This is a genomic window from Pseudomonas gozinkensis, from assembly GCF_014863585.1.
Taxonomy (GTDB): Bacteria; Pseudomonadota; Gammaproteobacteria; order Pseudomonadales; family Pseudomonadaceae; genus Aquipseudomonas; species Aquipseudomonas gozinkensis.
The window spans coordinates 4,925,869-5,038,676 of sequence record NZ_CP062253.1; the positions used below are offsets into that span (position 1 = coordinate 4,925,869).

Consider the following 112,808-nt stretch of genomic DNA (forward strand, 5'->3'; position numbering starts at 1 on the left):
CCAGGTCGCCCGAATTGTCGATCAGATGCACAGGGCTGTCAGTTGAACGCCTGTCCTTGAACAGCGTATTGCGGGCCAGCCTCGCATCGATCTGCTCAAGCGTCTCTCGACCGCGCCGGAGCAGGCGCTCACGCAAGACATCATCCCGAACCGTCAGCAGCACCGGCAACAGCACCGGGTAGCGTTCCAGCGCTTGCCGAAGGTTCGCCCGAGAGCCATTCACCAGGACGTGCTTACCGGCTTTCAACCATTGATCCATTTCTACCGGAATTCCATAGGCCAGACCGTTGGCCTCCCACGCCAGCGAAAACTCGCCGGCGCGCTGACGTTGCTCGAACTCCTGGGGCGTCACGCCGATCGCATCCTCGCCCACGGATTCGGCCGAGCGGGTGATCACTCGCCTGATGATTTCGCAGTTCAACGCTCGTAAGGGTTCACGCGCAGCCTCGATCAGACTGTCCTTGCCGGAGCCGGAGGGTCCCATAAGGTAAATCAGCCTGCCATCCATCCTGAAAACGCCCTCCGGCGGGCATTTGCCCCTAGTAAATCGGCCATTTGCCACTATCCTGTACAAGGTAAGGAACAACGATTCAACCCGCATAGCATGCACGTTCTGACGCCTTCGGGCATCAGTTGACGTGCTTCAGGACGCGGTCAGCGATACGGACCGATGCTTTCTTTTCAAACCAGTCCGCATTTCTGATAATTGGTGCTGGCATTACGCCTTTACCCGGATCAATATTTGTCACAGAATTGACGCCAATGATCTGGCAATTTTGAGGCATGATGCGCGCCTCTGAACAATTCAGGTTGAACCATTTGGCGCGGATGCTTGTCCTACCACACATCCTGCGGCCAATCCCGAGAACCGCTCCCCTGAACTAACCGGTTAAATATATGCGCCCATTGAAACAGGCAATTTATTCCAGCCGTACGGCTGACAAGTTCGTCGTACGTCTGCCAGACGGAATGCGTGAACGCATTGCCGAGGTGGCTCGCAATCATCATCGCAGCATGAACTCCGAGATCATTGCGCGCCTTGAGCAGAGTCTTATTCAGGAAGGTGCACTGGGCGAAGAGCTGAGCATGCGCCTGGACAGTCCGGAGCTGTCACTGCACGAGCGCGAGCTGCTGCAACGCTTCCGCCAACTCTCCCATCGCCAGCAGAACGCGCTGGTTTCTCTGATCGCCCACGACGCCGAAATGGCCGCAGACGCATCCTGAGTCAAACCGAACATCTCAAGCCAGCATGAATGCTGGCTTTTTTTTGCCTGCAATTCGGGCTTTTCATGGGCGAAAAAAAGCCCGCCAATCGGCGGGCTGTTTCAATGCTATCGATCAGAGCAGGAAGATCGTCGCCAATCCCAGGAAGATGAAGAAGCCGCCACTGTCGGTCATGGCGGTGATCATCACGCTGGCGCCCATCGCCGGATCGCGGCCCATCTTCGCCAGGGTCATCGGGATCAACACCCCCATCAACGCTGCCAGCAGCAGATTCAACGTCATGGCGGCGGTCATCACTACGCCCAACGACCAGCTGCCGTAGAGCAAGTAAGCCACCACGCCGATCACCCCACCCCAGACCAGGCCATTGATCAACGCCACGGCCAGCTCTTTGCGCATCAGGCGCGAGGTGTTGCCGGTGCTGACCTGGTCGAGGGCCATCGCGCGCACGATCATGGTGATCGTCTGGTTGCCGGAGTTACCGCCAATGCCCGCCACAATCGGCATCAGAGCCGCCAATGCCACCAACTTTTCGATCGAACCTTCGAACAGGCCGATCACCCGCGACGCGACGAATGCCGTGATCAGGTTGATCGCCAGCCACGCCCAACGGTTGCGCAGGGATTTCCAGACCGAAGCGAAAATGTCTTCCTCTTCACGCAGACCCGCCATGTTGAGGACTTCGCTTTCGCTCTCCTCACGAATCAGGTCGACCATTTCGTCGATGGTCAGACGGCCGATCAGCTTGCCGTTCTTGTCGACCACCGGGGCCGAGATCAAGTCGTAACGTTCGAACGCCTGAGCGGCGTCATAGGCGTCTTCGTCCGGGTGAAAACTCACCGGGTCACTCGCCATGACTTCGGAAACCTGTTTCTCCGGATCATTGACCAGCAAACGCTTGATCGGCAGCACGCCCTTGAGCACGCCGTCGTAGTCGACCACAAACAGTTTGTCGGTATGGCCCGGCAGCTCTTTCAAACGCCGCAGGTAACGCAGAACCACTTCAAGACTGACATCCTCGCGGATGGTCACCATCTCGAAGTCCATCAGCGCACCGACCTGCTCCTCGTCGTAGGAGAGGGCTGAACGCACACGTTCGCGTTGCTGCTGGTCCAGAGTCTCCATCAGCTCATGGACGACGTCTCGCGGCAGCTCGGAGGCCAGGTCAGCAAGCTCGTCGGCATCCATGTCCTTGGCCGCAGCCAGGAGCTCGTGATCGTCCATGTCGGCGATCAGCGTTTCACGGACAGAATCGGATACTTCGAGAAGAATGTCGCCGTCGCGATCAGCCTTGACCAGTTGCCAGAGCGTCAGACGATCGTCCAGCGGCAGGGCTTCAAGAATATAGGCGACGTCGGCGGAGTGCAGATCGTCGAGTTTGCGTTGCAGCTCGACGAGGTTTTGCCGGTGGACCAGGTTCTCGACCCGATCATGATGCGGGCCTTCCTGGCGATGAGTCAGGTCTTCGACGACCCGCTGGCGCTGCAGCAGCTCGACGACCTGAGCCAGGCGATCCTGCAGGCTTTCCTGTGTTTTCTTTACTTCGATTTCGGACATAGGCGAACTCCACTCCCAGCAGCGGGGCACGCCGGAAGGATCAATCAGTCAATTCATGATTGGTGAAACGGGCTACTGAGTAACTACTGGGTAAGTCCATGGAGGTTTTCCATAAGCCCCGGCGGGGCTGACGGGCGCAATGATACACCGCCTGACGGTTTTAAACGTTAAAAAATCGCGGCTGAAACAAGCGCTTGCGAGACAAAGCTGAGCGCTGTCCTGATCCTTCACACTGCGACGACTCATCCTGAAAAGAAAACACACCGGCGGTGAAAAAACTGCCAGCTAGGCTTGATGAGAATCGTCATGGAGGACGCCGAATGCCATCGAAAACATCCCGATTCATGTTGACCACCCTGCTCTGCCTGCCCACCCTCGGGAGCGCAACCACGCTTCATCGCTGCGAAGCATCTAACGGTAGCGTCACGTTCACGACATTGAGCTGCGCGAATGATGAGCACCTTTCACTGCAGGAAGTTCGCCCCTACTCGCCTGGCTCAACCGTCGCACTGATACCCGAAGCCCGGCACGAAGAAGTATCCGGTATGAATATCAGAAAACGAGAAATGGCTGTCGTCGGGCGCACCCAGGACAAATGCGGAGACTTGATCGACGCACGACAGAAACGCGAGGCGATCATCAATCAACGAATCATCGCCGGCATGAGCCAACAGGACGTTGAAAGCGCCTTGGGCAAACCCGACAAGGTAAGCATCCGTAATTCGGCAACGAGTTATCGTTACGACCTCAAGCGAGGCCGTAGTGCTCAAATCGATTTTGATGAGAAAGGATGTGTGACGGGAAAAGCCAAATCCCGGACAGCAAAAAGCCCGCGTTAAACGCGGGCTTTTCGGTATATGGTGCACTCGACAGGATTCGAACCTGTGACCGCTCGGTTCGTAGCCGAGTACTCTATCCAGCTGAGCTACGAGTGCAATTTGTGTTTTTAGACCAGACCACAACTGGCTGTAACCAAGTCATCTGCATTGCTGCAACTGACTCTTAAATGGTGCACTCGACAGGATTCGAACCTGTGACCGCTCGGTTCGTAGCCGAGTACTCTATCCAGCTGAGCTACGAGTGCATTTTGTGTTTTTAGACCAGATCACAACTGGTTGAAGCCGAGTCATTTACATCGCTGCAATTGACTCTTAAATGGTGCACTCGACAGGATTCGAACCTGTGACCGCTCGGTTCGTAGCCGAGTACTCTATCCAGCTGAGCTACGAGTGCATTTGTTGCGCCGCATTATAGCCCGTCTAATCTCTATTCCAACCACTTCTTCTATAAATTTCAACAACTTACAGAAAAAGCCAGATTACAACGTACTAAGCAAATAATGGCGGAGAACGGGGGATTCGAACCCCCGACACCCTTTTGAGGTGTACTCCCTTAGCAGGGGAGCGCCTTCGGCCACTCGGCCAGCTCTCCGCAACACGGGGCGTATATTAACCACCTTCTTCCCCGTTTGCAAACATAAAAATCGATAAAAATTAATGGCTTGGTTCTTCGTCCTTCTCTTTCTTTATACGCAGATAGATTTCTTCACGGTGCACGGCCACCTCTTTCGGGGCGTTGACGCCGATACGCACTTGATTTCCTTTGACGCCGAGCACGGTCACGGTGATTTCGCCATCACCGATAATCAGGCTTTCTGCGCACCGACGAGTCAGAATCAGCATACCTTTCTCCTCACGCGAATCATTTCAGGGACAACAGTCTGCAAAAAAAAGGCACCCGACCTACAACCGGAGCGATCGTAGCCCTACATGCCTGAGTATTGACCAGCGCGAGCAAAAGAACAGTTCAGGGCTCGCGCCATTCAAAAAATAAAGGGCGCGGTCAGACCGCGCCCTTCAGACAACGACTCACTCGCCCTGACGGGCCGGAGCGTCGAGTTCGAAAGCCGTGTGCAGGGCGCGCACGGCCAGTTCCAGATACTTCTCTTCGATCACTACGGAAACCTTGATTTCCGAAGTCGAGATCATCTGGATGTTGATGCTTTCTTTCGCCAGGGATTCGAACATGCGACTGGCCACACCTGCGTGGGAACGCATGCCGACGCCGACGATCGAGACCTTGGCAATCTTGGTGTCGCCAACCACTTCACGGGCACCGATCTCGCGAGCGGTGTTTTCCAGCACGGTCTGCGCGGACTGGTAGTCGTTGCGGTGCACGGTGAAGGTGAAGTCGGTGGTGTTATCGTGCGCGACGTTCTGCACGATCATGTCGACTTCGATGTTCGCGGCACTGATCGGGCCAAGAATCTTGAACGCCACGCCCGGGGTGTCTGGCACGCCACGGATGGTCAGCTTGGCTTCATCGCGGTTGAAAGCGATGCCGGAAATGATCGGCTGTTCCATGGTTTCCTCTTCATCAATAGTAATGAGGGTGCCCGGACCCTCCTTGAAGCTGTGCAGTACGCGCAGCGGAACGTTGTACTTGCCGGCAAATTCTACGGCGCGGATCTGCAGCACCTTGGAGCCGAGACTGGCCATTTCCAGCATCTCTTCGAAGGTGATCTTGTCCAGACGCTGAGCAACCGAAACCACACGCGGGTCAGTGGTGTAGACACCATCGACGTCGGTGTAGATCTGGCATTCGTCAGCCTTCAGCGCAGCGGCCAGCGCCACGCCCGTGGTGTCGGAACCACCACGACCGAGAGTCGTGATGTTGCCGTGCTCGTCGACGCCCTGGAAACCGGCGACCACCACCACGCGACCTGCTTTCAGGTCACCGCGAATCTTCTGGTCATCAATCTGCAAGATACGCGCTTTATTGTGCGCACTGTCCGTCAGGATCCGCACCTGGTTGCCGGTGTACGACACCGCCGGCACACCGCGCTTGATCAGCGCCATGGCCAACAGGGCGATCGTCACCTGCTCACCGGTGGAAACGATCACATCCAGTTCACGCGGAACCGGTTGATCTTCGCCACTGATTTGCTTGGCCAGATCGATCAGACGGTTGGTTTCGCCGCTCATTGCAGACAGCACAACCACCAGGTCATCGCCGGCATCGCGGAATTTCTTAACCTTGTCGGCGACCTGCTCGATTCTCTCGACAGTGCCGACCGAGGTGCCTCCAAATTTCTGTACGATCAAAGCCATTTCAAAGCCGCCTCTGCCCATGAAGGGCGCCCAATAATCACTCGAACAGCCGCCGGGCCCGCCACGAGACTGCGGGCCCGACGGGCCGTCTTATAAACCCTGCTCGACGAATGGAACGGTCAGCGCCAGTGCGCCATCCAGTGCGCCGGCGTCGACACCGCCGCCCTGCGCCATGTCCGGACGACCACCGCCCTTCCCGCCCACTGCCGCAGCAGCCTGTTTCATCAAATCACCGGCTTTGAGTTGGCCAGTCAGGTCCTTGGTTACGCCTGCAACCAGTACGACCTTTTCCTCATGGACACTGCCGAGCAGGATCACTGCGCGGCCGAGTTTGTTTTTCAGCTGATCGACCAGCGCCAGCAGCGCCTTGCCGTCCTGACCATCCAGACGCACAGCCAGCACTTTCACGCCCTTGACATCCACGGCCGAGGCCGACAGATCGTCGCCCGCAGCGGCGGCAGCCTTGGCCTGCAACTGCTCGAGCTGCTTTTCAAGCGCACGGTTGCGCTCCAGCACAGCCGACAGCTTGTCGATCAGGTTGTCGCGGCTGCCCTTGACCAGGCTGGCCGCTTCCTTGAGTTGTTCTTCAGCAGCGTTCAAGTACGCCAGCGCCGCAGCGCCGGTGACCGCTTCGATACGACGCACGCCCGATGCCACACCGCCTTCGCTGATGATTTTCAGCAGGCCGATGTCGCCGGTACGGTTGGCGTGGATACCGCCGCACAGCTCGACGGAGAAATCGCCGCCCATGCTCAGCACGCGCACGTTGTCGCCATACTTCTCGCCGAACAGCGCCATCGCGCCTTTCTGCTTGGCGGTTTCAATGTCGGTTTCTTCGGTTTCAACGGCGGAGTTCTTACGGATCTCGGCGTTGACGATGTCTTCCAGCGCTTTGATTTGCTCAGGCTTGATCGCTTCAAAGTGGCTGAAGTCGAAACGCAGGCGCTGACTGTCTACCAGCGAGCCCTTCTGTTGAACATGCTCACCCAGCACCTGACGCAATGCAGCGTGCAGCAAGTGGGTGGCCGAGTGGTTCAACGAAGTCGCGTGACGCACCTCGGCATCCACGTGGGTTTCCACTGGCGCGCCGATGATCAGGCTGCCGGACGCCAGCACGCCGTGGTGCAGGAACGCGCCGCCGGTCTTGGTGGTGTCACGCACGTCAAAACGGCTGTTGCCGGCCTGCAGGTAACCGCAATCGCCAACCTGGCCACCGGATTCGGCGTAGAACGGGGTCTGGTTCAGAACGATCACCGCCTCTTCGCCTTCATTCAAGACGTCGACCGACTGGCCATCTTTATAGATAGCGACAATTTTCGCCGAACCGCTGGTGTCGGTGTAACCGGTGAACTCGGTGGCCACATCAACCTTGACCAACGTGTTGTAGTCCAGACCGAACGAGCTGGCCGAACGCGCACGAACACGCTGGGCTTCCATCTCACGTTCGAAACCGACTTCGTCGATGGTCAGGCTGCGCTCGCGAGCGATGTCCGCAGTCAGGTCCATCGGAAAACCGTAGGTGTCGTAGAGTTTGAACACCACGTCGCCCGGCACCACGGTGCCTTTGAGTTCCAGCAGATCCTGCTCGAGGATCTTCAAGCCGTGATCCAGAGTCTTCGAGAACTGCTCTTCTTCGGCCTTGAGCACGCGCTCGATGTTGGATTGCTGCTTCTTCAGTTCCGGGAACGCTTCGCCCATTTCGGCGACCAGTGCCGCAACGATCTTGTAGAAGAAGCTGCCGGTGGCGCCCAGCTTGTTACCGTGACGGCAGGCACGACGGATGATCCGGCGCAGCACGTAGCCACGGCCTTCGTTGGACGGCAGCACGCCGTCGGCGATCAGGAAACCGCACGAACGGATGTGGTCCGAAACAACCTTGAGCGAGGACTGGTCGCCATTTTCGCAACCGATTGCTTCAGCCGATGCGCTCAGCAGGTTCTTGAACAGGTCGATTTCGTAGTTGGAATTGACGTGCTGCATCACCGCACTGATCCGCTCCAGGCCCATGCCGGTATCCACCGACGGCGCTGGCAACGGATGCAACACGCCATCGGCGGTGCGGTTGAACTGCATGAACACGTTGTTCCAGATCTCGATGTAACGGTCGCCGTCTTCTTCCGGCGAACCCGGTGGGCCGCCCCAGATGTGGTCGCCGTGATCGTAGAAAATCTCGGTGCATGGGCCGCACGGGCCGGTATCGCCCATGGTCCAGAAGTTGTCGGACGCGTAAGGCGCGCCTTTGTTGTCGCCGATACGAATCATGCGCTCGACCGGCACACCGATTTGTTGGGTCCAGATGTCATACGCTTCATCGTCGGAGGCGTAGACGGTGACCCAGAGCTTTTCCTTCGGCAGCTTCAGGACACCGGTCAGGAACGTCCAGGCGAAGGTAATCGCGTCGCGCTTGAAATAGTCACCGAAGCTGAAGTTACCCAGCATTTCGAAGAAAGTGTGGTGACGGGCGGTATAACCGACGTTTTCCAGGTCGCTGTTCTTGCCACCGGCACGCACGCATTTCTGGCTGCTGGTCGCACGGGTGTACGCGCGCTTTTCCTGGCCCAGGAAGCAGTCCTTGAACTGGTTCATCCCCGCGTTGGTGAACAGCAGGGTTGGGTCGTTGCCCGGAATCAAAGAGCTGGAGGCTACACGGGTGTGGCCTTGCTCTTCGAAGAAGCGAAGGAAGGCTTCACGGATTTCTGCGCTTTTCATTAGGTTCTTCCACGGAGGCTGCGGCCAAAGGCCTGTACGAAACGTCAACAGACGAAACGACGGCAAAGGGCCGCATTATATCGGCCCTGCGCGCGGGGTACAGCGTGTTTATACGATAGAAACGGTCAATTGGGTGGCTAACGCTGTCACTTGCGCGAAAACTCGACGAATGTCGCGATCACTTGCTCGATTTGCGAGCGATTGACGTCCATGTGCGTGACCATCCGCAGCCGGGCCGCAGCGCTCAATTTGATCCCGCGCTCGGCAGCGAATGCCTTGATCGCCTCGGCACGGTCGCCCATCTGCACGTAAACCATGTTGGTCTGCACCGGCTCGACGTTGAAACCGGCCTCGCGCAGGCCTTCGGCCAGCAACTGCGCGTTGGCATGGTCATCCGCCAGGCGCTCGACGTGGTGATCCAGCGCATAAAGACCCGCCGCCGCCAGCAATCCGGCCTGACGCATGCCGCCACCGACCATTTTGCGCAGGCGTCGGGCCTTTGCAATCAACGCCGACGAACCGCACAGCACCGAACCGACCGGCGCGCCGAGGCCTTTGGACAGGCACACCGAGACCGAATCGAAATGTTGGGTGATTTCCCGGGCATCGACCCCGAGCTTGACCGCCGCGTTGTACAGCCGCGCGCCGTCCAGATGCAGTTGCAGGCCATTGTCCTGAGTGAACTTACGGGCCCGGGCCAGATAGTCCAGCGGCAGCACTTTGCCCTGCATGGTGTTTTCCAGCGCCAGCAGACGGGTCCGGGCGAAGTGGAAATCATCAGGCTTGATCGCCGCGGCCACCTGATCCAGGTCCAGCGAGCCATCGGCCTGCACCTCCAGCGGCTGCGGCTGGATCGAACCGAGCACCGCTGCTCCGCCGCCCTCGTACTTATAGGTGTGTGCCTGCTGGCCGACGATGTACTCGTCACCGCGTTCGCAGTGCGCCATCAAGCCCAGCAGGTTGCTCATGGTGCCGGTCGGAACGAACAGCGCGGCAGCAAAACCCAGCCGTTTTGCCAACTCGGCTTCCAGACGATTGACCGTCGGATCTTCGCCATACACGTCGTCACCGGTGTCGGCGCGGGTCATCGCGTCGAGCATGGCGGGAGTCGGTTGAGTGACGGTGTCGCTGCGAAGATCGATAACGCTCATGAACCTGGCCTCAAGTCAGCAGGGGAATTCCCTTTTCGAAGACGAATTACTGCGGGCATGGCGCGGATTATTCAACCCTCGCGCAAGGAAAAGTCGTTTCCGCGCTTCGAAAAATCCGATGGCAATCATCACAAAGGCGCAATGCACAGCCCGGCAATCTGTGTTAAAAACGCTGCGCCGCCCGATAAAGGGCGGCGAAACGTTCTCAGGGCGGGGTGCAATTCCCCACCGGCGGTAATTGCGCGCAATGCGCATAGCCCGCGAGCGCTTGGTGACGGGCACGGCAAAAGCCGTGAGCGGCGGCAAGGTCAGCAGACCCGGTGTGATTCCGGGGCCGACGGTCATAGTCCGGATGAAGAGAGAACGGGATTGACGCCAAAGGGCCGTCCGCCGTGTTCGCGCGAGCGTGCGTACCCTTGAATCCCTTTCGATTCATAACGCCCTGTTTTTCACACAAACAGGAGTCAGAACATGCAACCCACCGCTATCGACAGCAAAAGCAAACACACTCACGGCGAGCGCGTCGCGTTCATCCAGGCCTGCTGGCACAAGGAAATCGTCGACCAGAGCCGTAAAGGCTTCCTCGCCGAAATGATCGCCCAGGGTTATCAGGAATCGGACATCGATTTCTTCGAAGTCGGCGGCGCCTTTGAAATGCCTCTGCACGCCAAGCTGCTGGCCAAGACCGGTCGTTATGCCGGTATCGTTGCCGCCGCCCTGGTGGTGGACGGCGGAATCTACCGTCACGAGTTCGTCGCCCAGTCGGTGGTCAGCGGCCTGATGCAGGTTCAGCTGGAAACCGAAGTGCCGGTGTTCTCGGTGTCGCTGACCCCGCACCACTTCCATGCCGGCGAAGAACACCAGAAGTTCTTCTTCGAGCATTTCGTGCACAAGGGTCAGGAAGCGGCGAAGACCTGCGCCGATACATTGCAGAAGGTGCGTGCGTTGCGCCGTACCGAGCCGCGTGCTGTAGCGGTCTAAGCATCATAAAAACTGTGGGAGCGAGCTTGCTCGCGAAAGCGGACTGACAGTCAACATCAGTGTTGAATATCAGATCGCATTCGCGAGCAAGCTCGCTCCCACATTGGTGATACGGTGCTATCAGGCAAGATTTTCGTCAGTGGTCGGCACAATCAGAATGCCCGCCCGCAGGCCGTTCTTGACCTTGGGGTTGGGGAAGATAATCCGCGCGCCCTGCTCTTCGATGATCCAGCGGGTATTGGCCAGGTCTTCGGCCAGCACATAACCCACATCCAGTTCCGAAAAGTTTTCGATGTCCGCTGGCAGGTTCAGGCGGAACGCATCGCTGTGCTTGATGACTTCCCGCGCCACGCTGAACAGTTGCAGACCGTCCAGCCCTTGCTCGGCCATCTCAGGCTCAGTGCCTTCGATAATCTGTTTCAGACGGGTTTCCAGCAGTGACACGTTGACCCCGGCGTTCTGCCCGAATGGTCGCGCCTTGCCCAGTTCAAGCGTGAAGGCCTCGGCGCCCAGCTTGTCGTAGGTATAGGAGCTGAACACGATCGATGGCTTGTTCTGCAACAGCACCGCCTCCATACCGGCGGCGCGCAGGCGGGCCAGCTCAAGACGGGAATGCTGGCGACCTTCCTTCCACGGATACAGGGCGAACTGCTCGATCTTCGAACCGCGAATCGCGGTGTGCAGGTCGTAGTGCAGGCGCTGACGGTCAGGAAGGCTGAAGAAACTCGCGGCCAGACGTTCCAGCTCGCAGGCGCGCAGGGCTTCGGAACCGCTGCTTTGTTCGTGACGGCCGTTGAACAGCCGATTGACGTCCTGCTCGACGAAACGCTCGCCCTTGCGAATCGCTTCCGGGTTACCGAACAGGAACAGAATGCGTGCGCGCGGCTTCAAGTCGCCGCGAGCGATGTCATGCAGCAACCGGTCGAGCAATTCGATCGGTGCCGTTTCGTTGCCGTGGATGCCTGCCGACAGCAGCAGGTCCAGGCCATTGTCGCGCGCTTCGGGTGGCCGGACTTCCAGCGCACCCTCGCTCAACCAGCGCATGCGCACGCCTTCGACAGTCAGTTGAGTCTTCTCCGCCGGTTCGCGGCCGGCGAGGGTCAGTTCAAGCAGTTTGCCGAGGGCGAGCATAGAGCGGTTTCCTTAGTGGTCGTGATTGCAATCCGGGCCGTGCACATGGCCGTCATCGTCGCCGAGGTCAGCCGGTTCCATCTCCAGTTGCAGACTTACCAGATTAGTCGCCAATGGGCGCAACAGCAGGTTGGCGTACTCTTCGTCGCCCTCTTCGACGTCCACGCCGATCAGCAGTTGGCCGCGGCCGTCCTGCTGGATCCACAGCTCTTTGCCTTGCCACATGACCGCGACGCGGGTGCAGGAAGTTTCCAGTTGCTTGCCGTCGGTGTCTTCAAGGATCAGCCGCAGGGAATCGCTCATGTCTTTTTTACGCTCTGTTGGGGAGACAAGCCGCGCGCCGCGTTCAAGCGGCGCGCCGGCCATCAATTGATCTGGAATGGATAAACCGCGCCCAGTTTAAGGATTTGCGTCAGTTCATCCAGTGCCGTCCGGCATTCAAGCAGCAATTGCGGATCCGCCAGATCACTTTCGGTCAGGCGGTCGCGGTAGTGCTTTTCAACCCATGCGGTCAACGAACCGTACAACGGGGCGGTCATGATAACCCCTGGGTTGACGGCCGCCAGCTCGGTTTCGTTGAGCGCGACGCGCAGACGCAGGCACGCCGGGCCACCGCCGTTCTGCATGCTTTGCTTGAGGTCGAAGACTTTCACTTCACGAATCAGGCCGCCGGAGCTGGTCAGGCCTTGCAGATAATTCCACACGCGCTCGTTGCCACGGCACTCTTCCGGCACGATCAGCAGCATCGAACCGTCAGGACGCGACAGCAACTGGCTGTTGAACAGGTAGGAACGCACTGCGTCGTCCACAGTGACCGCCGAGCGCGGCACGCAGACCGACTGGAACTTGCCGCCGACCTTGGCCAGTTTGGCTTGCAGTTCGGCCAGCATCTGATCGGTGTCGAGGAACGCGTCCTCGTGATAGAACAGCACCTCGCCGTTGCCCACCGCGATCACGTCGTTATGGAACACGCCCTGATCGATCACTGCCGGGTTCTGCTGCGCGTAGACCACGCCGTCGTCACGCAGGCCGTGCAAACGAGCGACTGCTTGCGACGCTTCGAGGGTCTGGCGCGCCGGGTATTTCTGCGGTGCCGGGTAACGGGTGTCGAACGCACTGCGACCGAACACGAAGAACTCGACGCCGGCCTCGCCATATTCACGGCAGAAACGCGTGTGGTTGGCCGCGCCTTCGTCACCGAACTGCGCCACCGCCGGCAAGGCGGCGTGGTGGGCGAAGTGCTGCTGGTTGGCGAACATCGCGCCCAGCACGCGACTGGTGGTCGGGTGTTCGATGCTGCGGTGGTATTTGCAGTTCAGGTTGGCGGCGGTGAAGTGCACGCGACCGTCAGCGGTGTCGGCACTCGGGCTGACCGTGGCGGCGTTGGCCACCCACATGCTCGACGCCGAGCAACTGGCGACCAGCAGCGGCATCGCTTCTTTGGCGGCGCGCTCGATCACCTGAGCGTCGGTGCCGCTGAAACCCAGACGGCGCAAGGCAGCCACGTCCGGACGTTCCTGCGGTGCGAGAACGCCTTGCTGAAAGCCCATTTCCATCAGCGCTTTCATTTTCGCCAGGCCTTGCAGCGCCGCTTCCTTCGGGTTCGAAGACTGCTGGCTGTTGCTCTGGGACGCAACGTTGCCGTAGGACAGACCACCGTAGTTATGGGTCGGCCCCACTAGACCGTCAAAATTGACTTCATAGGATTTCATCAGCGAGGCTCCACGAGAATCTGTTGTTATAGGCATCGGGTAACAATTCAATAAGACCGAGTCGCGGCCATCGCTGGCAAGCCAGCTCCCACAGGTTCAACAGTGTTCACAGATTTTGTGTTCGATTCGGACCTTGTGGGAGCTGGCTTGCCAGCGATGGGCATCACGCCATCTTCACGCCAGGCGTCAGGGCCGCCGGCAGTACCAGGCTCGGGGTTTCCAGCGAGGCCACCGGGTACGCGCAGTAATCCGCCGCGTAATAGGCGCTGGCGCGGTGGTTGCCCGAGGCGCCGACACCGCCGAACGGCGCGCTGCTCGCAGCACCGGTCAGCTGTTTGTTCCAGTTGACGATCCCGGCGCGGCTTTCCAGCCAGAACTGCTGGTAGCGCTCTTCCGAATCCGACAGCAGGCCAGCGGCCAGACCAAACGCGGTGTCGTTGGCTTCGGCAATCGCCGCCGCGAAATCGGTGTAGCGGATCACTTGCAGCAACGGGCCGAACAGCTCTTCGTCCGAACGCTCGGCAACCGCCGTCACATCAATGATGCCCGGGGTCAGCAGCGCCGACTGCGCCTGCGGCTGAGTCATCGCCAGCAGCGACACTGCACCGTTAGCCAGCAGATGCGCCTGGGCATCCATCAACGCTTTTGCAGCGCCAAGGGAAACCACCGAACCCATGAACGGTGCCGGCTGCTGATCGAACGCGCCGACCTCGATGGTCGAGCTGACGTCCACCAGACGCTTGAGCAGGCTGTCGCCCCACGCGCCTTGCGGCACCAGCAGACGACGGGCGCAGGTGCAACGCTGACCGGCGGAAATGAATGCAGATTGAATGATCGTGTACACCGCCGCATCAAGATCAGCGACCTGATCGACCACCAGCGGGTTGTTACCACCCATCTCCAGCGCAAGAATCTTGTCCGGGCGACCGGCGAACTGCTGGTGCAGGTGATTGCCGGTACGGCTCGAGCCGGTGAAGAACAGACCGTCGATGCCCGCGTTCGCCGCCAGAGCAATACCGGTCTCGCGGGCGCCTTGCAGCAGGTTCAGCACGCCGGCAGGCAAGCCGGCTTCGATCCAGCACTTGACCGTCAGCTCGGCGACTTTCGGGGTCAGTTCGCTTGGCTTGAACAGCACGCTGTTACCGGCCAGAAGCGCCGGTACGATGTGGCCGTTAGGCAAATGGCCAGGGAAGTTGTAAGGGCCGAACACCGCCACCACACCGTGGGGCTTGTGGCGCAACACGGCGGTGGCGTCGCCCAACGGGCCGCTCTTCTCGCCGGTACGCTCGCGGTAGCTCTGCACCGAGATCGCGATCTTGTTGACCATGCTGGTGACTTCAGTCGCGGCTTCCCACAGCGGCTTGCCGGTTTCCTCACCGATGGTGCGGGCCAGTTCGTCAGCGTGGTTCTTCAGCGCGGCGGCGAAGGCTTCGAGCACGCTGATGCGCTCTTCCAGGGTACGACGGGCCCAGCCCGGGAACGCCTGACGTGCAGCCTGCACGGCGGATTCGACCTGAGCGGCAGTGGCGCCCTCCCCCGACCACAGCACTTGCTGGGTCACCGGGTTCAGCGATTGAAAGGCCTCGCCCTGGCCGGCCAGCCACTCACCTGCGATGTATAGCGAATTCATTATTTCGACTCCCGGGCAGCGGACAACGCCACGGCGCGAACCTGATCGCCAGCGTTGAGTTGAAGACGTTTGGCGGTCAGCGGATCGACCACCAGGGTGCCGGCGGCCAGACGGGCCGGCGCAGCCGTGATGCGGCAGTCTTCGCGTTTGCGGTTATGGATGATGAACGGCGTGGCGTCGTCGCCCGGTGTGCCGATGGCCAGCACCAGCGCTTCGCTGTCACGCACTGCGCGGATCTTGCTGGTCTCGCACTCGATAGCCGGGCCGGCGTCGAAGATGTCGACGTAACCCTGATAGCTGAAGCCTTCGCTCTTGAGCATCGCCAGCGCTGGTTCAGTGTCCGGGTGAACCTGACCGATGACGTTGCGCGCGTCCGGCGACAGGAAGCAGGTGTACAGCGGGAATTTCGGCATCAGTTCGGCGATGAACGCCTTGTTGCCGACACCGGTCAGGTAATCGGCCTGGCTGAATTCCATCTTGAAGAAGTGACGACCCAGGCTTTCCCAGAACGGCGAACGGCCGGCGTCATCCGACACGCCGCGCATCTCGGCGATGATCTTGTTGCCGAACAGTTGCGGGAATTCGGCGATGAACAGCATCCGCGCCTTGGACAGCATGCGACCGTTGAGACCGGTGCGGTAATCGGCGTGCAGGAACAGCGAGCACAGCTCGGAGTTGCCTGTCAGGTCGTTGGCCAGGAACAGCGTCGGGATCTCGCGATAGATGTTCAGTTCCTGCGAGGCGCTGACGGTCAGGCCGACACGGAAGTTGTACCACGGCTCACGCAGACCGACGGCGCCGGCGATGGCGGAAATCCCCACCACGCGACCGTCATCGTCTTCGAGCACGAACAGGTAGTCCGCGTCGCCACGGCCGGCTTCACCGCGAAAGGTCTTCTCGGCCCAGCCGACCCGGTGGGTCAGGCGCTCTTCGTTGGCCGGCAAGGTGGTCAGGCCGGTGCCGGTGCTGCGGGCCAGGTCGATCAGAGCGGACAAATCGCTGCTGCGTACGGGACGAACAATCATGCTATCTCCTCAAACGGGCCGCCGTGGCCACCCGTGAAACTCGCTAAGGCGTTAAACCGCCACCAGGCGCACGCTGGCACCTTCACCGACGCCAAGGGCTTCGGCTGCTTCCAGATCCAGGGTCACCGGTTTGCCCGGCGCGTAATCCAGCTCAAGCAATACCGCGCGGTAATCCTGCAACTGGGCATTGGCAACCAGATACTGGCGACCGGCACCTTTGACCGGCTCGCCGATCTTCACCGGCACCACACGACTCTGGGCGATCGAACGGATCCCCGAAACGCGCGCATGCAGGGTCGGGCCACCGTCGAAGATGTCGATGTAGTGATCGGTCTCGAAGCCTTCGCGCATCAGGATGTCGAAGGTGATCTGCGCACGCGGGTGCACCTGGCCCATCGCTTCCTGAGCGGAGTCCGGCAGCAACGGCACGTAGATCGGGTAATGCGGCATCAGCTCGGCGAGGAACGTGCGGCTTTTCAGGCCACACAGACGCTCGGCCTCGGCGTAGTTCAGGTCGAAGAAGTTACGGCCGATGGCATCCCAGAATGGCGAGTCGCCGTTTTCATCGCTGTAACCGACGATCTCGGTCACCACCGAGTCGGCAAAGCGCTCTGGGTGGCTGGCGACGAACAGCAGACGACCACGGGAATTGAGCTCGGACCATGGCGAACCCACCAGCTCGCGCAGCACATAAAAACTGGTCAGCAAGCTGTTGCCGGTCAGGTCGTGGCATTGCGAGAGCACGTGGATCTTGTTGTGGATCTTCAGCTCGCGGGAGGCGTGCACGAAGGTTTCGTTGCGAAAGCTGTAGAACGGCTCGGAATAACCGGCCGAAGCGACGATCGCCGAGCAGCCCACCAGTTTGCCGGTGGCGGTGTCTTCGAGGACGAAGAAATAACTTTCTTCACCGTTGAAGCTCACTTCGGCGGCAAACGAGGCTTCGCTCGCAGCGATCTTGTCGCTCAGGCGTTCCACGTCATCCGGCAAGGAAGTGACACCAATCGGGCTGTCCGCAGCCAGACGCTGTACCTCGCCCAGATCAGCCATTTGCGCGGGGCGCATCACCAGCATGGTGTCACTCCTTTCTCTTATAAATTCACAGAAAAAAACACCGGTCACTGTGGGAGCGAGCTTGCTCGCGAAAGCGGTGTATCAGTCAGCATAGATGGCGACTGAAACTCCCTTTTCGCGAGCAAGCTCGCTCCCACAATGAAACTTGCCCGGCATTAAAAATTGAGCTCGACGCCTGAAAAAACTCCAGACGCCGAAAGGTCTATCAGGCTTGAGTCAGTTTCGCCGCAGCACGTTCGAAGCGATCCAGACCGGCGTCGATGTCCGCGTCTTCAACCACCAGGCTCGGGGCGAAACGGATCACGTCCGGGCCGGCCTGCAGAATCATCAGGCCTTCTTGTTCAGCGGCGTTGAAGATGTCCTTGGCTTTGCCTTTCCAGGCATCGCTCAGCACGCAACCGATCAGCAGACCGAGACCACGCACCTGGGTGAACAGGCCGTATTTCTCGCCGATCTGTTGCAGGCGGGTCTTGAACTTGTCGTGCTTGGCGTTGACGCCGTTCAGCACTTCAGGGGTGTTGATCACGTCGATCACCGCTTCGGCCACGGCGCACGCCAGCGGGTTGCCGCCGTAAGTGGTGCCGTGAGTGCCGACGACCAGGTGCTTGGCCAGCGCCTCGGTGGTCAGCATAGCCGCGATCGGGAAACCGCCACCCAGGCTCTTGGCGCTGGTCAGGATGTCCGGGATCACGCCGTAATGCTGGTAGGCGAACAGGTTGCCGGTGCGGCCCATGCCGGTCTGCACTTCGTCGAACACCAGCAGCGCGTTGTTCGCGTCGCACAGTTCACGGGCGCCTTGCAGGTAAGCCAGTTCGGCCGGCAGAACACCGCCCTCGCCCTGGATCGGCTCCAGAACGACCGCGCAGGTCTTGTCCGAAACAGCAGCCTTCAGCGCCGCCAGATCGTTGTATGGCACGTGGGTGATGCCGGTGATTTTCGGGCCGAAACCGTCGGAGTACTTCGACTGGCCACCGACGTTCACAGTGAACAGGGTGCGGCCGTGGAAGCTGTTGAGCGCGGCGATGATTTCGTACTTCTCGGTGCCGAAACGGTCGAACGCGACGCGACGGGCCAGCTTGAAGGCGGCCTCGTTGGCTTCGGCGCCGGAGTTGCAGAAGAACACGCGCTCGGCAAAGGTGGCGTCGATCAGCTTGTGCGCCAGACGCAAGGCCGGCTCGTTGGTGAACACGTTGGACACGTGCCACAGCTTGTTCGCTTGCTCGGTCAAGGCACCAACCAGCGCCGGATGCGCGTGGCCCAATACGTTGACGGCGATGCCGCCGGCGAAGTCGATCAGCTCGCGGCCGGCCTGATCCCAGACGCGGGACCCGGCGCCACGCACCGGAATGAAAGCGGCAGGCGCGTAGTTGGGAACCATAACCTGGTCGAAATCGGCGCGTTGTACCGCAGCGTGCTCAACGGACATCGGAGTCTCCTGATGAGGGCCACTCGCCTGAAACTGGCGAGCGATGGGGGGATTGTAAGGACAGTTTTGTGCCCGGCCTTGCCGCCAAGCGACAACTTCTTATAGCGCAAACCCCGGATTTTCCCGGGTTTACGGCAATGCGACATATAGCGTCGCAAAGGCGCAGTTTAAACCGTCGACGACAATTGCAGCAGGCCTGAGAGGATATCAATTGAAGGCCACGGCAATGTCATATCTATATACCGCACCCCGCTCGGGACATTTTGATTTGCTTGGCTCATTTCCAGACGCCAAGGCGCAATCCCATGCAATCACCGACCGAACCACAACCGGACGTCATACCCGGCAATCCCCCCTCACATTATCAACCGCTGGTGGATGCAATCCCCGACTGGCTGGGCCAGGCCTCTGCCACCCGGCGCACGGCACTGAAGAACAACCGGCGCCCCGTGACCGACAGCATCAGGAAAGCCTCAGCGGCACAACACGATCAATTGCGTGCCGCGATTGCCGGGCACATGCAGGTACAAAACAGCGTCGACCAGCGGCTCGCGCAAGTGCAGGACGTCAGCGCTTATGCCGAACCCTTGCTCAAGGCGGTACTCAAGTCTCGATTCGGACTTGAGCTGGACGTGAAGGAAATCTTCCTGCGCCTCTACCTGCCTGCCAGCACTCCCATTTTCGGCATCAGGACAGGCGTGCGCAGCTGGACGGTTTCCCTGCTGGACGCGGCACTGCACAACTTCCAGAAGGACGAGGCCCGGCAGGACGCCTACGATCGCGACTCCGGTTTCATCACCCGACCGTCACAAACCGGTCAGTTCGAAACCCTGCCGCAGATCCGCGAAAAAATCAGCATCCCCGCCTTCATCAGCCTTTGCCGGGAACTGGATATCGGGGCTGGCTACAAGACCTACCTTGAGGACTGTCTGGGCATCTCCAACCCGGTCGTTGCCGCCCTCCTGCCCGACAGGCTCAAGGAGAGCCAGAAAACTGCCCTGAAAGCAGACCTGCAACTGGCACGAGTCAACGGAGACATTGGCGAGAACTGGCTGCGGCTGATCAACGGGATGCTCGACGGCATAGAAGGCATGCGCATCAATGGTCACACCTTGCGCTGCCAGGACCTGACGATGATGTCGGCCTCCCTCACCGGCATCGTGGTTTTCGCTGCGGATCTGGAGCAGGCACGCGTTGCACTCGGGGTGGTGGCCTACATACCGGGCGACCCGGAACACCCGATCAAGGAGTACGCCTCGAGTGCGGCCATGGAAAAGGAACTGGTCCGCCAGTTGCGTTCGCCGGAGTACCAGCACTTTTTCACCCAGTTTGTGGCCCATGAACAAAAGGGACATTTCCTGGCCGATCTGAACCAGCGCCTGAGTCAGGTGAAATGGCATGAGCCGGTGTCAGGCAGCCAACTGCCCCCCTGGCGTGAAGCGCCGATCGAAAAGCCAAAACTGCAAATGGCCGTATCGCCCATCACCGGCAACCTCTGGGAACACCTCTACCAACGCAAACTGAACAAGGTACTCAACGACGCCGCCACCCTGGCCGTCCCGACCGCCGACGCCGACCGAAAAGCGCGCTGGGCGCTCTGGGACTCCTTCGTCGACATTGCCTCCTCGATTCTCCAGATCGCCTCGTTTGTCGTGCTGCCCTTCGTGCCGTTCCTGGGCGAAATGATGATGGCTTACATCACCTACCAATTTCTCGACGAAGCCTTCGAAGGTATCGTCGACTGGGCCGAAGGAGCAATCACCGAGGCCGGCGAGCAATTGTTCAGCGCCCTCGAATCACTGGTCGAACTGGGAGCCTTCGGCATCGGCGGCGGCATCGCCATGACGGAGCTGCCCAAGGTCTTGCCGCCGAGCGTCGTCTCCTTCATCGATCGCTTCCGGCCCGTCAAACTGCGCAACGGTAAGACCCTGTACTGGAAACCCGACCTCAAACCCTACGAAAGCCCGATCGTACCGCCAGAACGCGCAGTGCCGGACAAGCAGGGACTGCACTGGCAGCAGGGCAAGAAACTGATGCCAATCGAGCAGAAACATTACGCGGTCAGCGATCACATCCATCCCGACAAGCTGCAGATCGAGCACCCGACCCGGACGGACGCCTACCGTCCTGTCGCGTTTCATAATGGCGAGGGCGCCTTCCATACCGAACTCGAACGACCGCTGGAGTGGGACACAGCAGCTGCCTTGCAGCGTGTGGGTCCGAGCATCGAGCCGTTTTCTCCCGCCCGTCGCGAGCGAATCCTCAAGGTCAGCGGCTGCCACGAAGAGGCCTTGCGCAAGATGCACGTCGATCGCGAGCGCGTACCACCGCTGCTGGCCGACACGATCCAGCGCTTTAAAATCGATCAGGATCTGCAGGGCTTCATCAGCCGGATGGCCAGTGACAGGGCTGAAGATTACCTTCATGCCGATCCGCTGATGCAACTCCAGCTTCTCAATGATCAAGGGCTGCTGCCGGACAACCGACGCCTGCGCCTGATTGACGGGCAGGGACAAATCCTCTGGCAATCCTCTGCCGATGAACAGTTGCCGCTGATTGACCTTCACCAGGATCGTCTGGCCGACGGCGACCTGCTCAAGACCTTGCTGCAATCCCTCGGCGAACGAGACATCAACACACTGCTGGCGGAAGAGTTCGGCCAGATGATCGCCCTGGACGTTCGCACTCGCAGGCTGAGAAACCGGATCGCTCAGATCGCAACCTCGCGCCGTACCGCATTGTTCGAGGCACGCTACCAGGCGCTTCAGCATCGCGAAGAGCCGCTGACGAAAAAGGTTGCCGGGCACGAACCGCACCTGCCCGCCAGGATCACTGAAGAATTGCTGCACACCGCCACTGGCACCGAATTGCTGGCAATCGACGCCGGAGAGTGGCCGGAGCGCCAACAGAGCCTTGCCGCCCAGGCCACCCACGAACTGCGCATAACCCGCGCCTATGAAGGATTGGAGCTGGATTCGGTGCGCAACCCGGATACCGATACGCTGGCGTTGCACAGCCTGAAAAAACTGCCGGGCTGGTCGGGGGACGTGCGGTTCGAAGTCCGGGCCGGATCACCCGAAGGGCCGCTGCTGGACAGCACCGGTGCGCCATCAGCCGCCATCCAGAAAGTGCTGGTACGCAGAATGGATGGCACCTGGCAGCCTTTCGACCATCAAGGAATGGAATTGCACGCCCCCACCGATTTCTACACCAGCGTGCTGCAGGCATTGCCGGACGCACAACGGCAGGCCCTGAACCTGCAGATCGGGGAAGGCGCAAAACTCAGGCAGGCCATTCGTGACAACCCTGTGGATCGCGGCGACCTGCGCCTGGCGATTGCCGACGAGGCCATACAGCCGCTGGTCGTCGATACGCTGCGACTGGTCGGCGCACAAGGCTATGCCCGAGAGACCCCGCAAAGCCCGCGCACGCTGGAAAACCGCATCAGGCAGGTTTATCCAGGCATGGCGGACGACGATATGCAGAGCATGACGCTCCACCTTCGAAACCACCCTGATGGCCCGCTGACTGAACTGTCGCGCCTTCAGCTCGAATACGCGCAACTGGACAGCGACCTGAATAACTGGGCGCTCAATGTCCCGCGAGTCGATCCGGCTACACGTCTCGCCCTTTCACCGATCCAGAAGACAGCCATCCAGCGCGACCGCCAACAGTTCGCCCATGCATTGCGTCGCTGCTGGCGCAGGGAAACACCGGAGCCGAGTGGATTCCGACTGCAGTTTGCAGAGCCGCTGATGGGTGAACTGCCGGTCTTGAGCGCGAACTTCGACCATGTCACCAACCTGGATCTGAAAGGCACCGACAGCGGTGGCGGGATCGACCGATTCCTGCAAGGTTTCACACGCTTGCGGCGACTGGCATTGAATCAATTCGACCTGGATGACCTGCCACAGTCCATCACGGCCATGACCTCGTTGCGGCAACTGCGGCTGCGCCATTGCGGGATAACCCTGACACCGCAAAACCAGTTGCTGCTGTCATCGCTCAATGAGCTGACATCACTCGACCTGCAGGGCAATCCCCTGGGCATCACGATGGACGTCAATGCCCTGCCGACACTGCATCACCTCAATCTGACCGACACCGGAATATCCGAACTGCCCCACGGCCTGCTGGCTCACCCACGCATCAAAAGTGCCTGGCTTGCCGACAACCGGATCGCTGCACTTCCCGATGCCGTGTTCGAGTTTTCCCCGGGCACTACCGCTGGATACGACTTTTCCGGTAATCCGTTCTCCAACGCCACGCGAGAACAGATAAAGGTCTACTTCAAACGGACAGGCAACGACATGGGCGTGCGTGCGGAGCAATCCGATATTGATCGGACCAAGGCACTGTTCACCGACCTCAATGATCGCCTGGCGAGCGAGCTGATCTACCAACTGCCGGGCTCGCTTGTTCAGGGACGGATACAACTGGCTCGCTGGGAAACCGAAATTGTACGGATGACCGCCGACCTGGCTGCGTGGGTCCGGGACATTCCAGACCGCCATCCGCATAACGGGGAACTGTTCAGCCTCGAGGAGCGACTCGCCGAACACACGGCGCGAGAAGCATTTGCCGGGCGCCTTGAACGGCTCTGGCGCCACCGTTCGACAGCTCATCCACTGACGAGAGCGGACGTGTTTACAGCGCAACCGACATTCGTTGGTGACATGCCGGTAGTCAATGCAGACCTCAACCACATCACCACTCTGTCGATGACCGGCAAGAAGGACATCAGTGGCGTCCCTGCATTTCTGCGCACCTTTCCACGGCTGACCCATCTGATTCTTCAAGACTTCGCACTTGAGGGAGTGTCCCAGGCCCTTGCACAGCAACATGCCCTCACCACACTGACCCTGAAGAATTGCGGTCTGGTTTACACCGCCGAGACGCAAGCGGCGCTGGCAACCATGCCCGCTCTGGAACTGCTGGAGTTGCCTGACAACCCCCTGGGCAGCACGCCCGACCTGAGCGAGCTGGGCGAACTGACTTACCTCGACCTGTCCAATACCGACATTGCTGAAGTGCCGGTCGGCATGGCAGGCCATCCAAAGCTGAAAACCGCCATCGTCAGCGAAAACCGGATCAGCGAAATTCCCGACGTCTTTTTCTCGCTCCCGGCGCGGGCCAGCGAAGGATTCGACTTTTCCGCCAATCCGTTGAGCGCCGAGACGCGGGAAAAAATCAAGACCTACTCCCGCGAGTACGGCCCGGACTTTGGCGTACTCGCCGACAAGACGGACATCGACGCCACCAAGGCGCTGTTTCCTGGCCTGGACGACGAAGACGCCAGCGAAGTGTTCTATGGCTTGCCAGGCGATATCGAGCACGGCCGCTCGCAACTCAGGCACTGGCAAGCGGAGATCGAACAATTGTCATCGGATCTTGCGCACTGGATCAACGCAACGCCGGCCACGCATCCGGTCACCGGTGAGCGGATGAGCCCGATGCAAATGTTCGTGGAACACACGCATCGAAAGGCATTTGCCCAGCAACTCGAACGCCTGTGGCGTGCGAGAACGACGCAAGCCCCGCGGCTAAGGACCGACACCCTGATCATGGACGTCGCGCTCATCGGTGATCTGCCTGCTCTGTCGACCAACTTCAGTCACATCACCGAGCTTTCATTCAGCGGCAATACCGCCTTGAACGGCATGGATACCTTCCTCGACTCGTTCACCGGGTTACGGCATCTGGAACTGCATGACTTCAACTTCACACAATTTCCCGCCGCCTGCGAACGCATGCCCGCGTTGCAGCGCCTGATCATCGAAAACTGCGCATTGACGCTGACCCCGCAAACACAGGCCAGCCTTTCTTCCCTGAGCCGATTGCAGTATCTGAATCTGAGCCGCAACCCATTGGGCGCTCCACCATCGCTTTCGGGCATGACGGCACTGGTTCACTTGCGAATGGTCGACACGGCCATCACCCGCCTGCCGGACGACCTGCTCGACCACCCGCGACTGGTCGCCGCCAACCTGGACAAAAACCTGATCAGCGAGCTGCCCGATGCCGTGTTCAACATCCCGCCGCAACAACCTGCGCAACTGAGTTTTACCGACAACCCGTTGAGCGAGGCCACCCTCGAACGCATCAAAGTCTGCTATCAACTGAAACGGCAGAACTTCGGGGTTTTCATGCCTCGTGAAGACCTTGACCGGACCCAGTCGCTCTTTCCGACCCTGGATCGCGAGGACGCCAATCGCGTGCTGTACCTGTTGCCGGGCACCCTTGAGGAAGGCCGGGCGCAGATCGGGAACTGGGAGATGGAGTGGCAGCGACTTGACGAAGACCTCACCTCTTGGGTTGCCGATATACCCGAGCGCTTTCCGGCCACCGGTGAGTTAATCAGTGAAGATCTGCGATTGGCAGAACAGACTGATCGCGAGACGTTTCGCCGGGAAATCGAAGCCTTCTGGCGTGAACGGTCAGAGGAACAGCCCGAGGCCAGGTCACAGACGCTGAACCTGAATATTCCATTTGTCGGTGATCTGCCGCCGATACGCGCAGACTTCAGCCATGTCTTGAGCCTGTCACTCAATGGCAACACGCAACTGCGAGTCAACGAACACTTCCTCCAGTGCTTCAGCGGCCTGAAGGGCCTGGAGTTACGCGATCTGGCCTTGGGGCAATTCCCGCGCGCGATCACCGGGATGCCTGCGCTTGAAGAGCTGGTGCTGAGCAATTGCGCACTGGTCCTGGACAGTGAAGGCCAGACGGCCCTTTCGGCACTGACCCGGCTCACCAGCCTGGATCTCTACCGCAACCCGTTGGGCCGCTCGCCCAATCTGCGAAACATGGCGGCACTCGAGTACCTGGATCTGGCGAGCACCGGGATCAGCGAACTGCCCGAAGGGCTGTTGGAGTTGCCGGCCATTGAAACCATCGTGCTCAACAACAATCACATCACCGAGATTCCACAGGCCGTCTTCGAACTGCCGGCGTCAGCAGGGGCTGGTTACGACTTTGGTGACAATCCTCTGAGCGCCGCCACTCGCGAGCACGTCAAGAACTACTATCGCCGGACCGAGGAAGACCTCGGCGTATTGGCCGAGCCGGCGGATATCGCCCGCGCCCGGACACTGTATCCCACTCTGGATGATGAACAGGCCAGCGCGTTCATCTACCGCCTGGACGGCACACTGGTGGATGGCCGAACCGAATTGACACGGCTGGAGCTTGAGCTCGAAACCCTGCGGGGAGATCTGGTCGCGTGGGAAGCCGACATCCCCGGACACCCGGTAACAGGCTTGCCGTTGAACGCGGATCAACGCCTGCATGAGGAACAAAACAGGGCAGCCTTCTCGGAGACCTTGTTGACGTGCTGGCGCCAGATACCGGTGGAGGGTGCGAACGCGGCAGACCATCAACTCACGTCGACGCTTTCAATCATGGGCGAGCTGCCGACCTTGCGTGCCGACTTCAGCCATGTGTCGGACCTTTACCTGGTCAACAGTGCGGACCATTGGCCACGCGTCGGCCGTTTTCTGGAAGCATTTCCCGGCCTTGAACATGTCGACATCCGGGGTTATGACCTGAGCACTGTGCCCGAGGCCATCTTCAGGATGAATCGACTGACCACACTGAGTCTGCCCGCCTGCCGTATCACGCTGACTGCGCGTGAAGTGAACGGGCTGGCCGGGCTGCATTCGCTTGAGCTCCTGCATTTGCAGGACAACCCCCTGAAACTGGCTCCCGACCTGAGCAATCTGCAGCACCTGAGCGATCTCGACCTGAGTACCACCGGCATCAGCGAAATTCCCAGGGGTGTGCTCGGAAATCACAACTGGATGGAAATCGACCTTTCAGGCAACGAAATCATCGAAGTCCCGGACGAACTGCAGGATGTGCCGGCCTACGTCGGCGACCGCTACGACTTGCGCGGCAATCCTTTCTCCCCCGAGGCAATGAACCGCATTCGGGCGTACTACCAGGAAACGGGCCATACGCTGAACGTCGACAACGTGGTCGGACAGCAGGCTCCCGTGACTCGTCCCGGTGTCGCCATAGAGGATTGAAAGCGCTGGAAACGACAACGCCATGGAATCGGATTTCATGGCGTTGGTTTATCGGTTATCCGCGCTCGGGTGGCACCGATGACAACTCGAACGGGCTGCTGCTGCGCCGCTGGTTGCGGTCTTCCCGTGGCGTGGCGCCGAAGAAGTTGCGATAGGCGCTGGAGAAATGCGGCCCAGAAGAGAAACCGCAGGACAGGCCGATCTGGATGATCGACTTGCTAGTCTGCATCAACATCTGCCGGGCCTTGTTCAAGCGCAGTTCCAGGTAGTACTGGCTCGGCACGCGGTTGAGGTATTGCTTGAAGATCCGCTCCAGCTGGCGACGGGACACGCACACGTGCTGGGCGATTTCGTCGGTGGTCAGCGGTTCTTCGATATTGGCTTCCATCAGCAGTACGGCTTGCGTGAGTTTCGGATGGCTGGAACCAAGACGGTTCTGCAACGGGATGCGCTGACGCTCGCCGCCTTCGCGGATGCGTTCGACCACCAGTTCTTCGGAAACCGCGCCAGCCAGTTCCGCACCGTGATCACGGGCCAGCACCGCCAGCAGCAAATCGAGCACCGACATGCCACCGCACGCGGTCAGGCGATCGCGATCCCAGTCGAACAGATGGCTGGTGGCGATGACTTTCGGGAAGCGCTCGGCGAAATCGTCCTGCCAGCGCCAATGCACCGCGGCGCGGTAGCCGTCGAGCAGACCGAGTTGCGCCAGCGGATAAACACCGGCCGACAGACCGCCAATCACACAACCGGCACGCACCAGTTGCTTGAGCGCACTGCTGAGTGCCGGCGCCAAAGTCGTCGGTGGCTCATCGGCGAGCAGGAACAGTTTCTGGAAGTTTTCGAGTTTGCCGGCCCAGGGTTCGCCGGGCAGTTGCCATTCACCTTCGGTCGGTGCTTCGGCCTGCAGGAACGACAACTCGTAAACCACGTCCGGATGCACACGCTGGGCAACACGCAAGGCCTCCTCTGCCAGCGCCAAAGTCAGAGCTTTAGTGCTGGGCCAAATCAGGAAACCAATTCGATGGGCAGTCATGGGCGGGCGATCCGAAGCGAATAACGGTGATGAAGGCAAGGGCCAATGCTAGCCCGAAAATGAACACAAATCGCGAAACCAGCAAAGATCAATTGTGGGAGCTGGCTTGCCAGCGATAGCGGTGTGTCTGTCCCAGAAATGCAATCTGGCAGGACGCCATCGCTGGCAAGCCAGCTCCCACAGGAATCGAGAACGGCCTCTAGGCTGCGAAGCATGCACTATCTCGGTGCACAACGGCAGCCCCGATTACTTGAGGCTGCCCGAGAGGAATTGTTGCAAACGTTCCGATTGCGGATTGACCAGCACTTCACGCGGGTTGCCGCTTTCTTCGACGACACCTTTGTGCAGGAACACCAACTGGTTCGACACTTCACGGGCGAAGCCCATTTCGTGGGTCACCACCACCATGGTGCGGCCTTCCTGAGCGAGGGCCTGCATGACTTTCAGCACGTCGCCGACCAGTTCCGGGTCGAGGGCCGAAGTCGGCTCGTCGAACAGCATCACCTCAGGTTCCATCGCCAGCGCACGGGCGATCGCCACACGTTGCTGCTCGCCACCGGACATGTGCCCCGGGAACGCATCCTTACGATGAGCCACGCCGACCTTGTTCAGGTAGTGCTCGGCTTTCTCGCGGGCTTCGGCCTTGGACACGCCCAGCACGTGAACCGGCGCTTCCATGATGTTTTCCAGCGCGGTCATGTGCGACCACAGGTTGAAGTGCTGGAACACCATCGACAGGCGCGAACGCATGCGTTGCAGCTGTTTCGGATCAGCGGCTTTCAGCGCGCCGTCCTTGTTCGCCACCAGTTTCAGCTCTTCGTTGTTGAGCAGGATCTTGCCCGCGTGCGGCTGCTCGAGCAGGTTGATGCAGCGCAGGAAAGTACTTTTGCCGGAGCCACTGGAGCCGATGATGCTGATCACATCGCCGGCGGCCGCTTTCAGGGAAACGCCCTTGAGCACTTCGTGACTGCCATAGCGTTTATGCAGGTCTTGGACTTCAAGTTTGTACATGCGGTCGGTTCTCACAAAAACAGTCAGTCGTTGAGCAAAGGGCCGTCGCGCAGCGCATCGCGCCCCGCCACTTTGGCCAGCCAGAAACCGGGTTGGGCGTAACGCAGCCGCTCAATGGCAAACAGCACCCCGGACGTACCAGCACACACCGTGCTGACCCGATCCGACAGCGGATCGATCACTTCGAAAATCTTGTCACCGGCTTCAACCCACTCGCCGGGCTTGCGCAGAAAACTCACCACGCCCGGATGCGGCGGCAGGAGCAGTTCAGTGCCCTCGAACGGCATGCCTTCGCACGGTTCGTGCGCCGCGCTCGGCCACTCGCCACGAATCAGGCCCTGCTCGGCGAGGAACGCCAGAATGCCTTCTGCCCAAGCCTCGGCCTGCGCAGGCGTGGTGTCGGCCTGACCACCCAGTTCAACGGTGGTCGCCAGGCACGCCAGTGGAATCTGCGCGTCCGGGAACAGGCGCGACAGACGCAGCCACGGCAACGAGCAGGCTTCGTCGAACGAACTGCCGCCGGAATCTTCCGCCAGCAGACCGACCTTCACGTCCAGGTGCGCGGCGAGCGAACGCCACTGCGGCCAGTGCTGCGGCAAGGCGTACATGTGCAGCGCGGCTTCGCAGTCGCAATGCAGATCCAGCACCACATCGGCGGTGGCGGCATGTTGCAGCAGGATGCGCTGCATGCCTTGCAACTGGCTGCTGGCCTCGGGCAATGCGGCCAGGTGATCGGCCATCGCCTGACGGATCAGACGGATGTTGGCGTGCGGATCATCACCGAGTTGGCCCTCGAGCTTTGCGGCCACCGGGGCGCTGAGCTCGACGAAATCACGGTTGAAATTCTTGCCGCTGCCGGCCTCGAAACGGCCCTGATGGTTGCCTTGCAGCAACTGACCGAGACCCAGCGGGTTGGCCACCGGCACCAATTCGATGACGCCGTTGAGCAGGCCCTTGGCTTCGAGTTCGCCGAGGCGTTTTTTCAGCTCCCAGGCGGTGCGCATGCCGGGCAGTTCGTCAGCGTGCAGGCTGGCCTGGATGTAGGCCTTGCGCTCGCCGCTACCGAAGCGGAAAACCGAAATCCGGCGTTCGCTGCCCAGGTGACTCCACGGCAGAATGTGGTCGATGCGTTCCATATCAGTGCTTCCTCGGGGCCAGGTAGCTCAGCCAGCGACGCTCGGCCAGCTTGAACAGGCGCACCAGAATGAAGGTCAGGCACAGGTAGAACACGCCAGCGGTGATGTACGCCTCGAACGGCAGGTAGAACTGCGCGTTGACGGTACGGGCCGCACCAGTAATGTCGATCAGGGTCACGATGGACGCCAGACTGGTGGTCTGCAGCATCATGATCACTTCGTTGCTGTACTGCGGCAGCGCCCGGCGCAGGGCCGATGGCAGCAGGATGCGCTTGTACATCTTGAAGCGCGACATGCCCATGGCCTTGGCCGCTTCGATCTCGCCATTCGGCGTGGCCTTCAGGCTGCCGGCGATGATTTCGGCGGTGTAGGCGCTGGTGTTGATCGTGAACGCCAGGCACGCACAGAACGTTGCGCTGGACAGCCACGGCCAGAGGAAGCTTTCACGCACGGCTTCGAACTGGGCCAGACCGTAGTAGATCAGGAACAGTTGAACCAGCATCGGCGTACCGCGAATCACGTAGGTGTAGAGCCAGGCTGCGCCGTTGACCACAGCGTTCTTGGATACGCGCATCAGCCCCAGCGGCAGGGCCGCGAGCAGACCGAAGAACAGCGACAGCGCGAGCAACTTGAGGGTGGTGACCAGACCGCCGAGGTATAGCGGCAGGGCCTCCCAAATGACGTTGTAGTCGAAGATCATAGATCAGCCGCCCTTACGCCTACCGAGTAGCGCTTCTCAAGGTGACGCAGCGCCAGCAACGAGACACTGGTGATCACCAGGTACATCGCCGCCACTGCGAGGAAGAAGGTGAAAGGCTCGCGGGTGGCGTCGGCCGCCTGCTTGGCCTTGAACATCATGTCTTGCAGACCGACCACGGAAATCAGCGCGGTGGCCTTGGTCAACACCAGCCAGTTGTTGGTGAAGCCCGGAATCGCCAGACGGATCATCTGCGGCACCAGCACCCGGAAGAACACCTGAAAGCTGCTCATGCCGTACGCCATGCCCGCTTCGGCCTGACCTTTGGGGATCGCCATGAACGCGCCGCGGAAGGTTTCCGACAGGTACGCACCGAAGATGAAACCGAGGGTGCCGATACCGGCGGCCAGCGGGTTCAGGTCGATGTAGTCGTCATAGCCGAGCATCGGTGCGACGCGGTTGAGCAAATCCTGACCGCCGTAGAAGATCAGCAGGATCAGCACCAGGTCGGGAATCCCGCGAATCACCGTGGAATACAGATCGCCCAGCCACGCCAGCCAGCGCACCGGCGACAGGCGCAACGCGACGCCGATCAGCCCGAGAACGATGGCCAGGGCCATGGACGACAAGGCGAGCTGAAGCGTCAGCCAAGCGCCATCGAGGATGACAGCCCCGTAGCCTTTCAACATGATTCAGGTCCTCGAAAGTTGGGATGAAAAAATGGCGCAAACCGCAGAGATCCTGTTGCTTGCGCCATTTCGGACGGGTCGAGCGACGTCTTTACTTGCCGTAAATGTCGAAGTCGAAGTACTTGTCCTGGATTGCCTTGTACTTGCCGTTCTCGCGGATGGCCGCGATGGCGGTGTTGATCTTGTCTTTCAGGGCGTCGCCCTTGCGTACTGCGATGCCTACGCCGTCGCCGAAGTATTTGACGTCGGTGAACGCCGGGCCGACGAACGCGAAGCCTTTGCCGGCGTCGGTTTTCAGGAAGCCGTCATTCAACAGCGTAGCGTCCGCCACGGTGCCGTCGAGGCGGCCGGCGGCCACGTCGAGGTAGATTTCGTTCTGCGAACCGTATGGCTTGATCTCGGCACCCAGCGGGGCCAGGACTTCGCGGGCGAAACGCTCGTGGATCGAACCACGCTGTACGCCGATGTTCTTGCCCTTGAGCTCGGTCAGGCCTTCGCTGACAGCGGTGCCTTCTTTCATGACCAGGCGAGCCGGGGTGTTGTAGTACTTGTTGGTGAAGTCCACGGACTTCTTGCGGTCTTCAGTGATCGACATGGACGACAGGATCGCGTCGATCTTGCGCACTTTCAGTGCCGGGATCAGACCGTCGAACTCTTGCTCGACCCACTGGCACTTGACCTTCATTTCTTCGCACAGCGCGTTGCCGATGTCGTAGTCGAAACCGACGATGCTGCCGTCCGGCGCTTTGGAAGCAAATGGAGGGTAAGCCGCTTCGATACCGATTTTCAGAGGCTTTTCATCGGCGAATGTCGGCAGGGACAGCACGGACAGTGCCAGGGCGCCAAGCAGCACAAGTTTCTTCATCTTGGGACTCCATCGGTAAAGGGCAAAAACGGCAGAGTGAGCGACAGCCCAATATGCGAATGGGTGAAACAGAAAAGCGGTGCTGCATCCGTGGGAAATTTCCCATTGAAACCGTCAGCGATTTCAACACGAGCCACGACGAGCGAGTGATCGGCATTCTAACGACAGGCCCGAAGCCGATATTTCTTCAATGCGACAACTAATTACAGATGCACCGAGAAACCCGCTTGAGCACATTGACAGCCCTGCAATTTCATGCAAGAGCGAAAGACAGTGAACCGATCTATGCTGCAAATTGCGGGCCTATTATTCGCAAACCCTTCTAATCCGGCAAGCGCGGGGTTATGTCTTATTTTTCACCGGGGGTTTTGAGGCCCGAAAACGGGGCAATGCGTTTCCGGACGCCCCGTTGCGGAGCAGGCGGTTACACATTCAGTTACTTGAAGGCGGACGAGTAACAGTGGGAAGTGCCTGACGGATCAATTCGATAATTATTGGCTGCGGGTTTTGTGTTCCATCAAAGGATGTCAGCTTTGCATGACAAACCGCTTTCGCTGGCAAGCCAGCTCCCACACGACCTCGGCTTTGCTGAAATTATCTGACCACAACAATCCCTGTGGGAGCTGGCTTGCCAGCGAAGGGGCCAGCACTAACACCCCATAAACCACAGACAAAAAAGCCCCGCCCGGCGCAATGCCGGGCGGGGCTTATCAGCCTTCAGACCCGCCGCTTACGCGACGTTCATGGTCTTGTGCGTGTCGATCAGATGCTGCACCACACCCGGATCGGCCAGGGTGGAGATGTCGCCCAGGCCTTCATACTCGGCGGTCGCGATCTTGCGCAGAATGCGGCGCATGATCTTGCCCGAACGGGTCTTCGGCAGCCCCGGCGCCCACTGGATCACGTCCGGCGAAGCGATCGGCCCGATCTCTTTGCGCACCCAGTTCTTCAGTTCCAGGCGCAATTGCTCGCTCGGCTCTTCGCCATTCTTCAGGGTGACGTAGACATAAATGCCCTGCCCCTTGATGTCGTGCGGCACACCGACCACCGCCGCTTCGGCGACTTTCGGGTGAGCGACCATCGCACTTTCGATCTCGGCGGTACCCATGCGGTGGCCGGACACGTTGAGCACGTCGTCCACGCGACCGGTGATCCAGTAGTAACCATCGGCATCGCGACGGGCGCCGTCACCGGTGAAGTACATGCCACGGAAGGTCTTGAAGTAGGTGTCGACGAAACGGTCGTGATCGCCGTACAGGGTGCGCGCCTGACCTGGCCACGAATCGAGAATCACCAGATTGCCCTCGGCCTCGCCCTCGATGATGTTGCCGAGGTTGTCCACCAGCGCCGGGACCACACCGAAGAACGGACGCGCGGCCGAACCCGGTTTCAGCGCATGGGCGCCCGGCAGCGGGCTCATCATGTTGCCGCCGGTTTCGGTCTGCCACCAGGTGTCGACGATCGGGCAACGGGACTTGCCGACGTTCTTGTAGTACCAGTCCCAGGCTTCCGGGTTGATCGGCTCGCCGACCGAACCGAGCAGACGCAGGCTGCTGCCGTCCGCGCCCTCAACAGCGGCGGTGCCGGAGGCCATCATCGCGCGGATCGCGGTCGGCGCGGTGTAGAGGATGTTGACCTTGTGCTTGTCGACGATCTTCGCCACCCGGGTGATGTCCGGATAGTTCGGCACGCCTTCGAACAGCAGCGTTGTCGCGCCGTTGGCCAGCGGGCCGTAAACAATGTAGGAGTGACCGGTGACCCAGCCCACGTCGGCGGTGCACCAGTAGATTTCGCCCGGACGGTAGTCGAACACGCGCTCGTGAGTCATGGCCGCGTACAACAGATAGCCGCCGGTGGTGTGCTGCACGCCCTTCGGCTTGCCGGTGGAGCCGGAGGTATAAAGGATGAACAGCGCTTCTTCGGCGCCCATCTCTTTCGGCGCGCAGACGGTGCCTGCCACTTTCATCAGGTCTTCGTACCAGATGTCGCGATGCTGGTTCCACTTGATGTCGCCGCCGGTGCGCTTGCACACGATGACTTTCTGGATGCTGCTGGTTTCCGGGTTGGTCAGCGCGTCGTCGACGTTGGCCTTGAGGGAAATCTTCTTGCCGGCACGGATGCCTTCGTCAGCGGTGATCACCACTTTCGAGCGGCAGTCGATGATGCGACCGGCCAGGGCTTCCGGCGAGAAACCGCCGAACACCACCGAGTGAATCGCGCCGATCCGGGTACAGGCCAGCATGGCGACCACGGCTTCGGGAATCATCGGCATATAGATGGTCACCACGTCGCCGCGGTGCACGTCCTGGCCACGCAGGGCGTTGGCGAGTTTGCACACTTGCTCGTGCAGTTCGCGGTAGGTGATGTTGCGGCTTTCGGAAGGATCGTCGCCTTCCCAGATGATGGCGACCTGATCGCCGCGCTCGGCCAGATGACGGTCGAGGCAGTTGTAGGAAACGTTCAGGGTGCCGTCGGCAAACCATTTGATGTCGACATGGTGATCGTCGAACGAAGTCTGTTTCACCGTGGTGAAAGGTTTGATCCAGTCGAGGCGCTTGGCTTGTTCGCGCCAGAAGCCGTCAGGGTTGACGACCGACTGTTGGTACATGGCTTTGTAGGTCGCCTCGTCGGTCAGCGTATTGGCCAGAACCTCGGGACGAACGGGATACAGGGAAGCCGCACTCATCTTTCCTACCTCGGTGTAATAGTTGTTTTTGTATGACCCTGTTGTAGCCGGGGCGCCCGTATAGAACCATTCGACGATGGTAGTAACAAGCCCCTACAAAACATCCAGATACCCCAAACGCAAGCCTTGCGCCCTCGCTCCAAACACCGCAAATCCCTGTGGGAGCTGGCTTGCCAGCGATTCAGGCGACGCGGTCTTTCAGGAAAACCAAAGCACTACCAACACAATATCCATCGATTGTTACCAAATCTGCCAAAGGTGTTTATCAAAACCGGGTCTGTTTACCCCTACCCCGCCTCCCTAGAATTCACCTCGCCGACAAGGCAAAGCGATTAACAACGTTACAGCCCCCACGAAGGCCGTTAATCCAGCTCTGAAGTAACAAACCCAAACGATGAAGTTCCACACGCAACCCCAAAAAGGTTGCGTGACCCCACTCGACCTCAAGAAGGTAAATTTCAAATGAAAGCTTTATTGGTTCTGGCCCTCAGCAGTCTGTGCGCAACCGCCATGGCAGACGAGGTCCCGACTGATGTCGCACAGCAACAACCGGCCATCGAGGAATACACTTACTCCACTCACCTGGACATCGCCAAAGTTGTTTCCATGAGCGAAGTTCCGAATGTCTGCGAAGTTGTTCCGGCGAAAATGGAATACGACGACTCCAAGGGGCAGCGCCACATCCTGCGTTACAGCATCATGGGCAACGGCTGCACCAATTGATGGTTTGAGACTGCACCGAATCGGATCGCTCAGCGCTTCATTGAGGGTCGATTCCAGCCCGGCTTCGGTCGGGCTCAGTTGTGTTTGAAGTCACGTAAAAGGGTTGCAAAACACAAGATATAGTGAAAAACGCGTTTTTTTGCTCGTTTTTTGAGCAATCAATCACACGCAGAAAAATTAATGAAAAAAAATTCTCCGGGGCCAATCCCGGCGAAAGCCCTGTAAACCCTCGCTCCGATCGAAATCACCCCAGCGCTCGACCGCCCTGCGCTGTTTCGCCCTCCCCCACGCCGGTGTTTTTTTCCCTATAATGCCGCCCTAATCGGGTCAGCAATATTCCCTTACAGGGATCAAAGCCATTCTGAAGCCCCGCAGCAGCGACAACGCTGACCTGCGCCCGTCAGAGGCTCTCGGAAACCCGTAAAAATTTTCTGTTTATTGCCTGCGTAGCACCGCTGCAAAAAACGACATCCAACGCGGCCTGTACGGCCGTGTGAAAAACCAACCAATCAGTTTTCACACGGGCACAGGCCCTCACGCAGGAGACGACACGTCATGCTGAGCTGGGACGAATTCGACAAAGAAGACAGTGAAGTAGCAGCAGTGAAAGGCGCCAACGCCGGCCACGCTAGCGAAGCCAACATGGACCGCCTCGACAGCGCCGGCGGTGCCGCCGCCCTCGAAGCCCGCGCCGTGACCGCCGAAGACTCGGCCGCCGTGGCCCGCGCCAAGGCTGCACTGGATTCCCTCGACGTTGCCGAAGGCCTCGCCGAACTCGAAGGCTCCGCCGCCCGTGTCGCCGTTGACGAAAAGCGCATGATCAACTGCCGCGCCGACCTCAACCAGCTCGTGCCATTCAAGTACGACTGGGCCTGGCAGAAATACCTGGACGGCTGCGCAAACCACTGGATGCCGCAAGAAGTCAACATGACCGCCGACATCGCCCTCTGGAAAAACCCGGAAGGCCTGACCGACGACGAGCGCCGCATCGTGATGCGCAACCTCGGCTTCTTCTCCACCGCCGACTCCCTGGTTGCCAACAACCTGGCCCTGGCCGTGTACCGCCTGATCACCAACCCGGAATGCCGCCAGTACATCCTGCGCCAGGCGTTCGAAGAGGCGATCCACACCCACGCCTACCAGTACTGCATCGAATCGCTGGGCATGGATGAAGGCGAGATCTTCAACATGTACCACGAGATCCCGTCGGTCGCGAAAAAAGCCGCCTGGGGCCTGAAATACACCCGCGCCATCTCCGATCCGGAATTCAACACCGGCACCGTTGAGACCGACAAAGAACTGCTGCGCAACCTGATCGCCTACTACTGCGTTCTGGAAGGCATCTTCTTCTACTGCGGCTTCACCCAGATCCTCTCCATGGGCCGCCGCAACAAAATGACCGGCGTCGCCGAGCAGTTCCAGTACATCCTGCGCGACGAATCCATGCACCTGAACTTCGGCATCGACGTGATCAACCAGATCAAAATCGAAAACCCACACCTGTGGGACGCCGAAATGAAGGAAGAAGCTTCGCAGATGATTCTGCAGGGCACTCAGCTGGAAATCGAATACGCCCGTGACACCATGCCTCGCGGCGTACTGGGCATGAACGCAGCGATGATGGAGGACTACCTGAAGTTCATCGCTAACCGTCGTCTGTCGCAGATCGGCCTTAAAGAAGAATATCCAGGGACGACTAACCCGTTCCCTTGGATGAGCGAGATTATGGACTTGAAGAAAGAGAAGAATTTCTTTGAGACTCGGGTTATTGAGTATCAGACTGGTGGGGCGTTGAGCTGGGACTAAATAGCTAAAAATTATATACCCGACAAGGACGTTGGGCATATCGCGAGCTTTCGGCTGGGGCAATCTCAGGGCACGCTGTATCGTTTATAGGGAACTTAATCATGCCTGAAAACCATGAGTACTCTGTCTTAGGTGGGCCTAATCGCTCAAAGATTGGCCACACAATAAGCATTATTGCCGCAGGCATTTCGTCACTAACAGTAACTCTATTCCTTGCAGCTATAAATATCGCTAAAAGCCTAGGCTGGGCACAAAACATACCCAATCTAATATTATGGCCAGTGAGCGCAGGCATCATCTATGCGGGCATATACTGGTTGTTTGAGAAATACGTTTGGAAACTTCCATTCGTATCAAAGCTTCTCCGCGTCCCTGATCTAAGTGGCAAATGGATTTGCGAGGGTCAGTCCCTAAACCCTGATAAATCACACGCAGCCTCCTGGAAAGGAGAAGTCACCATAATTCAAAGCTGGGATCGCCTGCGAGTCAGATTAAAAACAGAACAGTCAGGCTCTAATAGCATTGCCGCCGCCCTTGTTAGTGACGATGCTGACGGTTTTAGACTGCTCTACAACTACAAAAATGATCCTAACCAAAAAGAAAAAGACTTAGTAAGCCATCGCGGCTGCGCCGAACTACTTTTTGACCACAACTTAAAAACTGCTGAAGGCGAATATTTCAACGGTCACGGCAGATACACCTTTGGAACAATGAAGCTTAGGAGGTCGAACTGATGGCGAGAAACATACAGAACCGGCTTAGCAGTTTGCGCTCTCGAAGAAACGGCACTGAAGGTCTTAACCGTGTAAGTGCATTTGATACTGCTCAAATTATCGCCAACAGCCTGAACTCAGAAAAATACGAAAAAAGAACAGAAAAGCCTTATACACGCTATGCAATAGGCTCGATGCAAGAAGTTGACGAGCAGTACACAAAAATCAGTATTGCAGAGGCGGAGCGCGTAGGTAAGCAACTAAACACCGGATTAACAGAACTTGGATTCTCAGTAGCTTTCAGACTTCAAGGCTCAGTTCCATGCAACATCCACATCAGAGGGGTTAGTGATGTTGACCTCCTGGTTCTTGACGAAGATTTTTTCACATACGACAGAACTGGCCAAAACAGTAGGCTTGGTCTTTATAACAATCCAATCTCATACACCCCGCTATCGGCACTACAGCTACTTAGAAAAAATTCTGAAAACATACTAATAAAACAATTTCCTGCCGTAACCGTAGATACGACGGGAGGAAAAGCAATTACTCTAAGCGGCGGCTCTTTGAGACGACCCGTTGATGTCGTCCCTTCCCACTGGCACAACACGCACGACTATCAAACGACAAACAAAGAGTCAGACAGAGCAATTTACGTCCTCGACAACAAAGTACCTACAACAATATTCAACAAGCCATTCAAACACATCGAAAAAATCACATATAAAGACGCTTTAACTCTCGGGGGACTGAAAAAATCCATTCGGCTTTGCAAGCACATAAAAGCTGACGCAGCAAAGGAAGGAACCAATATCACCCTTCCTAGCTTTGACATAGCGGCAGCATTATGGCATGCGGACTCTTCAGCTCTAATCGCCGGCTTTACAAATGAGCTAGCGATACTTCTTGAGACAAAGCGACATCTAACATTCCTTCATAACAATAGATTTCATACCCAAACACTTCGAACACCTGACGACACCCGACTGATTTTTGACACCGAGTCAAAGCTTAAAGGTCTGGAGCTTTTGCTCAGCGAAGTCAACGACCTAGCCATAGAGGTCGCAAAAGAACAGAATCTATCGCTTTTGCGTGGCGCATATAGTTGGGACAAAATAGATGAAACATTACGAAACACAAGAATACCTACGCTCTAACTAGACAGGCTGCGATAGATTGAAAATCGAGGCTTTGAGCGATGATTAATCGTCTTTTTCTGTAGGCTATTTCGGCTTCTTCCACGCGACCTTGACCCGGCGTCATCAACCTCATAACGTGCTGTATCCGGCGCCTAAGAAACGCCTCAAGTAGCGGCCTGACCGCTCCCGAAAGATGCGGCTTTTTTGCGCTTAAGGTATTCTCCTGCGCGCAAAAAATCTTTGCTATGTCGGGAGTGGGCGAATACAAGACCCGAAAGGGGAATATGTCCGGCCTTCTACTTGGGGTTTCTTAACTCCCGGCGCCTTAGCCCTAAGAAAGCTATCAAGTAGAGGTAATGGATATGCCTACGTATTTCCCCTTCTCAACGAAGGAAATCGCCTACAGTTTTACTGCTGAAATTATGCTTCCTGCGCAGGAGGCTGATCATGTCTGATACGCACAATTCTACAGTCTTCACCCGCCACAATCTCCACCTACACTCCCTTCTACTCGAAAACCAAACATGGTTCTGCGCTCGCGATATCGGTCGTTTAATGGGCGTCCATCTCAGTGATCGCATGATCAAAAAACTGGACAACGATCAGCACCGCTTGCTGAGGATTGAGTATTACCGACAACCTGAAAAACAGTTGATGCTCAGCGAATCCGGTGTGTATGCGCTGTTGGTGTATCACTACATCCCTGAGAATCGTTTGCTACGAGAGTGTTTGACCAATCAGGTGGTGCCAGCCCTGCGCGATGCTGAACCCTCGGATAGGTTTGATCGCCCAACGTTGAGCCTGTTGAACTGGTCGGAGATGTCGTTGAGTCTGCTGCATTGGCAGGATGAAGGTTGGATTCGTCTGCGGGATATGCCGTATCTGCTGGAAGGTCAGACTCAACGGCGAGAAACGATGGCTAAGCCTTGGTGGCGAAAAGTCGCGCAGGCGCTTCAGTCGTCGAAGCATTCACTCGGTTAGGAAATGCGCTTGTAGGATCTATCGCGAGATTCGTCGCTATTTTTTGTGGGAATTTTCGTAGACATCCGTAATGGCCACTCAGTATCGTCCGAGGGTCCACAACCCTCGGCGATTCTATGGAAACGGAAAAGAGCAACAGCGACTGGAACGACTCGGAGATTGACGCAGCGGTCGATGCTTATATCAGCATGTTGTCACGCGAGCAGACTGGCCAAAAGTTCGTTAAAACTGAAGAGAATCGAATCCTTCGCGAAGGTGCCTTAATCGGGCGAACAAAAGGATCGGTTGAGTTTCGGATGCAAAATATTTCTGCGGTTCTTGAAGAGTTGGGATTGCCGCGCATCAATGGCTACAAACCAGCGAAAAACGTGGGAAACCATATCAGAGATCGAATTCTTGCACGACTTACTGAAAAAAATTTAATCCCCCAAAGTTCTAAACCATCAGATTATTCAAGAGAAACGTTGTTCCATAGTGATGATCCATGGGCGGTCGGACTGGAAGACAAAATTGGTGTCGTAGATGAAGCAAAAGCGATGGCTACACTTGCCATTCGTACAGAGGACCCTCCATTAGCAATCGGAGTCTTGGGCGACTGGGGGACGGGCAAATCATTTTTCATGAGACTTGTTTATCAGCAAATCCAAAGAGACTCTAAAGATACCGTTCTAATAAAATTTAACGCTTGGCACTTTGTCGATACAAATCTTTGGGCCAGCCTTGTTGATCATATCTTCACAGAACTCGATCAATGGGTTCGAAAAAACGAAATAGAAGGAGAGAGCCGGCTCTCCTCACAGAAGCTATTTGAGAATCTGTCAACTGCACAAGAATTGGCAGTGGAGTCTGCGGAAAAACTGGTTCTCTGCCGTCAAGCACAAAGCATCGCTACTAAGAGATTAGCAGAGGCAAGAGATAACAATAATGCATTCTGGCAATCCATTACCGAAACTCTAAAAAAGCAGGTTGATTTTGAAAAAGTTAAATCCGCGGCAAAAACCCTTGGCTTAGAAAAATTATACGAGGACACTTTTCAACTAAAAAAAACCATTGACGCCTTCAACAACGAGCGAACACGAACAAAAGCCATTAGAGAAGGACTATTACATCGCATAGCTAGCTGGCAAGCTATCCTGATAGGACTGACCATCATCCTAATTCTACCGCCGGCGTTTTCGAAAGCGTTTGAACTAATAAGTGAGACATTCAAAGCCAATATAAGTATTTTTACCAAAGAGATACTTACACTCAGCACTACAATCACCGGAATAACTGCTGGAATTGCATTTCTAACTAAACATATTCGCTCAGCAGTAAACCAGATATCCGGCTTCCGAACGACACTAGAAAAAGTGATTGACGCTCAAGAAAAATCAAAATCTAAAACACTTTCGAAGTTAGCAACAGATGTCGAAGAAGCTCAGAACCTACTAACTGTAGCTACGGAAAAAGTGGCCGCAGCCACACACGACTTTGACGCAGGTACGGGTCGAGGAAGAATGTTAAGTTTCATTCGCGAACGAGCTAATGATGGACATTATGCAAGCCATCTAGGGCTCGTAGCAGCTATTAGAAAAGACTTTGAGGAACTATCCCGCGGGCTAAAAACTGATTCAAATCAATCCAAAATGCCGATTCTCGATGGAAAATTAAAAAAGCGAATACTGGACTTAATTGACGATCCAAAAAGCCAGCTAAAATCGGCAGATAAAGAAAAGCTCGAATCCATGCTGAAAGTCAGTTCAGTGACGGAGACACAAAAATTCAAGAGAATAGTCCTTTTTATTGACGACTTGGATCGCTGCCCACCAACCAAAGTAGTAGAGATACTTCAAGCAGTTCATTTACTACTAGGATTCCCATTATTTATCGTTTTCGTCGCTGCAGATGTGCGGTGGGTCAATCGAGCTCTAACCAAGCATTATCCTGACCTCCTGGATGAACAACATGCCGAAAGCTTTAACAAAAAAATCGGCGCAACCGCTCATGATTATCTCGAAAAAATATTCCAAATTCCTTATTGGGTAAGACCAATGAGCGCAAATTCTAGCGCCGCATTATTAGAATCTAGGATTCAGAATTTCAATACAGACACAACTTCACTCTCCACATCCCCTATAACATCTGACGAGGCTATTACCAACAATACCGCAGATTCTACAGAAGACTTTAGCGACAACAGCAAAGAAAAAACACAGAACAACAGGCTAATATTTAGTAACGACGAGCGAACGTTTCTAAGTCAGCTAGCGCCGTTTGCTGGAAATTCTCCACGCAGAGTACTTCGCTTCATTAACACTTATCGGATAATAAAGATCAGTTTATCTGATGAAGAAAATGAAGCACTTGAGCAAAGATACTTTCGAGAGCTTTTGTTAAGCCTAGCAATAAGCATTGGAACCCCAGAGGCATTCAATAGCTGGTCGCAGTTCATACAGAGTGGCCCAACCAACACGGATCTTAGAACCCTGCTCAAAAAATCTGACTTACAACCTTGGCACCGTCTTTCCTCTTCAAACACAACGCTTCAAGGAGCGGTCCAAACTTACCTCCGCACGAACACATCTGGAAGCATACAAGACACTATTGAGGCTTCAAAACTAGTAAAACGTTATAGCTTTATTGGATAATCTGCGCCCGTTCCTTTTAGCGTCCTACAATAACATTGAAAAATAATTTTTAGAGTTAGGAAAATGAAATTCGACCTCGCCTACTGCCTCAGCCTCGACGACAAGTTGTCGATCTATGACGTTCGCGATCTCAATTTCGATGAGACGGTGGCGTTCGATTCTGCGAAGGAACACTTCCAGTGCCCCAACGACGCCTGTCGTTCGGCGTTCGATGCTTCCAACGAGTTGGGTACGTTCAACGCCAAGAATGTGAATTACGTGCGCACGCCGCACTTCAAGAATCTGCCCGGTACGCAGCATGTGGCGGATTGTCCGTATGTGAGTTTGAAGACGTCGGCGTCGGGGGTTGAGGTAGCGGAGGGGGAAACGGATGACGGGCGTGAGGAGCATTTCCCGTCGGAGTTGTTGTTGACGCGCCGTGAGTATGTGCACAAGCCTGCCGCGCCTGCGGGGGCGGCGGATGTGTTGCGGGATGATCCGGTGCGGGTGGCGACTTCCCCTTCAAAAGAATCGCCGAGTCGTGAGACGGCGCCGGACAAGACCAGTGTCTTCGCTCACCCCGTGGAGTGTTTTGTGTCGAACTTCGCGGACAAGGATTTGCTCAAGCGTATGCCGTTGAAGATTGGCGAGCATACGGCGCCGTACAGTTCGTTCTTCAAGAAGATCGAGTACTTGATGGACAACAAGGGGCTGATTTACTGGGGCCGGATCAAGAAGATCGAGGACTTTCACAGCGCCAGTTTCCGGATCGATTTCGAGGACAAGGTCTGGTTCAAGAAACCGGATGACAGCAAGAAGAAGCCTTATCCGGTCAGTGTCTATCTCAACAAAAAGCTGATCGACAACTACCGCAAGCGCAAGGCGTTTCTGGAAGAGATCAAGCACGCCATTGATAGCGACAAGGAGCTGTTCTGCTTCTTCTATGGTGTGACGCCGGAGTTGAAGCAGGTGCCGGGCAAGAAGAACCCCGAAAAGCCTTTCGAGGTCTTCAATGCCAATATCGAGAACCTGGATCACTTCATTATTCGTGAAGCGCCGGGTCTGGCTTGATGGTCAGCCCTGGGGCAGTTGCAGTTTGACGGCGCCGGGGTGTTGTTTGATCAGGGAGTACGGCAGGACTGACCAGTCCGGCGCATCGCAGGCGCGGGCGACGCGTGCGAAGTAGGCGCCCAGGTACAGGCCTTTCGGGGTGAAGTGCCAGGACGGATAACCCCAGATGCTTTCATCGGTGTAGTCGCAACTGTCTTCATCGCCCTCCGCCGGTTTCTTCATTTCTTTCGGGTAGAGCGCGGTGAGTTGCTTTATCAGCCACGGCACCAGCACTTCGCGCTGGTAAGTCGAGCGCGCTGCACTTTCTTTTTCGTTCAGCGGTTGATCGCCCAGGCTGTCGCGCTCGGCGTGCAGTAGAGGTTTGCCCTCGCCTACCCACAGCACATCTTCCAGCGACAATGGATGGCCAGTGTTCACGTCGATGTTGAGCGGCGAATCGCCGAAGTCCGGATGCGCGCCGCCGCAGTAATAGCTGGTCGAGATATTCAGGCTGACCACGGCTGGCGAGATCAGTTGCGGTTGGGCTTGTTGCATGAACTCGACGTTCTCCCCGCCCTGCAACTGGCAGCCGTGATAGCTGATGACCTCGCTCCACAAGCGCCCGAGCAACTGTTGGTTGACCCGCTGCAGGTCATCTTTCGGCAGGCCGGATTCCACGGTAAACAAGGCAATCTTCGACTCGGGCTCCGTCCACCACTGCAGGGTGTAGCCCATGAAATCTTCTTTCTTCGTGGCTTTGAGCTTGAGCCCCTGTAGCCGCAGATATTCGTACGGTTCGCTGGCGGGCAGCGTGGCGATGAAAGGCAACGTGGTGGAGGTCGGCGCCGCGAGTTTGGCCTCGGAGAGTTGCACCGAAAGCTTTTTGCCCTGAGGGCTTTGCCATTCGCCCTGCCAGCCGTTGGCGGTTTCTTCCAGCTTGAGGGTCGGCAAAGGCTTGTCATCGCCGTAGCGATTGTTGCCCTCGACCAGCGTCAGCGTGCTGTCCTGCAACGCGCCGCTGAGGGGTAAGTCGCGGTGGTATTTCTCGTAGAAGTACCGGCCGGTTACTTCGTCCTGCTGCTGGGTGTTGAGCTCGACCACAATCGGGGTCTTGCCCAGCGTGCCAGTGAACACACGTCTACCATCGTCAGCCTGAGCGGTGGAAAGCAGTGAAAACAACGCGGCGGCAAATGGCGCCAGGCGCAACAGTCCCTTGAGCATGGATCGATCCCTGAGTGAGTCGGAGGTCGCGCCGGGACGTGAGTGCCGGCGCTGGTGAATGCGGGGCGGATTATGGCGGGGGTTGTTTAAGTAATCGAGTTTCGCCGTTTGTACTCTTTCAGCCAAGCTTCCTGCTCGGCTGCTGCGATCTCCCGATAAATTTGCTTGCGCCGGTCCTTGGCCGCTTGAACTTCGTCCTCATCCAGAGCGCAATAACGACGAAGCCAATGAACGGTCATCTCCTCATCCGGGTAGTAGTAACCCTTGGCGCCCTTGCTGTTTCTTGGGGTGTCGTTCATCTGCGCGTCGAACACCATGGCTGCGACTTCGTCAGGCGGTAGACAACCTGCCCCTGCAGCCTTGTCCTGGAAGACCCAGGCAACTTCATCGATGTGTTTCTGTGCGCTGCGATGGCTGCGGCGATAGAACTGCTGCGGTCGACACATCCGCTGGAATCGCTCAATCAACGGTTCAATATCAATCCACTCGGAGAGCCCGTGATGGGTTGCATGAAGCATTACACCGTTGAACCAGCGATCAGCGAATTGCCCCACAAATGCATCCAGATCGGCCTTTTTCATGTCGGCGAAAACCATGCAATAGCGAGTCTTGATATGCATGGCGAAGAGTACATGCTTTCGTTGCACGGTGATCGCATGCACCAGCCACTGCTCGACACCACTGTCCATCTCATCATCTTCGATGGTTGATGATGGCGGGGCGAAATCCACCGGGGTGATCTTTTTGCCCTGGTGGACACGACTGAAGAACTTGCTGGCAGCTTCGGTGCAGTTGAAGATCAGCATCCTTGATCTCTAATAAATACTGGAAGTGGTCGATTATGGGGCTGTCGATTGACGACTACTTAACCGACATTACCACCATCACAATAACCAACAATCCAATATAAACCCAAGCATGCACCCGATCCGGTATCCGCCCGATCCACCGTGTGGCCAGTCGAATCCCCAACATCGAGCCCAGCGTCAGCACCGCAAACGCCAGCAGATCCACATACCCGATAAACCATGGCCCGAGTTCTGTCTCACTGAACCCCGCGATCAGCATGTACGTCAGCGTTCCCGCCAGCGCCACGGGCACGCTCAACGGATTGGCCATCGACGTCGCCTGCGACATGCTCAACCCGCAACGCCGCAACAACGGCACGGTCATGACGCTTCCTCCTACACCGAGAAAGGTTGCGATGGCGCCGATGCCTACACCACCGCCAGAAGTTTCCACTGTTCCCAATCGCCGTGGGATGACGCCTTCAGACTGTGTGAGAAATCCGCGTCGCAGCAGACAGTCGACAATCGTCACGCCGAGGTAGGCGATGAAGGCATAACGGATGACTTCGCCGCTGACCCAGACTGCTGCGATTGCACCGACGACCGAGCCCAATCCGATGAACCCACCCAAGGGCCAAATGTAATCACGGACAAGGTTGCCGGCGCGGCGATGTTTGTCGGTGGCGACCAGGGCGTTGACGATCATCACGCAGGTCGAGGTGGCGACGGCGATGTGCATGGCGGATTGGCTGATCGGGTCGTCGGCGCCGTGGTTCGCGGTGAGCATGCGGTACAGCAGTGGCACGACGACGAAGCCGCCGCCGAAGCCGAAGAGCACGGCGGTGACGCCGGTCAGGCAGCCGAAGAGTGTCAGCAGGAGGTAGAACATGGCGTGTCGTCCGTTGTTTGGGAGCGGTCGACGATAGAGCGGCGGCGCTTGGCCTGCTTCAGCAAGTCAGCCAATAATGTTTGCGTTTACGCCAACTGCCGGGTGCCGCTCGATGCGCAATGTTTCGATCAATCTGCTGGATGACACGCCGCGCCCGGTGGTAGCGATCGGTACGGATTATTCCCACGGCTGTCTGTTGCCACGTCATACGCATCGACGGGCGCAATTGTTGTACGGCGCGACCGGGGTGATGCAGGTCAGCACGCATGACGGCAACTGGGTGGTGCCGCCGCAGCGGGCGGTGTGGATCCCGCCGGGGGTGGCGCATGAGGTGTTGATGCTGGGGGTCAGCACTCGCAGTTTGTATGTCGAGCCGGGGGTGGTGGACCTGGGTGAGCGTTGCCAGGTGATCAGTGTGTCGCCGTTGATGCGGCACTTGCTGATGGAAGCCGTGGAGTTGCCGCTGACCTATGACCTGACCGGGCGCGACGGCGTACTGATCGATCTGTTGCTGCATGAATTGGTGCGCAGTGCACCGTTGCCGTTGCATATCCCGCTGCCGTCTGACGGAAGACTGCTCGAACTGTGTCAGACCTTTCTGCATCAGCCGAATGCCCACCAATCCCCCCAGCAATGGGCCGATCAGCTGCACGTAAGCTTACGCACCTTCAACAGACTGTTTCGTCAGCAGACTGGCCTGAGTTTCAGTCAATGGCGCCAGCGCGCCTGCGTGGTCTTGGCGCTGGCACGCCTGGCGGCGGGTGAAGCGGTAACGCGGATTGCCCTGGATTTCGGCTATGACAGCCCGGCGGCGTTCTCGATGATGTTCCGCCGGATCCTCGGTCAGGCACCGTCCGTCTGGTTGGAGGCGGCGAACTAGGGCAAATCAAAAAATGCGTTTGATCCCGGCCGAAAACAACTGTACAAAAACACAGTACATTTTCCATCAGCACTCTCGAGCCCGGAGCACACCATGGCCTCTTCAGCGATGAACCTCATCCTCGAACGTATCGCCCTTTTCCAGTTCACCCCGACCCATTGCGCCCAGGCCCGAGGGATGTTGGGCTGGAGCATTGAACAGTTGGCGCGAGAGGCCAAGGTTTCAGTAGACGACATTCAGCGGTTCGAAGCGCAACAGGACGTGGCGGATGAGGTGCGGCTGGCGTTGACCTATCGGTTTGAGGCGCAGGGGCTGGTGTTCTTTCCGGGGTTTGCGCCGGGGCGTGGGGGGAATGTCAGAGGTGCGATGCCCACGTCGGTTGATCGCGAAACTTATGCAATGGCTGATTGAAAAGACCCGTTGAGGTCGGCCCACACGCGGAAGGAACTCGAAATTGATTGGAATCGAAGAAAGCAGAGGGAACATCTACGAGGATCTAGAGATACCAAACGCCAATGAGATGAGGATCAAGTCACAGCTTTGCGCAAAGATCGGTGAAATCATCAAAGCGCGTCATCTCACTCAATCTCAAGCTTCTGAAATCCTGGGGTTATCACAACCCAAGCTATCCGAAATGCTGAGAGGAAAATTCCGCGGCATCAGTGAGGCCAAGATGATGGAATGCCTTTCCCACCTCGGCCGAGATGTGCAGATTGTGGTCAAACCGGCCCCCCGCTCTCGCAAAGAGGGCCGAATTGAGGTGGTGTTCGCTTGATACGGCAGTGCTTCAAATAGTCGAAGACAACGCACTGCCAACAAGGTGTTTACTCCTTGAACCCCGGATGCCGCAATTCCATCGAAGCCTGTTCGTAGCTGTATGCCATGGCAAACAACTGTGGCTCGCTCCACTGCTGGCCGTAGAAGAACACGGAGGTCGGCGTGCCGTCATCGCTCATGCCCGAGGGCAAGGTGATTGCCGGGTAGCCTGCGGTGGCAGCGGAGAACTGGGAAAAGCCATCCGATTCGGCGAACAGGGCATCCAGATTGTGCTCACGCACCTGCTCATCGATGGCTTCCTTGAAGTTCTGGCTGATGGTTGTAATCAGTGTGCTCGCCTCCTGATGGGAAAGCGCGGACGCATTGATGGCCTCAAGCATCTCCTGGCCGTATTTCTCTTCACCGGGATTGGCCTGGTTGAAGTCGATCAGCGTCTTCAGGGAATTGATCGGTAAACCCTGGCGGCTGGCGAGATATTCGGGCAGTTCATGTTTCATTCCGCCCATCAGGCCGTTGATGTAGTCATCGATATCCGGAAGGCGCACAGTCAATGGGACCAGCGTGGCGCCCTGCTCCTCCAGAGTTGCCAGAGCCAACAGCATCTCAAGACTCGGGCTCAGCTTCGTATCGTGAGACCCTGTGTACGCGATCGGATAACCGATCCGTTTTCCTCGCAAGGCTTCCTTGGAAAGCAGTGTGGTGTAGTCGACGCCAGTGGGTGCGTCGGCAGTGGCGCTGTCCGAGGCGTCAACGCCCTGTATGACGTTGAACAGCAGCGCGGCATCCCGAACGGTACGAGTAAGCGTGCCCGGCGTGTCTTGCAGGCGGGTGATCGGCACGATGCCGGAGCGGCTGAACAGCCCCAGCGTCGGTTTGACACCGACCACACCATTGGCTGACGCCGGGCAACTGATCGAACCATTGGTTTCAGTCCCCAACGCCAGTGGTGTGAAACCTGCTGCCACCGCTGCCGCTGGGCCGGAACTGGAACCACAGGTGCTTTCACTCAACACATGAGGATTTTTCCCTTGGCCGCCGCGCCCGCTCCACCCCAAGGGCAGAGACATGTCACGCATCCCCGACCACTCGCTCATGTTGGCCTTGCCCAGCAGGATGGCGCCGGCATCGCGCAGTTGTTTAACCGTAAAAGCATCTTGAGCCGCCGGTAGCCCGATCATGGCCATTGAGCCGGCACTGGTTTGCATGCTGTCAGCGGTATCGAAGTTGTCCTTCAACAGCACCGGGATTCCGTGCAACGGGCCACGGCTCTTGCCTTGCGCACGCTCGTTGTCCATCGCGGCTGCGATGTCGAGTGCCTGGGGATTCATTTCGACAATGGCGTTGAGGGTCGGGCCTTGCTTGTCCAGATCCGCAATGCGTGTGATGAGGTGTTGAACCAGTGCGACGGATGTCAATTCGTTGCTGACCATCATCGCACTCAGCTCGCTGGCGCTTGCGTACTCAAGTGCTGCATTGGAAGGCGCCGCGAGGGCAACGCTGCTGGTCAGAGAAAGCAGGATGGCCGGCGCCAGCGCATTCATGCTGCGTTTAAAGCGGAATTTCATTTTCTAATCCTTGTTTAAGCCAATCACGAGTGAGTCATTTCACTCGCGACCAAGCCTACCGAAGCCGCAGGAAACGGCTGTCAGCAACAAGAACCAGTGCCGGTAGGAAAACTCACCCAGCCCTGTAGCCGCTACAAGCAGCACGCCCTTTTTCTGACATCTCTTGTTCCATTTCCAACCACCACGCGTCCCCACGTTGCGGTTGCATCAGGTTGAACGCCTCGCCCATTTTCGGCGTGGTGATCGACACACTGCGCTCCCAGGCCAGCGCAAGAATTCGGTCGAAAGGCTCATGCCAGGCATGCATTGCCAGGTCGAACGTGCCGTTGTGGATCGGGAGCAGCCAGCGGCCCTTGAGGTCGAGGTGGGCTTGCAGGGTTTCCTCAGGTTGCATGTGCACGTAAGGCCATTCGACGTTGTAGGCACCAGTCTCCATCAGGGTCAGATCGAAGGGGCCGTACTGTTCACCAATGCGTTTAAAACCGTCGAAGTAGCCGCTGTCACCGCTGAAGAAAATTCGCGTGTCGCCGTCGATGATCACCCAAGAAGCCCACAGGGTCTGGTTGCCGTCAAACAGGCCACGGCCGGAGAAGTGCTGCGACGGGGTGGCGATGAAGCGGATGCCGGCGACTTCGGTGCCCTGCCACCAGTCGAACTGGCGAACCTTGCCGGCATCGATGCCCCATTTGATCAGGGTGTCGCCGACGCCCAGCGGGGTCAGGAAGACGTTGACCTTGTCCGCCAGTTTCAACACCGCTTCGTAGTCGAGGTGGTCGTAGTGGTTGTGCGACAGGATCACCGCTTCAATCGGCGGCAATTCATCGATGCTGATCGGTGGCTGGTGAAAGCGTTTCGGCCCGGCCCATTGCACCGGCGAGGCACGCTCGGCAAACACCGGGTCGGTGATCCAGAACTTGTCTTGCAGTTTGAGCAGCAAGGTCGAGTGACCGAGGCGGTAAACACTGTGGTTGGGCGCCGCGATCAGGTCCGCGCGGGTCAGTGGCTGTACCGGAATGGCCGCCGCCGGCCGTGTGTTGCGCGGTTTGTGGAAGATCATGTTCCACATGATCCGCAACATCTTGCGCAAACCTTCGCGCTGCACCGGCGCGTGGTTGCGGAATACGCCTTCGGCCTGACGCGAAGGTTCAGGTTTTTGACTGCCCGCAGAAGCAATGGATCTGGCCATGACTGAATGACTCCGGAAACACCGCGCAATTCTCGGCTTTCCACGGTGGGACGATAAATGGCCAAGGCACGCACGCATCAGCCGGACATCTGGTTTTAGGTTGCACCGATTAACGCAACATTACACTGAGCGGTGTACTTTCTAGGTTGCATCAAACCCGATGACAAGTAAACTGCCGAGTGTAATTTCACCCTTTTCCTGCCGAATCGAATTTATGACAGCTCCCCAGCGCCTCACCGACCGTAAACGCGAAGCCATCATCCAGGCTGCGATCGCCGAATTCCGTACCAACGGTTTCGAGGTCACCAGCATGGACAGGATCGCGGCTACCGCCGGGGTATCGAAGCGCACGGTTTACAACCATTTTCCGAGCAAAGAAGAGCTGTTCGCCGAAATTCTCAACCAGTTGTGGGCACGGATCAGCACCGAGCAAGCCGTGTCGTATCAGCCCGATCAGCCTTTGCGCGAACAATTGCGAACGATGCTGCTGGCCAAACTGCAGATGATGGCGGACGACAATTTCATGAATCTGGCCCGTGTCGCCATCGCGGCTGCGATCCACTCGCCCGAACGCGCACAGAACATGGTGGCGCGCATGGGTGAGCGTGAGGAAAGCGTGACCGTGTGGATTCGCGCCGCTCAGGCGGACGGTCGGCTGAAACCGGTCGCCCCGGAATTCGCCGCCCATCAGGTGCAGGGGCTGCTGAAGACGTTTGCCTTCTGGCCGCAGATCTCCCTGGGCCAGCCCTCGCTAGACAGCACCACGCAAAATGCCGTGGTCGACTCTGCACTGGACATGTTTCTGGCCTGCTATCAGCTCTAGATCAGGTCTGCGCCACAGTAAATGGCTCACAAGGACACTGAATTTTCCCGCTGGAATAAATGACAATGTCTGTCATTGACCGATGAACGGTCGCTCTGAAGAATTACACTGCAAAGTGTTTCAGAATAAATCTGGCGCAGAACATCATGGAAAACAAACGCGGCAAAGGCTTGTCATTCGCCAGACGCATTTACCTGCCGCGGGCCATCGGACTGGGCATCGGTTTCTTCAGTGTCGGTGCCGCGCTGTATCCGTTGAACATGCCGGGCTGGCTCTGGGCGCTGTTGCTGTTCAACGGTTTTCTCTGGCCGCACGCGGCCTATCAATGGTCGACCCGCTCGGCTTTTCCCTATCGCGCCGAACGCCGCAACCTGCTCTATGACTCGATGTGCGGCGGTTTCTGGACCGCGTGTTTCCAGTTCAATCCGCTGACCACCGTGACCATCCTGTCGATGATGACCATGAACAACGTGGCCGCCGGCGGCCAGCGTCTGTTCCTGCTCGGCGCCCTCGCCCAGGTGATCGGCGTGCTGCTGGGCTGGTCGGTATTCGGGGTCAAATTCACCCTCACGGCCACACAGACTCAGGTCTGGGCCTGCCTGCCGATGCTGACCCTTTATCCACTGGCACTGGGCATGGTCTGTTACCGGTTGGCGATCAAACTCGCCGAACACAAACGCACCCTGAGCGCCCTGAGCCGCACCGACAGCCTGACAGGCCTGCTCAACCACGGCGCCTGGAAAGACCTGCTGCACCTCAAGTTCCAACAGTGCCGGCAGCACAACTCCCAAGCCATCCTGGCGCTGATCGATATCGATCATTTTAAGTCGATCAACGACAGTTACGGACACATCGTCGGCGATGCCGTGCTACGGCAATTGAGTCACGAGTTGAAATTCGTACTCGACGAAAGCGAGCTGGCCGGACGTTACGGTGGTGACGAGTTCTGCGTGATCCTGCCCAATCTGCCACTGAACAAGGCCGAAGCGCTGATGGAGCAGCTGCGTCAGGCAATGGATCGATACCGCCACCCCGAGGTCCCTGAGCTGCGAGTCAGCCTCAGCATCGGCCTCGCCCGCTATCAACCCGCCTACGCCGACGCCCTCGAATGGTTCGACGATTCCGACAAGGCGCTTTACAGCGCGAAACATGCGGGACGCAATACGATCAACGTTGCGTTGAGCCGCTCCAACGCCTGAAAAACTTGTACAAAATTGAATAAAATCGACTTCTTGTACAAGTTTATAAAGTTTTGTATAAGTGAATCCGTCAGCCGGGATGCTGGCACACTGCTGCCAGCCATCAACATGACTGGTTGGCCGACGCGGAAACAGGGACCCCACCTTCAGCCCTATTTCCAGAGTGCCACGAGCATGTTTTTCAATCGCCACAAGTCCGCCCTCGACGATCTCCAGAACACCCTCACTGAACAAACCGGCCTGCTGGAAGCGATCAACCGCTCGATGGCGGTGATCGAGTTCGACGTCGACGGTGTCGTTCTGCGCGCCAACGACAATTTCCTGAAAACCATGGGTTACACCCGCGAACAGGTGATCGGCCAGGCCCATCGTCAGTTCTGCTCGCCAGAGTTTGCCCGTGGCAATCAGTACACCGAGTTGTGGTCGCGATTGAAAGGCGGCCAATTCCAGTCCGGCACCTTTGAACGTATCGACAGCCAGGGCCGACCGATCTGGCTCGAAGCCAGCTACAACCCGATCAAGGACGCCTCGGGCCGGGTGGTAAAAGTGGTCAAGTACGCCATGGACGTCACAGCCAAAGTGCAGCAGGAGAGCGAAGCCAATGCGAAATTGCAGGCGATCGACCGTGCCATGGCGGTGATCGAATTCGATCTCGACGGCAATATCCTTACCGCCAATCAGAATTTCCTGACACGCATGGGTTACACCCTCGCCGAACTCAAAGGCAAACATCACCGTTTGTTCTGTACCGCGCAACTGGTCAACAGCAGCGCCTATCAGGATTTCTGGCGCAGGCTGAATCAGGGCGAACTGTTTCAGGGCCAGTTCGAACGCATCGACAAACGCGGGCAGACCGTGTGGCTGGAGGCCAACTACAACCCGGTTTACGACGCTGCCGGCCGCTTGTGCAAAGTGGTGAAGTTCGCCTCGGACGTGACCGCCCGGGTCGAGCAGCACGAACAGGATGCGCGCAGCGCCAGCGCCGCTTATCACATCTCGGTGGCCACCCGAAAAGTCGCCGAGCAAGGTACGCAAGTGATTCAGCAAGCGGCCAGTGAAATGCGCGAAATTGCCGACGACATCGCCGAATCCTCAACCTTGATCGCGCAGCTCGGCGAACGCTCCGAGCAGATCACGGCCATCGTCAACACCATCCGCGCGATTGCCGATCAGACCAACCTTTTGGCTTTGAACGCGGCCATTGAAGCGGCACGTGCCGGCGAGCAAGGTCGCGGATTTGCGGTGGTGGCCGATGAGGTACGGCAGCTGGCGGCACGCACCAGCGGCTCGACGGCGGAGATTTCCAACATGATCGGCCTGATCCAGAGTGAGACCCGTCAGGCGATCAAAAGCATGGACGGCACTCGGGGTCGCGCGGCACAGGGTGTCGAACTGGCGGATCAGGCCGGTACGGTGATTTTGCAAATCCGGGACGGCGCCAGCGAAGCCGTGGAGGCCGTGAGCATGTTCGCCAACGACCGTGCACCGGGTTAAACACGATCACGGCAACCGCAACGCCCGCCCCAGTTCATCGAACAGCGTGACCACCGAGCGCAATGCGCGGCAGTCGGGGCGGGTCAGCAGCCACAGCGCGGTGTCGTAACCATGCAACGGTTCGCTCAAGGCTTGCAGGCCCTCGCCGATCAGAAAGTCCGGCAACGCCGCCACGCCCAGTCCGGCGCGGACCAACTCCGTCACCGACAGCATGCTGTTGCAACGATAGCTCGGCGTCACACCGGGCAACTGCTGGCGGCGCCAGGCGACGGTCGGGTGATCGGGCAGGAAGTCGTCCGGGGCGATCCACGTCAGCGCTGCCAGATCGGCCGCTTCAACATTTTGTAGATAACGCTCGCTGGCGCAGACCCGGTAGGAAATCTTCGCCAACTGCCGTCCGACCAGATGCTCCGGCGGTGTACGCGTCAGGCGCAGGGCGATGTCGGCATCGCGGCGGCTGAGGTTGGCAAAATCGTTGGAAGTGCTCAGCTCGATGGTCAGCGCCGGATAGTTCGGCATGAACTGCGCCAGCGCCGGCAACAGCAGACCTTGCAGCACCGAGTCGGTACAAGTCAGGCGCACCGTGCCGCTGACCACTTCGCCGCCCTGCTCCACTCCGATTCGCGCCGCTTCCAAAGCTTGCTCGGCGCGTTCGGCCTGCTCGGCCAGGGTTTGCGCGAGGCTGGTGGGCAAATAACCGGCGCGGCTTTTTTCGAACAGTTGCTGGCCCAGTGACGCTTCCAGTCGGCGCACAGCGCGAAACACCGTCGACACATCGACCTTCAACAGCTGCGCGGCCCGGGCCAGAGAGCCGCCGCGCACTAAAGCGAGGATCAGGGCCAGGTCCGGGAAATCGAGCTGGTATTGCATGGCTGCATTGATCACTTGGGTAAACGCCAATTTCGAGTGCGTGAACGCCAATCTATAGTGAGCGCCATCCCTCAACAAGCACAGCGAGTCCTCATGGAATCCAGAGCCCTGCGCATCGCCCTGATCGGTGATTACGACCCGCAAGTCACCGCCCACCAGGCCATCCCGATCGCCCTTGGTCTGGTGTCGGAACACCTTCGCCACCCGGTCGACTTCCAATGGTTGCCCACCGACCGGATCCTGCCCGAAACACCGCTGGAACATTTCGACGGTTTCTGGTGCGTGCCGGCCAGCCCCTACAAAAGCGAAAAGGGTGCCCTGCGAGCCATCCGCTTTGCCCGCGAGCAACAGCGACCGTTCCTCGGTACTTGCGGTGGTTTTCAGCATGCGGTACTGGAATTTTCCCGCAACGTGCTGGGCTGGGCCGACGCCGAGCACGGCGAAACCTCGCCCGACGCCAGCCGCGCGGTGCTCTCGCCGCTGACGTGTTCGTTGGTGGAAGCGGTGGACAGCATTCATCTGGTGCCCGGTTCGTTGATCGCCAAGGCGTACGAAACGTCGGAGATTCGCGAAGGTTATCGCTGCCGCTACGGTGTGAATCCGCAGTTCGAACGGGAGTTACTGACCCATGAACTACACGCCGTGGGTCACGATTCGGCAGGCGCTCTGCGCGCCATTGAGCTGAAAAACCATGTGTTCTTTGTCGCCACACTGTTCCAGCCGGAACGCGCAGCGCTCAAGGGGCGGTTGCCACCACTAGTGCGGGCGTTTGTTGAAGCCTGCTCGGAGCAATGTCGATGAAACCGAACACTGAGTGTTTCGCAGTGATCTTCACTTCGACCCGTACCGAGGGCGACAACGGCTACACCGAAGCCTCCGAGCGCATGATGGAGTTGGTTGCCGAACAACCGGGGTTTCTCGGCATCGATTCGATCCGGGGGGCAGACGGAGTGGGGATTACGATTTCGTACTGGGAAAGCGAAGCGGCGATTCTGGCCTGGCGCGAGCATCCGGAGCACCGCGTGATTCAGGCGCGCGGGCGGGCCGAGTGGTATTCGGCGTTTCATACGCGGGTGTGTCGGGTGGAGCGGGAGTATCGGTTCGGCCAGTGAGTATTGGGTGTACTCACTGGCCTCATCGCGAGCAAGCTCGCTCCCACAGGTACCGCGTGATCTTGAGAACAGCGCAGTACCCTGTGGGAGCGGGCTTGCCCCGGGCGGCGTTCCGACGAAAGGGCCGGAACAGTCGCAGCAGAACCTCAGCCCTTCACCAGACTACGCACCGCCTCAATCTCCGGCACTTCCCGTTTATTCATATAAACGCGCAACGGCTCGGTAATGTTGATCCGGTCATCGATGTTCTGGTCCAGCAGCAACTGGACCAGCTCACGCTTGAGGGTCATGGTCTGTCCGGTGGCCGGCGCCCAGACGAATTCGCTGCACGGAATGATGCCGTCATCGGCCACGTCCATGCCGAACGAATCCTCACTGAAGCGCACGATGTACTGGCCGGTCTTGCGGTTGAGGCCGACGAAACCCTTGAGATCGTCGGCGGCCTGGCAGATGAGTTGCGATGTGATGCGCATGGTAAACCTCACGAAAAGGATCGATGGTCTACACGCAGGGCAATGAGTGGCTCGCCCTCTGCCGGGGCGGTTGCCGTGGCCAAGCGTACTGCAAACGAACGCACAAAAGTGCGGAAATATTCGCTTTCAGTACGTTTATGTCGGTCTCGCGATAGCACGCTTTCGTTTGAGTTGTTAAAAGGTACATCTTTGAAAATGCCTGCGAAAGGAACTCGATAATGCCCGCCACTTTCACTAAAAGCGCACTGCTGCTGAGCCTGATGCTCGGCCTTGGTCAGGCCCACGCCGCCAGCCAGTCGAGCCCCGTCGCACTGGCCGCCACTCAGGGCATTCCGCACCCGGCGGTGATCGCCCACCGTGGCGCGTCCTTCGATGCCCCGGAATCCACCGCCGCCTCCTACAAACTGGCCCGCGACCTGGGCGCCGATTACCTGGAAATGGACTTGCAGCGCAGCAAGGACGGCGTGCTGTTCGCCCTGCACGACGACAACCTGCAGCGCACCACCGACGTCGCCACCAAGTTCCCGGAGCGCAAGGACAGCCCGGCCAATGCCTTCACCATGGCCGAACTGAAAACCCTCGACGCCGGCAGCTGGTACAACGCCAAGTACCCGGACCGCGCGCGCCCGTCCTACGTCGGTCTGAAGATTCTGACCCTCGACGAAATCATCGACATCGCCCAGGCCAACCCAAAGCACAAACCCGGTCTGTACATCGAAACCAAGGAGCCGAAGCTGTTCCCGGGGATCGAGCATGACCTGAAGGAAAAACTCCAGGCTCGTGGCTGGTTGATTCCGGCGGACGCCAAACCGGCTAAAAACGTCGCCAGCGTCGGCGAGAGCAACGGCAAGGTGATCCTGCAAACCTTCGAGAAGAGCAGCCTGGAAATGCTGCAAAAGGAAATGCCGCAGGTGCCGAAAATCCTGTTGCTGTGGGTCGGCGAAGGCAGCATCGAGCCGAAATCCAAAGTGACCTTTGCCGAATCCGGCGAGAAAGACAAGAACGCGTTCTACGGCAAGCAGGAGCCGAAATCCGAAGCCGAGTTCAAGCAGTGGATCGACTACGCCAAGGCCCAGGGTGCGATCGGCACCGGCCCTTCGGCGAAGCTGACCCACGGCGGCGATCAGAGCTATTCGGATCTGGTTCAGCCATGGATGAACAAGTACACCCACGATCAGGGCCTGCTGGTGCACGTCTACACCGTGGATGAGCCGGTGGACTTCGAGAAAGTCATGGCCTCTGGTGTCGACGGTATCTTCACCAACCGCGCCAGCGAACTGCTGAAGTTCTACAAACGCCCGGCCGCCGCCAGTGTGGATCAGGTGTTGAAGAACAACGGTTTCTGATGCAACCGGACACCCCGTGGACAGGCCGCCTCTGGCTGGGGCACGACCATGGCCTGATCCACGGGATGTCGGGGCGCACTGCGCCCCACTCCCACTATGCGCACCAACTGATGCTTGCCCCTGACCGCCCGGTGACTGTGCTGGTCGAGGACAACCCCGTCACCACTTCCCGCCTGCTGATTGCCTCGCAGACTCGGCATGCGATTGTCGAGGCGCCGGATCCGGTACTCACCATTTATGCCGAACCGTTGCGGTTTGATGCCGAGACATTGCGCAATGCGCTGTTCGACATCGAGTGGTCGCTGTCGACACTGAATCACGCCATTGGCCAATGCCCGCGTCGCCCTCTGAATGACCCGCGAATCGAACGGGCCCTCGCCAATGTCGATGCTTCGCTGTCGAGTAAAGTCGCCGCCAGCGCCGTGGCCGATTCCGCCCATGTGTCGCTGAGTCAGTTGCAGCGGTTGTTCGTCAGTCATGTCGGTTTGCCGGTGCGGCGACTGGTCTTGTGGCGGCGATTGCGGCTGGCGATGGGGTTGATAATCGCCGGCAGCCCGGTAACCGACGCCGCACACGCCGCCGGGTTTGCCGATTCGGCGCACTTCTCCCGCAGCCTGAAAAAACTCTTCGGCGTGACTGCGCGACAGGCGTTGCAGCACATCGAATTGCGCCTGCTGGATTGACTCAACGTCTCAAACCGTCCGGCACTTTCGGTTCCTTGCCCAGCACTGCCGGTTCGAACGGATCGAGCAACTGCGCCACGTAGTTACGGGGAAAATCCGGACGACTGCCGATGCCCAGATCGCCCTCGCGGATCCGGTAATCCTCGGTGTAAAAACCGGTCCCCAGCAGCCAGTCCCAAAGAGTAAAGAACAGTCCGAAATTGACGTCGCCGGCGCGCCCGTACTTCATGTGATGAAACCGGTGCAGCGGCGCCCAGGCAAAGATCCAGCGCAACGGGCCGACGCGCATGTCGACGTTTGAATGCTGCAGCAACAGCTGGATCGCAATGGCGAACGCCAGCAACACCGCCACCTCGGACGGAATGCCCAGCACCAGCAACGGCAACAGCCCCGCCGTCGCCTCCAGCAGTTGATGCAGCGGATGTTTCATCAAACCGTTGAACCCGTAGAGCCGCTCGACGCTGTGATGAATCGCATGCAACCGCCACATCCAGGGCACGCGATGGCTGGCGTAATGCATCAGGCTCACACCGGCATCGGCGATGAAAATCGCCAGCGCCACTTGCAGCCAAAGCGGCCAGTTCGACGGCCACGCACCGTCAATTGCCAGCAGCGCCACCAGCCCCGGCAATGCCAGCAGGCCGAGGGCATTCAGCGCTTCGTTGACCAGCGCGTGCAGGAGGTCGCGACGACGATCACCGGCGGGTCGATTCCAGTTCACTTCATAAGGCAGCAGCCATTCGGCCGCGAACGATACCGCCAGCGCTAAAACAAAAAGCGGCAACAACCACAGCAGCGAATGCCCCGCCAACCCTGTTGCGCCGCCAATAAATCCAGCCCAGAACAACGGCGCGTACAACCACGAAAAGATGCGTTTCATGTCCACCTCCTTTAATTGAAAGCAGAGCATGAAAGTTGCCGGCGAACGGCGATTGAACAAACGACGCAAACCCGTCCGGCATTTTTAAGGGTGAATTAAGTTGCAGCGATTAACCTGAACTCACTTAAACGAATCACCCAAAGGAATAACCGATGAAAACTTTGACTGCCCTGTTTACCGCTGCCGCCCTGACCCTCACCGCTGGCCTTGCCCAGGCTGACGTTCGCGTTGACCAGATCCCGCAACTGGTCAAGGAAGGCAAGATCAAGTCGTTGGAGTCGATGAACGAACAAGCGCTGAAACTGCATCCGGGCGCGACCATCACCGACACCGACCTGGATAACCACTTCAATGGTTATGAGTATGAAGTTGAATTGCGTACTGCTGACGGTAAAGAGTTCGATGTGGACTTTGATGCAACGACTGGCAAGGTGCTGACCAACAAGCAAGACACTTGATTGGCTGATAAAACAAAGCCGCACGACTATTGAATCGTGCGGCTTTTTTGTGCCCGCAACTTATGCGGAGGTACTGACCAGCGAACCAGACGTACTCGAATCCGAATCCTGCAACGCCGCCAACAACGCCGCTGTCGCCGTCTGCAACGAAGCCGACGTTGTCGCGATCTGCGACTGCGCAGCCGCGACATTCGCAGCCTTGGCTTCCTCACTTTCCTGCTTGGCTTGGGCCGCTTGCAGCGCCTGCTGTTCTTCCTGCAACTGCTTCTGCAACTCGGCAATCTGCTTGCGCAGTTCTTTCACCGTGTCCGATTCATCGCTGCTGGAGCTGCTGTCCTCCGCCGGCGCCGCACCGCCGCCCGCCGCGACTTTGCTGGTATCAGCCTTCACACCGGTGCTGGCCGCCGCGGTGGTCGAGGTGTCGTCGCCGGTGTCGGCAATCGAGGTCTTGCTGGTGGGCGTGGTGACGGTCTGATTGATCGAAACAGACGTGATGCTGACCATGGGAAATCTCCAATGCCGGTTATAGATAACCGGCCATCGGCGGCGGTCTGCACGAATTGAGATCGACTGTGTACCGACTCGGTATCCGAACCGGTACACACTCACTGACCGGTCAGACACTCAGGCGAGCGGTGACATCGTTCAGTTGGCCAGACAGGCCGTGCAGGTTCTGGCTGGCGCTTTCGGTGCGCTGCACGTTGTCGAGGTTGGTGCTGGCGATCGAGGTGATCTCGGTCAGGTTGCGCGAGATGTCTTCGGCGACCGAGGTCTGTTCCTCGGCGGCGGTAGCGATCTGACGGTTCATGTCGCGGATCGCTTCCACTGCATGGGTGATGCGCTCGAGCATGGCGCCGGCCTGGGTCACTTGCTCGACGCTTTCATCGCTGCGGGTCTGGCCGCTGTCGATGGCCTGGGCCGCATCCACCGCGCCGGTCTGCACGCTGTGGATGATCTGATTGATTTCGATAATCGACTCCGCCGTACGCTGCGCGAGGTTGCGCACTTCGTCGGCCACCACCGCAAAACCGCGCCCGGCTTCACCGGCGCGGGCCGCTTCGATGGCGGCGTTGAGCGCCAGCAGGTTGGTCTGTTCGGCGATCCCGCGAATCACTTCCAGTACCTTGCCGATCCGGCCGCTGTCGGCTTCAAGACGACGGATCACCGTGGCGGTGTTGGCGATTTCGCCGCGCATCTGGGTGATGCTGTGGATGGTGCTCTGCATGACCTTCTCGCCCTGTTGCGCGGACTGGTCGGCATCGTCGGCAGCACGCGCCGCGTCGGCCGCATGACGGGCGACTTCCTGGGCGGTGGCGGACATTTCGTTCATCGCCGTGGCCACCTGATCGGTGCGGTTGAACTGCTCGTTGGTGCCGCCGGCCATCAGCGTGGCGATGGCGTTCAACTCGCCGCTGGCGCTGTCCAGATCCTTGGCGCTGCGTTGCAGATGGTTGAAGGTTTCGGCGAGGAAATCGCGCAGGGTGTTGGCGGCGGCGGCGAGGTTACCCAGCTCGTCCTGACGGTCACTGGCCACGCGCTCGACCAGCCGGCCCTTGCTCAAGTGGGTGACGTAGTCGATGAGTTTGCGGATCGGCTCAACCAGGTTGCGGTTGACCAGCCACAGGCTCAGCAAACCGATCAGCAAGCCCGACGCGAGCATCACCAGCAGCCCCAGCCACACGGTGCGATCGGCACTGGCGCTGATCTGCGCCGATTGCTCGGTGCCCTGCTTGCGCAACTCGGCTACCAGCTCACTCATCTGGTCGCTGGCGGCACGGTCGACGCCTTTGACGGCGGCGTCGCCCGCAGTCGGATCGGCACCGGCAGCGACGTAGGCATCGCGGCCCTTCTGGTACGCAGCGCCGAGCAGACGATGTTCTTCGCGCAGACGCTCAATGCGGGTTTTCAGCGCAGGCTCGAGGCCTTTCTGGTTGGCCAGCTCCCCGAGGATGCCCTGCACATCGCGCTGACGGTCTTCGAACTGGCCCCAGTACTTGGCCAGATCCGCCGGTTGCTTGCCGCGCAGCAGGACGTTTTTCCACTCCTGGACCTGCACCTTGAATTGCAGGTTGGCTTCGTCGATCAGTTGCGAGGTGTGCAAGGGGCCGGCGATCAACTGGCTGTAACTCTGCACGCCGTTGGACAGGAAGTGAAAGCAGGCCAGCGCGATCAACAGCATCGCCAGCAGGCTGCCGCTCAGCAGGGCGAGAATTTGCGCTCTCAGGGATTTTTGCAGCATCGCAGGTACTCGGGACAGGGATGAGGCACGTCCGGTAAGACGTGATTTTTTGGCCGGACATCCGTGTCGGCGGACCTTGGCTCTTGGCCGAAGGCGCGCAACCTAACTCATGCGTGATCGGCGTGCCAGAGCCCTTCTTGAGAAAAATCCGACCGCCGGTAACGCATTGATTTGACGTCATTTTGCTGTCACACAAACGTCATGTGACATTGCGATGATGCGGCTCAGGTGAATCTGCAAATCCCGCGACAGACGCCTCCTCGCAGCGAGCCTTCATGAACCACAGCCTCGATATCAGCCATCGTGATCCTGACCTGTTCGGCCTGCTTTACGGCTTTCGGTTTCGCCCCGGTGAACGCGGGCGCGAGGTGGATTCGGCAACCGCCCTGCGCTGCCTGCAAGACGACAGCGAGGGCGATGAATTTCTCTGGCTGCACCTGAACCTGGCCCATGCCGCGTGCGAGCGCTGGATGAAAAGTCATCTGCAATTGCCCGAAGAGTTTTTCGAAGCACTGCACGAAGGTTCGCGCTCGACCCGCATCGAGCATGTCGATTCGGCGTTGCTGGCGGTGGTCAACGACGTGGTGTTCAACCTCAGCAGCATGGTGTCGTCGGACGTGTCGACGCTGTGGGTCTGCGTGCGCAGCAAACTGATCGTCAGTGCGCGCCTGCAACCGTTGCACTCGGTGGACAAGCTGCGGTCGTCGGTGAAGTCCGGCGAGTGTTTTCGTTCGCCGCTGGAACTGCTGGTGCATCTGCTGCGCGATCAGGGCGAAGTGCTGACCCAGATCGTGCGCAAGACCAGCATGAGCGTCGATCAGGTCGAAGACGAATTGCTGTCCTCGCGACTGTCGACCAACCGCGCCGAACTCGGTGCCAACCGGCGGGTGCTGGTGCGCCTGCAACGGCTGCTGGCGCTGGAACCGGGCTCGCTGCTGCGCCTGCTCAACCGGCCGCCACCGTGGTTGCAGAAGGAAGACGTGAAGGAGCTGCGCAAGTCCACCGAGGAGTTCGCGCTGATCATCAACGACCTCACCGCCCTGGGCGAGCGGATCAAGCTGTTGCAGGAAGAGATCGCCGCCAACCTCAACGAACAGAGCAACCGCACGCTGTTCACCCTGACCGTGGTCACGGTGCTGGCGTTGCCGATCAACATCATTGCCGGTTTCTTCGGCATGAACGTCGGCGGTGTGCCGCTATCTACCGATCCGGAAGGGTTCTGGATTCTGGTGGCGCTGGTGGCGACGTTCACCGTGATTGCCGGGCGCTGGGCGTTTCGCAAGCGGCGGGATTACTAAGAGCCGATCTCCTGTGGGAGCGAGCTTGCTCGCGAATGCGGACACCCGGATGACATCTCCTTTGCTGACACACCGCAATCGCGAGCAAGCTCGCTCCCACAGTGTTACTGGCTGAATTCGGATCAGTGGATCGGCTAATAGACCGAACACTGATCTGTCGCAGCCTCTCTGTAATATTTAGCAACGATCATGGGCGACACTCCTTCCCCCGCTCAGGATTGTCCTCCCATGGCTACTCCCTCCCTGACCGCCAGCCCGACCCCTGCCTCCAGCGGCAGACCGGCGCTCGACAAGAAAACCGGCCCCTTCACTTACGTGGTGTTCTTCGCCGTGCTGGCCATGGGGATGCTGTTCACCGCCTACAGCCTGATGCACGACATGCACGAACTCGGCACGGTGGTCACCACCTGGACCCCGTTCCTGCTGCTCGGCGTGGCGTTGTTGATCGCACTGGGTTTCGAGTTCGTCAACGGTTTCCACGACACCGCCAACGCCGTCGCCACGGTGATCTACACCCACTCGCTGCCGCCGAATGTGGCCGTGGTGTGGTCGGGTTTCTTCAACTTCCTCGGGGTGCTGCTGTCGAGCGGCGCGGTGGCGTTCGGCATCATTGCGCTGCTGCCGGTGGAGCTGATTCTGCAAGTCGGCTCGTCCGCCGGTTTCGCAATGATTTTCGCCCTGTTGATCGCAGCGATCCTGTGGAACCTCGGCACCTGGTGGCTGGGCCTGCCGGCCTCGTCGTCGCACACGCTGATCGGTTCGATCATCGGCGTCGGCGTGGCCAATGCCTTGATGCATGGCCGCGACGGCACCAGCGGTGTGGACTGGGCCCAGGCGACCAAGATCGGTTACGCGCTGCTGCTGTCGCCGCTGGTGGGTTTCGGTTGCGCTGCGCTGTTGCTGCTGGCGCTGCGTGCGTTCGTGAAGAATCGCGCGCTGTACAAGGCGCCGGAAGGCAATACGCCGCCGCCATGGTGGATTCGCGGTCTGCTGATCCTGACCTGTACCGGCGTGTCCTTTGCCCACGGCTCCAACGACGGCCAGAAAGGCATGGGCCTGATCATGCTGATTCTGGTCGGCACCCTGCCGATGGCCTACGCACTGAACCGCACCATGCCGGAAGAACAGTCGCTGCAATTCGCCGCCGTCGCCCAAGTGACCCAGCAAGCACTGGTGAAAAGTGCGCCACTGCCGGCACCGGCCGATCCACGCGCAGTGCTCTCCGACTACGTGCGCAGCAAGGAAGCCACGCCGCAACTGATCCCGGCCCTCGCCGCCCTGACCGGGCACATCGGTGAAGAAGTCAAAGGGTACGGTTCGCTGGCGAAAGTCCCGGCCGAGGCCATGGGCAACGTGCGTAACGACATGTACCTGGCCAGCGAAACCATTCGCCTGATGGACAAGAACAAGGTCGGCACCTTCGACGCCGACACCAGCGGCAAGCTGCAACTGTTCAAGCAACAGATCGACAACGCCACCCGGTTCATTCCGCTGTGGGTGAAGATCGCCGTGGCGATTGCCTTGGGGCTGGGCACCATGGTCGGTTGGAAGCGGATCGTGGTCACGGTCGGCGAGAAAATCGGCAAAACCCACCTGACCTACGCCCAGGGCGCTTCGGCTGAAACCGTGGCGATGCTGACCATCGGCGCCGCCGACATGTTCGGCTTGCCGGTATCGACTACTCATGTGCTGTCCTCTGGCGTGGCCGGGACCATGGTCGCCAACGGTGGCGGCTTGCAGATGAAGACCATCCGCAATCTGCTGATGGCGTGGGTGCTGACCTTGCCGGCGGCGATTCTGCTGTCGGGCAGTCTTTACTGGCTGTTTACCCAGATTTTCTGATCGACATTGATCAACCTTGTGGGAGCGAGCCTGCTCCCACATTTGATCTGTGCAGAGCTGTTAAAGCGTCGAACGAATCAAATCCCCCAGCCAGTCCATGAACACCCGCACCCGCAACGGCAGATGCCGCTGCCTCGCGTACAACAGTGAAATGCCCATCGCCGGCGCGGTGTATTGCGGCAGCACGGTGACGATCTCGCCACTGTCCAGATAGGTATTCATCCCGGTACGCGGCACCTGGATCAGACCGAATCCACCCAGGCACGCCGACTCGTAGGCATCGGTGCTGTTGACCGTCACGCTGCCGGCCATTGGCACGCGGTGGACCTGCCCGTCCTGCTCGTAGACAAACCCTTCCGAACGCGAACCCAGCACACCGACGTAGTGCACCAGCCGATGCTGCGCCAGGTCTTCCAGAGCCTGCGGCACGCCGTAGCGCTCCAGATACGCAGGGCTGGCACAGTTGATCATGCTGAAATCCCCCAGATGCCGCGCCACCACGGATTGATCCGGCTGCGCGCCGATGCGCACCACGCAATCGAAACCTTCGGCGAGCAGGTCAACCCGGCGATCGGTGCTGCTGATTTCCAGCTCAAGGTTCGGATGCCGGGCCATGAATTCCGGCAACTTCGGCATGATCAGCCGCCGCGACAGAATGTTCGGCATATCGACCCGGATCCGCCCGGTCAGCGACGCTTCGTCCTGGCGGAACAGGTTCTCGATTTCGTCCATGTGCGACAGCAGATCCTTGCTCCGCTCGTACAACGCGAGGCCGTCCTGAGTCGCCTGGACCTTGCGCGTGGTGCGTTGCAGCAGACGTGTGCCGAGCAGGCTTTCCAGCGCCTGCACCTGCTCGGACACCGTTGAACGCGGCAGCCCCAGACTCTCCCCCGCCATCGTGAAACTCGACAATTCGCTGACCCGGACAAAGGTGCGCAGCAGTTCCAGTTTGTTCATGGGCCACCCATTGATTGTTCGGACAATCCGACCAGTGATTCCGGTTTAAGTCTGTTTATCACCTCATGGCGGATAAATAAACTTTGCTGCATCAACCGTCACTGCTCTCGAGGAAATCCCATGAACCGCAAAATCGCATTGATCACCGGTGCCAGCCGTGGCCTCGGCAAGAACGCCGCCCTGCACCTCGCCGGCCAAGGTGTGGACATCATCGGCACCTACAACAGCCGCGCAGATGAAGCGCAGTCGTTGGTCGCAGAATTGAAAAACCTCGGCGCCAATGCCGTGATGCTGCAACTGGATGTCGGCCGCAGCGAAGGCTTTGCCGAGTTCGCCGTGCGGGTCGAGCAGGCGCTGCAACAGCTGGAGCGTCCGCGCTTCGATTTCCTGATCAACAACGCCGGGATCGGTGTTCATGCATCGTTCGCCGACACCACGCCGGAGCAGTTCGACCTGCTGATGAATGTGCAGTTGAAAGGGCCGTTTTTCCTGACTCAGCAACTGCTGCCGCTGATCAACGATGGCGGGCGGATCATCAACATCTCCAGCGGTCTGGCCCGCTTCACTCTGCCGGGTTATGCCGCCTACGCGGCGATGAAAGGCGCGATGGAAGTGCTGACCCGTTATCAGGCCAAGGAGCTGGGCGCGCGGCAGATCGCGGTGAATATCCTGGCACCGGGCGCCATCGAAACCGACTTCGGCGGCGGCGCGGTGCGCGACAATTCGGCGCTGAACGCAATGGTAGCCAGCAACACCGCGCTGGGCCGTGCCGGGCAGCCGGATGACATCGGTGGTGCGCTGGCACTGTTGCTGTCGCCGGGGGCGCAATGGATCAACGGTCAGCGGATTGAAGCGTCGGGCGGGATGTTTCTCTAAACCCGGCAAAATCCCGGACAAAAAAATCGCAGCCCTCACAGGCGGCGATTTTTTGTTTCAACTCTGGCAAGCGCTGCGCATCACCAGCCGCTCGCGCACTACGTCATAACCCCAGTGGTAGACGTAGGTGTACGGCAGGAAGAACAGCAGCACGCCGATGTCGAGCAGGAACGCCTGCCACAGGCTGACCGACAGCCACCAGGCAATCAGCGGCACGCCCATCACGATCAACCCGCCCTCGAACAGCAGCGCGTGCGCCACCCGCACCCAGGCGTTGTGGGCGATGTTCCAGCGCTTGAGCAGGCGGTCGAAGAAGCCGTTGAACACCACGTTCCAGCCCAGGGCCAGCATCGCGATGGCGATAGTGACGGCGCCCATTTCGACCAGCGGTTTGCCCATGATCCACGCCAGCAACGGGGTACAGATCAGGATCGCCAGCAGTTCGAAACCGATGGCCTGGAAGATACGTTCAGTGATGGATTTGTTGGCAGTCATGGCCGAGTTCCTCTGTGAAGATGGTTGCCATGATCCAGCACGACACCGATACTTCATAACCAATAACCATCGATCAAGGCGATAGTTCATGGCTTCTCAGGAAGTGTTGCTGGCATTTGTCCAGGCGGCGACTCAAGGCTCTTTTTCGGCAGCGGCGCGCAAACTCGGGCGCAGTCAGTCGACGGTGAGTGCGGCGGTGGCCAGTCTTGAGATCGATCTGGACCTGATCCTGTTCGACCGCAGCAGCCGCAAACCGACGTTGACTCCGGCCGGGCACGTGATGCTGCAACGGGCAGAGGCGATTCTGTCGGCCACCAGCCGACTGGAAATGACTGCCCGGCAATTGGCCCAAGGTGTTGAGCCGAAACTCACGGTGGCGATTTCCGACACTTATCAGTCCGACCGCTTCGAAGCGGCACTGGTGGGCTTCGAGCAGCGATATCCGGATCTGGAACTGGAATGCCTGATCGCCGAGTGCGATGACCTGATCGAACTGGTGCAGCGCGGTCGGGCGCATCTGGCATTCGCCGAGATGCAGGACAGTTATCCACCAGATCTGGCGACCGCGACCGTCGCCGAGCGGACGGAAATCGCTTTGTTCGTCGGTCGTGGACATCCATTGGCGACGCAGGAATCCATCGATCAAACGGCCCTTGAACAACATCGCGAGCTACGCTTGGCAACCATCGTCAATCCCTATGACAGTCGCGGCAAAGGCCGGGTGTGGTCGGCGCCGAGTTATCTGATGCTGCTGGAGATGGCCGAAAAAGGCTTCGGCTGGGCGCCGCTGCCGCGATGGCTGGTGGAACGTTTTGGCAATGATCTGCTGGTTGAGCTGAAGGTGCGCGGCTGGCCGAAACCGGTGTTCGTCGATGCGCTGTGGTCGCGGCTGTACCCGCCGGGGCCGGCGGGGAGCTGGTTGCTCAGCAAGATGCTGGAATAGCGGCGCCCTCAATCGCTGGCAAGCCAGCTCCCACACTGGATTTGTATCGCTCACAAATCACCTGTGGGAGCCAGCCTGCTGGCGATGGCGGCGGATCAGGCAGCAGCGATATCAGCCGGGCGGTTCACCTGAAAATAGGCGTGCAACCCGCGCATCGTCGGCAGCTCCAACGCCTGCGCCGCGTAACACAATCCTACCCGCCGGGTCGGCGCCGGCAGGTGCAGCGCGCGCACGACGATGCGCTCATGCCCGCTCACCAGCGACTGCGGCAACATCGCCACGCCGACACCTGCCGCGACCATGTGCAACGCCTGTTGCAATGAACCGGCATGCCCCGCCACCGCTTCCGGCGAGCGTCCGTACAGCGCCATCAAGCGTTGATGGGACGGATGTTGCGGGCAGGTGATCCAGTCCTCGATCGGCGCCCAGCCGGCCTGCGAGTTGGCCATCGGATGATCGAGAGGCAGCGCCATCACATAGGACTCTTCCCACAGCGGCAGGAACAGTTCGTCTTCGCAGCACATTTCCTCGACCGCCAACCGACCATCGCCGTGACAGCCTTCTTCCAGGGTCAACAGCAGATTGGGCAACGCCTGACGGGCCATGCGCACAAAAGCTTCGATGTGGCTGGCGGCGATGTCGCCTTCGATGCCGAGAGTCAGCGGCGCGCGGTTTTCGCGACCGCGAAACATCCGGCTCAGCGCCTCGGATTCGGCCACCATCCGGCGCGCCTGCGGGTACAGGAGCCGCGCTTCGGCGCTGACTTCCACACCACGGGGCTGACGCAGGAACAGCGTTGCGCCGAGTTCTTCTTCCAGCTGTTTGATGGTCACCGACAACGTGGGCTGGCTGATGAACAGCCGTTGCGCGGCAGCGGTGATGTTGCGTTCCTCGAACACCGCGAGGAAGGCCTTGAGATGGCGGATATCCATAGGAGATTCCGATAGCAGACAGAGGAATAAGGCATTTTTCAGCCTCCAGCGGGCTAAATATACTGCGTCACGAATCTGGTCATTTGTTTTTCTTATCTCAGGAGTTCAACCATGAGCAAGCCATTGGTCATCATCACCGGCGCCAGCTCGGGCATCGGCGAAGCCACCGCCCGCCGCCTGAGCGCTGCCGGCCATCCGCTGCTGTTGCTGGCCCGGCGCATCGAACGCCTTGAAGCACTGGCCCTGCCAAACACCCTCAGCCGCCGCGTCGATATCACCGACCGCGCTACATTGCTGGCCGCTGTGGCCGAGGCGGAAGCACAATTCGGCCCGGCCGATGCGCTGATCAACAACGCCGGGGTGATGCTGCTGGGCGAGATGAGCAAACAGGACCCGGCGCAGTGGGACCAGATGCTCGACGTCAACGTGAAGGGATTGCTCAACGGCGTGCACGCGGTGGTGGCCGGGATGATCGAGCGCAAGCACGGCACGATCATCAACGTCAGCTCGGTGGCCGGGCGCAAGACCTTCCCGAACCATGTGGCGTATGTCGGCACCAAGTTTGCGGTGCATGGGCTGTCGGAGAACCTGCGTGAAGAGTTGTCGCCGCATAACGTGCGGGTGACCACGATTGCGCCGGGTGCGGTGGAAACCGAATTGCTGAGCCACACCACGGATGAGGCGATCAAGACCGGGTATCAGGCCTGGAAGCAGGACATGGGTGGGACGGTGTTGAGTGCTGAAGATGTGGCGACGGCGATTGCCTATGCGTATGAGCAGCCGCAGGGGGTTTGTATTCGGGAGATTGTGATGGCTGCTACGCGCCAGCAGGCCTGATCCATTGTTACAGACCTTAATGGCCCCTTCGCGGGCAAGCCCGCTCCCACATTTGATCGCATTCCAATTGTGGGAGCGGGCTTGCCCGCGAAGAGGCCAATATTGCCAACGATCCTTTCGGATCAGTCCAATGCTTTAAGCCGCCCTTCAATAAACCGTCGCTCCGGCTCCTGCCGCGTCAATTCCAGCGCCCGAGAATAAGCCACCCGCGCCTGCTCAACGCGCCCCAACTGCCGACAAAACTCCGCCCGCGCCGAATGCGCCAGGTGGTAATCCTGCAATTCCCCACGGCCCAGAATCCCTTCGATCAAGGTCAACCCCGCCAGCGCCCCGTCACGCTTGGCCACCGCCACCGCCCGGTTCAGCTCGATCACCGGCGACGGCACCGCTCGCAGCAAAACTTCATACAGCCCGACGATCTGTTCCCAGTCCGTCTCCCCTGCCGTGGGCGCTTCAGCATGCACCGCCGCAATCGCAGCCTGCAGGCAGTACGGCCCGAAGCGTCCCGTGGTCAGCGCCCGCTCCACTAGTTCGCAGCCTTCGGCAATCAGGTCGGCATTCCACAATCCGCGATCCTGATCATCCAGCAGAATCAGTTCACCGCTTGGCGTCGACCGCGCCGAGCGCCGCGATTCATGCAGCAACATCAACGCCAGCAACCCCATGACTTCCGCGTCCGGCAACAATTCCAGCAGCAACCGCCCAAGACGGATCGCCTCTCGGGTGAGATCTTCGCGGGTCACCTGTGCGCCGCCGGACGCCGAATACCCCTCGTTGAACACCAGATAAATCACCCGCAACACGCTGTCGAGGCGCTCGGGCAATTCGCTGAGCGCCGGCACCTGATAAGGGATTTTCGCGTCGCGGATCTTCGCCTTGGCCCGCACGATGCGCTGGGCAATCGCCGCCGGGGCCGAAAGAAATGCGCGGGCGATTTCCTCGGTGGTGAGGTCGCAGACTTCACGCAGGGTCAGCGGCACTTGCGCGTCCGCCGCCAGCGCCGGGTGGCAGCAGGTGAAGATCAGGCGCAGGCGATCGTCTTCCACGTCTTCGGCGTCCCATTCGTACTGTTCCAGTTCTTCCAGTTGTGCCAGCAATAACGGCTGCGAGGCCTTGAACCGTGCGCGTCGACGCAACACATCAATCGCCTTGAAGCGCCCGGTGGACACCAGCCAGGTTCGCGGATTGTCCGGCACGCCATCGCGCTGCCAGCGTTCGACCGCGACGAAGAACGCCTCGTGCAAGGCTTCTTCGGCGAGGTCGAAATCGCCGAGCAGGCGGATCAGGGTCGCGAGGATCCGCCGCGAGTCTTCGCGATAGACCTGCTCGACCCGGGCCCTGACCTCAGACATTCAACTGGCGCACGGGACGTACTTCGACGCTGCCGACCCGGGCCGCCGGAATGTTCCCGGCGACCTGGATCGCTTCGTTGAGGTCCCGCGCGTCGATCAGGTAGAAACCGGCCAACTGCTCCTTGGTCTCGGCGAACGGGCCGTCGGTGATCGACAACTTGCCGTTGCGCATGCGCACCGTGGTGGCGGTCTGCACCGATTCCAGCGCTTCGGCCGCGACCATCCGGCCGCTGCCCTGGATCGACTCGGCGTAGGCCCGGCACTCGGCATCTTCCGGGCTGTCGGGGGACGAATGCAGCAGGCGCTCATCGCTGTAGACCAGGCATAAATACTTCATGGCGTTCTCCTGAATCGGACGGATCAACTATGGCTGAAGATCAGGGTTTCGCATCGAACAGCGTCGAGCCAGTCATCGGATCGAACGGCGCCGACCAGTGTTCGTGGGCAATTTTCCACGCCCCGCCGACAAGCCGATAGCACGCGGTGGCGCGCATCCAGCAACTCTGGGTTTCGCCCTTTTCGTTGGTGCCGCCGCAATTGGCGACCCAGTGGGCGAAGGCGATGTTGTCCCCTGTCTCGATGGCGATTTCGTGGAATTCGAAGATGTGCGGGCCGGGGCACATTTCCATGCAATCCACCCAGTGCGCGCGGTAGGCCTCCTTGCCCTTGAATTGCAGGGCCTTGATCGCATCGAACGAGAGGATGTCGTCGGCGTACAGGGTCATGACTTTTTCGACGTCCTTGGTCATGACGGCTTCGCGGTAGGTGTTGATCAGAGTCTGGATATCGTTTTGTGCGCTCATGGTGTTCTCCGTGGTTTTTGTTGTGAAGACACCCTTAGTCGTTCGGCAATTTGCCGGATCGACAGTTGAAACAAAAAAATTCCGGAGAAGACAAAATCGCTAGAATCCGAGGCTCATCTTTGTAGGAAAAAGGAAATTCCCGTGTCAGCCAAACTCGTACCGTACGAGAGCCTTAACGCCTTGCAGCGTCAGCAAGTCGAAGCGATTGAAATCCACGCCGAGCAGATCAAGTTCTCCGGCGACATCCACGGGGCCCTGCACACGCTGCTGTCGAAACCCGGCCCCGGTGTGAAAGGTTTTGCCCTGCTGGCCGAAGACGCGCCAGTGGCATTCCTGCTGCTCAAGCGCCCACCGGTGTTGCCGGAATGGGCCGATGAGCACAGCGCCACCCTGCATGCGTTGCAGGTCGATCACCGCGCTCAGGGCAAGGGTTACGGCAGAGCCTGCCTGCTGGCGTTGCCGGACGTTGCGCGCAAGGCCTGGCCGGAAATCAAAGGGCTGGAACTGTCGGTGGACGCCGACAACGACGCCGCGATTGCGCTGTACGCCAAGTACGGCTTCGTCGACAGCGGCGAAGCGTACAAGGGGCGCATCGGTTACGAGCGGCGCATGGGCCTGTTCTTCTGATCGTCGAGGGAGCAAGGATGATCGATTCAATCGAAGCACTGGAAGCTATTTACGGTTTGCCCCACGAGCGGGCGGTGCGCAAGCAGATCGGTTTTCTCAACGCGGACTATCAGGCGATGGTCCGGGTCTCGCCGCTGGTGATTGTCAGCTCGGTGGGTGCCGATGGCATCGACGGTTCCCCTCGTGGCGATGCGCCGGGGTTTGTGCGGATCATTGACGAGCGCACTCTGGCGTTGCCGGATCGCCCGGGCAACAACCGCATCGATACCTTGCGCAACGTGCTGCACGATCCAAGGGTGTCGCTGCTGTTCATCATTCCGGGGATCGGCGAGACGTTGCGGGTCAACGGCACGGCGACCATCAGCGCTGATCCGGAGTTACTGGAAAGCTTCGCGGTGAACGGCAAACCGGCGCGCACGGTGTTGCTGGTGACGGTGGAGGCGGCGTTCTTTCATTGCTCCAAGGCATTCGTGCGTTCGGATGCGTGGAACCCTGAAACCCACTTGCCGCGCTCGGCGCTGCCGACGGCGGGTGCGTTTCACAAGCGTCTGAATGATGGGCAGTTCGATGCCGAGGCCTATGACCGAGAGGCCCCGACCAGAGTGCGTGACACCCTCTACTGACACCGCCCACCGATCGTTCCCACGCTCTGCGTGGGAATGCAGACTATGACGCTCTGCGTCATGGCGGTGCCAGGCGTTGCATCAGTGGTGCGGCAGGAACGCGGAGCGTCCCGGTATGCATTCCCACGCAGAGCGTGGGAACGATCAGGTCCGGGGCTGTTTTTCAGAGGGTCAGGATCATCTCGTGCCACGCCATCCCGCCGTGGTCGGACTCGGACGGTTTGATGTAGGCAAAACCGAATCCGGCGTACAGCGGGATGTGCCGTTCCTTGCACATCAGGTGAATCGTCGCCTTGCCCTGCTCGCGCATGCGTTCGATGAATTCGCCCAGCAACCGCTTGGCCAGACCCAGGCCTTGATAGTCCGGGTGCACCACCACCGACATGATCACCACGTTCGGCCCCGCCGGGTCGTGACCGATCAGTTCCTTGAACGCCTCGTCCGACATTTGCACGTCAAACGCCGCACCGGAGTTGATGAAGCCGGCCACCTGCCCGTCCACCTCGGCAACGATAAAACCGTCCGGCCAGGTAGCGATGCGCGTGGCGATCTTCTCGCGGGTCGCGGCTTCGTCGCCTTCATAGGCGAGGGTTTCGATGGCGTAGCAACGGTCCAGGTCGGCGGCGGTGACGTGGCGGATGACGGTGTTCATGGCAGCTCGAAATCAGAGGAAACAAGGCCGCCAAGGATAAAGGAATAAGGTGTTCATATCGATCCTCGCGGGCGGCGTAAAGCCTGCGTATAAGCGCTTTTCTTCGGATTCGGGACGGTCTATTTCTGACGCCTGACTCTTATCACCCGAGGAGGGAACCGTTTATGAGCAGCGTGGAAATCGGTTTGTTGATGGTGTTGGGCATCAGCTTTTTCGGCTTCATCACCCTGGGTATCGACCTGTTGCGGGCACGACGGATCAAGGGCAAGTAAGACTCAACCGGCAGCGCGAAGCGGGTTCGCGCTGCCGGTCGTTCATCAGGTTTTCTTTTCGACCGGGACGCAGATTTCCAGCTTGCCGGTATTGGTTTTCGGGTTGAAATCGGCGCTGTAGCGTTCCAGCTCCGGGGCGTTGAGCCCTTTGTATTCGGATGCCGGCAGCCAGGTGTTGTAGATGTACTCGATGGTCTGCGGCAGCTGATCCAGCGAACCCTTGTGTTCGAACACCGCGTACTGACGCGGCAGGATTTCGATCCACGGATACTTTTCCTGCGGGAAGTCGTCCAGCTTGCGGATCTCGACCCCGGCCATGTAATCAAAACCACCGTTGCCGTCGAAATTGCTGCAAACGCCGTAGGTCACTTCGCCCTTCTGCCCCGGAATATTTCCGATGTGCGGGATCAGTTTTTCCCACAGCGCAGGGATGTCCTGAACGGTCTCTTTGGTGAAACGATCGCGAAAACCTGCAATCAGCAGGAAGTGTCCATGTTCGAAGCGAGGTTCCGCCACTTCGACGCGTTTTTGCTCATCCATGACTCGACTCCTTGGAACGAAAAAAGTGGGTTCGGCTGGGAGTATAGAAGCCAAACCCGATTCGCACATTTACAGCGTGTGCAGGGCCTCGGCGGCGCCCGAACCGACGAACTCGTTATAACCGGATACGATCACGTAGACCGCGAAATAGCAGAAGATCGCTGCAGATGCCAGGTAGGAATAGCGCAGTAGCTTGTCGCCCAGCAACTTGCCGCCATGGCTCGCGGCGAAGCACAGGCCCGCCGACCACAACAGCCCGGCGCACAGGAAGCCGCCGAGGAACAGCGCCGAGCTCAAAGGACCGCCGCCACCGGAGCGGGCAATCAACGTGCCGCCCACTGCTGCGAACCAGAGGATGGCGCTCGGCGACGACATAGCGAGAAAAATCCCACGGAAGAATTCCTTGCGATGGGAGTTCTGGCCCACTTCGGCCGTCGCCGCCAACTGCGCTTCGTGGTGGATCGCCGAATAGATCATCTTCGCCGCGAAGTAGATCAACAGCGCCGAACCACCGATCCACAGCACCCAGCGCACGGTTTCGTATTGCAGCAGCACGGTCATCCCGGCCAGCGCCAGCACCGCGTAAATCAGGTCGCCGACGCAGGTGCCGAGGCCTAATGCGAAGCCCTGAAAATAGCCGCGCTGCATGGCCAGGGTGATCATCGCGATGTTGGCCACGCCGATGTCCAGGCACAGCGAAAGGCTCAGCAAGAAGCCGCTGGTGAATTCCATTAACCGTTTTCCTTGGGAAAAAATTGTTGTCGTGCACGCTGGACAGTCTGCCATCGCTGCCCTTATCTTCCGCCACAGGTCACCGCAGTGACCAGCGTCGCTCGGACGGTTCCGGGCGCTTACGTTATCCGAGGCAACAATGGCTGAACAAGGTTCGCCGCGCCGCTTTGCGCGCATAGATCGACTCCCCCCTTACGTTTTCAACATCACTGCCGAGCTGAAGATGGCCGCCCGACGTCGTGGCGAAGACATCATCGACTTGAGCATGGGCAACCCCGACGGCGCCACGCCGCCGCACATCGTTGAAAAACTGGTGCAGGTTGCACAACGCGAAGACACCCACGGTTACTCGACGTCCAAGGGCATTCCGCGCCTGCGTCGGGCGATTTCCAACTGGTACAAGGAACGCTACGAGGTCGAGATCGACCCGGAAAGCGAAGCCATCGTCACCATCGGTTCCAAGGAAGGCCTGGCGCACCTGATGCTGGCGACCCTGGATCAGGGCGACACCGTGCTGGTGCCGAACCCGAGCTACCCGATTCACATTTACGGTGCCGTGATTGCCGGCGCCCAGGTGCGGTCGGTGCCGCTGGTGCCGGGCGTGGACTTCTTCGCCGAGCTGGAACGGGCGATTCGCGGCTCGATCCCGAAACCGAAGATGATGATCCTCGGCTTCCCGTCCAACCCGACCGCGCAGTGCGTGGAGCTGGATTTCTTCGAACGGGTGATCGCCCTCGCCAAACAGTACGACGTACTGGTGGTGCACGACCTGGCCTACGCCGACATCGTCTACGACGGCTGGAAAGCCCCTTCGATCATGCAGGTGCCGGGCGCCAAGGACATCGCGGTGGAGTTTTTCACCCTGTCCAAGAGCTACAACATGGCGGGCTGGCGCATTGGTTTCATGGTCGGCAACCCGGAGCTGGTCAACGCCCTGGCGCGGATCAAGAGCTACCACGACTACGGCACGTTCACCCCGCTGCAGGTGGCCGCGATTGCTGCGCTGGAAGGCGATCAGCAGTGCGTGCGTGACATCGCCGAACAGTATCGCCAGCGCCGCAATGTGCTGGTCAAAGGCCTGCATGAACTGGGCTGGATGGTCGAGAACCCGAAAGCTTCGATGTACGTCTGGGCGAAGATTCCCGACGCCTATGCGCACCTCGGTTCGCTGGAGTTCGCCAAGAAACTGCTGGCCGAAGCCAAGGTTTGTGTCTCGCCGGGTGTTGGCTTCGGTGAGTACGGCGACGATCATGTGCGCTTCGCGCTGATCGAAAACCAGGACCGGATTCGCCAGGCAGTACGCGGGATTCGCGGGATGTTCCGGGCGGATGGCTTGGCACCGAAAACAAGCGGTTGACGCAAAACCTGTGGGAGCGAACTTGCTCGCGATGAGGCCGTCACTGCAACAAAGATGTCGACTGGACCACCGCTATCGCGAGCAAGCTCGCGCCCACAAAGATTTGTGGATTCCGTGAAAAGTCATCACCCACAAAAAAACCGCATCGCTGCGGTTTTTTTGTGCCTTGCGTTCGAGGTTAAACGAACAGCGACAACAACAGAATAAAGCCCAAACCCACCACCGACAGGATGGTTTCCATCGCCGTCCAGGTCTTGAAGGTCTCGGCCACGGTCATGTTGAAGTACTGCTTCACCAGCCAGAAACCGGCGTCGTTGACGTGGGACAGGATCAGCGAGCCGGCACCGGTGGCCAGCACCAGCAACTCACGGTTCACGCCCGGGATCATCCCGACCACCGGCACCACGATGCCCGCGCCCGTGATGGTCGCCACGGTGGCCGAACCGGTCGCGATGCGGATCACCGCCGCCACCAGCCACGCCAGCAGGATCGGCGAGATCTGCGCGCTGACCGCCATGTGGCCGATCACGTCACCCACGCCGCTGGTCACCAGCATCTGCTTGAAGCCACCGCCGGCACCGATGATCAGAATGATCGCGGCAGTCGGCGCCAGGCTCGCGTCGAGCCATTTGAGCATCTGCTGAGAACCGATGCCCTGCTTGTAGCCGAAGGTGTACAGCGACAGCAGCAATGCCAGCAGCAGCGCCGAAATCGGGTGACCGATCATGTCCATCCAGGTGCGGAAGAAATGACCGTCCGGCAGCGCCACGTCAGCGAAGGTTTTCAGCAGCATCAGGAACACCGGCAGCAGCACGGTGACCAGGGTGATGCCGAAGCTTGGCAGATCCTGCGAGTCCGACTCACGGGCCAGTTGATCCACCAGTTCCTGATTCGGCGTACCGGGAATGTGCTTGGCGATGAACGTACCGAAGATCGGGCCGGCGATGATGGCGGTCGGCAGCGCAACGATCAGACCGTAGAGAATGGTCTTGCCGATGTCGGCACCGAACACGCCGATGGCCAGCAGCGGGCCCGGGTGCGGCGGAACCAGACCATGCACGGCGGACAGGCCGGCGAGCAGCGGGATACCGATCTTGATGATCGACACGCCGGTACGGCGAGCCACGATGAACACCAGCGGAATCAGCAGCACGAAGCCGATTTCGAAGAACAGCGGAATGCCCACCAGGAACGCGGCGAACATCATCGCCCACTGCACCTTGTCCTTGCCGAAGGCGCGGATCAGGGTCTGGGCGATCTGATCGGCACCGCCGGACTCCGCCATCATCTTGCCGAGCATCGTACCCAGCGCGAGGATGATGCCGACGAAACCGAGCACGCCACCGAAGCCGTCCTGGAACGCCTTGATGATGGTGCCGATCGGCATGCCGGACGTCAGGCCGAGGAACGCGGCGGCGATGGTCAGGGCAATGAAGGGGTGAATCTTGAATTTGGTGATCAGGACGATGAGTCCGATCACCGTGACTACTGCATCAAGCAGCAGGTAGGCGTCATGGGACATGCCAAACATTGGGGGTGTCTCCTGGTTTGTTGTTGTTATTAAAGCGGGTTAATCAGAAGTCGAAAGGACAGCGCTATCTTCGCAATCACACTCATACCGCCTGTTTCAGGCCATGGGCCTGCCACCAGACGTGGGCTTGCGACGCCAGTTCTTCAACGCTGTGGATCGAAGCATTCAGGGCCAGGGTCAACGGCTCGCCCTTGGGCGATTCGAGGGTGGCGAACTGGCTTTCGATCAAGGTGGCCGGCATGAAGTGGCCCGGACGGTGGGACACACGTTCGGCCGCCACTTCCGGCGTCAATTCGAGGAACACGAAGCCCAGGCCCGGCAAGGCGCTGCGCAGACGTTCGCGATAAATGTGCTTGAGGGCCGAGCAGGTCAGCACCGGGCGTTCGCCCAGGGCATCGACGCGACGCAGTTCGTCGCACAGGCTGTCGAGCCAGCCGGCACGGTCTTCGTCGTTCAGGGGGATCCCCGCGCTCATCTTTTCGATGTTCGCGGCCGGATGGAAAGTATCGCCTTCAATGGCAGTGGCGCCGCTCAATTGGCACAGGGCCTCGCTGACGCACGTCTTGCCGCAACCGGCAACGCCCATGATGACCAGGGCGGTGATGGGATGATTCATGTAACACCTCAGCGCGCAGACAGCGCTACCTTTGCTAGCTATGACTCTAGTGCACAGGCAGAAGTTGCCGACGCCTTCTTGTCGTTTTTTTGGGTTGCAGCAGGTTTTGTCGGTACGCCAAAAAGCGAGGATCAGGCAGGACCTCGCTTACGCATTTGCAGCTGCATAAGGACAGCGCTACCTTAGTGCCTTGATTTTTGTTTGGCAAGCCGCCCGATGACCACCCCTAAAAACGATAAAAACACCCGCACCACCGGCCGTCCCACCCTCAATGAAGTCGCCCGTCTGGCCGGCGTCAGCCCGATTACCGCCTCCCGCGCCCTGCGTGGGGTCAGCACGGTGGCCACCGAACTGGTGGAAAAAGTCCAGAAAGCCGCGCTGGAACTCAACTATGTGGTCAACCCCGCCGCCCGCGCCCTGGCCTCGGCCCAGAGCCATTCGGTGGTGGTCCTGGTGCCTTCTCTTTCCAACCTGTTGTTCATCGACACCCTGGAAGCCATTCATCGGGTGCTGACGCCAAAAGGCTTCGAAGTGCTGATCGGCAACTTCCACTATTCCCGCGATGAAGAAGAAAACCTGCTGCGTAACTACATGGCTTATCAGCCACGCGGCTTGCTGCTGACCGGCTTCGACCGCACCGAAAGCTCGCGGCGGATGATCGAGGCCAGCAACATTCCCTGCGTGTACATGATGGAACTGGACAGCGCCGCCGGGGTGAACTGCGTCGGTTTTTCCCAGCTCAGCGCCGGCGAAACCGCTGCCGAGCATTTGCTGTCCCGTGGCCGCAAGCGTCTGGCTTACATTGGCGCGCAACTCGATCAGCGCACCCTCCTGCGTGGCGAAGGCTTTCGCAAGGCGTTGCAGAAGGCCGGCCTCTACGACCCGGATCTGGAAGTGTTGACCCCGCGTTCATCGTCCGTAGGACTGGGTGGCGAGTTGTTCCTGCAATTGCTGGCAGCGCATCCGGATGTCGATGCGATCTTCTTCGGCAACGACGACCTCGCCCAGGGCGCCCTGCTCGAAGCGCTGCGCAACGGAATCAGGATCCCCGAGCAAGTGGCAATCCTCGGCTTCAACGACCTGCCGATGTCGGAGCACATGGTGCCGCGCCTGAGCAGCATCAACACCCCCCGTGAAGCGATCGGCAAGCGAGCGGCAGAGCAGATGCTGACGCTGATGGCCGGCAACAGCGTGGCGCGGCCGGTCGAAGACATGGGCTTCGAACTGAAGATTCGCGAAAGTACATAATCCCGAAACTCCTGTGGGAGCTGGCTTGCCAGCGATGGCGTCAGGTCAGTCGATAAATTGTGGACCGATCCACCGCTATCGCTGGCAAGCCAGCTCCCACAAATTTTGCGGTACTCCCCAGTTCAAGGTTCGGCTTTTACCCGGCCGAGGAGCTCAACCAACGCCAGCGCGCCCTTCTGTAGCGGCTGGCTCTTGAGCCACACCGCGTGCACCGGCAGCACCAGGCCGTTTTCGATGTTGCGGAAATTCAGGCGTTTCAGCCGTCCGCTATTGAGCCACGGCTGCACCACCGACAGCGGAAAATTACCCCAGCCCAACCCTGCCTCGACCATCTCCAGTGCCGTCTCCAGGTTGTCCGTGCGCCAGTGGGATTCGGCCACCAGCGGCCGGGTTTCGCTGATTGGCAAGTCGCGGCTGCCGACGACGATCTGCCGCACATGCACCAGATCTTCGAGAAACAGATCCTGCCCCTGCAACAGCGGACTGTCCGCCGCCAGCGTGGCGATCATCCGTTCACTGCCGACGAACTGAAACCGTTCCAGCACGTTCACGCTCAACCCGGCGAACGCCAGGCATACGCTGATTCGATCGCTGTGAAGCATCGCCAGCACGTCGTCCTGCGGCGCGGTCAGTACTTCGATGTCGAGCAGCGGATGGCGCTCGCTGATCACCTTCATGGCCCCCAACAGCCGTCGACGATCAATGTCCGCCGCTACGCCAATCGACAACTTGCTCTCCAGCCCCAGCGACAACTGCACCGCGTGCACCTGCAATTGCTTGAGCTGATCGGCGATCAGCCGCGCATGGGGCACCAGCGACAGCGCCATTGCCGTGGGTTGCGGTTCGCGGTGACTGCGATCAAACAGCGAGTAACCGAGTTCCGCCTCCAGATTGCCGATGGCCATGCTCACCGCCGACGGGACTTTGCCCAATGCCCTGGCCGCTGCGGAAAACGAACCGCGCTCGATCACGGCGAGAAACAGCTCGATGCTTTCGCTGTTGAAATTCACTTCGTACACCTATCAATAAAACTGAAAGCTTCTGACTTTTTCTGTCACCTCTATTGAAGCTATCTTTCGTCGCCTTCGCCAGCCCCACTGGCCACAAGTCGCAAGAAAGAGGCAATTCCCCATGCAAGGCGTCAAACGCAAACTGGTCTACGTGTCGCTCTATGAAGTGATCGGCATGACCTTCTCGGCCCTCGGCCTGGCCCTGTTGTCCGGCACTTCGCCCGGCAGCACCGGCCCGCTGGCGGTGATCATCACCACCATCGCCGTGACCTGGAACTTCATCTACACCTCGCTGTTCGAGCGCTGGGAAAGCCGCCAGGTGTCGCGCACCCGCACGGTGAAACGGCGCATCGCCCACGCCGTCGGCTTCCAGCTGACGCTGATCGTGTTCCTGATTCCTCTGATCGCGTGGTGGATGAACATCAGTCTGGTGCAGGCCTTTCTGCTGGATCTGGCGCTGATCGTGTTCATCCCTTGCTACACCTTCGCGTTCAACTGGCTGTTCGATAAGGTGTTCGGCCTTCCGGCCTCGGCACTGCCGGATCCGCAGCCCGCGACATAAATCGTTAATTGGTAAGCGGATATTGCAAGAAATCGGCGGTTTTGCCGCGCCAACCGCCGATATAAACAATCCTTGATTTCCGATAGCAGGCTAAGCTTTTCCATCAATAAAAAATGGATCTGCCCATGACTGCACACGCCCCCGCCGCGCAACGCGACGGCATCGACCCGATACGCGCCGCCGAGATTTCTGCCCGCATCGACCGCCTTCCGGCAGTCGCCACGATCTGGCGGCTGGTGGCGCTGCTGTCGATCGGTGGTTTCTTCGAACTGTACGACCTGTTCCAGACCGCCTACATCAGCCCCGGCCTGATCCGCGACGGTATCTTCGCCACCGGTAATCAGGGCGTGTTCGGTTTCTCCGATCAGGCCGCGTTCGCCTCGGCGACGTTCCTCGGCCTGTTTCTCGGCGCCAGCCTGCTCAGCCCGATGGCGGACCGTTTCGGGCGACGCGCGATCTTCACCTTCGCGCTGGTCTGGTACACCGTGGCCACAGTGCTGATGGGCGTGCAGAGTTCGGCACTGGGGATCATCTGCATGCGTTTTCTGGTGGGCATCGGCCTCGGCATCGAGCTGGTGACCATCGACGCCTACCTCTCGGAACTGGTGCCCAAGCGCATGCGCAGTTCGGCGTTCGCCTTCGCGTTTTTTGTGCAGTTTCTGTCAGTGCCGGCGGTGGCATTGATGTCCTGGTGGCTGGTGCCGCAGGCGCCGTTCGGGGTGTCCGGCTGGCGTTGGGTGGTGCTGGCGAGCGCGGTGTTTGCGCTGTTCATCTGGTGGCTGCGCAAACGCCTGCCGGAGTCGCCGCGCTGGCTGGCCCAACATGGCCGTTTCGATGAGGCCAACCGGATTCTCGATGGCATCGAGGCGCGCTGCGAAAAAGATCACCGCCAGCCACTGGACGCACCGGAAGCCGTGGCCGTGGATGTCGAAGGCAAGGGCCGTTTCGCCGATATCTGGCAGCCACCGTACCGCCGCCGCGCATTGATGCTGATCGTCTTCCACATCTTCCAGGCCATCGGTTTCTTCGGCTTCGGCAACTGGTTGCCGGCGCTGCTTTCCGGTCAGGGCGTCAGCGTCACTCACAGCCTGATGTACGCGTTCATCATCACCCTCGCCTACCCGCTCGGGCCGCTGCTGTTCGTCAAATTCGCCAACCGCTTCGAGAACAAGTGGCAGATCGTCGGCTCGGCCCTGGGTGCCATGACTTTCGGCACGTTGTTCGCGTTGCAGACCAGCGCCTTCGGCCTGATCTTCTGCGGCGTGATGATCACCTTCTGCAACGCCTGGCTGAGCTTCAGTTACCACTCCTATCAGAGCGAACTGTTCCCCACCAACATCCGCGCCCGGGCGGTGGGTTTCTGTTATTCGTTCAGTCGCTTGTCGACGGTGTTCAGCAGCCTGTTGATCGGTCTGTTCCTCGACCACTTCGGCACACCGGGCGTATTGGCGTTCATCGTCGCCAGCATGCTGATTGTGATGTTGACCATCGGTTATTTCGGCCCTCGCACCCGCAACCTGGCGCTGGAAAACATCGCCCATCGCTGACGGACGACGGTCATCCTCTGCCGCCCACCGGCAAGGGATGACCGCTTCGCCTGTCCATGAAAAATCACAAACCTTTGAAATAAAAGGACTTATTCGATAGGCACGGTATTTGCTGCCCAGGGCTGACAGTCATTACCTACAGGTTCTTTCATCATGTTGGTCAGTGCAAAACAACAGCAAATCATCCACCTGCCCAAGCAGCTGAATGACGATGCAACCGCCACCGCAGCGGCCGGCCTGCAAGGCGGACTGCACGGCGCGATGCTGCAGACCCTGCAAAACCAGGCCCAGGCGCAAACCGCCGAAGCCACCGCCAAAGTGCAGGAATCGGCCACCCAACTGGCGACCCAACAAGTCAGCGAAGCCACGCGCATCAGCGACAACGTCGATGAAGCGTTCGCCAAGACCCGCGTCGCCCTGCAAACCTCCGATACTTCGTCGTCCAAATCCACGGGCTCATCGGCCCTGGACGAGTTCAAGGACTACATGAGCAAAACGCCGGAACAGCGTCTGCGCGACAGTATCCTCCAGGAAATGGGCCTGACCGAGGACGACATCAAAGCCATGCCGCCGGAGAAACAACTGGCCATCGGCAAAGAGATCGCCGAGCGCCTGCAGGACAAGATGAAGCTGGCCGAAGCCGAGAAGCAGAACAAACAAGACGCCAACTCGGCAAAGATCAGCGACGAGTCGGCAGACAAGTTCCTCGCCGCACTCTGACACCTGTGGGAGCGGGCTTGCCCGCGATAGCGGTAGTCCAATCAACATTAATGTCGAATGTGCTGACGACATCGCGGGCAAGCCCGCTCCCACAATTTTTCGGATGTTGCGTAAAGTCAATTCAACTGCAACGTCTCGTTGAACTGACTGATCGCATCCACCACATGCCGCGAACCCTGCTGAATTTCCCGGATCGCGTCGCCCGCCTCGTTCGCCAGTTCCACCCCGAGCCCGGTGCGGCTCAGGCTCGACTGCATGCTCGACACCGCGCTCAACGACAGCTCATGGTTCTTGCGCACCACATCGACGATCTCCAGGGTCGCCTGACTGGTCCGCGCCGCGAGGCTGCGCACTTCGTCCGCCACCACCGCAAAACCGCGTCCGTGCTCACCCGCCCGCGCCGCCTCGATGGCCGCGTTGAGCGCCAGCAGGTTGGTCTGGTCGGCAATTCCGCGAATGGTCTGGACGATGGTGCCGATGATGTCCGATTGCTTGCTGACCGCATCGATACTCAGCGCCGCTTCGTTGAGGTCGCGGGAAATGTCCTGAATGATCTGCACCGTTTGCTGCACGACCTGTGAGCCTTTTTGCGCGCAGGCGTCGTTTTGTACCGAGGTGCTGTGGGCCGATTCCGCAGCGGTCTGCAAGGTGGTCATCTGGTGGGTGATATCGCTGGCGAACTTCACCACTTTGTACAACCGGCCCTTGGCGTCGAACAGCGGGTTGTACGAGGCTTCAAGGTAAACGGTTTGCCCGGACTTGTTCTTGCGCTCGAAGCGGTGCGAGTGATATTCGCCGCGATTGAGCGATGCCCAGAACGCCTTGTACTGCGCAGACTCGGCTTCGAGGCGATGACAGAACAGACTGTGATGGTGGCCGACGACTTCATTAAGCGAGTACTGCATGGTCTTGAGAAAGTTATCGTTGGCCGTGATCACATTGCCTTCCGGGGTGAACTCGATCACTGCCATCGAGCGGCTGATTGCAGCAAGCATGCTTTCCTCTTCATGCTCCTTGTTCACCCGCGCAGTGATATCCGACGCCACTTTGATCACACTGCGAACCTGTTTATCCGGGCCATACACCGGCATGTAACTGGCTTCGAGCCAGATCTCCCGACCGCTTTTGTTCAAGCGCAGGAATGTTCCGCTGATCGGTTCGCCACGGGCCAGGTCACGCCACAACTTGGCGTATTCCTCGCTGCGATAGAACGCTTCTTCACAAAAGATCCGGTGATGTTTGCCACGCACTTCATCGGCGCTGTAGCCCATGGTCTTGCAGAAGTTGTCATTTGCATCCAGAACGATGCCGTCGGGGGTGAATTCGATCATTGCCATCGAGCGGCTGATCGCCGCCAACTTGGCGTTGGCTTCGGTCAGGGCACAACTGAAGCGTTCGATTTCCTGCAGGTCAGCCTTGTGATGTAGGTTGAACATGTCTCTATCACCTTCCGCGCGGTCTTTTGATTTGATGAAAGTTCAGGTCTTTCAGAATCCACCACTACGATCCACAGAACAGGCACACGCATTCCTCCACGGGAGGAAGTTGTCAGGTGATAAACGATGATTAATCGGAGAGTCCATGCAGCGACGCTCTAATCAAGACATCCTTCTCTTGATAGCCCGCAGGCGGGCCATTCCTAACGTGCAGAAGAACTTCCATTTAAAAACATGCTCCTTGTTGGTTCAGTGTCGGTGCCTTGGATTGCGCACTCTGGCAGCTTTGTTCACGGCTAACCGGTTGACGTCGAGGCGCATGGGATGGCGGTCGACATAGTTAGTTACGTGTGAGCATAGACAGCGCAAAGCCTTGCGCAAGGCCACTAGTCGGCCAGTAACACGGGGAATTTGGACAAATAACGGACAAGAAACGGTTCAGCGAATTTGTTTTGTTTGATCTACCGCTTTCGCGAGCAAGCTCGCTCCCACACAGTCCTGCGCATGTTCAGACAAGCGCAACACCTGTGGGAGCGAGCTTGCTCGCGAAGACGGAGTAACAGCCGCTACAGAAATACCGGAAACGACCTACAGACTCCCGCTCACCTTGTTCGCCACCTCACCCGGCACCCACGGCTTCCACACTTGCGGCTGATCGCGTAGAAACGCTTCGGCGACCTGGCGTGGTGGCTGGCGCTTCTCGCTCATCCCGGCCAGGGTCTGGTTCAGCAGATCGATCGGCAAATCGACTTTCTCAAAGAACGTCACCAGCTCCGGATACTGCGCCTTGAACGGCGCCGACACGCCAATCGCCAGGCTCGCCGGCATCGAGCGAGTGCCTTTCGGATTGGGGTTGCTGGCATCGGCCAGGGTTTTCCAGGCTTCAGCGTCGAACGGCGGCTCTTCCAGCTTCACCAGTTTGAAACGACCAAGCAGTGGCGTCGGCGACCAGTAGTAGAACAGCACCGGTTTGCCGCGCTTGATCGACGACGCCACCTCGGCATCCAGCGCTGCGCCGGAGCCGGTGCGGAAGTTGACGTAACTGTCGTTCAGCGCATAGGCCTTGAGCTTCTGGCTGTTGACGATTTCCGAGGTCCAGCCGGTCGGGCTGTTGAGGAAACGTCCGCGACTCGGGTCTTCCGGATCCTTGAACACATCCTTGTAGCGCGGCAGGTCGGCCACTGATTTCAGCTCCGGTGCCAGTGGTTTGATCCCGCGCTCCGGGTCGCCCTTGATCACGTATTCCGGCACCCACCAGCCTTCGGTGGCGCCCTTCACCGTGTCGCCAAGGCCGAACACCTTGCCCTCGGCAGCGGCCTTGACCCACGCCGGACTGCGCCCGGCCCACTCTTCGCCGATCACCTGAATATCGTTTTTCGCCAGCGCAGCTTCCAGGCTGACGGTGCTGCCTGGCAGCGTATCGGTCGGATAGCCGTAGCCTTTTTCGACGATCAGACGCAGCACTTCGGTGATGAAACTGCCGCTTTCCCAGGTGATGTCGCCGAAGTGGATCGGCGCGGTTTTTTCCGCTGCCACGGCGTGGCCGGCCGTCAGGGTCAGGGCCAGCAGCGAACTGCCGAGCAGGGTTTTGATCGATCTCATGCGGACCTCTTGTTCTGGGAGGAAATCAGGGTTTGGTTGGCGCTGTGGCGGTTGCACAGGGCCTGGGAACGGGTCATGTACAGGCTCACCGAACGCTGGGAGATGCCCAGTTCGGCGGCGATTTGCGGGTAGGTCAGGCCGTCGATACGGGCCAGCAGAAAGGTCGAGCGCACCTTGCCCGGCAGGCGCTGGAGTGTCCGGTCCAGTTGCTTGAGGCTCTGCGACAGGTCAGCGAGTTCTTCGGGGGACGGCACGTGGTCGAGGTCACTCCACTGCAATCGTTGCAGATGCCGACGCTCCAGATCGCTCCGCCGCCAGCGCTCATACAACAGGCGTTGGGCGATGGTGGTAAGCAAGGCGCGGGGTTCGCGGATGGCGGTCAGGCCCGGGGCTTCGAGCAGTTGCGCGAAGGTTTCGGCGGCGATGTCTTCGGCGCTGGCTGCATCGTTCGATTGCCGACGCACACGTGCGCACAACCATGGGTAATGGTCGCGGAACAACGTGTTCACATGATTGCGATGGGATGAGTCGGCGCCGGACATGGGGGCTCCTTGATAAAGGGTCGCTGAATGTCCGGTCGTCCGGTGGCGCGATCCTAGCAAGGTGCCTTATGCGTTAAAAATACTTAAAAAGAATTTTTATATTCCATTAGCGAATTACAAGAAGCTGCTAGCGCAAGCGGCCATAACCCAGTTCTTCGGCCTCCGTCTGGTAATCCAGCAGGACGAGGTAATCGCTTTCGCTGGCGGGCAGGACTTCGGGCAAACCGAGGATGCGGGCCACGTCGGGCAGGTCTTGAAGACTGCGGTTCATGGCCCGGCGCAACTGCTCGATCTGTTCGTCCGTCGTGCTGGCCGCGGTGATGAAGGGCAAGGTCGGGCTGAGCGCACTGCGTGCCACCACCCGCAATCCGCTGATCTCTTCGGCGGCGTGCTGCGCCAGATACGCAAAGGTCACGCTGTCGATGGCCGCCAGATCGGCGTGGCGTTCGCGTAACCAGCGCAGGCTCTCGCGATGGCCGCCACTGATGCCGACCGAAGCGAAAAACTGGCCATCCCGATGCAATGGAGCCAGGCGCTGACGAAACAGGTTCATGCCGCTGTTGGAATCTTCGCTGTTGATCACCCCGCGACTGTCGAAGAACTCCGCCAGACTGCGACGCGGATCATCGGCGCGGGCGAGGATCAGGCTGCAATGGTTGCCGGCGCTGGCGTCCGGCAATTCGTAGCGCGGACGGCCGACAATCCTCACCTGCCCGCGCAACGCGGTCATCAGCGGATAGCCGCAGGTCTGGGTCAGCAACAACTCAGGCGAACGCCAGAGTTCGAGCAATGACAGACCGTCGGCATCGAGCCGCGCACGGCCGAGGTGTTCAAGAGTCCGCGCCAGCCACTGCTCGTTCGCCGCGCGAATCGGCTCGGGTGCGATGTACATCAACAGCTCTGCGTAACCTGACGTCATGGTGGCCTCAAATAAACGGATGCTGCGGGCTGTCGATCGGCTTGATGCCGTATCGGCGCCACAATTGCCCATAACCTTGCACCAGAAAACCACCGCTGCGCGCCACCCATTGCTCCCGGCGCATGCGGTAGACCTTGGGCAAGTCGTACCACGAAAGCTTCGGCAAATCGTGGTGCACCAGATGGAAATTCAGGTTCAGGAACAGCCAGCGCCACGGCCATCCGGCTTCGTTGAGCACCGTGCGCTGTTCCGGTTTCTCATGCGGTCGGTGTTCATAGTAGGAGCGGATCATCGCGATCGACAACGCCGGCACGCTGATCAAAAAAAGGTAATGCCAGATCGGCAACACACTGTAGCGGGCGATGAAAAACAGCATCAGCACGGTCAGGACGCCGTGGGTCAGCCACATCCGCCAGGCCTGGCGCTCACCGTTTTTCAGGCGTTGCAGTTCTTCACTGGCCAGCGCGAGCAACGCCAGCGGTGCGCCTATTGCGAAACGGCCGAGAACGGTCTTGTTCAGCCAGTGCAGGCTGCGTTCGAACAGCGAACTGCCCTGCCAGCGTTCGGCACTCAGGTAACGGCTTTCGGGATCGACGTCGGGAATCGTCAGGTCTTCATCGCGATGGTGCTGCAAATGGCTGTCGCGATAGAGCGTGTAGGGATACCACACCGCAAATGGCGCATAGCCGAGGACTTTGTTGACGAAGGCCCAGCGCGTCGGATGACCGTGGAGCAATTCGTGCTGCACCGACAGCCACAGCACCAGTAACGGAATCAGCAGCAACGTGCTCCACCAGAGGCCGAGCCATCCGCTGCCCAGCACAATCGCGAACCAGCCGCCGTACACGCCGATCAGCAGCAGCCAGGTCGGCCACTCGGTGCGGGCGGTGAAACGCTGGCGCAGGGTTTCGATCTGTTGACGATGGGCATCGTCGAAATAATGGGACATGGCGTGGCTCGGAACGAGGGTCTGATCGTTCTGTGCAACACCAACGGGAAATCTTGCAGATTATTTTTGCGGGCTGTTTTCAAGGGCAAGACAGGAGCCCGGATCCGGGCTCCCGAAAGGCGTGATCAGTGACCAAAAATGTCGACTTTCTTCGCCCTTTTCTCGTGGCGTTTCTCGATGGCGGTCTTGGCCGGTTTTTTCTTCGCGGCTTTCTTCGAATCCATACCTTTGGACATGATGCGTACTCCACTCAGAGGGGATGTGAGATCAGGTATACACCTATCCCGGCGAGCACGTTGTTTTATAATCCGCGGCTTTTGCACCGGCAGTCCGATTCATGACCGACATCCGTTACAGCCAGCTCGACGACCTGTCCTGGCCCTTGATGAACAAGTTCTACCGCCAGCATCAATCGTCGATGAAAGCGGTGCGCGAGGCGCAATTGTGGGTGGCGCGGAAGGATGAGATTGTTGCCGCGCTGTGCCTGCGGCCGGTGTCGGGCGGGCATTGGCTGACCGGGTTGTTCGTCGACCCGGCCTGTCGCGAACAGGGCGTCGCGGCGCAATTGATTGCCGAAGCGGTGAAAGACGTCGAGGCGCCGGTGTGGCTGTTCTGCCACCCGGACTTGCGCGGTTTCTACGAGCGGCGCGGCTTCACTTTCGACCCCGCCCTGCCTCAGGCGATGGCCGAGCGCTTGAGCCGTTATGCACGGAGCAAGCCGATGATTGCCATGGAGCTTTTTGCACGTCGGTGATCCCCCTGTGGGAGCGAGCTTGCTCGCGAATGCGGTCCATCAGCTACGAATAAATTGACTGACATTCCGCTATCGTCGGAACGCCGCCCGGAGCAAGCTCGCTCCCACAGGTTCAGTCGTCGGCGTTGGGATCGAGATCCGGAAACATCACTTCGGTGAAACCGAACTTGCTGAAATCGGTAATGCGCGACGGGTAAAGGCGCCCGATCAGGTGATCGCATTCATGCTGCACCACCCGCGCATGGAAGCCTGAGGCCACGCGCACGATCGGCTCGCCCTTGGGATCGACGCCTTCGTAGCGGATCTGCTGATAACGGTCCACCGCGCCGCGCAGGCCCGGCACTGACAGGCAGCCTTCGAAGCCCTCTTCCATCAAGGGACTCAACGGCGTGATCAGCGGATTGATCAGGATCGTCTGCGGCACGGCTTCGGCATCCGGGTAGCGTTCGCTGTACTCGAAACCGAAGATCACCAGTTGTAGATCGACACCGATCTGCGGCGCGGCCAGACCGACCCCGCCGACGCTTTCCATGGTCTGGAACATGTCGTCGATCAGTTGCCAAAGCTCGGGACTGTCGAGCATTTCGGCGGGCACTGGCGGGGCGATGCGCAGCAGGCGTTCGTCGCCCATCTTCAGGATTTCACGGATCATGATCAGGCTTCGTCAGTGTTCGGCTTGAGCGAATGATCGCGCCCGAGACCGGAAACGTGTTGTTTGGGATGTTCATCGAGTTCGCCGGGGACTTTCTCGCCCGGATCCTTGCCCTCGCTGGACATGTGTTCGATCACCGCGTTCATCTCCGCACCGAGCAACAACACGGCGGCGGAAATGTAGAAATACAGCAACAGCACGATGATCGCACCGATGCTGCCATACATGGCGTTGTAGTTGGCGAACGTCTTGACGTAAAACGCGAAACCCAGGGACGCGATGATCCACACCACCACCGCCAGCACCGAGCCCGGCGTGATGAAGCGGAATTCCTGTTTGACGTCCGGCATCACGTAGTAGATCAGCGCAACGGCTACCATCATCAGGATAACGATCACCGGCCAGCGGGCGATGGTCCACAGGGTGACGATGACTTCTTCCAGCCCCACCTGCGCGGCGATCCAGCCCATCACCTGCGGCCCGAGCACCATCAGCGCAGCGGCCACCAGCAACATGCCGGCGATGCCGACGGTGTAGATGACCGACAGCGGAAAACGCTTCCACAGGGGCCGGCCCTCGACCACATCGTAGGCGGCGTTCATCGCGCTCATCATCAGGCGCACGCCAGCGGACGCGGTGTACAGGGCGACGACGATACCCACGGACAGCAGACCGCCCTTGGATTGCTGCAACTGGTCGATCACCGGGTTGACCTGCTCCAGCGCCTGGGGCGGCAACACCAGTTCCGATTGCAGGCGCAGCCAGGAGAAAAAGTCCGGCAGGTGCAGGAAGCCGATCAGGGCAATCAGGAACAGAATGAACGGGAACAGCGAGAACAGCATCTGGTAGGCCAGTGCCGAGGCATAGGTCGACATCTCGTCGTCGACGAATTCGGTGACCGTGCGCACCATCACCCGGTGCAGGGGCAGACCTTTCATGTCGGGGAAAATCATTCGCGTCTCCTTTCGCCGCAAAACAGGTTGAAGTCGTGGCGACTCAGGGGCCGTTTTTCTCTCATCAAAGTAGCTTACTTGGCGACTTTGAAACACTGTGATCCGTGACCGCATGTGAGCGGGATACGAAAACGGCCATCCTTGGATGGCCGCTTCGCTGTTTCGTTCAAGGCCTGATCAAGCCTTGTCGACGCCTTTCTTGATCGCGTCCTTGGCTTTGCCCACCGCTTGCTGGGCCTCGCCTTTCTTCTCTTGCACTTTGCCTTCGGCCTGCAGTTTGGTGTTGTCGGTGGCTTTGCCGACACCTTGCTTGATGTTGCCGACGGCTTCGTTGGCCATGCCTTTCACTTTATCGCCTGTGCTACTCATGGTGTTTCTCCTTGATGCATTAACGGGGAAAAGTCAGTACGTAATGATTGACTGGCCCGGTTTGCGCCAAGTTTCATTTATTTTCAGGGCTTCATTTCGTCGTCACGAGCAGGTTGGGCTTTATGTTTGCGAGCGTACCCCCGAGAATGCCCACCATAAGGGCGCCAGGCGCCACAGAACCGATCCCGCAGGAATGTTATGAAACTCGATAAAAAGCAGGCCATCGCCCGTCGCAACCAGGAACTGGGCGGTGCCGTGCTCGGCACCAACAACTGCCACTTCGCCGAACTGAACCGCAACCGCAACATCTGGTGGTTCGATTTGCCGGTGTCGCGCCTGGCGATCGGTCAGTACGAGTGGATTCACCTGTTGATGCACACCCCGGCCACCGACGAACTGCTGCACCTGAAAGTGCCGACCGTGTTCCTGCGCGAGAAGCTCGAAGGCCTGGTGATCCGCAACGAAGGCAAGCGCAAGGCGGCACTGAGCCTGGAACTGAGCGCCGACAAGGACTCGTACCTGCAGGACATGCGCCCGGCGGGCACCAACGTGAACTTCGCGCCGTTCCGCCAATAAGACACTCAAGCTGATCGTTCCCACGCTCTGCGTGGGAATGCCGCCCCGGACGCTCCGCGTCCAGCACGACAGGGACGCAGAGCGTCCCGGGATGCGTTACCACGCGGAGCGTGGGAACGATCAAGCCGATCAAGCAGCAAACCAACAAAAAGCCCCGCATCTGCGGGGCTTTTTGTTTTACGCGGCGCTCTTCGCCTTGATCTTCCTGAGCTCTTCGTCGCGCAGTTCGCGGCGCAGGATCTTGCCGACGTTGGTGGTCGGCAGCGCATCGCGGAATTCCACCGAACGCGGCACCTTGTAGCCGGTGACGTTGGCGCGCATGTGCTCCATCACCTGTTCCTTGGTCAGGGTGACGCCCGGTTTGGCGACGATGAAGATCTTGATCGCCTCGCCCGACTTCTCGTCCGGAATACCGATGGCTGCGCACTGCAACACGCCCGGCAGGGCCGCCAGCACGTCTTCCAGTTCGTTCGGGTACACGTTGAAACCGGAGACCAGAATCATGTCTTTCTTGCGATCGACTATGCGCATGTAGCCGTCCGGCTGGATCAGCGCGATGTCGCCGGTTTTCAGCCAGCCTTCGCTGTCGAGCATTTCATCGGTGGCTTCCTGACGCTGCCAGTAGCCCTTCATAACCTGCGGGCCCTTGACGCACAGCTCGCCGATTTCGCCCAGCGGCTGCTCGACACCGGCATCGTCGATGACTTTGCACAGGGTCGACGGCACCGGAATGCCGATGGTGCCGATCTGGATGTTCTGGATCGGGTTGACCGTGGCCACCGGGCTGGTTTCGGTCATGCCGTAACCTTCGCAGATCGGGCAACCGGTGACCGCCTTCCAGCGCTCGGCAGCGGCCAGTTGCAGGGCCATGCCGCCGGACAGGGTGACTTTCAGCGCCGAGAAATCCAGCTTGCGGAAACCTTCGTTGTTGCACAGGGCCACAAACAGCGTGTTGAGGCCAACGAAACCGCTGAACTTCCACTTCGACAGTTCCTTGACCATCGCCGGCAGGTCACGCGGGTTGCTGATCAGGATGTTGTGGTTGCCGATCAGCATCATCGCCATGCAATGAAAGGTGAACGCATAGATGTGGTACAGCGGCAGCGGCGTGATCAGGATCTCGCAACCTTCATTGAGGTTGGAGCCCATCAGCGCCTTGCACTGCAGCATGTTGGCGACAAGGTTGCGGTGTGTGAGCATCGCGCCCTTGGCCACGCCGGTGGTGCCGCCGGTGTATTGCAGTACTGCAACGTCGCCGCTGTCCGGGTTGGCTTCGGCAACGGGCTGGCCCTGGCCCTTGCTCAGCACGTCGTTGAACTTGACGGCTTTTGGCAGGTGGTAGGCCGGAACCATTTTCTTTACGTACTTGATGACGCTGTTGATCAGCAGGCGCTTGATCGGCGGCAGCAAGTCGGCGACTTCGGTGACGATGACGTGTTTGACGCCGGTTTTCGGCACCACGGCTTCGGCCAGATGCGCCATGTTCGCCAGGCACACCAGCGCCTTGGCACCGGAGTCGTTGAACTGGTGTTCCATTTCCCGCGCGGTGTACAGCGGGTTGGTGTTGACCACAATCAGCCCGGCACGGATGGCACCGAAGACGGCGACCGGGTACTGCAACACGTTGGGCAGTTGCACGGCGATTCGATCACCAGGCTGCAAATCGGTATGCTGTTGCAGATAAGCGGCAAACGCACCGGACAATTCGTACAGTTCACCGTAGGTGATGGTCTTGCCCAGGTTGCTGAACGCCGGTTTGTCGGCGAAGCGTTGGCAGGATTGCTTCAACACTGCCTGAATATTCGGGTACTCGTCTGGATTGATGTCGGCAGCAATTCCAGCGGGGTACTTATCCTTCCAAAAGTCTTCGATCATGGAAGCCCACTCCTCAGCAACGCGAATTCAGCACCGCATTTGATGCGATTATTATTGGTGTTTGTTTATTGGTGAGTCTGGCTTTTTACAAGGCCGAGAAGTCACAAAGCGCGCCGAGAGTAGCAGCTTTGCCAAGGGTCGACTAGAGCCAAAAGCGGCCCCCACAGTCATTTTCATGACTCAAGAACTACTGGCAGTCATTTTAGAGCAAAAATCCTATAACGCCTTGAAAGTCCCGGTTTTCGGGGGCTGGAAACAAAAAATCGCGAGCGGGCTCGCTCCCACAGGTTCACTGATGACCTTGTGGGAGCGAGCTTGTTCCGGGCGGCGATCCGACGATTGCGCGAAGCGCAGTTCTTTTAGGCGATATCGCGTAACTCTCTGCGCAGGATTTTCCCGACAGGCGTCATAGGCAAAGACTCACGCAGCACGATGTGTTTCGGCACCTTGTACGCGGTGAAATTCTCTTTGCAGTAGGCCTTCAGCTCTTCCAGGCTCACGCCGGTTTCGCGCGCCACCACAAACAGCTTCACCGCCTCGCCGGAGCGCTCGTCCGGCACGCCGATCACTGCGCAATTGGCGACTTTCGGGTGAGCCATCACCACGTCTTCGATTTCGTTCGGGTACACGTTGAAACCCGAGACGATGATCATGTCTTTCTTGCGGTCGACGATGCGCACGAACCCGTCCGGGTCGATCACCGCGATGTCGCCGGACTTGAACCAGCCCTCGGCATCCAGCACCTCGGCGGTGGCCTCGGGTTTCTGCCAGTAGCCCTTCATGATCTGCGGGCCCTTGATGCACAGCTCGCCGCGCTCGCCCAAAGGCTGTTCGACGCCGTCGTCATTGATGACTTTCAAGCGGGTGCCCGGCACCGGCAGACCGACCGTGCCGATCCGCGACAGCTCGCCGTACGGGTTGGTGCAGGCCACCGGCGAGGTTTCGGTCAGGCCGTAGCCTTCGGTGATGCGGCAACCGGTAATCTGCTCCCAGCGCTCGGCGGTGGCCTTGACCAGCGCGGTGCCACCGGAGTTGGTGAGTTTGAGGGTGGAGAAATCCAGAGTCTTGAAGTCCGGATGATCCATCAGCGCGACAAACAGCGTGTTGAGCCCCAGCAACGCCGAGAACTTCCAGTTCTTCAGCTCCTTGATGAAGCCGCCGATGTCACGCGGGTTGGTGATGAGAACGTTGTGGTTGCCCGACACCATCATGCACATGCAATTCGCGGTGAACGCATAGATGTGGTACAGCGGCAGCGGCGCGATCATCACCTCCTGCCCTTCGCGCAACAGTGGCTGGCCGTCGCTGCCGAATTGTCCGAGACAGGCGCGCACCTGCTGCATGTTGGCCACCAGATTGCCGTGAGTGAGCATCGCGCCCTTGGCCAGGCCGGTGGTGCCGCCGGTGTATTGCAAGACAGCGATGTCATCCAGACCGACCTTCATCGGCTTGATGCCCAAGCCCCGGCCCATGCGCAGCGCACTCTTGAAGGAGATCGCCTGGGGCAGCGAATACGCCGGGACCATTTTCTTCACTTTGCTGACCACGGTGTTGACCAGCCAGCCCTTGGCAGTGGGCATCAGGTCGCCCATCTTCGCTTCGATCAGATACTGAATGTCAGTGTCCGGCAGCACTTCCTGGACCTTCTGGCCGAACATGTTCAGGTACACCAGCGCCCGGGCGCCGGAGTCCTTGAACTGGTGACGCATTTCCCGCGCGGTGTACAGCGGGTTGGTGTTGACCACGATCAGCCCGGCACGCAACGCACCGAACACGGCAATTGGATAATGCAGGACGTTGGGCATCTGCACCGCGATGCGATCCCCAGGCGCGAGGTCGGTGTGGGCTTGCAGATAACCGGCGAACGCGGCGCTCTGGCGCTCCAGTTCGGCGTAGGTCAGGGTCACGCCCATGTTGCTGAACGCCGGGCGATCAGCGAATTTCTTGCAGGAACGCTCGAACACCTCGATCACCGACTTGAACTCACCCGCGTCGATGTCCAGGGGTACGCCCGCCGGGCGTTTGTCATTCCAGAAATCAGGTTGCATTGTTCTTGTCCTCTTTACCTGAGCCGATCCGGGGCCGCTTCGCTGTCATTTCTTTCTGTCCCTGAAAAAGCCGAGAGCAAAAAGCGGGGCTTCACGGACACTAGCAGCTATGGTCAATCAGGCAAATATGGGCAAGGTCCTCATTGATCGTGTGAATCTTCCTGCCGTGGCGTGAGCTGATCGGACGCGCTATACAATGCACCCTCTGCAAGACGCTTGAGCAAAAACAGGCCGCAAAAGGAATCGCCATGATCCACGACATCTTCTGGCTGGACGCCAGCGACCGCAGCCGCCTCTTCGTCAATCTGTGGCTGCCGAACTCGCCGCTGAAGGCGGTGATTCTGCTGGCTCACGGCATGGCGGAACACAGTGCCCGCTACGCACGGCTGGCAGAGGCGTTTTGCGCCGAAGGCTACGGTGTGTACGCGCCCGACCAACGCGGCCATGGCAAAACCGCCGATCATGGGACGCTGGGGCATTTCGCCGACGACGATGGCTGGTGCAAGGTGGTTGGTGATCTGGCCAGCCTCAATCAATTCCTCGGCCAGCGTCATCCAGGGGTGCCGATCGTGCTGCTTGGGCACAGCATGGGCAGCTACATTGCCCAGGCATATTTACTGCATCACAGCGCCAGCCTGCACGGCGCGATTCTCAGCGGCTCGAATTTCCAGCCGGTTGCGCTGTACCGTGCGGCCCGGCAGATCGCCCGGTTCGAAAAGCTGCGTCAGGGCGCCAAGGGCCGCAGCGCACTGATCGAATGGCTGTCGTTCGGCTCGTTCAACAAGGCATTCAAACCGGCGCATACCGCGTTTGACTGGCTCAGCCGCGACCCGGCCGAGGTCGACAGGTACGCCAACGATCCGCTGTGCGGCTTTCGCTGCACCAATCAGTTGTGGATCGATCTGCTCGGCGGGTTGCAGCAAATCAGCAAAGCGTCCAATCTCGCCCAGATTGATCCGGGCCTCCCGCTGCTGGTGATTGGCGGCGAATGTGATCCGGTGAGCGAAGGCAAGCGTCTGACTGATCTGGCCAATGCCTTGCGCACGGCCGGCAGCCAGAACCTGCAACTGAAGATCTACCCGCAGGCGCGGCACGAATTGTTCAACGAGAGCAACCGCGACGAAGTGACCGCCGATGTGCTGGCCTGGATCGATCAGGCCCTGAGCCATCACCGGCCGCACCGCAGCGAATAATTTTTTGTGGATTCATTTCATCTGTCACAGGAATTCAGACCCATGACCCAGGTTACCAACATCCCTTACGAAGCCCTCGAAGTGGGCCAGACCGCGAGCTACAGCAAGACCGTCGAAGAACGCGACATTCAGCTGTTCGCCGCGATGTCCGGTGACCACAACCCGGTGCACCTGGACGCCGAGTTCGCCGCCGCCAGCATGTTCAAGGAGCGCATCGCCCACGGCATGTTCAGCGGCGCGCTGATCAGTGCGGCAGTAGCCTGCGAGCTGCCTGGGCCGGGCACCATTTATATCGGCCAGCAGATGAGCTTCCAGAAGCCGGTGAAGATCGGCGACACCTTGACCGTGCGCCTGGAAATCCTCGAAAAGCTGCCGAAATTCCGTGTGCGCATCGCCACTCGCGTATTCAACCAGCGTGAAGAGCTGGTGGTGGACGGTGAAGCCGAGATCCTGGCGCCGCGCAAGCAACAGACCGTTACCCTGCCAACCTTGCCGGCCATCAGCATCGGCTGATTTTTTTTGCAAAGACACAAAGTGGGAGCGAGCTTGCTCGCGATAGGGCCAGATCAGTCAACATCACTGTTGAATGTCAGTCCGTCATCGCGAGCAAGCTCGCTCCCACAGTTTTTTGTGAAGCTTACGAGCGCGCGCGAGCCTGGTTGCGCAGGGCTTTCACCTGATCGTGATTGCGTTGCACGCCGTGGTACTGGCGTTCGACCAGGTCACGAATGCTCACCAGGTTGTGCTTGTTGATCTTCTCGATCGCTTCACGATAAGCCTTCAGGGCGTGGTCTTCACCGCGCTCGGCTTCGTTGAGCACCGCTTCTTCGTCCTTGCCGGTGAACATCGCTTTGACGTCGACCCAGCGACGGTGCAGATCACCGCTGACACTGGTCGAGGTTTCCGGATCACCGCCCATCGAACGCACCGCCGCCTGCAGCTCGGCCGCAGCCGTCGCGCAATCGGCAGAGCGTTGCACGAACACGGTTTTCAGTTCCGGGTGTTTGATGTCTTCAGCGCAGGTCTTGAACCCTTCCTGACCGTCCTTGCTGGTTTCGATCAGGTCGTTGAGGACGGAGATGGCTTCTTTATTCATGTCAGTCATTTTTCAATTCCTTGCGTGGGTGAAAGATGCAAGGAGTGTTGCAGTGGTCGTGCCAGCTTCTCTTTAATAATTTAATTGTTTATTTTCAATCACTTACAAATAAAACATAAATCTGTATGCCTGTTATTTGCATGATCTGTCATTTGGCCTGCATGCAGAATGCCTGTATTTTTCAAAGTGTTTTCAAAGCCAGACGATTGCAACGATGAACCCTGAAAAGCTCGAACTGTTGATCACCCGCGAAATGCCCTTTGGCAAATACAAAGGCCGGATCATTGCCGACCTGCCGGGCCCCTACCTGAACTGGTTCGCCCGGGAAGGATTTCCCCATGGCGAACTGGGCGGGCTGTTGGCGTTGATGCAGGAAATCGATCACAACGGCCTGTCGGAACTGCTCGAACCGCTGCGCGCCAAACACGGCAAACCTGCCCCGCGCCATTGAGGCGTCACCCTGATCCGAGTCGAGTCGACCATGCCCGATAACACCCGCCGCGCCCGAGACGAAGCCTTCTGGCAAACCTTCGCCGACCGTTACGACCGCCACCCCGGCCCCGTGAATCTGGAAAACGGTTACTTCGGGCGCATGTCGCGCACCGTGGTCGAGGAGTACCAGCGCAACATCGAGCTGATCAACAACAGCAACTCGATCTACGTGCGCCAGCGTTTCGAACAGCACGACAGCCTCGACATCCGCGCACAACTGGCCGAGCTGATTGGCGTCCGCGCGCAAAGCGTGGCATTCACCCACAACGCCACTGCCGGCCTGCAATCGCTGATCCGCAACTACAACCGCCTGCAGCCTGGCGACCAGGTGCTGATCTGCGACCTGGAGTACGACACGGTCAAGGGCGCCATGCGCTGGCTCGCGCATCATCGCGGGGTCGAGGTGATCGAGATCGAGCACGCCCACCCCGCCACCTTCGACAGCCTGCTGGCCACTTATCGCGAAGCCTTCGTCCGCTATCCGAAGCTCAAGCTGATGGCGCTGACCCACGTCACCCACCGCACCGGGCTGGTGATGCCGGTGCAGGCCATCGCCTCGCTGGCCAAGGAGCATGGCGTCGATATCATCCTTGATGGCGCCCATGCCCTCGGCCAGATCGAGTTCGACCTCGAAGCGCTGGGCATCGCCTTCGCCGGGTACAACCTGCACAAGTGGATCGGCTCGCCGCTGACGCTCGGCTTTCTGTACATCGCCCCGCAGCGCCTGGCCGACATCGACCCGGACATGGGAGAAATGCATTTCCCGCTCAACGATATCCGCTCGCGCACGCCTTACAGCACGCCGAACATTCCGGCGTTGATGACCTTGCCGCTGGTGTTCGAGGAACACCGCTCACTGGGTGGCGCGGCCGCCAAGGGCGCGCGGGTGAACTACCTGCGCAACCTGTGGGTCAGCGCGGTGCGCAACCTGCCGGGCATCGAGGTCACGACACCGGATGATCCGCGTCTGTATTGCGGCATCACCTCGCTGCGCTTTACCCGCCATGCCGACCAGCAGGCGATGGTCGAACGCCTGCTCAATGACTTCAACCTGTTCACCGTGGTGCGCAACGGCGCAGCCTGCGGGCCATGCATCCGCGTCACACCCTCGCTGACCACCACGGCGGCGGAGATTCAGTGGCTGGTTCAGGCGCTGAACGAACTGCGCTAAACCGTGTACTTGTCGAAGTCCTCGGGCTTGATCTGCGACGACACCGCAAAGGTGTCGATGCCGATCGAGAGGTGGCCGAAGTAACCGTCCTCGTGAGAGTCGCGGCCGATCGGCCAGACCGTCAGGGTCGAGGCCTCTCCGCCCATGCTGGCGTAGTAGGCATCATCGGTATTGCACAGCGGCACCGAACCGCGCCCACGATAGGCCTTGGCGTTGAGCACACCACGGGATACCACCTCCGGAAAATAAAGCTGCCCGACCCAGGCTACATTGCGCTCCTCCAGATATTCGTTACCGCAGACGATGCGCACCGCCACGTGAATGTGCAGCGCGCGACCAGCGTAGAAACCCGGATAGATCGTGGTAAAGCGCACCCTGCCCTTGTGGTCGCTGAACTGTGCACCGCGCAGGTAGGTGTCATCGTCGGTTCGCGGGATCGAGCCGATGTCCTCGACGTCGACTTCCAGATCCGGGTTCACCCGGCTCCAGCCGGAATACGCGCCGCGCGCGTTGCAGTGCCAGATATCCACCAGCGCACCGCTGACCGGCTCGGCGGTCATCGCATCGACGATGGTCAGGCGCAAGAGCAATGGCAATCCCTCGGCGCCTTCGCTGATGTTGCGACGCAGCAGTTTCGGATTGCGGAAATACGGCCCGGCGACTTGCTCGGGGGCCAGTTGATAAACCGATGGAGCTGAAGGCTGGTTATCCATGACGCGTTCTCTCTTCCATAAGATGAACGCAGGTTAACGTCACACGCAAAGCCAGGTGCGGTAACTATGTATCTCCAGATAACGTATCTCGAGATAACGAAGTTTTTTGCGGGCAAAAAAAACGGTGCACCGACCAAGCGCACCGTAAAGCCGTAGAACACACAACGAAGTGTCAGTTGAAAATCAGTCCAGCAGCGCCAGAGCCTCGGCGGTGCATTCCTGAATGCGGGCCCAGTCGCCGTTCTTGATCCACTCAGGATCGAGCATCCAGCTACCGCCCACGCACATGACGTTTTTCAGCGCCATGTAGCTCTTGATGTTGGCAGGGCCGACACCGCCGGTCGGGCAGAATTTCACTTCGCCGAACGGGCCGCCGAGGGCCTTGATTGCAGCCACGCCACCGCTGACTTCAGCCGGGAACAGCTTGAAGCGGCGATAACCCAGGCCGTAGCCTTCCATGATGCCGGAGGCATTGCTGATACCCGGCAGCAGCGGGATCGGGCTTTCGACGCTGGCTTCCAGCAGGTCACGGGTGATGCCCGGGGTGACAATGAATTGCGAACCGGCGGCTTCGGCCGCGGCCAGCATGTTGCGGTCGAGCACGGTACCGGCACCGGTCACCAGTTCCGGGCGCTGTTCGCGCAGGATCTGGATCGCCTTGAGGCCGAACTGCGAACGCAGGGTCACTTCCAGCGCGGTCAGACCGCCGGCAGCCAGGGCGTCGGCCAGCGGCAGCACGTCCTGTTCACGGGCGATGGTGATCACCGGCAGGATCCGCGCCTTGGCGCAGAGGCTGTCGATCAGGGCAACTTTGTCCGCCATGGAAACGGTCGGGGATGGGGTTTTCATAGCGGCTGTTCCTTGGCTCATGGGCACCAGTAAATCTCTAACGTAGGTTGCAGAAACGCGCGAACCGGCATGGCGGCGACGTCGTTGGATGCCAGTGCGGCATTCAGGGTGGTCAGTTTCGACTGACCGGAAATCGACAGAATCTTGTGCCGGGCCGAAGCCAGCAGCGCGCGGCTCATGGTCAGGCGCTGACGCGGCACGCTGGGCGCCAGCATCGGCCAGCAGCGACGGGTGCCGTCGGCCAGGGCTTCAGCCAGGTTCGGGCTGTCCGGGAACAGCGACGCGGTGTGACCGTCATCGCCCATGCCCAGCACCAGCACATCGATTGGCGGCAACTCGGCGAGCAAACGATCGGCCTGCTCCGCAGCCTGCTCGACGTTGGCCGCCGCGCTGTAGAGGCTGAGGAACTGCGCCTTGGCCGCCGGCCCCTTGAGCAGATACTGCTTGAGCAGACCGGCATTGCTGTCGGCGTGTTCGACCGGCACCCAGCGCTCGTCGGCGAGGGTCACGACGACCTTCGACCAGTCCAGTTCCTGCTTGGCCAGGTGCTGGAAAAACGCCACCGGGCTACGACCGCCGGACACCACCAGCACGGCGTTGCCACGTGCCGCCAGCGCTTCGCTCAATTGCTTGGCGACATTCAGCGCCAAGCCTTCGGCGAGTAGCACCGGGCTCTTGAATTCGCGGGCATTCACGCCCTCGGGCAGTTTCACTTCAGATATCGCCATACCACGACCTCCCGTCCCGCGTGATCAGTGCAATGGAGCTCATCGGCCCCCACGACCCGGCCGCATACGGCTTGGGCGCGTCACCGGATTTTTTCCACCCGGCGATCAACTGGTCACACCATTTCCACGCGGCTTCGATTTCATCTTTACGGACAAACAGGTTCTGATTGCCGTTCATCACTTCCAGCAACAACCGCTCGTAGGCATCGGGGATCCGAGCGCTGCGCCAGGTGTCGGAAAAATTCAGTTGCAGCGGACCGCTGCGCAGTTGCATGCCCTTGTCCAGGCCTTGCTCCTTGGTCATCACGCGCAAGGAAATGCCTTCGTCCGGTTGCAGGCGGATGATCAGTTTGTTGCTGATCTGCAGGCGCTGCTCGGGGGCGAAGATGTAGTGCGACGGTTCCTTGAAGTGGATGACGATCTGTGACAGTTTCTGCGGCATGCGCTTGCCGGTACGCAGGTAGAACGGCACGCCGGCCCAGCGCCAGTTGCGGATGTCGGCACGCAGGGCGACGAAGGTCTCGGTGTCGCTCTGGGCGTTGGAATTCGGTTCTTCGAGGTAGCCCGGCACGGATTTGCCTTCGCTGTGCCCGGCGATGTACTGGCCGCGCACCACTTGAGTGGTCAGGCCTTCCGGACTGATCGGCGCCAGGGCCTTGAGCACTTTCACTTTTTCATCACGGATGCTGTCGGCGGACAGGTCGGCCGGCGGGTCCATGGCGATCAGGCAGAGCAGTTGCAGCAGGTGGTTCTGGATCATGTCCCGCAGCTGACCGGCCTTGTCGAAGTAACCCCAGCGGCCTTCGATACCGACCTTCTCGGCCACGGTGATTTCCACGTGGGAGATGTAGTTCTGGTTCCACTGGGTTTCGAACAGGCTGTTGGCGAAACGCAGGGCGATCAGGTTCTGGACGGTTTCTTTACCCAAGTAGTGGTCGATACGGTAGGTGCGGTTCTCCGGGAAGAACTGCGCCACGGCGTCGTTGACCTTGCGCGAAGACTCCAGATCGGAGCCGATCGGTTTTTCCAGCACCACGCGGGTGTTTTCGGCCAGGCCGACGTTCGCCAGGTTCTCGCAGATCGCGCCGTACACCGCCGCCGGGGTGGCGAAGTAGGCAATCATGCGCTGCGTGCTGCCGGCCAGTTCGGCCAGCGCCACATAATCTTCAGCCTTGAGGAAGTCGACGTGCAGGTAGGTCAGGCGCGCCAGAAAGCGCTCGGCCACGGCCTCGTCCAGTTCCTTGCCCACGTAACGGCGCAGTTCGGCGGCAATGAATGCCAGGTGCTGCTGCTCGGTGCCTTCTTCCCGGGCCAGCGCGATAATACGCGTGTCCTCGTGCAGCAGGCCGGCGCCATCAAGGTGATAAAGGGCAGGAAACAGCTTGCGCAGGGCCAGATCGCCCAAGGCGCCGAACAAGGCGAAGGTGCACGGTTCAACCGTAATCGAAGGCATGATGTTTGTTCTTTTATCAAGTTAAGCTACAAATACCTTTTTTCAAGGCATCACTCAAGGGAAAATGTAGTAATAACCACAACATTTTCGCAAAATACAGATTCCGAGTGGTGGTCGGTCGGAGCCATCAGTAGGATAGGCCACCGTCACGGGCCACATCAAAGGCCCAATTTGCATAGCCGCGCGCTTATCGGCGCCGGTGAATCTAGGAATTCTTATGGACCGCGTGCGAAATTTACTGGAACAGATCCAGAGTCGCCTTGAAGAGCTGAACAAGGCCGAACGCAAAGTCGCCGAAGTGATCCTGCTCAACCCACAGCAGGCCACCCGCTTCAGCATCGCCGCCCTCGCCCAGGCGGCGTCGGTCAGTGAACCGACGGTCAACCGTTTCTGCCGTTCGTTCGGCGTCAGCGGCTACCCCGAACTCAAGTTGCAACTGGCCCAGAGCCTGGCCAGCGGCGCGGCGTATGTCAGCCGTGCAGTAGAAGCCGACGACAATCCCGAGGCTTACACGCAGAAAATTTTCGGCAGTGCGATCGCATCCTTGGACAGCGCTTGCCAGGCGCTGGACCCGAACCTGATCAGCCGCGCCGTCGACCTGTTGATCCAGGCCCGGCAGATCCACTTCTTCGGCCTGGGCGCTTCGGCTCCTGTCGCTTTGGACGCACAGCACAAGTTCTTCCGTTTCAACCTGGCGGTCACCGCCCACGCCGATGTGCTGATGCAAAGGATGATTGCTTCGGTGGCGCATACCGGCGAGCTGTTCGTGATCATTTCCTACACCGGCCGCACCCGCGAACTGGTGGAAGTGGCGCGCATCGCCCGGGAGAACGGCGCTTCGGTGCTGGGCCTGACAGCAGAGAATTCGCCGCTGGCCAAGGCCAGTACGCTGAGCCTGAATATTCCGTTGCCGGAAGACACCGACATCTATATGCCGATGACTTCGCGGATCATTCAGTTGACGGTGCTGGATGTGTTGGCGACGGGGATGACGCTGCGTCGCGGGGTGGATTTCCAGCCGCATTTGCGCAAGATCAAAGAGAGTTTGAATGCCAGCCGGTATCCGGTGGGTGACGAGTTCAACTGAAGATCAAAAACCCCTCACCCTGATCGTTCCCACGCTCTGCGTGGGAATGCCTCTAGGGACGCTCCGCGTCCAGTGACGCGGAGCGTCACGGGCTGCATTCCCACGCGGACGGTTCGACGCCTCGACGTGGGAACGATCATCGCTCTGCATGGGAACGATCATTAGGCAGCCGCCCAAGCCTGCAAACTCAGATGCGCCTTCTCCCCCGGCGCCAGATGCAGGCTGTCGGTGCCGCCCGCCGCCGCTTCAACACAGACAAATTCCGAGATCTCATCCCAGCTCACGCCCAGCAACGGCCGCGCCCCCGGATGCCACACCACGGTGTCCGCGCTGTCACCGGTATCGATGCACAATTCGCGCTGCCAGGCGTGATCCTTGAGCTGCAATTCGCCGTCGTGCTGGAACACGCGCTGACAGCCACCATCGACCCGCAACTCGCCTTCCTGCTGGCAAACCTCACGGTTCAACTGGTCGTAACCCTGCGCCCCTTCGAGCCCAGACAGCGCTATCTCGCTCACGTCGCCAATACGCCAGTAAGCGTGCAAAGCCTGACTCAACTGGCACGGCATGTCGTCCTGATGCTCGGTGCTCAGACGCAATTCCATGCGTTCGCCCAGGTGCGCGTGCAGGTCCACCTGCCAGTCGCACAGCTGCAATTGCCAATGCAGGCGCACGCCGTCATCGCCGGTGCTGCTGTCGAGCAGTTTCCAGTCCAGCAGTCGCGCCCAGCCATGGGACGGCCAGGCGTTTTCGCTCGGGTGACGGCCATACCACGGCCAGCACACCGGCACGCCGCCGCGAATCGCGCCGACATGCGGCCACTTCGCCGCACACCACAACCACGGTTTCTGCCCGCGCGGTTGAAAGTGCAGCAATTGCGCCCCTTGGCGACTGAACACCGCCTGGCACAGCGGATGATCGATCACCAGCACATCGCGCATCTGATAGCGCTCCCAGGCGAACACCGGTCGTTCGCGCAGGGATTTGAAGAAGCGTTGCAGCGGATGCTCATGCATGGGCCACGGTTCCAGATTCAGCTTTCATGGGCTGCGACACCCCTTTCCAAAAAAAAGCGGACAGCCTGGGCTGTCCGCAAATATGCGCACATAGAGAGGAGCTTATCGCAGACGCGTCAGAACGTAGACTGAATTTTCAGGCCAGCGACCAAAGCGTTATCCACTTCATCCACACCGCCCGGATGAGTGATGTATTGCAGGTTCGGGCGTACGGTCAGCCAGTTGGTCACGTGGAAGCCGTAGTTGATCTCGTAGTTGTATTCGGTTTCACGAATCGGCGCGAACACCGGATTGTCGTAGTCCGAAACACCGTTGGAGACGTTGAGCAGCTCGGCGTTTTTCTTCACATCATCGTTGACGTGAATACGTGCCGCACCGATACCGATGTCATCCTTCGGACGCGCATCGAACAGACCTTTGTACACAAACATCACGGACTGGTAGTTGTCGATGAAGTTGGTGTCCTTGTCGTGGAACGTGGCGTTGGCAGCGATGCTCAGACCACGGCTCTTGTCACCGTTGTGGCTGGTGAGTTGCTGTTGCGCAACGAACCAGTAACCGTGCTTGCTGCTGTGGGTGCGGTAGGCATCACCGGTGGTCGCCGCGTCGAAACCGTTGACGTCTTCGCGAACGTCGTCGGCATCGGCCGTGCTCTTGTAGTAACCGACACGATATTCGCCCGGCAGGCTGTTCGGGTTAGGCAACCAGACCAGCTCCACTGGCAAAACGGTGCCTTTGGTGCCGCTGCCGCTCAACTTGAAGCCGTTGCCGTGTTCCAGTTGCGACGGGTTCTGGTTGTACGCACCGATCTGTGCGTAGAGCTCGTCGTTGATGTTGTATTTGACGCGAATGGCCGCCTGGCTGACTGGCCAGTTGTACCAGATGTTGGTCGCCCAGTTACCCACTTGCGAACCGCAGAACGCCAGGTTCTGGAACTCGCACGGGAAGGTGTTGAAGTCTTCGCCTTCGCCGAAGTAACCGGCCTTGATGTCGAGCTTGTTGTCGAAGAACTGATGTTTGATCCACAGCTGGGTCAGACGCACCATGTGACCACGACCGTAGACTTCCTGCGAGGAGCTGAGGGTGCCGGCACGCGGATCGCCAACGCGGTCGTTGGAAATGTTGTAGCCGTTACGGTTGGTGAACTGGACCTTGGCCTGGGTGTTGTCCCAGCCCCACAGTTTTTGCAGATCCAGCGCCACGCCCAGACCGAACTGGTCAGCGTAACGCGCTGTCTTGTCGTCGTTGTAACCGCCGTGAAGGTTGCCGCCCACTTCACCGACATAGTCCATCTTGATGTCGATACCCTGCTCGATCAGCTTGGTACGTTCGCCACCCCAGTCCCCGGTCATCCACTCCGAATCGGAGCTGAACGCGTCAGCCGCGTGGACGCTACCGGCCAGCATCATTGCCGCAATCGCCGACAACTGACCGATACGCTGAGCGTTGTTGTTCTTCTTCATCCCTACATCCTCGTTTTATTGTTATTAACTGTTCTTCTTATCTAACGCGGTTTACATCTGATGCGGCGCGCGACAGGCCACGCACCGCGTGCTCCCTGCGGAAACGGGCGAGCCCGCTCCCGCACGTGTTCATCAGCGACCCTTGAACTGGGCCACGTTGGCGCTGTGCGATTCGGTTTTCGGCAGGCCTGCAACCCCCAGGCGCTCACCGGACTTCGCATCGAACAGCAGCACTTTCGACGGATCGAATTGCAGGGTCAGGGTTTCGCCCACCTGCGGCGCCACGTCCGGCGCCAGACGGCAGCAGACCTTGGTGTCGTTCAGGTTGACGAACACCAGGGTGTCGGGACCGGTCGGTTCGGTAACCTGCACTTCAGCCTTGATGCTCGGCAGGCCGTTGCCCTCGCCGTAAGCCAGGGCGATCTGCTCCGGGCGCAGGCCGAGGATCACTTCGCGATCTTCGAGACCGGCATCCTGCATCGCCATCGGCAATTCGCACCGGGCCTGGCCACTGTCGAGCAGCGCCACCAGACGGCCGTCCTTGCGTTGCAGGCGCAGCGGAATGAAGTTCATCGGCGGCGAACCGATGAAGCTCGCCACGAACAGGTTGGCCGGGTCGTTATAGATCTCTTTCGGCGTACCGAACTGCTGGATGATCCCGTCCTTCATCACCGCCACTTTGTCGCCCAGGGTCATCGCTTCGATCTGGTCGTGGGTCACGTAGACCGTGGTGGTTTTCAGGCGCTGGTGCATCAGTTTCATTTCGGTGCGCATCTCGACGCGCAACTTGGCGTCGAGGTTGGACAGCGGTTCGTCGAACAGATAGATCTTCGGGCGACGCGCCAGTGCACGGCCCATCGCCACGCGCTGTTGCTGGCCACCGGAGAGCTGGCCCGGCTTGCGATTGAGCAGGTGCTCGATCTGCAGCAGCTTGGCCACGCGGGCGACTTCTTCGTCGATCGCCGACTGGCTCATCTTGCGGATCTTCAGACCGAACTCGATGTTCTCGCGCACGCTCATGGTCGGGTACAGCGCGTAGGACTGGAACACCATGGCGATGTCGCGATCTTTCGGGCTCATGCCGCTGACGTCCTGGTCACCGATCATGATCGCGCCGCCGGTGATGGTTTCCAGGCCGGCGATGCAGTTCATCAGGGTCGACTTACCGCAGCCCGAAGGCCCGACGAGGATCAGGAACTCACCGTCCTTGATCGACAGTTCGATGTTCTTCAGGGTGTCCGGCAGGCCGGCACCGTAGGTCTTGTTTACATTGCGAAGTTCGAGCGTAGCCATGATTACCCCTTGACTGCGCCGGCCGTCAGCCCGCGCACGAAATACTTGCCTGCGACCACATAGACCAGCAGGGTCGGCAGCCCGGCGATCATCGCCGCCGCCATATCCACGTTGTATTCCTTGGCCCCGGTGCTGGTGTTGACCAGGTTGTTCAGCGCCACCGTGATCGGTTGCGAATCACCGCTGGAGAACACCACGCCGAACAGGAAGTCGTTCCAGATCTGGGTGAACTGCCAGATCAGGCAGACCATGATGATCGGGGTGGACATCGGCAGGATGATCTGGCGGAAGATCGTGAAGAAGCCCGCGCCATCGAGACGAGCCGCCTTGATCAACGCATCCGGGATGCTCACGTAGTAGTTACGGAAAAACAGCGTGGTGAACGCCAGGCCGTAGACCACATGAATGAACACCAGGCCGGTGGTGGTGCTCGCCAGGCCCATCTTGCCGAGGGTGAACGACGCCGGCAGCAGCACGGTCTGGAACGGCAGGAAGCAGCCGAACAACAGCAGACCGAAGAACAGCTGCGATCCGCGGAAGCGCCAAAACGACAGCACATAACCGTTCAATGCACCGATGGCGGTGGAGATGATCACGGCCGGAACGGTGATCTTGATCGAGTTCCAGAAGTAGCCATCAACGGTGGCCCAGGCTTTCACCCAGCCGATGCCGCTGACCACGGTCGGCCAGCTCAGCAGGTTGCCGGTGGAGATGTCTTCCGGGGTCTTGAAGCTGGTCAGCAGCATGACCACCAGCGGTACCAGATACAGCAGGACCGCAAGGATCAGCACCGCGTAGATCGCGATGCGACTCAGGCTGATGGCCGGTTTGGAGGCGAGACTAGTCATGACGCTTGGTCCTCAGCTCGGAGTACAGGTAAGGCACGATGATCGCGAGGATCGCACCGAGCATCAGGATTGCACTGGCCGAGCCCATGCCCATCTGTCCACGGCTGAAGGTGAACGAGTACATGAACATCGCCGGCAAATCGGAGGAGTAACCCGGGCCGCCGGCCGTCATGGCCGCCACCAGGTCGAAGCTCTTGATCGCGATGTGCGCCAGGATCATCACCGCACTGAAGAACACCGGGCGCAGGCTTGGCAGCACCACTTTCCAGTAGATGCGCGGCATGCTCGCGCCGTCGATCTGGGCGGCACGGATGATCGATTGATCGACGCCACGCAGACCGGCGAGGAACATCGCCATGATGAAGCCCGAGGCTTGCCAGACCGCCGCGATCACCAGGCAATACACCACGCGATCCGGGTCGATCAGCCAGTCGAGACGGAAGCCTTCCCAGCCCCAGTCCCGCAGCAATTTGTCCAGGCCCATGCCCGGGTTGAGCAGCCATTTCCACGCGGTACCGGTCACGATCATCGAGAGCGCCATCGGGTACAGGTAAATGGTGCGGATAAAGCCTTCGCGACGGATTTTCTGGTCGAGGAAAATCGCCAGGGTCACGCCGATTACCAGGGTGATGCCGATGAACATGCCGCCGAACACGGCCAGGTTCTTGCTCGCCACCCACCAGCGGTCGTTGTCGAACAGACGCTCGTATTGCGCCAGGCCTGCCCACTTGTAGTTCGGCAGGAAGGTCGACGTGGTGAACGACAGGACAAACGTCCAGAGGATATAGCCATAGAAGCCCACCAGAACGATGAACATGCTCGGCGCCAGCACCAGTTTCGGTAGCCAGCGCTGCAATGCGTCGAACGGCGAGGCCTTGCTGAACACAGCAACAGAACTCATGGGAAGATCCAGTAAAGAAGATGAAGGACCGCTGCAAGCGGCAGGCTTCAGGCCGATGCGCGACCTGAAGCTTGCAGCTGCTCTACGCTGACGTTACTTGGCAGCCTTGATGGCAGTGCCGAGTTTCTTGGCAGCGTCGGCCGGGTCGGCTTTCGGGTCGTTGATGTAGTTGGTCACGACATCAAAGAACGCGCCCTGCACTGCCAGCGTGGTCGCCATGTTGTGCGCCATGCTCGGTTGCAGGCCGCCGTTCTTGGCGTCTGCCAGGAAGTCCTTGGCAGCGGTCTGGGCGCAGGAGTCGAAACCGTACTTGCCCATGTCGGCGAGCATGTCGTTACGCACCGGGATCGAGCCCTTGTTGATGCTGAAGACTTTCTGGAAGTTTTCACCCAGCACGACTTTGGCGATGTCCTGCTGACCGGCCGCGGTGCCCGCGTCCTTCTGCTTGAACACGGCCAGCGAGTCGATGTTGTAGGTGAACGCCTTGTCGGTGCCCGGGAACGCTACGCACTCGTAGTCCTTGCCGGCGACTTTCTTGGCGGCGGTCCATTCGGACTTGGCCCAGTCACCCATGATCTGCATGCCGGCCTTGCCGTTGATGACCTTGGCCGCTTCCAGGTTCCAGTCCTGGCCTTTGCCGTCCTGGTCCATGTAGGTCGCGACTTTCTTCAGCTCGGTCA

At 59.3% G+C, this 112,808-nt stretch carries 103 protein-coding genes, 4 tRNA genes, 3 pseudogenes and 1 riboswitch (2 of these 111 only partly in view); of the genes and pseudogenes, 42 read left to right on the plus strand and 68 right to left on the minus strand.

Annotated elements, in window-relative coordinates; all coding sequences use genetic code 11:
• Positions 1-508, minus strand: partial view of a phosphonate metabolism protein/1,5-bisphosphokinase (PRPP-forming) PhnN gene (gene phnN / locus IHQ43_RS21885; protein ID WP_192562077.1) — the 5' portion only. 62 nt of this gene lie to the left of the window's left edge; only the first 508 of its 570 coding nucleotides appear in the window; it begins with the start codon at positions 506-508; its stop codon lies off the left edge, out of view.
• Between the two features lie 389 nt (positions 509-897).
• On the opposite strand from phnN, the gene IHQ43_RS21890 reads away from it, so the two are divergent.
• Positions 898-1,224 carry an Arc family DNA-binding protein gene (locus IHQ43_RS21890; protein ID WP_003178899.1) on the plus strand — a complete coding sequence of 109 codons (327 nt, stop codon included), beginning with the start codon at positions 898-900 and terminating at the stop codon, positions 1,222-1,224.
• A gap of 114 nt (positions 1,225-1,338) precedes the next feature.
• On the opposite strand, the gene mgtE is transcribed toward IHQ43_RS21890, so the two are convergent.
• On the minus strand, positions 1,339-2,781 hold the full coding sequence (gene mgtE, locus IHQ43_RS21895; RefSeq protein WP_007960287.1) for a magnesium transporter: 1,443 nt from the start codon (positions 2,779-2,781) through the stop codon (positions 1,339-1,341).
• 320 nt (positions 2,782-3,101) lie between these two features.
• On the opposite strand from mgtE, the gene IHQ43_RS21900 reads away from it, so the two are divergent.
• Positions 3,102-3,620, plus strand: a complete 519-nt coding sequence (locus tag IHQ43_RS21900) for a cell envelope protein SmpA (RefSeq protein ID WP_192562078.1) — start codon at positions 3,102-3,104, stop codon at positions 3,618-3,620.
• A 19-nt stretch (positions 3,621-3,639) separates the two neighbouring features.
• Here IHQ43_RS21900 and IHQ43_RS21905 read toward each other — a convergent pair.
• The 8 genes from IHQ43_RS21905 to ltaE all read right to left on the minus strand — a co-directional run bounded on the left by IHQ43_RS21905 (position 3,640) and on the right by ltaE (position 9,751).
• A tRNA-Arg gene (locus tag IHQ43_RS21905) sits at positions 3,640-3,716 on the minus strand.
• A gap of 72 nt (positions 3,717-3,788) precedes the next feature.
• Positions 3,789-3,865: transfer RNA gene (locus tag IHQ43_RS21910), tRNA-Arg, on the minus strand.
• A gap of 72 nt (positions 3,866-3,937) precedes the next feature.
• Positions 3,938-4,014: transfer RNA gene (locus IHQ43_RS21915), tRNA-Arg, on the minus strand.
• A gap of 107 nt (positions 4,015-4,121) precedes the next feature.
• Positions 4,122-4,212: transfer RNA gene (locus IHQ43_RS21920), tRNA-Ser, on the minus strand.
• A 62-nt stretch (positions 4,213-4,274) separates the two neighbouring features.
• Entirely contained in the window at positions 4,275-4,463 is a 189-nt protein-coding gene (gene csrA, locus IHQ43_RS21925) for a carbon storage regulator CsrA (RefSeq protein ID WP_002554426.1), read from the minus strand.
• A gap of 186 nt (positions 4,464-4,649) precedes the next feature.
• Positions 4,650-5,891, minus strand: a complete 1,242-nt coding sequence (locus IHQ43_RS21930) for an aspartate kinase (RefSeq protein WP_007951048.1) — start codon at positions 5,889-5,891, stop codon at positions 4,650-4,652.
• 90 nt (positions 5,892-5,981) lie between these two features.
• On the minus strand, positions 5,982-8,600 hold the full coding sequence (alaS, locus tag IHQ43_RS21935; RefSeq protein WP_192562079.1) for an alanine--tRNA ligase: 2,619 nt from the start codon (positions 8,598-8,600) through the stop codon (positions 5,982-5,984).
• A 146-nt stretch (positions 8,601-8,746) separates the two neighbouring features.
• Positions 8,747-9,751, minus strand: a complete 1,005-nt coding sequence (gene ltaE / locus IHQ43_RS21940; RefSeq protein WP_192562080.1) for a low-specificity L-threonine aldolase — start codon at positions 9,749-9,751, stop codon at positions 8,747-8,749.
• Between the two features lie 197 nt (positions 9,752-9,948).
• A riboswitch (FMN riboswitch) is annotated at positions 9,949-10,120 on the plus strand.
• Between the two features lie 102 nt (positions 10,121-10,222).
• Between ltaE and IHQ43_RS21945 the strand changes: the two genes are divergently transcribed.
• The gene (locus IHQ43_RS21945; RefSeq protein WP_011335530.1) at positions 10,223-10,732 is read left to right on the plus strand and encodes a 6,7-dimethyl-8-ribityllumazine synthase; all 510 of its coding nucleotides are present in this window, start codon (positions 10,223-10,225) and stop codon (positions 10,730-10,732) included.
• A 120-nt stretch (positions 10,733-10,852) separates the two neighbouring features.
• Here the strand turns inward: IHQ43_RS21945 and astE are convergent, their stop codons facing one another.
• The 7 genes from astE to IHQ43_RS21980 form a co-directional block, all read right to left on the minus strand.
• The gene (gene astE, locus IHQ43_RS21950; protein ID WP_192562081.1) at positions 10,853-11,863 is read right to left on the minus strand and encodes a succinylglutamate desuccinylase; all 1,011 of its coding nucleotides are present in this window, start codon (positions 11,861-11,863) and stop codon (positions 10,853-10,855) included.
• Positions 11,864-11,875: 12 nt separating this feature from the next.
• On the minus strand, positions 11,876-12,166 hold the full coding sequence (locus IHQ43_RS21955; protein ID WP_064598799.1) for a hypothetical protein: 291 nt from the start codon (positions 12,164-12,166) through the stop codon (positions 11,876-11,878).
• A gap of 62 nt (positions 12,167-12,228) precedes the next feature.
• Positions 12,229-13,575: an N-succinylarginine dihydrolase gene (gene astB, locus IHQ43_RS21960; protein WP_064598800.1), complete on the minus strand. Its 1,347-nt coding sequence runs from the start codon at positions 13,573-13,575 to the stop codon at positions 12,229-12,231.
• Between the two features lie 163 nt (positions 13,576-13,738).
• Positions 13,739-15,208 (minus strand): succinylglutamate-semialdehyde dehydrogenase, encoded by a 1,470-nt coding sequence (gene astD / locus IHQ43_RS21965; protein WP_192565043.1) that lies wholly within the window; start codon positions 15,206-15,208, stop codon positions 13,739-13,741.
• A complete protein-coding gene (gene astA, locus IHQ43_RS21970; RefSeq protein ID WP_007951056.1) occupies positions 15,205-16,230 on the minus strand; it encodes an arginine N-succinyltransferase in 1,026 nt (341 codons plus the stop codon). Before astA ends, astD begins: the two co-directional genes overlap by 4 nt.
• A 51-nt stretch (positions 16,231-16,281) precedes the next feature.
• Complete coding sequence (gene aruF, locus IHQ43_RS21975; protein WP_192562082.1) at positions 16,282-17,301, minus strand: arginine/ornithine succinyltransferase subunit alpha; 1,020 nt, start codon at positions 17,299-17,301, stop codon at positions 16,282-16,284.
• 205 nt (positions 17,302-17,506) lie between these two features.
• Positions 17,507-18,727, minus strand: coding sequence for an aspartate aminotransferase family protein (locus IHQ43_RS21980; RefSeq protein WP_192562083.1), 1,221 nt, complete (start codon positions 18,725-18,727; stop codon positions 17,507-17,509).
• A 305-nt stretch (positions 18,728-19,032) separates the two neighbouring features.
• Between IHQ43_RS21980 and IHQ43_RS21985 the strand changes: the two genes are divergently transcribed.
• Positions 19,033-26,754, plus strand: a complete 7,722-nt coding sequence (locus IHQ43_RS21985) for a dermonecrotic toxin domain-containing protein (protein WP_192562084.1) — start codon at positions 19,033-19,035, stop codon at positions 26,752-26,754.
• Between the two features lie 55 nt (positions 26,755-26,809).
• On the opposite strand, the gene argR is transcribed toward IHQ43_RS21985, so the two are convergent.
• From argR to acs, 7 genes are all read right to left on the minus strand, one after another.
• The gene (gene argR, locus IHQ43_RS21990; RefSeq protein WP_085709719.1) at positions 26,810-27,790 is read right to left on the minus strand and encodes a transcriptional regulator ArgR; all 981 of its coding nucleotides are present in this window, start codon (positions 27,788-27,790) and stop codon (positions 26,810-26,812) included.
• A gap of 246 nt (positions 27,791-28,036) precedes the next feature.
• Positions 28,037-28,801 carry an ABC transporter ATP-binding protein gene (locus IHQ43_RS21995; RefSeq protein ID WP_003227281.1) on the minus strand — a complete coding sequence of 255 codons (765 nt, stop codon included), beginning with the start codon at positions 28,799-28,801 and terminating at the stop codon, positions 28,037-28,039.
• Positions 28,802-28,824: 23 nt separating this feature from the next.
• Positions 28,825-29,937 carry a succinylglutamate desuccinylase/aspartoacylase family protein gene (locus IHQ43_RS22000; protein ID WP_192562085.1) on the minus strand — a complete coding sequence of 371 codons (1,113 nt, stop codon included), beginning with the start codon at positions 29,935-29,937 and terminating at the stop codon, positions 28,825-28,827.
• 1 nt (position 29,938) lies between these two features.
• Positions 29,939-30,637 (minus strand): ABC transporter permease, encoded by a 699-nt coding sequence (locus IHQ43_RS22005; protein ID WP_192562086.1) that lies wholly within the window; start codon positions 30,635-30,637, stop codon positions 29,939-29,941.
• Positions 30,634-31,323 carry an ABC transporter permease gene (locus tag IHQ43_RS22010; RefSeq protein ID WP_007951063.1) on the minus strand — a complete coding sequence of 230 codons (690 nt, stop codon included), beginning with the start codon at positions 31,321-31,323 and terminating at the stop codon, positions 30,634-30,636. Before IHQ43_RS22010 ends, IHQ43_RS22005 begins: the two co-directional genes overlap by 4 nt.
• Before the next feature lie 91 nt (positions 31,324-31,414).
• Positions 31,415-32,188 carry an ABC transporter substrate-binding protein gene (locus IHQ43_RS22015; protein ID WP_192562087.1) on the minus strand — a complete coding sequence of 258 codons (774 nt, stop codon included), beginning with the start codon at positions 32,186-32,188 and terminating at the stop codon, positions 31,415-31,417.
• A 730-nt stretch (positions 32,189-32,918) separates the two neighbouring features.
• Positions 32,919-34,874, minus strand: coding sequence for an acetate--CoA ligase (acs, locus tag IHQ43_RS22020; RefSeq protein WP_007951065.1), 1,956 nt, complete (start codon positions 34,872-34,874; stop codon positions 32,919-32,921).
• A 462-nt stretch (positions 34,875-35,336) separates the two neighbouring features.
• Between acs and IHQ43_RS22025 the strand changes: the two genes are divergently transcribed.
• The 7 genes from IHQ43_RS22025 (at position 35,337) to IHQ43_RS22055 (ending at position 43,916) form a co-directional block, all read left to right on the plus strand.
• Positions 35,337-35,597 carry a DUF2790 domain-containing protein gene (locus IHQ43_RS22025; protein ID WP_011335542.1) on the plus strand — a complete coding sequence of 87 codons (261 nt, stop codon included), beginning with the start codon at positions 35,337-35,339 and terminating at the stop codon, positions 35,595-35,597.
• A gap of 555 nt (positions 35,598-36,152) precedes the next feature.
• The gene (locus IHQ43_RS22030) at positions 36,153-37,403 is read left to right on the plus strand and encodes a ribonucleotide-diphosphate reductase subunit beta (protein WP_007951068.1); all 1,251 of its coding nucleotides are present in this window, start codon (positions 36,153-36,155) and stop codon (positions 37,401-37,403) included.
• A 101-nt stretch (positions 37,404-37,504) separates the two neighbouring features.
• Positions 37,505-38,137: a Cap15 family cyclic dinucleotide receptor domain-containing protein gene (locus tag IHQ43_RS22035; protein WP_007963107.1), complete on the plus strand. Its 633-nt coding sequence runs from the start codon at positions 37,505-37,507 to the stop codon at positions 38,135-38,137.
• A complete protein-coding gene (locus IHQ43_RS22040) occupies positions 38,137-39,273 on the plus strand; it encodes a nucleotidyltransferase family protein (RefSeq protein ID WP_192562088.1) in 1,137 nt (378 codons plus the stop codon). Before IHQ43_RS22035 ends, IHQ43_RS22040 begins: the two co-directional genes overlap by 1 nt.
• Positions 39,274-39,702: 429 nt before the next feature.
• Complete coding sequence (locus tag IHQ43_RS22045) at positions 39,703-40,236, plus strand: BRO-N domain-containing protein (RefSeq protein ID WP_192562089.1); 534 nt, start codon at positions 39,703-39,705, stop codon at positions 40,234-40,236.
• Between the two features lie 116 nt (positions 40,237-40,352).
• A complete protein-coding gene (locus IHQ43_RS22050) occupies positions 40,353-42,866 on the plus strand; it encodes a P-loop NTPase fold protein (protein WP_192562090.1) in 2,514 nt (837 codons plus the stop codon).
• 63 nt (positions 42,867-42,929) lie between these two features.
• Positions 42,930-43,916 carry a hypothetical protein gene (locus IHQ43_RS22055; RefSeq protein ID WP_192562091.1) on the plus strand — a complete coding sequence of 329 codons (987 nt, stop codon included), beginning with the start codon at positions 42,930-42,932 and terminating at the stop codon, positions 43,914-43,916.
• A 3-nt stretch (positions 43,917-43,919) separates the two neighbouring features.
• Here the strand turns inward: IHQ43_RS22055 and IHQ43_RS22060 are convergent, their stop codons facing one another.
• From IHQ43_RS22060 to IHQ43_RS22070, 3 genes are all read right to left on the minus strand, one after another.
• Positions 43,920-45,116 (minus strand): hypothetical protein, encoded by a 1,197-nt coding sequence (locus IHQ43_RS22060; protein ID WP_192562092.1) that lies wholly within the window; start codon positions 45,114-45,116, stop codon positions 43,920-43,922.
• An 86-nt stretch (positions 45,117-45,202) separates the two neighbouring features.
• Positions 45,203-45,922, minus strand: coding sequence for a DUF6933 domain-containing protein (locus tag IHQ43_RS22065; protein ID WP_192562093.1), 720 nt, complete (start codon positions 45,920-45,922; stop codon positions 45,203-45,205).
• A gap of 55 nt (positions 45,923-45,977) precedes the next feature.
• Entirely contained in the window at positions 45,978-46,793 is an 816-nt protein-coding gene (locus IHQ43_RS22070) for a sulfite exporter TauE/SafE family protein (RefSeq protein WP_192562094.1), read from the minus strand.
• A gap of 112 nt (positions 46,794-46,905) precedes the next feature.
• Between IHQ43_RS22070 and IHQ43_RS22075 the strand changes: the two genes are divergently transcribed.
• The 3 genes from IHQ43_RS22075 to IHQ43_RS22085 all read left to right on the plus strand — a co-directional run bounded on the left by IHQ43_RS22075 (position 46,906) and on the right by IHQ43_RS22085 (position 48,448).
• Positions 46,906-47,673 carry an AraC family transcriptional regulator gene (locus IHQ43_RS22075; RefSeq protein ID WP_192562095.1) on the plus strand — a complete coding sequence of 256 codons (768 nt, stop codon included), beginning with the start codon at positions 46,906-46,908 and terminating at the stop codon, positions 47,671-47,673.
• Between the two features lie 93 nt (positions 47,674-47,766).
• A complete protein-coding gene (locus tag IHQ43_RS22080) occupies positions 47,767-48,084 on the plus strand; it encodes a helix-turn-helix domain-containing protein (protein WP_192562096.1) in 318 nt (105 codons plus the stop codon).
• 43 nt (positions 48,085-48,127) lie between these two features.
• The gene (locus tag IHQ43_RS22085; protein WP_192562097.1) at positions 48,128-48,448 is read left to right on the plus strand and encodes a helix-turn-helix domain-containing protein; all 321 of its coding nucleotides are present in this window, start codon (positions 48,128-48,130) and stop codon (positions 48,446-48,448) included.
• Between the two features lie 49 nt (positions 48,449-48,497).
• Here the strand turns inward: IHQ43_RS22085 and IHQ43_RS22090 are convergent, their stop codons facing one another.
• Entirely contained in the window at positions 48,498-50,015 is a 1,518-nt protein-coding gene (locus IHQ43_RS22090) for an amidase family protein (protein ID WP_192562098.1), read from the minus strand.
• A 112-nt stretch (positions 50,016-50,127) separates the two neighbouring features.
• Entirely contained in the window at positions 50,128-51,201 is a 1,074-nt protein-coding gene (locus IHQ43_RS22095) for an MBL fold metallo-hydrolase (RefSeq protein WP_192562099.1), read from the minus strand.
• A gap of 214 nt (positions 51,202-51,415) precedes the next feature.
• On the opposite strand from IHQ43_RS22095, the gene IHQ43_RS22100 reads away from it, so the two are divergent.
• From IHQ43_RS22100 to IHQ43_RS29855, 4 genes and pseudogenes are all read left to right on the plus strand, one after another.
• On the plus strand, positions 51,416-52,024 hold the full coding sequence (locus IHQ43_RS22100; RefSeq protein ID WP_192562100.1) for a TetR/AcrR family transcriptional regulator: 609 nt from the start codon (positions 51,416-51,418) through the stop codon (positions 52,022-52,024).
• 146 nt (positions 52,025-52,170) lie between these two features.
• Positions 52,171-53,223 carry a diguanylate cyclase gene (locus IHQ43_RS22105; protein ID WP_192562101.1) on the plus strand — a complete coding sequence of 351 codons (1,053 nt, stop codon included), beginning with the start codon at positions 52,171-52,173 and terminating at the stop codon, positions 53,221-53,223.
• A gap of 264 nt (positions 53,224-53,487) precedes the next feature.
• Positions 53,488-54,171 (plus strand): annotated as a pseudogene (locus IHQ43_RS29850) (PAS domain-containing protein); the annotation flags it as partial.
• Positions 54,172-54,279: 108 nt separating this feature from the next.
• Positions 54,280-54,717, plus strand: a pseudogene (locus tag IHQ43_RS29855) (methyl-accepting chemotaxis protein); the annotation flags it as partial.
• A gap of 6 nt (positions 54,718-54,723) precedes the next feature.
• Here IHQ43_RS29855 and IHQ43_RS22115 read toward each other — a convergent pair.
• Positions 54,724-55,665, minus strand: coding sequence for a LysR family transcriptional regulator (locus IHQ43_RS22115; RefSeq protein WP_192562103.1), 942 nt, complete (start codon positions 55,663-55,665; stop codon positions 54,724-54,726).
• Positions 55,666-55,680: 15 nt separating this feature from the next.
• On the opposite strand from IHQ43_RS22115, the gene IHQ43_RS22120 reads away from it, so the two are divergent.
• Positions 55,681-56,388, plus strand: coding sequence for a CTP synthase C-terminal region-related (seleno)protein (locus IHQ43_RS22120; protein WP_192562104.1), 708 nt, complete (start codon positions 55,681-55,683; stop codon positions 56,386-56,388).
• Positions 56,385-56,699 carry an antibiotic biosynthesis monooxygenase family protein gene (locus IHQ43_RS22125; RefSeq protein WP_192562105.1) on the plus strand — a complete coding sequence of 105 codons (315 nt, stop codon included), beginning with the start codon at positions 56,385-56,387 and terminating at the stop codon, positions 56,697-56,699. The genes IHQ43_RS22120 and IHQ43_RS22125 overlap by 4 nt, the downstream gene beginning before the upstream one ends.
• 146 nt (positions 56,700-56,845) lie before the next feature.
• On the opposite strand, the gene IHQ43_RS22130 is transcribed toward IHQ43_RS22125, so the two are convergent.
• Positions 56,846-57,172: a DUF2025 family protein gene (locus IHQ43_RS22130; protein ID WP_192562106.1), complete on the minus strand. Its 327-nt coding sequence runs from the start codon at positions 57,170-57,172 to the stop codon at positions 56,846-56,848.
• A gap of 218 nt (positions 57,173-57,390) precedes the next feature.
• Here IHQ43_RS22130 and IHQ43_RS22135 point away from each other — a divergent pair, with 218 nt between their 5' ends.
• Both IHQ43_RS22135 and IHQ43_RS22140 read left to right on the plus strand, forming a co-directional pair.
• Positions 57,391-58,518, plus strand: coding sequence for a glycerophosphodiester phosphodiesterase (locus tag IHQ43_RS22135; protein ID WP_192562107.1), 1,128 nt, complete (start codon positions 57,391-57,393; stop codon positions 58,516-58,518).
• Positions 58,518-59,201: a helix-turn-helix transcriptional regulator gene (locus tag IHQ43_RS22140; protein ID WP_192562108.1), complete on the plus strand. Its 684-nt coding sequence runs from the start codon at positions 58,518-58,520 to the stop codon at positions 59,199-59,201. Before IHQ43_RS22135 ends, IHQ43_RS22140 begins: the two co-directional genes overlap by 1 nt.
• A gap of 1 nt (position 59,202) precedes the next feature.
• Here IHQ43_RS22140 and IHQ43_RS22145 read toward each other — a convergent pair whose 3' ends face one another.
• The gene (locus IHQ43_RS22145) at positions 59,203-60,081 is read right to left on the minus strand and encodes a sterol desaturase family protein (protein WP_192562109.1); all 879 of its coding nucleotides are present in this window, start codon (positions 60,079-60,081) and stop codon (positions 59,203-59,205) included.
• A 152-nt stretch (positions 60,082-60,233) separates the two neighbouring features.
• Between IHQ43_RS22145 and IHQ43_RS22150 the strand changes: the two genes are divergently transcribed.
• Positions 60,234-60,539, plus strand: a complete 306-nt coding sequence (locus tag IHQ43_RS22150) for a PepSY domain-containing protein (protein ID WP_007951089.1) — start codon at positions 60,234-60,236, stop codon at positions 60,537-60,539.
• A 60-nt stretch (positions 60,540-60,599) separates the two neighbouring features.
• Here IHQ43_RS22150 and IHQ43_RS22155 read toward each other — a convergent pair whose 3' ends face one another.
• Positions 60,600-61,043 (minus strand): hypothetical protein, encoded by a 444-nt coding sequence (locus IHQ43_RS22155; protein ID WP_192562110.1) that lies wholly within the window; start codon positions 61,041-61,043, stop codon positions 60,600-60,602.
• A gap of 112 nt (positions 61,044-61,155) precedes the next feature.
• Positions 61,156-62,778: a methyl-accepting chemotaxis protein gene (locus IHQ43_RS22160; RefSeq protein WP_192562111.1), complete on the minus strand. Its 1,623-nt coding sequence runs from the start codon at positions 62,776-62,778 to the stop codon at positions 61,156-61,158.
• 275 nt (positions 62,779-63,053) lie between these two features.
• On the opposite strand from IHQ43_RS22160, the gene IHQ43_RS22165 reads away from it, so the two are divergent.
• Both IHQ43_RS22165 and IHQ43_RS22170 read left to right on the plus strand, forming a co-directional pair.
• Positions 63,054-64,076, plus strand: a complete 1,023-nt coding sequence (locus tag IHQ43_RS22165) for a transporter (RefSeq protein ID WP_192562112.1) — start codon at positions 63,054-63,056, stop codon at positions 64,074-64,076.
• A gap of 228 nt (positions 64,077-64,304) precedes the next feature.
• A complete protein-coding gene (locus IHQ43_RS22170) occupies positions 64,305-65,918 on the plus strand; it encodes an inorganic phosphate transporter (RefSeq protein WP_192562113.1) in 1,614 nt (537 codons plus the stop codon).
• 60 nt (positions 65,919-65,978) lie between these two features.
• Here IHQ43_RS22170 and IHQ43_RS22175 read toward each other — a convergent pair whose 3' ends face one another.
• Positions 65,979-66,875 carry a LysR family transcriptional regulator gene (locus IHQ43_RS22175; protein ID WP_192562114.1) on the minus strand — a complete coding sequence of 299 codons (897 nt, stop codon included), beginning with the start codon at positions 66,873-66,875 and terminating at the stop codon, positions 65,979-65,981.
• A 120-nt stretch (positions 66,876-66,995) separates the two neighbouring features.
• Between IHQ43_RS22175 and IHQ43_RS22180 the strand changes: the two genes are divergently transcribed.
• A complete protein-coding gene (locus IHQ43_RS22180; RefSeq protein WP_192562115.1) occupies positions 66,996-67,751 on the plus strand; it encodes an SDR family NAD(P)-dependent oxidoreductase in 756 nt (251 codons plus the stop codon).
• 57 nt (positions 67,752-67,808) lie between these two features.
• Here the strand turns inward: IHQ43_RS22180 and IHQ43_RS22185 are convergent, their stop codons facing one another.
• Positions 67,809-68,246, minus strand: a complete 438-nt coding sequence (locus tag IHQ43_RS22185) for a multidrug/biocide efflux PACE transporter (RefSeq protein WP_192562116.1) — start codon at positions 68,244-68,246, stop codon at positions 67,809-67,811.
• 88 nt (positions 68,247-68,334) lie between these two features.
• Here IHQ43_RS22185 and IHQ43_RS22190 point away from each other — a divergent pair, with 88 nt between their 5' ends.
• Entirely contained in the window at positions 68,335-69,189 is an 855-nt protein-coding gene (locus tag IHQ43_RS22190; RefSeq protein WP_192562117.1) for a LysR family transcriptional regulator, read from the plus strand.
• A 95-nt stretch (positions 69,190-69,284) separates the two neighbouring features.
• On the opposite strand, the gene IHQ43_RS22195 is transcribed toward IHQ43_RS22190, so the two are convergent.
• Positions 69,285-70,121: a LysR family transcriptional regulator gene (locus tag IHQ43_RS22195; RefSeq protein ID WP_192562118.1), complete on the minus strand. Its 837-nt coding sequence runs from the start codon at positions 70,119-70,121 to the stop codon at positions 69,285-69,287.
• Positions 70,122-70,232: 111 nt separating this feature from the next.
• On the opposite strand from IHQ43_RS22195, the gene IHQ43_RS22200 reads away from it, so the two are divergent.
• Entirely contained in the window at positions 70,233-70,958 is a 726-nt protein-coding gene (locus IHQ43_RS22200) for an SDR family oxidoreductase (RefSeq protein ID WP_192562119.1), read from the plus strand.
• 122 nt (positions 70,959-71,080) lie between these two features.
• Here the strand turns inward: IHQ43_RS22200 and IHQ43_RS22205 are convergent, their stop codons facing one another.
• From IHQ43_RS22205 to IHQ43_RS22215, 3 genes are read right to left on the minus strand one after another with little or no spacing between them, the layout of a single operon-like run.
• Positions 71,081-72,310: an RNA polymerase sigma factor gene (locus IHQ43_RS22205; RefSeq protein ID WP_192562120.1), complete on the minus strand. Its 1,230-nt coding sequence runs from the start codon at positions 72,308-72,310 to the stop codon at positions 71,081-71,083.
• The gene (locus IHQ43_RS22210; RefSeq protein WP_192562121.1) at positions 72,303-72,647 is read right to left on the minus strand and encodes a YciI family protein; all 345 of its coding nucleotides are present in this window, start codon (positions 72,645-72,647) and stop codon (positions 72,303-72,305) included. Before IHQ43_RS22210 ends, IHQ43_RS22205 begins: the two co-directional genes overlap by 8 nt.
• A gap of 40 nt (positions 72,648-72,687) precedes the next feature.
• Positions 72,688-73,113: a YybH family protein gene (locus IHQ43_RS22215; protein WP_192562122.1), complete on the minus strand. Its 426-nt coding sequence runs from the start codon at positions 73,111-73,113 to the stop codon at positions 72,688-72,690.
• 141 nt (positions 73,114-73,254) lie between these two features.
• Between IHQ43_RS22215 and IHQ43_RS22220 the strand changes: the two genes are divergently transcribed.
• The gene (locus tag IHQ43_RS22220; RefSeq protein ID WP_192562123.1) at positions 73,255-73,740 is read left to right on the plus strand and encodes a GNAT family N-acetyltransferase; all 486 of its coding nucleotides are present in this window, start codon (positions 73,255-73,257) and stop codon (positions 73,738-73,740) included.
• A gap of 17 nt (positions 73,741-73,757) precedes the next feature.
• Positions 73,758-74,363 (plus strand): pyridoxamine 5'-phosphate oxidase family protein, encoded by a 606-nt coding sequence (locus tag IHQ43_RS22225; protein WP_192562124.1) that lies wholly within the window; start codon positions 73,758-73,760, stop codon positions 74,361-74,363.
• Positions 74,364-74,526: 163 nt separating this feature from the next.
• On the opposite strand, the gene IHQ43_RS22230 is transcribed toward IHQ43_RS22225, so the two are convergent.
• The 3 genes from IHQ43_RS22230 to IHQ43_RS22240 all read right to left on the minus strand — a co-directional run bounded on the left by IHQ43_RS22230 (position 74,527) and on the right by IHQ43_RS22240 (position 76,559).
• On the minus strand, positions 74,527-75,015 hold the full coding sequence (locus IHQ43_RS22230; RefSeq protein WP_007951113.1) for a GNAT family N-acetyltransferase: 489 nt from the start codon (positions 75,013-75,015) through the stop codon (positions 74,527-74,529).
• A 317-nt stretch (positions 75,016-75,332) separates the two neighbouring features.
• Positions 75,333-75,827, minus strand: a complete 495-nt coding sequence (locus IHQ43_RS22235; protein WP_192562125.1) for a GyrI-like domain-containing protein — start codon at positions 75,825-75,827, stop codon at positions 75,333-75,335.
• A 69-nt stretch (positions 75,828-75,896) separates the two neighbouring features.
• On the minus strand, positions 75,897-76,559 hold the full coding sequence (locus tag IHQ43_RS22240) for a LysE family translocator (protein ID WP_192562126.1): 663 nt from the start codon (positions 76,557-76,559) through the stop codon (positions 75,897-75,899).
• Between the two features lie 139 nt (positions 76,560-76,698).
• Between IHQ43_RS22240 and alaC the strand changes: the two genes are divergently transcribed.
• A complete protein-coding gene (gene alaC, locus IHQ43_RS22245; protein ID WP_192562127.1) occupies positions 76,699-77,916 on the plus strand; it encodes an alanine transaminase in 1,218 nt (405 codons plus the stop codon).
• Between the two features lie 178 nt (positions 77,917-78,094).
• On the opposite strand, the gene IHQ43_RS22250 is transcribed toward alaC, so the two are convergent.
• Entirely contained in the window at positions 78,095-79,447 is a 1,353-nt protein-coding gene (locus tag IHQ43_RS22250) for a GntP family permease (RefSeq protein WP_085745164.1), read from the minus strand.
• An 82-nt stretch (positions 79,448-79,529) separates the two neighbouring features.
• On the minus strand, positions 79,530-80,063 hold the full coding sequence (locus IHQ43_RS22255) for a gluconokinase (RefSeq protein WP_007951121.1): 534 nt from the start codon (positions 80,061-80,063) through the stop codon (positions 79,530-79,532).
• 216 nt (positions 80,064-80,279) lie between these two features.
• On the opposite strand from IHQ43_RS22255, the gene gntR reads away from it, so the two are divergent.
• Positions 80,280-81,311 (plus strand): HTH-type transcriptional regulator GntR, encoded by a 1,032-nt coding sequence (gene gntR / locus IHQ43_RS22260; protein WP_192562128.1) that lies wholly within the window; start codon positions 80,280-80,282, stop codon positions 81,309-81,311.
• Positions 81,312-81,433: 122 nt separating this feature from the next.
• Here the strand turns inward: gntR and IHQ43_RS22265 are convergent, their stop codons facing one another.
• A complete protein-coding gene (locus IHQ43_RS22265; RefSeq protein ID WP_192562129.1) occupies positions 81,434-82,321 on the minus strand; it encodes a LysR family transcriptional regulator in 888 nt (295 codons plus the stop codon).
• 121 nt (positions 82,322-82,442) lie between these two features.
• Between IHQ43_RS22265 and IHQ43_RS22270 the strand changes: the two genes are divergently transcribed.
• From IHQ43_RS22270 to IHQ43_RS22280, 3 genes are all read left to right on the plus strand, one after another.
• Complete coding sequence (locus IHQ43_RS22270; protein ID WP_064598890.1) at positions 82,443-82,883, plus strand: PACE efflux transporter; 441 nt, start codon at positions 82,443-82,445, stop codon at positions 82,881-82,883.
• 125 nt (positions 82,884-83,008) lie between these two features.
• Entirely contained in the window at positions 83,009-84,430 is a 1,422-nt protein-coding gene (locus IHQ43_RS22275; RefSeq protein ID WP_007951130.1) for an MFS transporter, read from the plus strand.
• A gap of 153 nt (positions 84,431-84,583) precedes the next feature.
• Positions 84,584-85,150: a hypothetical protein gene (locus IHQ43_RS22280; protein WP_192562130.1), complete on the plus strand. Its 567-nt coding sequence runs from the start codon at positions 84,584-84,586 to the stop codon at positions 85,148-85,150.
• A gap of 116 nt (positions 85,151-85,266) precedes the next feature.
• Here the strand turns inward: IHQ43_RS22280 and IHQ43_RS29860 are convergent, their stop codons facing one another.
• From IHQ43_RS29860 to IHQ43_RS22305, 6 genes and pseudogenes are all read right to left on the minus strand, one after another.
• Positions 85,267-85,806 carry a methyl-accepting chemotaxis protein gene (locus IHQ43_RS29860; RefSeq protein WP_371320920.1) on the minus strand — a complete coding sequence of 180 codons (540 nt, stop codon included), beginning with the start codon at positions 85,804-85,806 and terminating at the stop codon, positions 85,267-85,269.
• A 9-nt stretch (positions 85,807-85,815) separates the two neighbouring features.
• Positions 85,816-86,586 (minus strand): annotated as a pseudogene (locus IHQ43_RS29865) (PAS domain-containing protein); the annotation flags it as partial.
• A 588-nt stretch (positions 86,587-87,174) separates the two neighbouring features.
• On the minus strand, positions 87,175-88,188 hold the full coding sequence (locus IHQ43_RS22290; protein ID WP_192562132.1) for an ABC transporter substrate-binding protein: 1,014 nt from the start codon (positions 88,186-88,188) through the stop codon (positions 87,175-87,177).
• The gene (locus IHQ43_RS22295; protein ID WP_192562133.1) at positions 88,185-88,730 is read right to left on the minus strand and encodes a sigma-70 family RNA polymerase sigma factor; all 546 of its coding nucleotides are present in this window, start codon (positions 88,728-88,730) and stop codon (positions 88,185-88,187) included. Before IHQ43_RS22295 ends, IHQ43_RS22290 begins: the two co-directional genes overlap by 4 nt.
• A 127-nt stretch (positions 88,731-88,857) precedes the next feature.
• A complete protein-coding gene (locus IHQ43_RS22300) occupies positions 88,858-89,649 on the minus strand; it encodes a phosphate/phosphite/phosphonate ABC transporter substrate-binding protein (RefSeq protein WP_192562134.1) in 792 nt (263 codons plus the stop codon).
• 7 nt (positions 89,650-89,656) lie between these two features.
• Positions 89,657-90,598 (minus strand): fatty acid desaturase, encoded by a 942-nt coding sequence (locus IHQ43_RS22305; protein ID WP_192562135.1) that lies wholly within the window; start codon positions 90,596-90,598, stop codon positions 89,657-89,659.
• A gap of 337 nt (positions 90,599-90,935) precedes the next feature.
• Between IHQ43_RS22305 and IHQ43_RS22310 the strand changes: the two genes are divergently transcribed.
• On the plus strand, positions 90,936-91,352 hold the full coding sequence (locus IHQ43_RS22310; protein WP_192562136.1) for a GNAT family N-acetyltransferase: 417 nt from the start codon (positions 90,936-90,938) through the stop codon (positions 91,350-91,352).
• 112 nt (positions 91,353-91,464) lie between these two features.
• Here the strand turns inward: IHQ43_RS22310 and def are convergent, their stop codons facing one another.
• From def to IHQ43_RS22325, 3 genes are all read right to left on the minus strand, one after another.
• Positions 91,465-92,004 carry a peptide deformylase gene (gene def / locus IHQ43_RS22315; protein ID WP_192562137.1) on the minus strand — a complete coding sequence of 180 codons (540 nt, stop codon included), beginning with the start codon at positions 92,002-92,004 and terminating at the stop codon, positions 91,465-91,467.
• A gap of 2 nt (positions 92,005-92,006) precedes the next feature.
• On the minus strand, positions 92,007-92,957 hold the full coding sequence (locus tag IHQ43_RS22320) for a YihY/virulence factor BrkB family protein (protein ID WP_192562138.1): 951 nt from the start codon (positions 92,955-92,957) through the stop codon (positions 92,007-92,009).
• 177 nt (positions 92,958-93,134) lie between these two features.
• Positions 93,135-93,326: a CsbD family protein gene (locus IHQ43_RS22325; RefSeq protein WP_192562139.1), complete on the minus strand. Its 192-nt coding sequence runs from the start codon at positions 93,324-93,326 to the stop codon at positions 93,135-93,137.
• Positions 93,327-93,524: 198 nt separating this feature from the next.
• On the opposite strand from IHQ43_RS22325, the gene IHQ43_RS22330 reads away from it, so the two are divergent.
• Positions 93,525-93,902 carry a hypothetical protein gene (locus tag IHQ43_RS22330; protein WP_007951149.1) on the plus strand — a complete coding sequence of 126 codons (378 nt, stop codon included), beginning with the start codon at positions 93,525-93,527 and terminating at the stop codon, positions 93,900-93,902.
• 177 nt (positions 93,903-94,079) lie between these two features.
• Here the strand turns inward: IHQ43_RS22330 and fadD1 are convergent, their stop codons facing one another.
• Together fadD1 and fadD2 are read right to left on the minus strand one after the other, a co-directional pair.
• Positions 94,080-95,777, minus strand: a complete 1,698-nt coding sequence (fadD1, locus tag IHQ43_RS22335; protein WP_192562140.1) for a long-chain-fatty-acid--CoA ligase FadD1 — start codon at positions 95,775-95,777, stop codon at positions 94,080-94,082.
• Between the two features lie 359 nt (positions 95,778-96,136).
• On the minus strand, positions 96,137-97,825 hold the full coding sequence (gene fadD2, locus IHQ43_RS22340) for a long-chain-fatty-acid--CoA ligase FadD2 (RefSeq protein WP_192562141.1): 1,689 nt from the start codon (positions 97,823-97,825) through the stop codon (positions 96,137-96,139).
• Positions 97,826-98,073: 248 nt separating this feature from the next.
• Here fadD2 and IHQ43_RS22345 point away from each other — a divergent pair, with 248 nt between their 5' ends.
• On the plus strand, positions 98,074-99,018 hold the full coding sequence (locus IHQ43_RS22345) for an alpha/beta hydrolase (protein WP_192562142.1): 945 nt from the start codon (positions 98,074-98,076) through the stop codon (positions 99,016-99,018).
• Positions 99,019-99,060: 42 nt separating this feature from the next.
• The gene (locus IHQ43_RS22350) at positions 99,061-99,531 is read left to right on the plus strand and encodes a MaoC family dehydratase (RefSeq protein ID WP_192562143.1); all 471 of its coding nucleotides are present in this window, start codon (positions 99,061-99,063) and stop codon (positions 99,529-99,531) included.
• Positions 99,532-99,655: 124 nt separating this feature from the next.
• Here IHQ43_RS22350 and IHQ43_RS22355 read toward each other — a convergent pair whose 3' ends face one another.
• Positions 99,656-100,123: a ferritin-like domain-containing protein gene (locus IHQ43_RS22355; protein WP_192562144.1), complete on the minus strand. Its 468-nt coding sequence runs from the start codon at positions 100,121-100,123 to the stop codon at positions 99,656-99,658.
• A gap of 205 nt (positions 100,124-100,328) precedes the next feature.
• On the opposite strand from IHQ43_RS22355, the gene IHQ43_RS22360 reads away from it, so the two are divergent.
• Positions 100,329-100,565, plus strand: coding sequence for a DUF3820 family protein (locus IHQ43_RS22360; RefSeq protein WP_003213031.1), 237 nt, complete (start codon positions 100,329-100,331; stop codon positions 100,563-100,565).
• 30 nt (positions 100,566-100,595) lie between these two features.
• Positions 100,596-101,777 (plus strand): aminotransferase class V-fold PLP-dependent enzyme, encoded by a 1,182-nt coding sequence (locus IHQ43_RS22365; protein WP_192562145.1) that lies wholly within the window; start codon positions 100,596-100,598, stop codon positions 101,775-101,777.
• Here IHQ43_RS22365 and IHQ43_RS22370 read toward each other — a convergent pair.
• The 4 genes from IHQ43_RS22370 to zwf all read right to left on the minus strand — a co-directional run bounded on the left by IHQ43_RS22370 (position 101,774) and on the right by zwf (position 105,520).
• A complete protein-coding gene (locus IHQ43_RS22370) occupies positions 101,774-102,490 on the minus strand; it encodes an intradiol ring-cleavage dioxygenase (protein WP_192562146.1) in 717 nt (238 codons plus the stop codon). The two genes, IHQ43_RS22365 and IHQ43_RS22370, sit on opposite strands and share 4 nt — an antisense overlap.
• A gap of 183 nt (positions 102,491-102,673) precedes the next feature.
• Positions 102,674-103,339, minus strand: coding sequence for a bifunctional 4-hydroxy-2-oxoglutarate aldolase/2-dehydro-3-deoxy-phosphogluconate aldolase (locus IHQ43_RS22375; RefSeq protein ID WP_064383724.1), 666 nt, complete (start codon positions 103,337-103,339; stop codon positions 102,674-102,676).
• A gap of 17 nt (positions 103,340-103,356) precedes the next feature.
• Positions 103,357-104,067 carry a 6-phosphogluconolactonase gene (pgl, locus tag IHQ43_RS22380; protein WP_192562147.1) on the minus strand — a complete coding sequence of 237 codons (711 nt, stop codon included), beginning with the start codon at positions 104,065-104,067 and terminating at the stop codon, positions 103,357-103,359.
• Positions 104,054-105,520: a glucose-6-phosphate dehydrogenase gene (gene zwf / locus IHQ43_RS22385; protein WP_192562148.1), complete on the minus strand. Its 1,467-nt coding sequence runs from the start codon at positions 105,518-105,520 to the stop codon at positions 104,054-104,056. The genes pgl and zwf overlap by 14 nt, the downstream gene beginning before the upstream one ends.
• A 226-nt stretch (positions 105,521-105,746) precedes the next feature.
• Between zwf and IHQ43_RS22390 the strand changes: the two genes are divergently transcribed.
• Positions 105,747-106,607, plus strand: coding sequence for a MurR/RpiR family transcriptional regulator (locus IHQ43_RS22390; RefSeq protein ID WP_169842436.1), 861 nt, complete (start codon positions 105,747-105,749; stop codon positions 106,605-106,607).
• Between the two features lie 161 nt (positions 106,608-106,768).
• On the opposite strand, the gene IHQ43_RS22395 is transcribed toward IHQ43_RS22390, so the two are convergent.
• The 6 genes from IHQ43_RS22395 to IHQ43_RS22420 all read right to left on the minus strand — a co-directional run.
• A complete protein-coding gene (locus IHQ43_RS22395; RefSeq protein WP_192562149.1) occupies positions 106,769-107,623 on the minus strand; it encodes a D-hexose-6-phosphate mutarotase in 855 nt (284 codons plus the stop codon).
• 116 nt (positions 107,624-107,739) lie between these two features.
• Positions 107,740-109,086, minus strand: a complete 1,347-nt coding sequence (locus IHQ43_RS22400; protein ID WP_192562150.1) for a carbohydrate porin — start codon at positions 109,084-109,086, stop codon at positions 107,740-107,742.
• Positions 109,087-109,218: 132 nt separating this feature from the next.
• On the minus strand, positions 109,219-110,379 hold the full coding sequence (locus IHQ43_RS22405; RefSeq protein ID WP_192562151.1) for an ABC transporter ATP-binding protein: 1,161 nt from the start codon (positions 110,377-110,379) through the stop codon (positions 109,219-109,221).
• Between the two features lie 2 nt (positions 110,380-110,381).
• On the minus strand, positions 110,382-111,227 hold the full coding sequence (locus IHQ43_RS22410) for a carbohydrate ABC transporter permease (protein ID WP_007951164.1): 846 nt from the start codon (positions 111,225-111,227) through the stop codon (positions 110,382-110,384).
• Positions 111,220-112,128 (minus strand): carbohydrate ABC transporter permease, encoded by a 909-nt coding sequence (locus tag IHQ43_RS22415; RefSeq protein ID WP_007951166.1) that lies wholly within the window; start codon positions 112,126-112,128, stop codon positions 111,220-111,222. Before IHQ43_RS22415 ends, IHQ43_RS22410 begins: the two co-directional genes overlap by 8 nt.
• Before the next feature lie 93 nt (positions 112,129-112,221).
• Positions 112,222-112,808, minus strand: partial view of an ABC transporter substrate-binding protein gene (locus tag IHQ43_RS22420; RefSeq protein ID WP_007951167.1) — the 3' portion only. It continues 715 nt past the right edge of the window; the window shows 587 of its 1,302 coding nt (coding positions 716-1,302); its start codon lies beyond the right edge, outside the window — the gene reads right to left on this strand; the stop codon is at positions 112,222-112,224.

Excerpts from the sequence above, each read along its gene's own strand:
- IHQ43_RS21890 (WP_003178899.1), top strand. The coding sequence starts at position 898 with ATGCGCCCATTGAAACAGGCAATTTATTCCAGCCGTACGGCTGACAAG.
- mgtE (WP_007960287.1), bottom strand. The coding sequence starts at position 2,781 with ATGTCCGAAATCGAAGTAAAGAAAACACAGGAAAGCCTGCAGGATCGC.
- IHQ43_RS21900 (WP_192562078.1), top strand. The coding sequence starts at position 3,102 with ATGCCATCGAAAACATCCCGATTCATGTTGACCACCCTGCTCTGCCTG.
- csrA (WP_002554426.1), bottom strand. The coding sequence starts at position 4,463 with ATGCTGATTCTGACTCGTCGGTGCGCAGAAAGCCTGATTATCGGTGAT.
- IHQ43_RS21930 (WP_007951048.1), bottom strand. The coding sequence starts at position 5,891 with ATGGCTTTGATCGTACAGAAATTTGGAGGCACCTCGGTCGGCACTGTC.
- alaS (WP_192562079.1), bottom strand. The coding sequence starts at position 8,600 with ATGAAAAGCGCAGAAATCCGTGAAGCCTTCCTTCGCTTCTTCGAAGAG.
- ltaE (WP_192562080.1), bottom strand. The coding sequence starts at position 9,751 with ATGAGCGTTATCGATCTTCGCAGCGACACCGTCACTCAACCGACTCCC.
- IHQ43_RS21945 (WP_011335530.1), top strand. The coding sequence starts at position 10,223 with ATGCAACCCACCGCTATCGACAGCAAAAGCAAACACACTCACGGCGAG.
- astE (WP_192562081.1), bottom strand. The coding sequence starts at position 11,863 with ATGCTCGCCCTCGGCAAACTGCTTGAACTGACCCTCGCCGGCCGCGAA.
- IHQ43_RS21955 (WP_064598799.1), bottom strand. The coding sequence starts at position 12,166 with ATGAGCGATTCCCTGCGGCTGATCCTTGAAGACACCGACGGCAAGCAA.
- astB (WP_064598800.1), bottom strand. The coding sequence starts at position 13,575 with ATGAAATCCTATGAAGTCAATTTTGACGGTCTAGTGGGGCCGACCCAT.
- astA (WP_007951056.1), bottom strand. The coding sequence starts at position 16,230 with ATGATTGTTCGTCCCGTACGCAGCAGCGATTTGTCCGCTCTGATCGAC.
- aruF (WP_192562082.1), bottom strand. The coding sequence starts at position 17,301 with ATGCTGGTGATGCGCCCCGCGCAAATGGCTGATCTGGGCGAGGTACAG.
- IHQ43_RS21980 (WP_192562083.1), bottom strand. The coding sequence starts at position 18,727 with ATGTCCGTTGAGCACGCTGCGGTACAACGCGCCGATTTCGACCAGGTT.
- IHQ43_RS21985 (WP_192562084.1), top strand. The coding sequence starts at position 19,033 with ATGCAATCACCGACCGAACCACAACCGGACGTCATACCCGGCAATCCC.
- argR (WP_085709719.1), bottom strand. The coding sequence starts at position 27,790 with ATGACTGCCCATCGAATTGGTTTCCTGATTTGGCCCAGCACTAAAGCT.
- IHQ43_RS21995 (WP_003227281.1), bottom strand. The coding sequence starts at position 28,801 with ATGTACAAACTTGAAGTCCAAGACCTGCATAAACGCTATGGCAGTCAC.
- IHQ43_RS22000 (WP_192562085.1), bottom strand. The coding sequence starts at position 29,937 with ATGGAACGCATCGACCACATTCTGCCGTGGAGTCACCTGGGCAGCGAA.
- IHQ43_RS22005 (WP_192562086.1), bottom strand. The coding sequence starts at position 30,637 with ATGATCTTCGACTACAACGTCATTTGGGAGGCCCTGCCGCTATACCTC.
- IHQ43_RS22010 (WP_007951063.1), bottom strand. The coding sequence starts at position 31,323 with ATGTTGAAAGGCTACGGGGCTGTCATCCTCGATGGCGCTTGGCTGACG.
- IHQ43_RS22015 (WP_192562087.1), bottom strand. The coding sequence starts at position 32,188 with ATGAAGAAACTTGTGCTGCTTGGCGCCCTGGCACTGTCCGTGCTGTCC.
- acs (WP_007951065.1), bottom strand. The coding sequence starts at position 34,874 with ATGAGTGCGGCTTCCCTGTATCCCGTTCGTCCCGAGGTTCTGGCCAAT.
- IHQ43_RS22025 (WP_011335542.1), top strand. The coding sequence starts at position 35,337 with ATGAAAGCTTTATTGGTTCTGGCCCTCAGCAGTCTGTGCGCAACCGCC.
- IHQ43_RS22030 (WP_007951068.1), top strand. The coding sequence starts at position 36,153 with ATGCTGAGCTGGGACGAATTCGACAAAGAAGACAGTGAAGTAGCAGCA.
- IHQ43_RS22035 (WP_007963107.1), top strand. The coding sequence starts at position 37,505 with ATGCCTGAAAACCATGAGTACTCTGTCTTAGGTGGGCCTAATCGCTCA.
- IHQ43_RS22040 (WP_192562088.1), top strand. The coding sequence starts at position 38,137 with ATGGCGAGAAACATACAGAACCGGCTTAGCAGTTTGCGCTCTCGAAGA.
- IHQ43_RS22045 (WP_192562089.1), top strand. The coding sequence starts at position 39,703 with ATGTCTGATACGCACAATTCTACAGTCTTCACCCGCCACAATCTCCAC.
- IHQ43_RS22050 (WP_192562090.1), top strand. The coding sequence starts at position 40,353 with ATGGAAACGGAAAAGAGCAACAGCGACTGGAACGACTCGGAGATTGAC.
- IHQ43_RS22055 (WP_192562091.1), top strand. The coding sequence starts at position 42,930 with ATGAAATTCGACCTCGCCTACTGCCTCAGCCTCGACGACAAGTTGTCG.
- IHQ43_RS22060 (WP_192562092.1), bottom strand. The coding sequence starts at position 45,116 with ATGCTCAAGGGACTGTTGCGCCTGGCGCCATTTGCCGCCGCGTTGTTT.
- IHQ43_RS22065 (WP_192562093.1), bottom strand. The coding sequence starts at position 45,922 with ATGCTGATCTTCAACTGCACCGAAGCTGCCAGCAAGTTCTTCAGTCGT.
- IHQ43_RS22070 (WP_192562094.1), bottom strand. The coding sequence starts at position 46,793 with ATGTTCTACCTCCTGCTGACACTCTTCGGCTGCCTGACCGGCGTCACC.
- IHQ43_RS22075 (WP_192562095.1), top strand. The coding sequence starts at position 46,906 with ATGCGCAATGTTTCGATCAATCTGCTGGATGACACGCCGCGCCCGGTG.
- IHQ43_RS22080 (WP_192562096.1), top strand. The coding sequence starts at position 47,767 with ATGGCCTCTTCAGCGATGAACCTCATCCTCGAACGTATCGCCCTTTTC.
- IHQ43_RS22090 (WP_192562098.1), bottom strand. The coding sequence starts at position 50,015 with ATGAAATTCCGCTTTAAACGCAGCATGAATGCGCTGGCGCCGGCCATC.
- IHQ43_RS22095 (WP_192562099.1), bottom strand. The coding sequence starts at position 51,201 with ATGGCCAGATCCATTGCTTCTGCGGGCAGTCAAAAACCTGAACCTTCG.
- IHQ43_RS22100 (WP_192562100.1), top strand. The coding sequence starts at position 51,416 with ATGACAGCTCCCCAGCGCCTCACCGACCGTAAACGCGAAGCCATCATC.
- IHQ43_RS22105 (WP_192562101.1), top strand. The coding sequence starts at position 52,171 with ATGGAAAACAAACGCGGCAAAGGCTTGTCATTCGCCAGACGCATTTAC.
- IHQ43_RS22120 (WP_192562104.1), top strand. The coding sequence starts at position 55,681 with ATGGAATCCAGAGCCCTGCGCATCGCCCTGATCGGTGATTACGACCCG.
- IHQ43_RS22125 (WP_192562105.1), top strand. The coding sequence starts at position 56,385 with ATGAAACCGAACACTGAGTGTTTCGCAGTGATCTTCACTTCGACCCGT.
- IHQ43_RS22130 (WP_192562106.1), bottom strand. The coding sequence starts at position 57,172 with ATGCGCATCACATCGCAACTCATCTGCCAGGCCGCCGACGATCTCAAG.
- IHQ43_RS22135 (WP_192562107.1), top strand. The coding sequence starts at position 57,391 with ATGCCCGCCACTTTCACTAAAAGCGCACTGCTGCTGAGCCTGATGCTC.
- IHQ43_RS22140 (WP_192562108.1), top strand. The coding sequence starts at position 58,518 with ATGCAACCGGACACCCCGTGGACAGGCCGCCTCTGGCTGGGGCACGAC.
- IHQ43_RS22145 (WP_192562109.1), bottom strand. The coding sequence starts at position 60,081 with ATGAAACGCATCTTTTCGTGGTTGTACGCGCCGTTGTTCTGGGCTGGA.
- IHQ43_RS22150 (WP_007951089.1), top strand. The coding sequence starts at position 60,234 with ATGAAAACTTTGACTGCCCTGTTTACCGCTGCCGCCCTGACCCTCACC.
- IHQ43_RS22155 (WP_192562110.1), bottom strand. The coding sequence starts at position 61,043 with ATGGTCAGCATCACGTCTGTTTCGATCAATCAGACCGTCACCACGCCC.
- IHQ43_RS22160 (WP_192562111.1), bottom strand. The coding sequence starts at position 62,778 with ATGCTGCAAAAATCCCTGAGAGCGCAAATTCTCGCCCTGCTGAGCGGC.
- IHQ43_RS22165 (WP_192562112.1), top strand. The coding sequence starts at position 63,054 with ATGAACCACAGCCTCGATATCAGCCATCGTGATCCTGACCTGTTCGGC.
- IHQ43_RS22170 (WP_192562113.1), top strand. The coding sequence starts at position 64,305 with ATGGCTACTCCCTCCCTGACCGCCAGCCCGACCCCTGCCTCCAGCGGC.
- IHQ43_RS22175 (WP_192562114.1), bottom strand. The coding sequence starts at position 66,875 with ATGAACAAACTGGAACTGCTGCGCACCTTTGTCCGGGTCAGCGAATTG.
- IHQ43_RS22180 (WP_192562115.1), top strand. The coding sequence starts at position 66,996 with ATGAACCGCAAAATCGCATTGATCACCGGTGCCAGCCGTGGCCTCGGC.
- IHQ43_RS22185 (WP_192562116.1), bottom strand. The coding sequence starts at position 68,246 with ATGACTGCCAACAAATCCATCACTGAACGTATCTTCCAGGCCATCGGT.
- IHQ43_RS22190 (WP_192562117.1), top strand. The coding sequence starts at position 68,335 with ATGGCTTCTCAGGAAGTGTTGCTGGCATTTGTCCAGGCGGCGACTCAA.
- IHQ43_RS22195 (WP_192562118.1), bottom strand. The coding sequence starts at position 70,121 with ATGGATATCCGCCATCTCAAGGCCTTCCTCGCGGTGTTCGAGGAACGC.
- IHQ43_RS22200 (WP_192562119.1), top strand. The coding sequence starts at position 70,233 with ATGAGCAAGCCATTGGTCATCATCACCGGCGCCAGCTCGGGCATCGGC.
- IHQ43_RS22205 (WP_192562120.1), bottom strand. The coding sequence starts at position 72,310 with ATGTCTGAGGTCAGGGCCCGGGTCGAGCAGGTCTATCGCGAAGACTCG.
- IHQ43_RS22210 (WP_192562121.1), bottom strand. The coding sequence starts at position 72,647 with ATGAAGTATTTATGCCTGGTCTACAGCGATGAGCGCCTGCTGCATTCG.
- IHQ43_RS22215 (WP_192562122.1), bottom strand. The coding sequence starts at position 73,113 with ATGAGCGCACAAAACGATATCCAGACTCTGATCAACACCTACCGCGAA.
- IHQ43_RS22225 (WP_192562124.1), top strand. The coding sequence starts at position 73,758 with ATGATCGATTCAATCGAAGCACTGGAAGCTATTTACGGTTTGCCCCAC.
- IHQ43_RS22230 (WP_007951113.1), bottom strand. The coding sequence starts at position 75,015 with ATGAACACCGTCATCCGCCACGTCACCGCCGCCGACCTGGACCGTTGC.
- IHQ43_RS22235 (WP_192562125.1), bottom strand. The coding sequence starts at position 75,827 with ATGGATGAGCAAAAACGCGTCGAAGTGGCGGAACCTCGCTTCGAACAT.
- IHQ43_RS22240 (WP_192562126.1), bottom strand. The coding sequence starts at position 76,559 with ATGGAATTCACCAGCGGCTTCTTGCTGAGCCTTTCGCTGTGCCTGGAC.
- alaC (WP_192562127.1), top strand. The coding sequence starts at position 76,699 with ATGGCTGAACAAGGTTCGCCGCGCCGCTTTGCGCGCATAGATCGACTC.
- IHQ43_RS22250 (WP_085745164.1), bottom strand. The coding sequence starts at position 79,447 with ATGTTTGGCATGTCCCATGACGCCTACCTGCTGCTTGATGCAGTAGTC.
- IHQ43_RS22255 (WP_007951121.1), bottom strand. The coding sequence starts at position 80,063 with ATGAATCATCCCATCACCGCCCTGGTCATCATGGGCGTTGCCGGTTGC.
- gntR (WP_192562128.1), top strand. The coding sequence starts at position 80,280 with ATGACCACCCCTAAAAACGATAAAAACACCCGCACCACCGGCCGTCCC.
- IHQ43_RS22270 (WP_064598890.1), top strand. The coding sequence starts at position 82,443 with ATGCAAGGCGTCAAACGCAAACTGGTCTACGTGTCGCTCTATGAAGTG.
- IHQ43_RS22275 (WP_007951130.1), top strand. The coding sequence starts at position 83,009 with ATGACTGCACACGCCCCCGCCGCGCAACGCGACGGCATCGACCCGATA.
- IHQ43_RS22280 (WP_192562130.1), top strand. The coding sequence starts at position 84,584 with ATGTTGGTCAGTGCAAAACAACAGCAAATCATCCACCTGCCCAAGCAG.
- IHQ43_RS29860 (WP_371320920.1), bottom strand. The coding sequence starts at position 85,806 with ATGACCACCTTGCAGACCGCTGCGGAATCGGCCCACAGCACCTCGGTA.
- IHQ43_RS22290 (WP_192562132.1), bottom strand. The coding sequence starts at position 88,188 with ATGAGATCGATCAAAACCCTGCTCGGCAGTTCGCTGCTGGCCCTGACC.
- IHQ43_RS22295 (WP_192562133.1), bottom strand. The coding sequence starts at position 88,730 with ATGTCCGGCGCCGACTCATCCCATCGCAATCATGTGAACACGTTGTTC.
- IHQ43_RS22300 (WP_192562134.1), bottom strand. The coding sequence starts at position 89,649 with ATGACGTCAGGTTACGCAGAGCTGTTGATGTACATCGCACCCGAGCCG.
- IHQ43_RS22305 (WP_192562135.1), bottom strand. The coding sequence starts at position 90,598 with ATGTCCCATTATTTCGACGATGCCCATCGTCAACAGATCGAAACCCTG.
- IHQ43_RS22310 (WP_192562136.1), top strand. The coding sequence starts at position 90,936 with ATGACCGACATCCGTTACAGCCAGCTCGACGACCTGTCCTGGCCCTTG.
- def (WP_192562137.1), bottom strand. The coding sequence starts at position 92,004 with ATGATCCGTGAAATCCTGAAGATGGGCGACGAACGCCTGCTGCGCATC.
- IHQ43_RS22320 (WP_192562138.1), bottom strand. The coding sequence starts at position 92,957 with ATGATTTTCCCCGACATGAAAGGTCTGCCCCTGCACCGGGTGATGGTG.
- IHQ43_RS22325 (WP_192562139.1), bottom strand. The coding sequence starts at position 93,326 with ATGAGTAGCACAGGCGATAAAGTGAAAGGCATGGCCAACGAAGCCGTC.
- IHQ43_RS22330 (WP_007951149.1), top strand. The coding sequence starts at position 93,525 with ATGAAACTCGATAAAAAGCAGGCCATCGCCCGTCGCAACCAGGAACTG.
- fadD1 (WP_192562140.1), bottom strand. The coding sequence starts at position 95,777 with ATGATCGAAGACTTTTGGAAGGATAAGTACCCCGCTGGAATTGCTGCC.
- fadD2 (WP_192562141.1), bottom strand. The coding sequence starts at position 97,825 with ATGCAACCTGATTTCTGGAATGACAAACGCCCGGCGGGCGTACCCCTG.
- IHQ43_RS22345 (WP_192562142.1), top strand. The coding sequence starts at position 98,074 with ATGATCCACGACATCTTCTGGCTGGACGCCAGCGACCGCAGCCGCCTC.
- IHQ43_RS22350 (WP_192562143.1), top strand. The coding sequence starts at position 99,061 with ATGACCCAGGTTACCAACATCCCTTACGAAGCCCTCGAAGTGGGCCAG.
- IHQ43_RS22355 (WP_192562144.1), bottom strand. The coding sequence starts at position 100,123 with ATGACTGACATGAATAAAGAAGCCATCTCCGTCCTCAACGACCTGATC.
- IHQ43_RS22360 (WP_003213031.1), top strand. The coding sequence starts at position 100,329 with ATGAACCCTGAAAAGCTCGAACTGTTGATCACCCGCGAAATGCCCTTT.
- IHQ43_RS22365 (WP_192562145.1), top strand. The coding sequence starts at position 100,596 with ATGCCCGATAACACCCGCCGCGCCCGAGACGAAGCCTTCTGGCAAACC.
- IHQ43_RS22370 (WP_192562146.1), bottom strand. The coding sequence starts at position 102,490 with ATGGATAACCAGCCTTCAGCTCCATCGGTTTATCAACTGGCCCCCGAG.
- IHQ43_RS22375 (WP_064383724.1), bottom strand. The coding sequence starts at position 103,339 with ATGAAAACCCCATCCCCGACCGTTTCCATGGCGGACAAAGTTGCCCTG.
- pgl (WP_192562147.1), bottom strand. The coding sequence starts at position 104,067 with ATGGCGATATCTGAAGTGAAACTGCCCGAGGGCGTGAATGCCCGCGAA.
- zwf (WP_192562148.1), bottom strand. The coding sequence starts at position 105,520 with ATGCCTTCGATTACGGTTGAACCGTGCACCTTCGCCTTGTTCGGCGCC.
- IHQ43_RS22395 (WP_192562149.1), bottom strand. The coding sequence starts at position 107,623 with ATGCATGAGCATCCGCTGCAACGCTTCTTCAAATCCCTGCGCGAACGA.
- IHQ43_RS22400 (WP_192562150.1), bottom strand. The coding sequence starts at position 109,086 with ATGAAGAAGAACAACAACGCTCAGCGTATCGGTCAGTTGTCGGCGATT.
- IHQ43_RS22405 (WP_192562151.1), bottom strand. The coding sequence starts at position 110,379 with ATGGCTACGCTCGAACTTCGCAATGTAAACAAGACCTACGGTGCCGGC.
- IHQ43_RS22410 (WP_007951164.1), bottom strand. The coding sequence starts at position 111,227 with ATGACTAGTCTCGCCTCCAAACCGGCCATCAGCCTGAGTCGCATCGCG.
- IHQ43_RS22415 (WP_007951166.1), bottom strand. The coding sequence starts at position 112,128 with ATGAGTTCTGTTGCTGTGTTCAGCAAGGCCTCGCCGTTCGACGCATTG.